Origin of the sequence: Neobacillus rhizosphaerae, from assembly GCF_937468385.1 — a bacterium.
GTDB classification, from domain to species: Bacteria; Bacillota; Bacilli; order Bacillales; family Cytobacillaceae; genus Neobacillus; species Neobacillus rhizosphaerae.
Map to the genome: position 1 here is coordinate 1 of NZ_CALBWS010000018.1, position 100,317 is coordinate 100,317.

Below are 100,317 nucleotides of genomic sequence, written 5' to 3' on the forward strand. Positions count from 1 at the left end.
CCGTGTTTCCTTTAGCTAATCAGAATTTATTTCCTAAATTCTGAACGCATAAATTCAACTACGCCTCTGTCTTCGCCTAACGGCTTGCCAGTCGGCGAGTTTACATTTATCTCAGTCAAAGCGCTCCACAAGGAACGCTTCGGCAGCATAAGCATCGCACGAAGAAAAAGCGTTAGCTTTTTCGAGGAGTCCATACGCCGCTAAACGGGCGCTTGCGCCATTTGTTCTTTAAAACACAAAGGACTACTTATTGTCATTATTTTGATTTATCCGCCACTTATTAAATTCAAGGAAATCGCGAAATTGTTCTTTTGAAACACCTGAAGCCATTGCCTCTTTGACCAGATTCATCCAATCGTTATCTAACCGATCTATATCGATTTGATCATGTATCAAATGTTCAACGGGAAGATTTAATACGGCAGCTATTTTTTCAAGAAACTGAATCGAAGGATTTTTTTGCAAGTTTCTTTCAAGTGAACTTAAATAAGATTTTGCAACACCTGCTTGTTCAGCAAGTACGGATAGTGACATTTTCTTTTCTAAGCGAAATTTTTTTACGCGGTCACCTATCATTAACTCTCACACACCTATTAATAGTATTTATACGTTTATTCTATCAAAAAGAATGAAAAACAACCATATTAAGAACGAAAGAATATTACAAAATATTGAACGTTGAAAAATAATGTTTTTTGGAATCTCTAAATAAGATAGTAACTTTGAAAAAATGATGCGATAGAGTTAATATAAAAAGTGTTGCAAAGGGTGACCCAAATAATCAATTTTATGTGTACTATGTTCCAATATAACCAATATTGCTTATATTACATAAAAATAATACAAAAAGGCAGGGAATAACATGATTGTCCTTAAATCACAACGAGAAATTGAAGCCATGAAAAAGGCAGGAGAAATACTGGCAGCCTGTCATAAAGAAATTGCAAAATTAATTAAGCCGGGCATTACCACTTGGGAAATTGACCAATTTGTTGAAAGGTTTTTAAGTGAAAATAAGGCAACTCCAGAGCAAAAGGGCTATAAAGGTTATAAATATGCAACATGTGCAAGTATTAATGACGAAGTGTGCCATGGATTTCCAAGGGAGGAGCCATTAAAGGAAGGCGACATTGTAACGGTGGATATGGTAGTCAAATACAATGGAGCCTTGGCTGATTCCGCTTGGTCTTATGCAGTAGGCAAGGTTGCAGCGGAAACCGATCATTTATTAAAGGTTACAAGGGAAGCGCTTTACAAGGGCATTGAACAAGCAGTTGTGGGCAATCGAATTGGGGATATTGGCCATGCGATTCAGACCTATGTAGAGAGCGAAGGATTATCGGTGGTACGGGACTTTATTGGCCACGGAATTGGTGCGGTGATACACGAGAAACCAGATGTTCCGCATTATGGGCTACCAGGAAAAGGTGCGCGAATTAAAGAGGGGATGGTTTTTACGATTGAACCAATGGTGAATATCGGCCTGTACCAAACAAAAATGGATGATAACGGCTGGACAGCCCGGACAATAGACGGTAAATATTCGGCGCAATATGAGCATACACTTGCCATCACCAAAGATGGTCCTATTATCTTAACTGAACAGAAATAAAAAAAAACCCGTTATTCATTGGAAATAACGGGTTTTCTAGTAGTACTGGAATTATTATCATTGGACTTTTCTTATTATTTTTTTCGCAGGCTTCCAAGCTCTTCTACTAATGCCTGCATTTCATTTGGACTAAAAGAGTTTTTCCTTAGAACCATATCATAAATTTCTTTTAATTCCTCATACATGTCTTCATCAAAGTGTGATGGCTTGATGGCTCCAAGGTTAAGAACCTTTAATTTTTCCTTTATTTGTTCAATCATATATTCGACGTTTTCAATCGATTTCTCAGATAAATTCATTTCGGTCACCCTTTTCGAATTAATAATCTCATCTTTTCATGTTAAAAAGTAGATGTCAATATAAACATCGTTTGAATATTAGTCATTATCTTTGCCTAAAGGAAGGATAAAAGTTTCGGACAAGCTTGCAAAGTGGAATTGATTTAAAGCAAAATAAAGGGTGAGATGATTTTGGTATTAATTTCATTGAAGAGAGATTAATGATAATTATCATAGTGGAAGGAGAATTTAAAATGACGAAGAAAAATCAATTTTGGAGGGGAATGTTAATCGGAGCCATTGCAGGTGGTGCCCTTAGCCTCTTAGATAAACAAACCCGCCAGGTAATGAAGGAAAGCGTTCAAAAGACTTCAAGCAAGGTTTCCTATGTTCTGTGTAATCCTGGCACAATAACCGATAAGGTGAAAGAAACGGCGTCTAAAATAAAAACAGCCGCCCAGCAGGTGACTGAAGATATTTCCTATATTACAAATAAAGTTGACGAGATACGGGAGCTGACACCCCAGGTGACAGAAATCCTAAAAGAAACAAAAGCTAGTTTCTCAATGAGTGAGGAAGAACAACTTTTACAAGAAGTATCGGGAGAAGAGGAAAATAATAATTAGAAGGAGAGCTGGACATGGAAAAGAAAGGGAATGTACGCTCCTCATTGCTCAGATTGCTTTGGCACCGGATCGAGGAAGATGATCTTCCTGGGTTAAGTGCACAGCTGGCCTACTTTTTACTACTTTCCTTGTTTCCACTTTTGATTGTATTATTTACACTTTTACCGTATTTCCCGATTCCACATCAGGACATGCTTGGATTGATCAGCGATTTTGCCCCAGTGGAAGCGATGGACCTAATTGAGAAAAATGTAGACGAGATCATGAATCATCGGAATGGCGGTTTGCTGTCATTTGGGATTATTGGCACAATTTGGTCAGCCTCAAACGGAATAAACGCAATCGTAAGGGCTTTTAATAAAGCTTACAATGTGAAGGAAAGCCGTTCATTTATTGTTTCAAGAGGAGTAGCGATATTACTAACCTTTGGGCTGATATTTGTCTTTATCCTTGCAATTATTTTACCCGTATTTGGGAAGGAAATTGGCCTATTTTTGTTTTCTAAATTAGGCTATACCACTGAATTTATCAAGCTATGGAATACGTTAAGCTGGCTGGTCAGTGCGATAATATTGTTCCTTATATTTACAGGCTTGTATTGGATTGCACCGAATGTAAGATTGCGCTGCCGAAGTGCCTTACCCGGAGCAATCTTTGCAACAATGGGCTGGATTATCTCTTCCATCGGATTATCCTTCTACGTCGAGAATTTCAGTAACTTTTCGCTCACTTACGGAAGTATTGGGACCATCATTGTGTTAATGATTTGGTTATACATAACAGCTTTTATTATTATTATTGGTGGAGAAATCAATGCTTTTTATAGTGAACGGAATCGCTTGAACTGCTAATACTTTCCTTTATGAAAAAGGACAATCTGTCCAAACTATAACTGGGGGATAACTTAACATAAGGGAGGTTTTAATCGTGACGAAACAAACCAAAAAAGATGGCGGTACAAAGCAAAAAGGAAATAAAAGTAATCCGAAACAAAAAACATCAGGGTCAGCAAATGGCTCAAACGGATACCACTAAGAACTAGTCATGAGAAAAGGACCGGGTGATTACTCACCCAGTCCTTTTCTTATGATATGAGAATTTATATAGTCGAAGCGCTCCATAAGGAATGCTTCGGCAGCATTAGCATCGCACGAAGGAAAAGCGTTAGCTTTTCCGAGGAGGCCATACGCCGATAGACGTGCGCCTTGCGCTTTTCTTATGATTTTAACAGCCGGAGACTATTCAGAATCACGAGGATAGTGCTGCCTTCATGGCCAATGACTCCATATGGCAAATCAAGCATCTGAAAGAAATTGGATGCAATCAAGAGCATGATAATCGATATCGAGAAAATGACATTCTGTTTGATAATTTTATTCATTCGTTTTGAAAGTTGAATGGCGTCGGCGATTCGTGGCAAGTCATTCTTCATCAGCACGATATCCGCCGTTTCAAGAGCTACATCCGTTCCTTCTCCCATCGCAATTCCGACATTGGCAATCGCTAGTGCTGGAGCATCGTTAATCCCATCGCCTACCATGGCAACGGTTTTATATTTTGATTTAAGCTGTTTAAGATGTTCTACCTTAGATTCCGGCAGGCATTCAGCGAAAAATTCATCAACATGGCTTTCAGCCGCTATCGCCCGGGCAGTTTTCTCACTATCGCCCGTTAACATAACGGTATGGATGCCTTGTTTCTTTAAATGATCAATCGCCAGCTTCGTTTCCTCGCGAACGACATCCTTTAAGGCAATCATGGCACTAAGATCTCCATTGATTTCAATGAAGACAAGAGTATTACCAAGACTTGCAAGTTCTTTAGCTTTTCCATCTGCAAACGTGTCGACATGTTCCTTTCCGACGAAAGCCGCCTTGCCAATTTTCCATTGTTCTCCGTTAATTTCTGCTTTTACTCCCCAGCCAGGTATATCTTCCAGACTGTCAGGATGGAATAGTTCTTTGTTTAGGTTCAGCTTTGCGTACTTAACAATCGAAATCGCCAGCGGGTGGTTCGAATGGCTTTCTATTGATGCAACTTGCCAAATGAGCTTTTCCCTTTCAAGCCCTTCCTTCACTATTACTTCGGTTACTTCCGGCTTACCCTTCGTAAGCGTACCTGTCTTATCTAAAGCGATGGCTTCAAGATGACCTAAATTTTCAAGATGGACACCGCCTTTTACTAATATCCCATGCCTAGCTCCATTGGAAATCGCGGATAAGGATGCCGGCATAATCGAAGCTACCAAAGCACAAGGGGAAGCGACCACTAATAAAATCATTGCACGGTAAAAGGATTCATGCCAGCTCCAGCCCAGTAGAAAGTAAGGAAGGAAGAACATCGCAATAACGACAAGCAGAACAACCTTGACATAGGTTCCTTCAAAGCGTTCGATAAAAAGTTGCGACGGTGACTTTTCACTTTGTGCGGATTGAACAAGTTGAATAATTTTTCGAAAAAGGGTGTCACTGCTCTCCTTTGTTACTTGAACGGTAATCGAGCCAGTCATATTAACGGTACCAGCAAAAACTTCAGCCTGTTCCCCTTTGGAGACAGGCATGGACTCGCCTGTAATCGCTGCTTCATCAATATTGGTTTGTCCTTTGATAATTATCCCATCAGCTGGAACCCGTTCACCAGGTTTAATCAGAATAGGGTCTCCAACGCAAAGCTCTGAGACTGAAACTCGTTTCTCATTCCCATTACTGATAAGCAGTGCTTCCTCTGGTTGGAGCTCCATTAAAGAGGAAATCTCCTTATGACTTTTATTCATGGTATAGGTTTCTAAGGCTCCACTGACGGCAAAAATGAAGATTAAGATGGCTCCTTCTGTCCAGTAACCAATAATTGCCGATCCAACTGCGGCAAAAATCATCAGCATTTCTACATTTAGTTCTTTATTTTCATAGGTGGCTTCAATGCCTTGTTTTGCTTTCGCAAACCCACCGATTACAAATGCTAACAGGTAAGCAATGATGGAATCAGTTCCAAATCCATATTTATCGAAAATCCAGCCGAGAGCAATCAACACTCCGCTTAACGATGCAGCAATCAGTTCTAAATGTGGTTTGATCTTTTCAATAAGGCCAATATTTTGTACCCCTTTTGTAAGTAATTTTGCGTTTGAACTCATCTTGTATCTCCCCCCCAATAATTTGATTATACAGCAAGAAAAAAGAACGGTCAATTCTAATTGATAAAATATAATTCTAATTGAGAATGATATTCAGATCCATTTTTTGAAATTATACGGATTTTATCTATTTTGGTTGATTTTAAATGATAATAATTATTGTTTATGTTAATAGAGCTGATGCAATTCTTCAATGTGTAATTTTGGTAATGGAAATAAATGAACGTGGAATTGATAAAAATAATCAACCTCACTGCCCCTAAAAAAACACGAAAGCTGCCACCCTAATGATGACAGCAGACTTTCTTCGGAAAAATTTTCAATTTTCTTTATCTTACCATGTATTTTATGTGTAAGATATGAATTTGCTCCAGATTAATGTCGTTAAGAATTTTGCTGATCAAGAATTAGATACGTCTTTTTTCCAAATGCAAAGATGATGAATGATATCGCTAGGAGCATCGTACTAATAATGTAGAAGAAGCTAACGCTTTGCAAAAATTTAATAAATAAGCCACCGATAATCGGTCCACTTAAGCTGCCGAGGCTAAAAAAGATGCCGCATAACAAATTTCCTGTCGGCAATAAGTCCTTCGGAACTAAATCGGTCATATAGCTGATGCCAAGCGAAAAGGTAGAACCAACAACCATTCCGGAGATTAAGAAAGCGATAAAAAGACCGATAAAGGAGTGTTCAAGAAAACTAGCCGCTGTAAAACTAAAAAAGCCCAAGAACAGCACAGTCATTAAAATATTCCGTCGCCCGTAATGATCACTTAACATCCCAAGAGGGAGTTGAGTAATAATACTGCCAATCGCAAAAGCAGATAATACGAGCGAAACACTTGAAACATCCATATTCATTCTTAAGGCATAAATGGGAAAACTACCGTTTAAGGATGATTCTAAAAAGCCATACGAGAAGGGGGGCAAGAAGGCGACCCATCCAAATTTCAAAGCTCTTCTGAACTGCTTAATCGTCGCCAGAAAAGAATTAATAGTTACTTCTTGTTCCGGAAGTTCATTTTTTAAAGAAAAGACAAAGACCCAGCCGGCCAAACATAGGATGGAAGAGACGATGAAGGGCAGGGATTCATTCACATTTACTAATGGCGTCATTAATGGTCCTGTGGCAAAACCAATCCCAAAAAACAAACCATATAAGGAGATATTCCGTCCTCTCTTTTCAGCAGGTGAAAAGGAAGTTATCCAGGTCTGTGTCGCGAAATGTAAGGAATGGTCACCGATGCCAATCAGCAGTCTTAGAGCAAACCAAAACCAAAATGTTTTCCATAATGGAAATAATGCTAGTGAAACGAATACAAGCGCACCACCGAAAATGATAACAGGTTTATAACCGTATTTTCTTAACGGCCTTTCCATAAATGGGGAAACAAGTAGAATGCCAATATAGAGGGAGATGGCATTTAGGCCATTTAATGATGGAGAAACACCGCCTTTTTCAAAAATAACAGCGATAAGCGGTAAGAGCATCCCTTGAGAAAAGCCAGAAATGGCGACAATACTTACCAGTATCCAGAAACGAAAATAATTTTTATTCATGAAAATTTCCTCAATTCTATTTTCTATCTATTAAAATGTTTCCTAAATGATGGTAACGAGAATATTCTGTTTTTGCAAGAAAAAAAGTTGCCTAGATGATCCTAAGTTTTTAGGTAAATATAGTGGCAAATGGAAACAACATAGATAGGAGAAAAAATAAGGGGTTAAAAAATAACTTTTGGAGGGAACGTGGTGACAAACAAAATTTTTATGGCGCTGACTTTCATTGGGGTTCCGCTTTCAGTCATTGGGACAGTAATGCATTGGCCAAGTATTATTTTATTTGTTCTTTACTGTTTAACGATTATAGCTTTATCTAGCTTCATGGGCAGAGCAACCGAAAGTCTTGCGATTGTGGCGGGACCGCGAATTGGAGGATTACTAAATGCAACCTTTGGAAATGCGGTAGAGCTGATTATTTCGGTTTTTGCTTTAAAAGCAGGACTTGTAGGGGTTGTCCTAGCTTCACTAACAGGTTCTGTGCTGGGAAACCTGCTGCTGGTTGCTGGGCTTTCTTTCTTTATTGGCGGACTAAAATTCAAACGGCAAGAATTTAATGTGTTCGATGCCCGGCATAATTCTGGTTTGCTCATTTTTGCGGTGATGATTGCCTTTGTCATTCCAGAAGTATTTTCGATGAATATGAATGAAACGAAAACTATTACATTAAGTATCGGGATATCCGTTATTCTCATATTTCTTTATCTTGCTGCCTTATTTTTTAAACTTGTTACCCATCGCGGGGTTTATCAGCCTAGCGGAGAGACAGAAGGACATGAGGAGGAAGAACCGGAATGGGGGAAAAGGAAGGCCATCGCCGTGCTTTTCATCGCAACGATTGCTGTTGCCTACATTTCAGAGCATCTGGTACATACATTTGAGTATGTGGCAGAATCCTTCGGCTGGACGGAGTTATTTATCGGTGTCATTATTGTGGCTATCGTTGGTAATGCTGCAGAACACGCTTCCGCCGTTTTAATGGCCTATAAAAATAAAATGGATGTAGCTGTGGAGATTGCAGTTGGCTCCACCCTACAAGTAGCCATGTTTGTGTTACCAGTACTTGTACTCATTTCCCTTTTCTTTGATCAAACGATGCCGCTTCTATTTAGCTGGCAGGAATTAATCGCCATGATATCATCGGTACTGCTCATGGTGGTCATTTCCAACGACGGTGAAACCAATTGGTTTGAAGGCCTAACCCTGCTTGCGGCATATATAATCATGGGAATTGGCTTCTTCCTACTGTAAGAAACGTTGCCATATCCTTTTCGGTGTCAGGCACCAATCTATGCAAAAATAAAGACTCTGAGCCAAACGGCTTAGAGTCTCTTCTTATCCTTTTTCAATCTTTACAATGTACGGTTAAATCGCCAAACCTGTGCTATAATGAAACAACACATTTTAATAGGGGAAAAAATCAATCGCTTCTCTATAGGACCATCCATCACCAACCTTTATGTTTAGTAAGAAACAACGGAAACACGAGTGTTGAATGTCATATTATACGAGAATTCCAACCTCCTTAATGAATTTCAATAAATGGTTAGCCGATTGATTACAGCCCTCCTTTTTGAAAGGTTAATAATATTATATATGGTAATTAGAATTTTGTAAATGTTCAGATTATTACATTTTCATTACTTTTTGCCACTTTTTGAGGAGCGAAATATGAAATTTTTTATTCGGTTATTATTTTTTACTATCGGTTTATTCGTTATGACTTTTGGAGTATGTCTAACCATTAAAGCTAACCTCGGGGCAGGGGCGTGGGATGCTTTAAATGTCGCCCTTACTGAAAAAGTTGGGCTGTCCATTGGAAAATGGGTGATGATTGATGGGGTAGTCCTTGTCATCGTTAATGCCCTTTTAATAAAAAGAAGACCTGACTTCCTTACACTCTTAACGATTATTGTTATTGGTTCAATGATTGATTTTTGGCTGAATTCCGTTTTTGAAACATGGCAAGCAGAACAGTTTATTGTAAAACTAGTTACTCTATTGCTTGGCATCTTGATTGTCGGATTCGGAGCAGCTGCCTATTTACAAGCCAAATTCCCTCCAGGTCCAATCGATAATTATATGTTAGCGATAAAAGAGCGTTTTGGCGTCAACCTCATGATGGCAAAGACGATTGGGGAAATTACTGCCTTAATCCCGGCCTTCTTTTTAAAAGGTCCTATATGGCTTGGAACTATCATTATCACTTTTACAATTGGCCCAGTTATTCAACTGTTTTTTCCTTTTTTTGAAAAATTATTGAAGCGGTTTCAGGCGAAATATTAAGGGTTAATGGATAATATTTATCAACTCCGAAAAAACTATTAGCAGACTTATTAATGCTATTAGTGAAAGGAGCTCAACTCAGTGAAAAAAATTGTTCCAGTCCTTATGACAATGCTATTAATGCTCACTTTTATTCCGTCAGCTTTTGCTGAAAAAGCGTCGGTGAAAAAAAGCCCAGTAAAATATCAGGTTCCAGCCTCTGTTCGGAACATTTCGAAAGAGAATACCTATCCGAATTCGACACAGGACCAGCCATTATTGCAGCCAAGCGACTTAACGAAAAAGTTAATCAATTCTTCGAAGGTTAAAATTGAAAACCCGGATTTAATTCGCATGCTGAATGAGACAAGCATTAACAGCTCTCCGTTTGCTCTTGGCTACCGAGCAATTGTTTATTTAGGACAATGGCCGTTGAATTACGAATCTGCTGAGACTTCTCTAAATTGGGAGTTTCAAAAAATTAATACGAATTACTTTGATAATCGGGGCGGAAAGGTACCATATCAGATTAAGTATGTTCAGGAGTCGCAAAAAATTATCAGAGGCGGTCTGACTGCCAAAATCCCTAATTTGGAAGATGTCAAAAAGATGATGCTGCAAAAATCGATGGAAAAAACCAAGCTTCCGCTCGCGTTTGAAACGATTATCGGGGCAGGGACGAAAAATGATCATATTTATAATATTCCATCGAACCGGCTCGGCTACTTATATGCTTATGCACCTGGTGTGAATGAAAAGGGGAAAGTGTACTACGGTGAAGTTTATTTAATGCTAAAAGGAAATAAAAAGTTAATCGTAATCAAGAACGTTACTTCACAAGGAATCGGAGCTTGGATTCCTGTTCAGGATTTTGTTTCTTTTGGCTTTTTAGCTTCTGAGCGGCCGCGATGATTTTTTGAATGAAAAGGCGGAACTAGGGCTAGTGCCCTGAGCTTTTCTTATAACATTGAGACTCCTCATGGCAGGAGTCTTGTTATTTTTTTTATTGGGGAAAATAATATTTGTCAAAGACTAATTATTTCGGTACGATGAAAACGATAGTGAAAGGAGAGAATGCTATTGGGCAGCCCGATTCAAGATAAAAATTCGCAGGTGAATTTTTTAAAACAGCGCTTAAATATGTTCATCGATGTACTCGATGCCATTGATCCTGAGGAAACGGAACTTGAAGATATTGACCGCTTAATTTCCATGCTGGATGATATGGAATCCAAATGTAGAGAATTTAATAATCGTGAAGTCAGTGAGTCTGTTTAATTTACAGGCTCTTTTTTTATTTTCAGGAAATCTAGCTGCGCTTGTGGAGGAATTACCTGATTCTGACATGTAATCGGTTTCAAGCTTACCCTTTAATTCTAGTGGTTATAGGAGTATAATGTAACCGTGCAAAAAGTTGTAAAATTGAAATAGATTACTTAGGGGAACAAAGGGAAAGGGGTACTCGAATTGAATATCGCGAAATTTCAAGAAAGCATGTACAAGCTTGTAGTTGAAACTTCTACCAAACTTCCAAAGGACGTCCGCCGGGCGGTTTTGGTGGCTAAGGAAAAAGAAAATGCCGGCACTAGCGCAGCAATGAGTCTTGCTACCATCACAAATAATATCAAAATGGCGGATGATCAAGTGTCACCGATTTGTCAGGACACAGGCCTGCCAACCTTTAAAATTAAAACGCCAGTTGGTGTCAACCAATTAGAATTAAAAGAGGCGATTCGAAATGCAATTGTTCTTGCCACGAAAGAAGGAAAATTGCGGCCAAACTCTGTCGACTCGTTAACAGGTGAAAATAGCGGTGATAACCTTGGGGTAGGTTTACCAGTTATTAAATTTGAGCAGTGGGAAAAAGATTACATTGATGTTCGCTTGATTTTAAAAGGCGGCGGCTGCGAAAATAAAAACATTCAATATAGCCTGCCATGTGAGTTAGATGGACTAGGACGTGCTGGCCGTGACCTTGATGGTATCCGCAAATGCGTCATGCACTCTGTTTACCAAGCCCAAGGTCAAGGTTGCAGTGCTGGATTTATTGGTGTCGGTATAGGGGGTGACCGTTCATCCGGTTATGATTTAGCAAAAGAACAATTATTCCGTTCAGTTGAAGATGTGAATCCAAACGCAGATCTTCGCAAGCTAGAAGAATACGTGTTGGAAAATGCTAATAAATTAGGAATTGGAACAATGGGCTTCGGCGGAGAAGCAACATTGCTAGGATGCAAAGTCGGTGTCATGAACCGAATCCCAGCGAGCTTCTTTGTTTCTGTTGCCTACAATTGTTGGGCATTCCGCCGCTTAGGTGTAAGTGTGGACGCTGTAACAGGCGAGATTAATGAGTGGGCGTATCAAGATGGTGAATTCATTGATTTTGCGCAAACGGAGGCTGAAAAAGAAACAGCCGCTTCAATGTCGGAAGGCGTTATTTCTTTAGAAGCGCCCATTACAGAAGAAAAGATTCGTGCGCTGAAAGTCGGAGACGTGGTGCAAATAAATGGCATGATGTACACAGGCCGTGACGCGATTCATAAATATTTGAGCGATCATGATGCGCCTGTGGATTTAAATGGTCAGGTAATCTATCACTGTGGTCCAGTTATGTTAAAGGACGAAGCAGGTGAGTGGCACGTAAAGGCGGCTGGTCCAACGACAAGTATTCGTGAGGAACCATACCAAGGCGATATCATGAAGAAGTTCGGTATCCGCGCTGTTATCGGTAAAGGCGGTATGGGGCCGAAGACATTAGGGGCTCTAAAGGAGCATGGCGGCGTGTACCTGAATGCGATTGGCGGTGCGGCCCAATATTACGCTGATTGCATTAAATCAGTGGAAGGCGTTGATCTGATGCAATTTGGTATTCCAGAAGCAATGTGGCATCTTCGCGTCGAGGGATTTACAGCTGTTGTCACGATGGACTCGCACGGAAACAGCCTACATGCGGATGTGGACAAATCTTCTTTGGAGAAATTAGCGCAATTTAAGGAAGCGGTTTTTAAATAAATTAAGGTAGGGTAGGCGCTGTAGCTAGGCGTCTATCTTTTTTCTATTTTAAGGGCTGAAATGGAGGAATTATTTATCATTATAGAAAATTTGTCGATACCCAATACCTAATTATTCTTTTTATCAAAAAAAGGTTGAGTCTACCACCACCCACAAACATTTCCTTTATCCACCAATTATGTTTTCCCTTTTAAAAACAAACACTATAAAAAACAAAAATAGGGGGAACATGGATGAGAAAGTTATTATGCAGCCTTAGCGTGCTGCTCTTACTAGTACCGAATATTACATACGCATCCGTATCCAATCAACCAATTCACTGGGGATTTAAAAAGGCGGTTAACGAGATTCCGCCAGAAGCTGGGACGCAGTACGATCAACTTCTCGAAAAATACGGTGCTTTTTATAAAGGTGACCCTAATTCAAAGACATTATATCTTACATTTGATAATGGCTATGAACAGGGATATACTCCTAAAGTTCTTGATGTATTAAAAAAGGAAAAGGTACCTGCGGCGTTTTTTGTGACGGGGCATTATTTGGATTCCAAGCCTGATCTTGTCAAGAGGATGGTCGACGAAGGACATATCATTGGAAACCATTCCTGGCACCACCCCGATATGACCACCATTAGTGAGGAGAAAATTCGTAAGGAACTTGAAAGTGTTCGCGTCAGGACGAAAAAACTAACGGGTCAAAAAGAAATGAAGTATTTACGCCCGCCACGAGGTATTTTTAGTGAAAGAACGATGCAGATTGCAAAGGATGCAGGCTATACCCATGTATTCTGGTCACTCGCGTTTGTCGATTGGAATGTAAATCAACAAAAAGGCTGGCAATATTCCTACGACAACATTATGAGGCAGATTCACCCGGGCTGCGTGCTCCTGTTACACACCGTATCGAAAGACAACGCCGATGCCCTTGAAAAAGTTATTCAAGAGTTGAAAAAGAAAGGCTATAAATTCAAAAGCCTTGATGATTTTCCTAAGAAAAGATAATACAAACCCAAAGCCGAATTTCGAATGGAATTCGGCTTTTATCTTGTGAAAAACAGCACCGTTATTGTATTAATCAAAAAATCGATTCATTTCCATTCATTTGATAGATAGATTGAATTTATTTAAGAATACCATTTACTTATAATGAATAAGGAATCAATATTTGTATTGTAGTTAATGGTGCAAATCAGAAACAATGATGCTTTAACGAAATGCAGAAACAAAAAGCCACTAAAACATACATCTCATATTGGCTAGCGAAAATTTTTAGGGGGAAGACGAAATGGTATTACAAAGAAAAGCATTATTATTTCTTTTGTTAGGTAGTTTTTTATTACTGTCTGCCTGTTCCAATAGTAATGCAACAGGCAAAAGTAAAGAGACAGATAAAAAAGAAACAACAGATGTATTCCAAACTATTAAGACAGACGACCTGAAGGCAAATCTCGGAAAAGAAGACTGGGTCATTGTTGATACAAGATCAAATGACGCCTTTAACGGCTGGGCATTAGATGGTGTTAAAAGAGGCGGTCATATTAAAGGTGCCGTTGATTTTTCCGCTGACTGGCTAAAGGTAAAGGTTGATAAAAAAGATAAAAAGCTAAAAGAAGCATTGAAAAGTAAAGGAATTTCAACCGATAAAAAAGTTGTCCTTTATGATGCAAATGGGAAAGATGCACAAACTGTTGCTGAATATCTAAAAAATAATGGTTTCAAAAATATTTATAAATTTGATGTGAAAGAATGGGCAGCAAATCAAGATTTGGCATTGGAATCCTATCCGAATTACGAAATGCTTGCCTCTTCTACATGGGTCAATGACTTAATTAACAATAAAAATAATGGAAATCCATATAAAATTTTTGAAGTAAGCTGGGGCGATGAAGCAAAGGATTATAAAAAGGGCCATATTCCTGGAGCAGTCCATATTAATACAGATGAAGTAGAGGAAGGTCCTGTATGGAATCGTCTGAAGGACAAAAAGCTTGAGAAGTTTGCCTTGAAAAATGGGATCACAACCGACACAACTGTTGTTTTATATGGCAGTGATTCCATGCCGGCATTTCGCGTAGCAGTAATCTTGAAATATATGGGTGTTTCCGATGTAAGAGTGTTAAACGGAGGATTTGCTTCTTGGAAGAATGCCAGTTATCAAGTCGAAAAAAAGGTAAATTCAAAGAAATCGGTTGCGTCATTTGGAGCTGTAGTTCCAGCTAATCCGGACTATATCATTGATTTGCCGGAAGCCAAAACAATTCTGGCTGATAAAAATACTGGTACACTTGTTGATATTAGAAGTTGGGATGAATTTATAGGGAAAATATCGGGTTATGATTATATTGAGGCAAAAGGACGTCCTGCCGGAGCTGTTTGGGGACATGCAGGATCGGATTCCAGTCATCTTGAAGATTTTCGAAGCATAGATAATACCATGCGCAACGGCTCGGAAATTTTGAGCATGTGGGAAAAAGACGGGATAAATCCTGATAAAAAACTTGCTTTTTACTGCGGAACTGGTTGGAGAGCAGCTGAAGTATTATTTTATGCTGATGTTTTAGGCTTGAAGAATATTACCCTGTACGATGGTGGTTGGAATGAATGGAGCATGGATCCTTCCAATCCTGTTGAGAAAGGCAAGTCAAATAAGTAATAATGATATTTTTAGGGAAGAGACAATACGTCCATTGGTATTGTCTCTTTGGTCTGAAATAGGAGGATGAATAATGATTAAAAACAGAAAAATGTTCTTACCTTATTTGCTGACTTCAATCCTTCAATTTTCGGGAATTATTTTAGCGATGGTCTTAGAGGATTTGTCATCTAAAAAAATGGGAGTTGCCAGATATTTAGTATTTAAAAAGCAGGAGTTTGCCTCTTCGTTTTTTACTCCCTTTTTGATTCAAATCTATACTATCCTTTTCGTTATCGGGGCTATTATTTGTCTACTCCTTCTGATTACTAAAGGGAGAAGCAAGGGGATGGTCTTTTCCCTATTAATTGGTGTGGCGGCTAATATTATTGGAATAATATTTATTCAATTTCAAATGGAACTACAGGCCTATCACTTTTTTGTAATCGGAATGATGATCGTTATTGTAGTTCAGTATGGTTGGCTATTGTTTAATCGTTTTTTTCAAAAAAACTAGACACATCCAAGAAAAAGTAATTTCAGAAAAGCCGAATTCGACCGGAATTCGGCTTTTCTTTGTGAATCATGCTATAATACGGGGATAATAAAAACGGAACTCAAGAGCTTTATGAAAAATTTGGAGTGAACAAAGATGAAAATGGAACAAGGGATCAAAATTCAGCTAAATCAGACATTTCCACTAACGATAAAAAGACTTGGGATAAATGGGGAAGGCGTCGGCTATTTTAAAAAGCAGGTGGTCTTTGTGCCAGGTGCCCTGCCAGGTGAAGAGGTTGTCGTTGAGGCGACAAAAATCAATCCTAAATTTGCTGAAGCAAAAATTAAAAAAATTCGTATTAAATCTCCACATCGTGTCCAGCCACTCTGCCCGGTTTATGATCAATGCGGGGGCTGTCAGCTTCAGCATATGCAATACGACCAGCAGCTTAAAGAGAAAAGGGATATTGTCATCCAGTCCCTTGAACGTCATACGAAGCTTGCAATCGACAAATTGGATATCCGTGAAACGATAGGTATGGAGGATCCATGGGGCTACCGCAATAAAAGCAGTTTTCAAGTTCGTCAAAAAGATAATAAGGTCTTGGCCGGTCTATATGGACTTAATTCGCATCAATTGATTGATATCGACCAATGTGCTGTCCAGCATGCACAGACAAATGAAGCGACCGCAACAGTGAAACAGATTTTAGAGGATTTGAAAATTCCTATTTATAATGAGAAATCAAGAAAAGGAATTATCCGAACCATCGTTACCCGTGTAGGAGTTCAAACTGGGGAACTACAGATTGTATTAATTACAGCACAAAAAGAGTTGCCAAAAAAGGATGTTATTTTACAGGAAATCCAAAAACGCCTGCAGAATGTGAAATCAGTCGTCCAAAATATAAATGGGCAAAAAACATCGCTTATTTTTGGAGAAGAAACGGTGCCGCTCGCCGGAGAAGAATTTATCCAAGAAACTTTAGGGGATCTACAATTCGAGCTGTCAGCTAGAACTTTCTTCCAATTAAATCCTAGTCAAACGATAAAGCTCTATAATGAAGTGAAAAAAGCAGCGGGTCTTACGGGGAAAGAAAAAGTGGTCGATGCTTATTGTGGCGTGGGTACAATCGGATTATGGCTTGCCGACCAGGCAGCTGAAATTCGTGGTATGGACATCCTCCCGGAATCGATTGATGATGCGAAGAAAAGCGCTAAGCGTCACGGATTCACCAATACCAAATACGTACCGGGAAAAGCAGAGGAAGTACTGCCAAAATGGTTCAAAAAAGGCTGGAAGCCAGATGTCGTCGTAGTGGATCCACCAAGAACGGGCCTTGATGGCCAGTTGATTCAAACTATTTTACAAGTAAACCCTGAAAAACTCATCTATGTTTCTTGTAACCCGTCAACCTTGGCAAAAGACATCCAATCTTTGAGTTCAAAATATGAAGTGAAGTATATCCAGCCGGTGGATATGTTCCCGCAGACAAGCCACGTTGAATGTACAGTGTTACTTAAATTAAATGAGACAAGGTAATTATTGTCTCTTACGAATTAGATATCATCGTTGGGGTGGCAAAATTGTAATGGATTTTAATAGTGCCACCATCGAATACATTAATTTGGCTTATTAGACTTTGTAGCACTTGTTTTAGTACTGTTTCATCGTCTATATCAAGATTTGCAAAGCGTTCGACTTGTCTTTTAAAGGTATGGAGTTGTTGTTCCATATCTTTTTTTGTGTCTAGTCGAGTAGCTGCCCACCAATTTACTACAACAAAGTGAAGAAAAATACTGTAAATGTGACAATACTTCCTAAGACATGCTCCTTTGCAGATACTAATATGTTAGTTGGGCTTTGACTAATCATCAGCACTATAGGCATTGGTTTATTCAGAAGAAGAAAAACTATAATGAGATAATTCTTTATAAAGAGCATTTACATTTTTCGTAGATGCTCTTTAATATTTATATTTATAATATATGCCATTTTATACTATTATTAAAATGAGGTGGTAATTATATGATAAAGAGTAGAAGTATGTCGAAAAAGTTTATAAGTAGCTTTATTTTATTTATAGTTATACCCTTTATTATCACTAGTGTTGTTGTTAATAAGCTTTATGAAGGAGTTTTGGTTTCTCACTACAATGAAAAGACTCAGCAAAATATGGAACAGCTATCAATGGATATTGAGCTTGAGTTAAGGCAGATATCCCTCAATGTAGCAAAGGTTTCAAATGAAAATGAACTATTACCCCTTGTAAATAGTTGGTATGAGGAAAAGGATTCTGTTAAAAAGCTTGAAATTTCTACAAAGATAGAATCAAAGCTTGATTATTTATTTGCCTATCAAGGGGAGGTAAATTCAATAGTATTTTTTTCAAAGAATGGCCAGATATTTAAGTATAATGACCCTCTATATAAAAATGATTCTGATGTAAAAGACAGTTCATTGTATAAGGAATCTATAAAAAATAAAGACAAAGTATTTAGTATAAATAATTTTAATAGCTCTGATGATGTAAATGCTTATAGAATTGATTTTTTATTTGGAATTAGTCCCGAATACAGTTGGTACAATACAGCTACTGAGTTTATATATTATGAAATTAAAACAGAGGCACTACATTCTATCTATTCAAGATTTACAAATGATTCTGTAGGAAAAATGATTATCGCTGATTCTAAGGGGGAAATTGTAATATCACCGGATAAAAGTTTGCTTGGAAAAAATGTTTCTCAAGTAGAATATCTTAAGGATATTAATAATAAGGACAATAATATTTATAAATATAATTATAAAAAAGACACTAAGTATATATCAAAATACACCTCAGAAAAGTCAGGATGGACTGTTATCAATATAATTGACTATAAGGCACTAACAAAGGATACAACTAACATTATAAAAATACTATTTTCCATATTTGTAGTATTCAATTTATTTTTTATTTTATATTGTAAAACCTTCTTTAAAGATATTTTAAAGCCAATAAAAGAACTTATAAAAAAAATGAAAGGTATTAAAGATGGAAGGCTTGATGAAATCACAAATATAAATACTAATTTGGAAGAAATTAATGAGCTAGGAAGTAACTATAATAAGATGATTAATGATATTAAGAACCTTATGGTAGAGAGGGATTTGAAGGAAAGAGAACGTTCTAAGGAAGAAATGAAGGTCTTACAAGCTCAAATAAATCCCCACTTCATTTATAATACCTTAAATGTAATTAAATTAATGGCAATGATCTCAAAGGCAGAGAGCATTAGAAAGGTAACAGATTCCTTTATGAAGCTTTTATCTGCAACCTTTAGAAATGAATCCACCTTTATTACTGTAAGAGAAGAATTGGAATATCTTGATAATTATGCAGATATAATGAAGGTTCGGTTTGGAGATGATTTCAATTTAGTGGTTAAGGTGGAGGAAGAAGTAAGAAATCTTTATATTATAAAATTGATATTACAGCCTATAGTTGAGAATGCAATCGTTCATGGAATTAATGAAATTGATGGAGCAAAAAATATCATTATAGCTGGATATGTGTCAGAGGAAAATCTTATCTTTGAAGTTGAAGACAATGGTAGAGGGATAACAGAAGAAGAAGTTGAAAGTATTTTTACAAGTAAAGAAAAAAGCAACACAAGCTTTAATCATATTGGAATAAAAAATATTGAAAGCAGGATAAGACTGAATTGTGGACAAGGGTATGGAATAAAAATAGAAAGTGAAAAGAATAAATTCACAAAAGTAAAACTTATACTTCCTATACTAATGAAACAGGAGAGCTAAGTATGTATAAAATGCTTTTAGTTGAAGATGAGCCTATTGTAAGACTTGCTTTAAAGTCCTTGATAGATTGGAATAATTATGGTTTCGATGAGGTTTTAGAGGCATCTAATGGAAATAAAGCTTTAGAGATAATTAAAGCTAGAGGAGATATTGATATAGTAATAACAGACATTAATATGCCAGTTATGAATGGCATTGAGCTTATTGAGGAAAGTAGACGGCATGACATTAATACTGAGTTTTTAGTGTTAAGCGCTTATGATGATTATACACTTGTAAGAAGTGCCTTTAAGCTCGGAATAAATGATTATATTTTAAAAACAGAAATGGAACCGGATAAAATTCTTAAAATGGTTATGGCTGCTTTAGAGGACAAAAAAAGAAAAAAAGGTAGTAAAAATCATAGTGTTAATAGAAATGAACTAGTTAGGAAATTAATTGCTGGAGATTTTACTGAGAAGGATTTAGAGAATAGTACACTAAGATTAAAAGGAGAAAATTATATTTGCTGTTCTCTACTTATTGACAGTTTTAAGATAGTTAAGAATAGGTATGAGGATAATAATCTTAAGGAACTTATGAGTTCTGTAACAAATGCTGTTATTCAACTGTTTGAAGTAGTAAATATGGGAGAAATTCTACCAATGTCTCCAGAAGAATATGGGATTATTTTAGCCTTCGACAATTCATATGTTAACTGTTTAAAGGAAAAACTTTCAGATATTTTAAATAAAATAAGAAATGCTCTTCTAAATTTCTTAAATATTGAAGTAACTATTGGTATAAGTGAGGTTAGCAGCGATATTACAAAGATAAGCTCACTAATTGATGAAGCACAGAAAAATGCTAGATTTAGATTTATTTATGGCAAGGGAAAAAATATTTATCCTGAGAATGTAGAAGAGTTTAATAAGATAAGGAAAAATAAGAATAACAATATAACTCAACATATAGTTATAGAAATGAGTAAGGACAATGGGCTTTTTAAAGCGTTGGATAGGTTAGATGAAGAAAAGTGTTTAGAAGAGATGAAAAGGGTTTTTCAGTTGAATGAACTATCCGGAGCAAGTGAAATTGAAAGCGTTTATATTTATTATTTAGAGATAGTATTAATGGTAATTTACTACATAATTAAGGATGAAGAATATAATCTTGAAGCTATTATTGATGAAGATTTGGATTTTTATAGCGAAGTAAGAAAATTTGATACTAAATTAGAAATAGAGGAATGGATACTAATGCTTCTAACAAGAGTTATTAATTCTTTAAGAAAAATAAACCAGAGGGAGAATGCGGCAATTAAAAAGGCAAAGGATTTTATTCATAATAATTATGGTGATAGAGTTACCCTAGATATGGTAAGTAAATCTATAGGCTTTAGTAAGGCATATTTCAGTAAAATATTCACAGAAGAAACAGGGTATAACTTTACTACATATTTAACTAATATAAGGATAGAAAAGGCCAAGGAGTTTTTAGCTAAAACTGATATGAAGATATATGAGATATGTGATAAAATCGGTTATCCTAACATTGAACATTTCAGCAGAACCTTTAAAAAACTTGTAGGCATTAGCCCTATGCAGTATAAAAATGACAGAATGAGGAGGTGTTCCAAGTGAATGGAGGAAAAATAATGAAAGGATTATTTAGCTTTGATGGACCATTGTACAAGTTTTGTGTATTAGTTTATGAAACCTTTATGTTGAATTTATTATGGTTTATAGGAAGCTTGCCAATAGTGACAATTGGAGTTTCCACTTCTGCACTATATTATGTTTATGGAAAAAAGGTAAGAGAAAATAGCTACAACATATATAGTGACTTTATTAAGGGATACAAAGAAAATTTTAAGCAAGCTTTACCTATAGGAGCTGTTATAACAATAATTTTATCTTTCAGTATTTATAACATATTTAAATTGAATAAAATGGGCAGTGCTTATCTATGGCTTCAGGGCTTTCAACTATTTATTATCTTTCAAATCCTACTTATAAGTGTTTTTATATTCCCTTTAATAGCAAGGATTAATATGAAGCTTATTGATATACTTAAGAATTCACTTATATTAGCTTATAAACACATAGTTATAAGTGCTACCTCTGTGGCACTCCTTATAGCACTAATATTGTTTACCATATATAAGCCTTCCTTTGGATTATTTTTCGTTAGCTTTTATGCTCTAGTTTCCACCTATTTTATTGAGAAGGTACTTAAAAGATATATTAAAATCCAAACCTAGTAATAAAAACACCTGTACTTTTGCGAGGGCACTGAAAAACCTCCGGTTTTTAAAGGGGCTCTTTATCGTACACCCAAAAAGACGACTTAAAAATTCACATATGTGAATTTTGAGTCGTCTTTTTCAATCTTAGGGGGCTATTTTGCCTTCGGGCTTACCTTTAATCAATTATGCTAGTTTAAATCAAGAGGATAATATAAATCAAAAAAACATTAATATATATCATTCAATAAAATTGTAAAAATATTTAAAGTATAACTATAAAGTGCGAAGGAGGAAAAAAAGTGGTTAAAAAGAAATTATTAAAAAAATTAAGCTTAGCTTTAGTAGGAGCAACACTACTAAGCATCGTTGCTGTAGGGTGCTCAAATACAAATAGCGCATCAAACGCTAGCGATAAAAAGGTAACACTAAAAATGGCTCTTTGGGGAGACGACGAGTATAAGTATATGACAGAAACTAGTAAGATAGCAGATGCTTATAAAAAGGTGCATCCAAATGTAACTATTGAAGTGGAAAAAATTGCAAAAACTGAATATGATAATACAATGAAGATAAGAAGCACAGCAAATCAGCTGCCAGATGTATTCCCAATTAGACAAGCAAATCTTTCACTCTATGGTGATACTATGGTACCTCTAAATGATTTAAAGGCAACTGAAAACAATTTATATGCTAAGGAAACTATGATTAAAGGAAATGTAATAGGGTTACCAGAAGCAGTATTTAATGAATTTGTTTTTTACAACAAGAACATTTTCAAAGAATACAATTTAGAAATACCTAAGACTTGGGATGAGTTTTTAAAAGTTTGCCAAACAATAAAAGATGGTAAGAAATATACACCACTTGCAATGGGCTTAAAGGATTCTTGGGTAAATTATCCACTTAATGAATATATGCCAATGCTTGAAGCAGGAGATGGACAATACTACAACAAGATGGCTACTAAGGATGATCCTTTTACAAAAGGACAGCCATTCTACAATGCATATACAAAGATTCAAAAATTATATGATGCTAAGGTTTTTGGAGATGATCCACTTGGCTATGGTTGGGATCAACAAAGAGCAATGTTTGTAGCCGGAAAAGCAGCTATGTTTGCAGCTGGCTCCTGGTATAAGACTGATTATAACCAAAATGGAGGTAAGGATGAGAATTTAGGAGTTTTCTTATTACCAACAAGGAATACTACCAGCGATCCATTCTACACTACTGCAATGACTGAATTCTTCTGGGGAGTTCCTAAAACTAGTAAAAATCAAAAGGAAGCAAAAGAATTCCTTGAATGGTTCTTTGGTGATTATTATACTCAGCTTGTTTCTACTCTTAGTATAAAGCCTACAATGAAGGGTGTAAGTTATAATGATAAATTCTTTACTCAAGCCTTTGATGGTGTTGATGCTAAGTCAGTAACTGTTTTCTATGATGATAAGTATAACAAGGTAAAGAATGCCATGAAATTTGACGTTAATGGCATAGGTCAACAGATGGTGGCAGGGAAAACTAGTTTAGATTCTATTATGAATGATTTAAATGCACAATGGAAAAAAGCAAGAGGTAACTAAAAAGAAAAATAATTAATTTTAAGAAGAATAAGGTGCCTTTAGCTGCTTTATTCTTCTTTTAATTAGCAGGCTAGGAGGCGGGTTATGTTTAAAAATACTGATTTAAAGATGCAGAAGAACTTAGTGCTAGTTACATTTTTATTTATTCCCACTATTTTAATAAGTTTATTTATGATATACCCATTAATAAGGCTAGTAGCATTAAGCTTTACAAGCTGGGATGGACTAAACCCTACAAAAACCTTTGTGGGATTACAAAATTTCAAGAAAATAATATTTGATTCACCGGAGGTATGGGTATCGCTAAAAAATAACGGTGTATATTTTGTGGGGCATTTGCTTTTTATACCTATTGAATTATTTTTAGCATTTTTATTAGACCAAAGAGTGAGATTCAGTAAGATGTTCAAAACTATTACATTTTTACCTTATATAATTAACACAGTTGCAGTTGCATGTATGTTTATCTTTCTTTATAGCTCACAAGATGGAGTGTTAAATAGTATGCTGCAGTTTTTTCATATGGATAAAATAGGATGGCTTAGCGACCCGAAAATTGTTAATTATTCTCTTACTGGAGTTTCTATATGGAAATTTTCTGGTATCCATATAATACTTTTTTTAGCGGCATTTCAATCCCTTCCAACGGACATGATTGAAGCATCTATTATTGATGGAGCAAGCACCTTTAAACAGTTTTATCACATTGTATTACCAAATATAAAGCCTGTTGTTGAAATAGTATTATTTTTGAATGTGAGAGGTGCCTTGCAGATATTTGATATTCCTTATGTTATGACTAGCGGTGGTCCAAATCATGCTAGTGAAACTTTTACAATACAAACAATAAATACAGCCTTTCAATATCAAAATTTTGGATTAGCCTGTGCAATGGCAATTGTATTGATGATAATAATAATAATTTTCTCCATTATTCAAAAAAAATTATTTAACTTAAAGGGGTGAGAAAATGGAAGCTAACTTAGAAATAAAAAAGGAAACCACTATTAATATTACAAGGAGATCTGGTAGTGGAGGAGGAGTACTAAAAATACTCCTATTTATATTTATATCAGCTATAGTAATTTTGCCAATGCTAATTACAGTTTTTGCATCATTTAAAAGCTTACCTCAGATTGGATCAGAATCAGCACTTAAACCACCTACTAGTCTTAATTTTGAAAATTATAAAGAGGTTCTTAAAAGTGCAAATGTGTTTATTGCATTTAAAAATTCCACGATATTGGTTGTAGCTTCAGTTGTTATAAATTCTATACTTAGCACTATGGTTGCATATTGTTTAACTAGATTTGATTTCAAGTTAAAAAAAGCATATTTTGCGATATTCCTAGTTGGATTAATAATACCAGGTATTGTTACTGAAATATCAAGATTTGGATTAATGACTAATATTGGTGTATATGACACTCTTTTAGCACCTATACTCATATATGCCGGTGCAGATTTAATGCAAATATACATTTATAATCAGTTTTTACAGCAGATACCGGTTTCAGTAGATGAAAGTGCCATGATGGATGGAGCATCTTATTTTACAATTTACTGGCGAATAATTTTTCCTATGGTGATTCCTGCAACTGCTACTTTAGGCATACTTAAAGCTGTTGATGTTTTAAATGACATGTATATACCATTTTTATATATGCCAGGAGCGGAGCATAGAACTTTAAGTACTTTACTTTTTAATTGTATATCAGATCCTAGAACTTCTTCTATTCCAAGGCTAAGTGCAGCAGCGGTTATAGTTATGATTCCAACTCTATTAATCTACTTTATATTCCAGAAATATATTTTTAGTGGAATAGCAGCAGGTGCTGTGAAGGAATAGTGAGTGAAAATCCAGTGTTCCGATTAAAAGGAGGAAAAGGCAGTGATAGAAGATTTAAGAAAGGGTAGATTTACTTTACCGGCGGAAACAGGAATTGATAATGAGGTTAAGAGAATTATAGAAAAATGGGGAGCAGATGCCATTAGAAATAGTGATGGTACTATACTATCAAAGGAATTAATGGATATGGCAGTTAAGGTATACACAACCTATTTAACTGTTAGAAATGACCAACAGTGGGCCTATTCCCATAGAGATCAACTGCAAATGCAGTATTTAATGTCTAAGCATAATACCGCTGCAAACGAGGTGTTAGAAATAGACCTTTTAGATGGTTACTTTAATAGACAATTTGAAATAGATAAGGACCATGATATTAAAAGATATTGGGAGGTTATAGATAGAACTAGTGGCGAGTTGTTAGATGTGAACCACTGGGAGTTTGATTGCAACACTCAAAAGGTTGTAATCAACAATGCTAAAAAGTGGCATAGATATACTGTGAGTTTTTTAGCATATCAAGTTTGGGATACAACTCAAATGTATAATCATCTAACAAATAATTGGACTACAGCACCGGAGATGCCTTATGATGCAATCCATGAAGAAACCAGGGAGCATATCTTTAGCTATTTAGATAATTGGCTTAAAGAGAATCCCAGTGTAGATGTTGTTAGATTTACTACATTTTTTTACCACTTCACAATAGCTTATAATGACAAAGCAAAGGAAAAGTTTGTTGATTGGTTTGGATACAGTGCTAGTGTAAGTCCAAAGGCCATGGATGAATTTGAAAAGGTAAAAGGCTACAGGCTGAGAGCAGAAGCTTTCGTTGATGAAGGATATTATAATTCCCCCTTTAGAGTACCTTCTAAGGAATTTTTAGATTGGATTGATTTTGTTCAAGGCTTTGTAGCTGAAAATGCTAAAAAATGTGTTGATTTATGTCATAGCTATGGAAAAGAAGCAATGATGTTTTTAGGTGATAACTGGATTGGAACAGAACCTTATGGAGATTATTTTGGAAACATTGGACTAGATTCAGTGGTAGGCTCTGTGGGAAGCGGAGCTACTTTAAGATTGATTTCCGATATTCCTCACGTAAAATATACAGAAGGAAGATTTCTACCATATTTCTTTCCAGATACCTTTTATGAAGGTGGAAACCCAACAAAGGAAGCAGTAGAAAATTGGGTACAAGCAAGGCGTGCAATACTTAGAAAGCCAGTGGAAAGAATGGGTTATGGTGGATACTTGAGTCTTGCGCTAAAGTTTCCAGAGTTTGTAGAGAAGATAGAAGAAATCACTAATGAGTTTAGAGAAATCCATTACAAGATGGAAGGAACCAAAGCTTATACTGCCAAATTTAAAGTAGCTGTGTTAAATGCTTGGGGAAAGCTTAGAAGCTGGCAGACTAATATGGTGGCACATGCTTTATGGTATAAGAAAATATATTCTTATGTAGGGGTAATAGAATGTTTAAGCGGTATGCCAGTTGATGTGGTATTTATGAGCTTTGAAGATATAAAGAAAAAGGGCATACCGGAAGATATAGGTGTAATTATAAATGCTGGTGATGCTGGCACAGCATGGTCAGGAGATAAGTATTGGGTAGATGATGAAGTAACAGGTAAGCTAAGAGAATGGGTACATAATGGAGGCGGATTCATTGGTATAGGTGAACCAACTGCATATCAGCATCAAGGTAAGTACTTCCAGCTCTCAGATATACTAGGTGTGGATAGAGAAATGGGCTATACATTAAGTTATACCAGACATGATAAGGCTCAAGAGGAGACCCACTTTATATTACAAGATCAAAAGTCAGAGATAGATTTTGGGGAAGGAATGAAGTATGTATATAGGGTTAGCGATAGCACTCAGATTCTTTCAATGGATAATGGAGATATAAATCTTGCTGTGAACGAATTTGGCAAGGGTAGAGCAGTGTATATTTCAGGACTTCCTTATACACCAGAAAACGTAAGAATTTTATTAAGAGCTTTATATTGGGCAGCAGCTAAAGAGGAGGAAATGTTCACTTGGTATACTTCAAACAGCAATACTGAGTGTGCAGCATACCTGCAAACAGGCAATGTGGCAATTATAAATAATTCAGATAAAGTACAGGAAACAGAAGTTTACAGAGATAAAAATAGTGCTGTTAAGCTTTCACTAAATCCTTATGAAATAAAATGGATTTGTATGGAGCTATAAGGAGCGATATTTCAATGATTAATGATAAAATTAAAGGTTTTTTTTATGGTGCGGATTATAATCCGGATCAATGGGATGAAGAAGTTTGGAGAGAAGACATAAGACAGATGAAGGTTCATGGAGTAAATGTTGTAACTCTCCCTGTATTTTCATGGGCTAAATTGCAGCCAAGTGAAGAGGAATTTGATTTTTCGTGGTTAGATAAAATAGTAAATCTTCTATATGAAAATGGTATTTTCATAAACATGGCTACACCAACTGCAGCGCAGCCAGCTTGGATGAGTAAAAAATATCCAGATATTACAAGAACGGATATTTATGGTCGCAAACGTAAACATGGTGGAAGGGTGAATTTTTGTCCAAATAGTTCCCACTATAAGAGATTGTCAAGTACTATAGCTGAAAAAATGGCTGAACATTATAAAAATAACCCAGCAATTGTGTTATGGCATGTTAACAATGAATATGGTGCCTATTGTTACTGTGAAAATTGTAGACAAGCTTTTATACAATGGTTAAAAAATAAATATATAACTTTAGAAAATTTAAATAGATGTTGGTATACAAGCTTTTGGGGTCATACAATATATGACTTTGATGAAATTGAGGTACCATCTGCATTAACAGAGATTTTACCAGGAGCTTTAGCAGGAAGAGATGGAACTTATTTTCAGCCCATGGCTATAGATTACAAAAGGTTCATGTCAAATAGTTTGTTAGAATGTTTTAATGGAGAAGTGCAGGAAATAAGAAAATATCATAAAGAAACATCTATTACTACTAATATATGGAGTATTAGCCATGAGTTAGACTTATTTAGGTGGGGAGAACAATGTGATGTTGCTTCTTGGGATAGTTATCCGTCAAATAAAGATCATCCAAGTGTAATTGCTTTTAGACATGATGTGATAAGAGGATTAAAAAAAGGAAAACCCTTTTTATTAATGGAGCAAACACCTAGTCAGCAAAATTGGCAAGCCTATAATGCTCAAAAAAGACCAGGGGTAATGAGGCTGTTAAGCTATCAAAGTATAGCCCACGGTGCAGATGGAATAATGTTTTTTCAATGGAGGCAATCTCTAGGAGCCTGTGAAAAATATCATGCTGCTATGGTGCCTCATGTTGGACATGAAAATACGCGGATGGGAAAAGAACTAAGCAAATTAGGCAAGGAATTACAATACCTTCAGGATAAAATAATTGATTCTAGAACTGAATCAAAGGTAGCAATAATTATGGATTGGGCTAATTGGTGGGGAGTTGAATATTCAAGTGGACCTAGTGTAGATTTAACATATATTGATAGAATAATGAAATATTATAAAGCCTTATATGATTTAAATATACCGTTAGACATAGTTGAACCTACCTCAGATTTATCAAAATATGAAATAGTAATAGCTCCTCTTTTATATATGGTTAGTGATGCCTCTATAGAAAATATTAATAAATTTGTAAGTAGGGGCGGTACATTCATAACAACATTCTTTAGTGGCATTGTTGATGAAAATGATATTGTAAGACTTGGTGGATATCCAGGTGCCTTTAAGGAACTACTTGGTATATGGGTAGAAGAGGTTGATGCACTATATCCTGATATGAAGAATGGAATAAGGGTAGAAAAGCAGCTGGAGGAAAATGAGAAAACCTTTGAATGTAAATTAATATGCGAAGTAGTTCACAATGAAAATGCAATTGTACTAGGAACCTTCACAGAAGATTACTATAAAGGCTTACCTGCAATAACAGAGAATTCTTATGGAAGTGGAAAGGCCATATATGTGGCATCTGAACCAGAGGACAATTTAATAAAAGTATTAATTGAAAAATATTGCGGAGAAAAGAATATTAAACCTATATTTAAAACTGATGCAGAGGTAGAGATAACCAGAAGAGTGAAGGAAAATAATGAATATATATTTATATTAAACCACAGCAATATTTTACAAAAGGTATCGCTTGGAAAAAACTCATACACTGATTTATTCAATGGAGAGATTTTAGAAAATGAAATAGAAATTGAACCAAAGGATGTATTAATTTTAAAAAACTCGGGTTAGCTACCCGAGATTATACTAAAAGAGTGACAAACACAGGGCTATTCCTTATGGGGTAAGCCTTTTTGTTTTTTGTGGACTCGGAAAACTTTATTATCACTGCGAAACGAAAGAATGCTGGTTTGAGTGGGGGGAAATCTGAAGGTTTTATTTTCGATATAAATAGTAGAAATAAAAAAGGAGAAAAAAATTTACAGGTTTTTTCTCTTTTTTTATAAGGGTTAGGGATAGAGTATTGAGGGTTCATTGATTATTGGTTCATGGACTTTCAGTCCTTTTTTAGATAAATCTAAATTTATAATAAAAAAAACCAAGTATATTGACCAAATGATTGATGTTCTAAGCATCATCTTATTGAAGGTAATCCTTTCCATAAGGAAGAATATATATAATAAAGAATAATGTCGATAAAAAATATGAAAAAGGTTAAGAAATTCATATCAAGAAATTTTCCAGAAAACCTTCCAAGGTTACATTAACTTCCCTAATTGCAACTATTGGAGTATCCATTTTACTTATGTGTTTGTTGAAGCTATCAAGATTTGAGTCAAAGATTGTACATATGATTGGGAAGTAACAATCGCTATTTCTTTACCGTTTTTAATATTGAACCCTTTATTTGGTTTTATCTATTTTTTTTTCATTCAAGGAAAAAGTAAAATCATGTATATCTATTGTTTTTGCATTTATAGCCTTTATGTTTAGATATTTTGTTCCATTTGCTCCATAGAAGCCATTCAGGTAATATCAGGGGGTGAATAATATTCGAAGATTGTCAGCGATATTGGGGATAATTTCAGGAGTGTTATCCATTTGCCTGTGGATCGTTTTTAGCTTCTTCAATCCCTATTCAAATGAAAGAGATATCGAACCCATATCAAATACTTTTATTATGCTATATCTTCCTGCCTGTATGGCAATCATTTCTTCTTTAAATTCCAAAAAGGTATTAATGCTGATTGCTTTCATTTGGTCGTTACCAATCAGTTTGTATGTAGCGATGACTCCGAGCATATTTGCTTTGTTTGGAGTTACATGTTTTGCCTACTTACTCAGTTATTTGCTAATGCTTTCGAAAAGGTAACTACCTTTTTTAATGAAAAGAAAAAATTCTACTAAATAATGGGGGTGATTGTCAGTGATCAAAGATTTACGAAATTCCATAAATCGATTAACAGAAAGTGAAGCAAAGACTATTTTACTACATACGTTAATGCGAATAGAAATGATACAAGAATCCAATGAATCACAAAAGCAGATGATTGCTGATTTATTCTCATGGTGTAACGAAATATTACGCCTAAATAGAAGGAATGTTAAAAGAGAATACAAAACTGTACATATCGTGTGTGGAGAATCTCCTGCAGGTTCTTTACGAGTTGGCTTAGAGCGGGGACAACTAACCCTCAGTTCGTCAATAAAAACGACTCTCTCAAAGCGATTATAATACTTTTGAGAGGGTCTTCTTTACATATGAAAAGCTATTTGCTGATTGCTTTATTTACCCGCTGACGAAGTGGTGGAGCTGCTTATGGAAGGGAAAAGCAATAAACAAATAGCTAGTAGCTTGTTTTTAACGAAGGGTACGGTTAAAAACTATATTTCTCGAATTCTAGACAAGCTCGAGCTCAACAACCGCACTGAGCTGGTGTTATATTTGCAGAATATGCATAAGACGTAGAAAATCGATAAAAATAATAACAGAAAGCAGAAGCCAATTTAGGTTTCTGCTTTTTTAGTGTTTGGGTTTAAATATAGGGAACCATCACAAGTAACGGTTCACTGGTAACGGTTAACCAAAGCCTTTTTCCTTGAAAGTAGCAGCGTTAAGACCTTGGTTTTTGCGTGTTCCTTGGGGCTTGTGGACGGACTTCTTCCTTTTTTACCAGCTTTAAATAGTTAATAATTATCAGATAATAGTAGATATTTTACTATATAAATAATTATAATAGTAGATATAGTGATATTTGGTACAGTAAAGGTGTGTTCCTAGGTGGCGCCTTTCTTTTTGTAACACCTAAGCTTTTGCAAATATAGGGGATAAGGAAGCGGTTTTAATGAGCAACATACAGAATAAATCAGACGTTATCTTAATTGGTGCCGGAGTCATGAGCGCGACTTTGGGATCATTACTGAAAGAGTTAGCACCGGAATGGGAAATCAAAGTGTTTGAGAAACTCGCAAACGCAGGAGAAGAAAGCACTAACGAATGGAATAATGCGGGTACGGGCCATTCTGCACTGTGCGAACTTAACTATACATCCGAAAAATCTGACGGATCTATAGATATTAGCAAAGCTATAAAAATTAATGAACAGTTTCAGGTTTCAAGACAGTTTTGGTCTTATCTTGTAAACAGCAATCTTATTCGTAATCCGCAGGACTTTATCAAGCCAATACCTCATATGAGTTTAGTACAAGGGGAAAAAAACGTAACTTTTTTGAAAAAACGTTTTAAAGCGCTATCAAACAATCCCTTGTTTCAAGGAATGGAATTTTCCGATGACCATGAAAAACTGACGGAATGGATTCCGCTTATCATGGAAGGCCGTACATTGAATGAACCGATAGCGGCAACAAAAATCGACTCTGGAACGGATGTCAACTTTGGTGCATTAACACGCATGCTGTTTGAGCACCTAAAGAGTAAAAACGTCGAGATCAACTATAAGCATAGTGTGGAGGATATTAAACGTACTAGCGACGGCTTATGGGAATTGAAAGTGTGGAATATGGATACTGGTAACATCGAACGTCATACTGCAAAATTCGTCTTTATTGGCGGTGGGGGAGGAAGTCTGCCTTTACTGCAAAAAACCGGTATTCCTGAGTCAAAACATATTGGAGGATTCCCGGTAAGCGGACTATTTATGGTATGTAATAATCCGGAAGTTGTAGCGCAGCATCATGCAAAAGTATATGGTAAAGCTAAGGTTGGTGCTCCGCCAATGTCTGTTCCGCATCTTGATACAAGATATATCGACAACAAAAAAACATTGCTGTTTGGACCGTTTGCCGGCTTCTCGCCAAAGTTCTTAAAAACTGGTTCAAATTTTGATTTGATAGGTTCCGTAAAAACGAATAATGTTCTCACTATGTTGGCAGCAGGCGTAAAAGAGATGGCATTGACAAAATACCTGATCCAGCAAGTTATGTTATCGAATGAAAAGCGCATGGAAGAATTGCGCGAGTTTATACCGAACGCCCAAAGCGAGGATTGGGGTATAGTGGTTGCAGGTCAACGTGTACAAGTGATCAAAGATACTGAGGCCGGCGGTAAAGGAACACTTCAATTTGGTACGGAAGTTATTAGTGCCGCTGATGGCTCGATCGCTGCATTGCTCGGCGCTTCTCCGGGTGCTTCTACTGCCGTTCACGTAATGCTTGAAGTATTAGAAAAATGCTTCCCACAACATTTTGAAGAGTGGGAATCGAAAATAATAGAAATGATTCCTTCTTATGGCGTGTCACTAGTGGAAAACCCAGAGCTTTTCCAAGAAATTTATACTTCAACAGCGCAGACACTTGGTCTAAGCGAAAAAGAACTGGTCTATAGTTAATTCTTTGGATGTTGAAACAAAGGTATTGAATAAAAAGTTTAAGCAACATTTTTCGTCAATGGACAATCGTTTCTATGATGAAGAGATTGAAAAAGGCAATGAATGAAAAAAACAGAGATAAAATAAAAAATTTACTTAAGGAATTGAGTAAATAATAGAATTTCATTGGAAATAAAACATAGAACCTTTAATCTATCTTTGGATTGAAGGTTCTTTTCTGTGGAAAAGGAGCGGAGCGCCGCAAAAATGAATCACTTTAACCAGTTAAAGTGAAATACCCATTTCACTAGACGAAAGATGTGAAGTCTAGCTCTGCTCTCACCGCCTTTATTAGGTGACTACGGCTTGTTCTCTAAATTTATTTCCATGGTAGGGTTGGGAGTTGAGGCTCATTATAGTTTTTTTAATATTCGCAGTTAGAGTTTAGTACATAGATTTAACATAGGTGATTTACATCGAAAAAAGTGGTCTATTTACAGTCATTAGAAAAAATGCAGAATTTGTCGAAATTAGTAGTTTTTTGTATTATAGTAACAATGTCGCATAAAAGAACTCGCTACTGGAGGATAAAAGTCATGGGGAAATTGTATAAGATTTATTTAGATACAGAGAAAGGCATTTTGTTTGTAAAAGCGAGTGGCTTCTTTAAAGAGGAAGATGCAAAAGTATACATAAGCGAGTTTCAAACAACTGTAAATACTATTAATCCTTCAATCTATAATTTAATTCTTGATGTAAGTGAACAAGAGGCAGTGGCTACACATGTATTTGATGATATTAGATTTGCGTTAAGGTTATATTCATCTGCAAAGTTTAAAAAGATTGTGGTCATCAATCCAACCTCTGCAGTTTCAAAAATGCAAATTGATCATTGTGCAAAGGAAATTAAATTCACAGCTGTATTTGTAGATTCCGCTGAAGAAGCGTACAGTTTATGAAACTGTTAGTATTACCAAAGAAGATCATTTTGACTAGAAAAATAATTCAACACTATAAATGGCTATAATTATACGGGATAAAATGTTAAAAGCTATTCTATCAATGAACCATTACATTCTGTTAAAATGAGTATATTCATTTTTAGAAATCAGAACTGGAATGGTGAACAAGCCTTGAATTTCTTACCGATATCCAGTGTTGTTACCACATACACTCCTGACACGTAGGATGTGTGACACTCCTCATATTAAAAAAGGCAACTAATCCATTATTTTGGGATGTTGCCTTTTTACGTTTCGTGAATCGAATTTACGAAGCTTATTTATATATGAATTATGTTATACATCCTAAAGGTGTCGTTATTGCCTAACTGGGGGAGCACTTCAGAGTTAGGTAAGTTCTTGATTAATCAGTGATTTCTATTTGAGTAAAATAAGCTTCAATCAGTTGTTCGAGCTTTTGGAGATGTACTTTTTCAGAAAATAGCTGACCTGATTTCAATGATAAAAGAGCACTTTCAACTAGAAATTGGCGTGGATTTTTAGAGTCCAATAATTCTTCCTGTATAAAATCTAGCAAATTGGCGTATTTTAAATGATCATGATTCAGATTCTTTTTTACTGCTAATAAAGTTTGGTAAAGATTCTGTTGAAAAGCTTGGTCTTTTTTCTTGCAATTAGGTAACCAACTGTCTAATTGTTCAGGATCAATTAAGCGGTCCCCTGTTTCAGTCACTTCGTCAACGATTTTGACCAAACGCTCAACGCTGTAGCGAATCACTCGGTTGACACTGGAACCTGATTCATTGGCCATATAATTATATTTAAGGTTATTTTGCAGAATCCCCATAAACATAATCGCACAATCTAACAAAAAGGCTTTCTTACTATTGCCGAAAATGTCGACGAAACGTTCGTAAAGCCAGCGAATCCAGTTGAGGTGACCTTGTTTTATGTAATCTAGAAGATCTACATCATTCGATACCATCACTTCATCGAAAAGGGCAATTAACTTGTTTCTTTTATTCATCTTCATTTGCAATTCAATTTGCGCAATAAAAATGTCAATATCTGAGGGATCTTGACCTATCAGCAGGTCATTCCGATCCTTTTCAAGCTTCTGATAAATTGATTTGAAAATAGCTAGTAATAACTCGGTTTTAGATGAAAAATAATTATAAAATGTTCCTTTCGAAATTCCGCTATAATCTAAAATTTCCTGAATGGATGTGGCTTGAAACCCCTTATCCATAAATAATTGGTGTGCCATCTTAATGACATTTTGCTTCCGGTCAATCATATAATCACCTTTATTTTAAATTATACTACCTGTATAAAGTTATAGTAGCCTATTCCCATGATTTTTACAAATCCAGTATTTTCATAGATATTTTTAAAAGGCAATATTTGAACTGATGGTATAGTATATGGTTTTGTGAAATTGAATGTAAAAGAAGTAGCTACTACTGCAATAAAGCATGTAGTAGGGAAACTTACATCTGCTGCAATGGATGAAATGAAGCAGCAAACTGATTTTAATAGAAGGCAACTAACTGGCGTTGCCTTTTTCTATTTCCTGAAAAGGGCTTAGGCATCTTCTATTAATCTTCAGGATTGACTAGGAACCATTAGAAATGATTGATTATTCATTCATTTTACTATACATTTATTTAAAGAGTTGTGAAAATTCAAAAAGTTAAAAAGGATTGAAGTAATTGCATTTGTAAAACGGTGAAAGGGGTGTAATCGAAATCCATGATTCATTTGCATATGACTGAAGATGTTATTTGTGTTGAGGGGAATGTTGTAAGGTCTGGCCTGAAAGTAGGTACGGTTTATTCTTTTTTGGTAGATGGGATGTTAATCGATACAGGACCACAATCTCTTGAAGATGATTTTATTTCTTTTTATAAGAATAATTCGTTTGACTTGGTTACATTAACACATAGTCATGAGGACCATAGCGGAAATGCTCCATGGATACAAGCAAACAGAAATGTTCCCATTTATGTTCATCCAGAGGGAATAGATATTTGTACACAGTCTAGTCCGTATCCAAAGTATCGGCAGATTACCTGGGGAGTGCGCAAAGAATTCCAAGCAATGCCGCTTGGAGATATGATTCAATCTCGAAGACAAGAATGGACTGTGATTTATACACCCGGCCATGCCCATGACCATGTCTCTTTACTTCATGAAGACACAGGTAGGCTATTTTCCGGTGATTTGTTTGTTTCTACGAAGACAAAGGTAATCATGGAAAGTGAATCGATTCCAGTTATTATGGAGTCTATTCGAACCCTGCTCTCTTACGATTTTGAGTCGATGTTTTGCTGTCATGCTGGGTACATACAGAATGGAAAAGGGATGATGAAGCAAAAGTTGGATTATCTTGACAATCTTTACGGGGAAGTGAAAAATCTGCACAAAGACGGACTCACAATTGCCGAAATCAATCAAAAGCTTTTTCCGAAAAAGTACCCAATTATTGCTTTTTCCGGAGGGGAATGGGACTCCTTGCATATCATTTTTTCCATTATTTCCTCTATAGAAAAAACGCACGTTAACTAAATTGACTCTGAATTAAGAGGTGTGTCAGGAACCACTACCCTAAGATTTAAAATAGATAGTGTAGAAATTAAAAGGGGGATATATAATGGCAAGAAACGCTTATGATGCAAAGGGAATAAAAGCTGCTGGGCCATATTCACATGCAGTAGATGCTGGAAAACTAGTTTATTTATCTGGTCAAACACCGATAAACGGGGCTTCAGGGGAAATAATGAAAGGTGATATTAAAGCGCAAACGCAGCAATGTTTTGCTAATTTATTTGAAGTATTGGAGTCAGCAAACCTTAACCATGATGATGTTGTTAAGGTAAATGTATATCTAACAGATATGAATAATTTTTCTGCGATGAATGAAGTATATGAAACCCAATTTTCTAAACCATTTCCTGCCAGGACGACAGTGGCAGTTTTGGCACTTCCACTTGGCGCAGAGGTAGAAATCGAAATGATTGCCAAAAGGCCATAAAATTTAAAGGTATCTACAGCAGCCTCCATGGTTAATCTATGGAGGCTGCTGTACTGAAACTCTTAATTAGAAGTTTTTTTTCGCTAATTTATTCAAGTCCTGGGGATATCCTTGACTGGACTGGAGAACCATAAGGGGAAAAAAGGTGGTCTTACCGATGAATTTTGATGTGTTTAACGGAAAGCAGAAAGAAGCAAAGGAAAACCTTGAAGAAATTCTTGAAAGTTCAATTGAAATGGAAGAAGACTTAATGCGAACATATCTGATAACCGCCGAACGGATTCACGATGATGATGAACTGAAGAAACGTCTCGAAAACTTTGCCGAAGGAAATGCTAAACGAACGAAACAATTGATAGATGAGATGAATGAAAATAAAGAGAAGTAGATGGAAGCTGTGTGGATTCAGGTGATACCGCAGCTTTTTATGTTTAGGAAATGAAGGTTTTAAACCTAATTGAGCATATCGGCATTACTAAGTAAGGATAGGTGGTGTGTGAAATTTGACACTTTTGTAAATCTTCTTAATATCTGCTCTTTATCTATTGCTAAAATGGATTCTTCTTGCCTATAATAAAGATAACAATGATTGTGAAGGAGTGAGCAAACTATGGAACTTGATAAAAAGAAAGTAGTTATCTTAGGCGGTGGATATGCGGGATTAATGACAGCCGTGACCTTGCAGAAGAAGGTTCATCCTTCCCGAGTCGAAATCTTTTTGGTCAGCAACCATGATTATCACTACATTACTACCAAGGTTCATGAGGCAGGAGCGGGAACGATTAGCCATGAATCGATTTTATTGCCTATCACAGAATTAATCGATGCCGAGAGAGTAACGTTCATACAGGATGAAGTAAAAAAGCTGGATTTAGAACGGAAAAGGGTCGAGTGTAAAAATCACTCATTAAAATTTGATTATGTTGTTGCAGCCATTGGTGGTACTCCCAAAACCTTTAATATTTCTGGATTAAAGGAACATGGCTTCTTTTTGTTCGATTGGGAAGGGACGTACCGATTACGAAAGCATATTGAAGAACAATTTCAGCAATATAGTCAAAATCCTATTGGCGAGTTGAATTTGGTTATTGGTGGAACAGGATTTACTGGAATGGAATTTATCCATGAACTTAAGAACAGCATCCCTGCGCTTTGCGAGCAGTATACAGTGAACCCGGAAAACGTACACATGATTGTCGTAGAGCCTAACCAAGAAATTTTGCATGGTTATCCTGATCTAATAGTGGCAGACGCGGTAAATTCATTGAATAAAATGTCCTGCGAATTTATCATTGGTGTTCCGGTAACAAAAGTTGAGAAGGATAAGGTTATTTTACAGGACGGCAGGGAAATTCCAACAACGACAATAATCTGGGCAGGTGGAATCAAGGGGAATCCGTTATTTGAGGGATTCGGCTTTGAATTGATGGATGGACGAGTGAGGCTTAACGAGTATTGTGAAGTGCCAGGCTTCCAAGATGTCTATGTATTAGGGGACGCCTCGGTAAGTTTCAATGATAAGGGAGAGCCCTACCCACCAACAGCGCAGATCGCCATTCAACAAGGACAGTATTGTGCCTATAATATTGCGATGAAAATATATGCACAACCTGTAAAGCCATTTCACTATATTTATAGAGGCACCGTCATGTCATTAGGAAAAGGGAAAGCATCGGGGATCGTGTATGACCATCACATCAACGGCCGGTTCGCCGCCTTTATGAAATGGGTAATTGAGATGCGCTATTATTTCATGTTAGGCGGAATTCCGTTAGTCAGGAAACAGTGGAAACACTGAGATAAACCCTTCTTTTAAAAATCCGAAAAAAGAGAGCAAAAGCCGAAGTAGAAGGGCTCTACGTAGGTATTCGCCCGAAAAAAAAGAGCAAAAGCCGAAGTAGAAGTGCTCTACGTAGGTATTCGCCCGAAAAAAGAGAGCAAAAGCCGAAGTAGGAGTGCTCTACGTAGGTAATCGGCCGAAAAAAAGAGCAAAAGCCGATGTAGAAGCACTCTACGTAGGTATTCGCCCGAAAAAAGAGAGCCAAAGCCGAAGTAGAAGGGCTCTACGTAGGTAATCGGCCGAAAAAAGAGAGCCAAAGCCGAAGTAGAAGTGCTCTACGTAGGTATTCGCCCGAAAAAAAAGGGCAAAAGCCGAAGTAGAAGTGCTCTACGTAGGTATTCGCCCGAAAAAAGAGAGCAAAAGCCGAAGTAGAAGTGCTCTACGTAGGTATTCGCCCGAAAAAAGAGAGCAAAAGCCGAAGTAGGTGGATCCTACGACTACGCCTCTGTCTTCGCCTTATGAGACTCGCCAATCGGCGAGTTTTCTTTATTTATAAAATACAAACTGCAATTGATAAAATAGTGATTTAATTATTGTTTCAACATGGTACAAGGGTATAAGGTAAGAGAGGATAGTATTTGGAACATAAACTGGGGGTTATTTAATTGATAAAAATTGGAGTCATCGGGCTTGGTGATATTGCGCAAAAGGCCTATCTGCCGGTCTACAGTACTATGAAGGATGTTGAATTTCATTTTTATACAAGAAATCAAGAAAAGCTAAGATCTATTGGTGCGAAATATCGTTTTGACCATCTTCATGCTGAGCTTGAGTCATTAGTCAGCAGCGGCATTGTTGGTGCTTTCGTCCATTCTTCGACATCTTCCCATGAGGAAATTGTTCAGTGGCTGCTTATCCGCGGTATTCATGTGTTTGTCGATAAGCCAATCACAGACAATTATAAGGGAGCGAAAAGACTTGTAGAGCTTGCGGATGAGAAAGGTCTAATTCTCATGACAGGTTTTAATCGCAGATACGCACCTTCCTACCGAAAATTGAAGGAAGTCGCCAAGCCAAATATGGTTATCGTCCAGAAAAACCGCAAAGGTCTTCCGGGCGAGCCAAGAACCTTTATTTTTGATGATTTCATTCATGTTGTTGATACGATGAGATATTTATATCCGCACCCGATTGAGAAACTCCTCGTGAACGGGCGGATGGAGGGAGATACACTTTATCACGTTGTCATTCAGTTTATCGCTCAAGGTGCGACAGCCATCGGGATAATGAATCGAGATAATGGGACGAACGAGGAAGTTGTCCAAGTCATGGGCCCTTTGGAGAAAAGAACCGTTTCTAATGTCTCGCATCTGTTGATATCAAAAGATATGGAAAATATCGAGATCAGGAGTGGTGATTGGGAACCAACCTTAATGAAACGTGGCTTTGAGCAAATGGTCGGGGATTTCATTCATGCTGTTCACACTAATTCCTTGCCAATGATTTCAGCTTGGGACGCGCTGGAGACACATGAAATATGTGAAAAGATCATCATGAAATTAGCTGAAAAGCACTAACCATGTCTTTAGGCATTCAATGTAAAATACCTTTGAATACGGAATGGGATTTTTAGTTATTTGTCGGGAATTTGTTAAGATTCCTCCGGAACAAGGAAGAATCTTATGCTATGGTCAAATTAGATAATTAGTTGTTTCAATCCAGTTTAAGGGGAGTTATTACCATGAAAAAACTACCTAAAGAACCGAACAATGGTCCGAATATTCAAAAGGAAAGAGAAATTGTCAACGAAATGATTCGGTTATATTGTCGAAAGAAGCATCATCATGATGAGCTTTGCAAGGAATGCCAGGATTTAAAGGACTATGCTTTATTGCGCCTTTCCCTCTGCCGGTTTGGTGAAGAAAAAAGTGCCTGCTCCAACTGCAAAGTCCATTGCTATAAACCTATTTTTCGTCAAAAGATGAAGACCGTAATGCGCCATACTGGCCCATGGATGCTATTGTATCATCCGATTTATTCTGTTAAACATCTGTTAAATAGGTGAAGGCAAGGAGGGGATTTCTGCAGGCTGTCAAAAACCAATCAAGAGAGGTCCTTAAATTCTAACGAGGTCAGTTGATTTGTAGATATGAAAAAAGGTGTCGTGCCTCTTGATTGGAGGCAGACACCCTGAATAATTTTCTTAGCGAACGCCTTTCATGAAGCCCTGAATTTTCGGTGCAAACATGAAAAGAATAATACCGAGTACGATTGAAACTCCACCGATGACACCAAAGTAGATCATTTCGTTTTCAACTGAGTAAAATCTAACGACTTGCGCATTGAGTGCTTGTGCTGCAGCATTTGATAAGAACCATAAGCTCATCGTTTGTGCTGAGAAGGCTGCAGGTGCTAACTTAGTAGTAGCTGATAATCCTACAGGCGATAAGCATAATTCACCAAATACACAAATTAAATAACTTAAGACAAGCCATAAAGGATTCACCAAAGCATCTGAACCGCCAAAGTAAGCTGGCATTAGAATTACTAGGAATGATACCCCTGAGAAAAGCAGTGCGAACGAAAACTTTTGCGGGATCGTTGGCTGACGTTTCCCTAACTTTACCCACATCCAAGCAAATATAGGTGCAAAAATAATAATAAATAATGGGTTTAATGATTGAAACCATGCTGGCGAAATATGAATTCCTGCAAAGTTTAATTGCGTACGTTCATCTGCATAATTGGCAAGTATGCTTGAGCCTTGCTCTTGAATAGACCAAAACATAACCGATGCAATAAATAGCGGAATATAAGCTATGATACGTGAACGTTCTACAGCTGTTGTTTTAGGGCTGCGGTACATGACAACAAAATATAAAGTCGGAATCAAAACACCAAGAATTGTCACTAGATTGATGAAGCCTTTAAACGTTAGCAGTCCCCTTGGGATTAAAACACCACATAAAACAGCAAGAATTACTGCGATTATGCCAAAAATAGTAAAGATTTTTTTCTTTTCAGTTGGTGACATTGGATTTGATACCATTGTACCAGCAATGCCAAGGTTTTTCTTTTTTGTAAAATTAAAAACTAATAGTCCAAAAAACATACCGACAGCGGCAATACCAAAACCTAAGTGGAAGCTATAGTCCATTACTCCTCCAATAATTAGTGGAGAGAGAAATGCTCCCATGTTTATACCCATAACAAAAATGGTAAAACCAGCATCACGACGATTGTCTTCTTCACTGTACATTTCACCGACAACAGTAGAAACGTTTGGCTTAAGCAATCCTGTACCAAGGACAATCAATACCATGGATACGAAGAACATGGTTACACTTCCAGGAATAGCTAGAACAATGTGACCAAACATAATCAATACTCCACCGTAAAACACTGATTTTGAAGTACCGAACATTCGGTCAGCTAACCAGCCGCCAATAATTCCGGACATATAAACAAGTGATCCGTAAATGGACATGATAGACAGTGCAAGGGTTTTATCAAGACCCAATCCACCTTTGGAGACTTCGTAGTACATATAGAATACGAGGATAGCCCTCATTCCATAATATGAAAAGCGTTCCCAAAACTCCGTAAAGAAAAGTGTAAATAATCCCTTAGGGTGTCCGAAGAACCCGCTCTGAGGCACACTATCCACAATTTTCTGTCTATTCAAATTTGACATGTTACAACCTCCTTTTATTATACTATAATACTTTTTGAAGTTTTAGCTTGTCAAAAACAATTTTTAGGAAAATAGGCGATAAAGTATTGGAATACTTGATATAACTGTATTATGAAGAATTTTAAATATAGAAAAAAGTTTTTTTGAAATAGTAAATAAATTCGGATTTGAGTGAATTTTTCATTCTTAATGGATAAACTCATTAAAAAGTGGAATAAGTGATGAGGAGAAAAGAAGCTTCGCGCTCCACCGTTAATAAACGCATAAAAGCCCTCATTGTCAATAAACAATTAAGGGCTTAGTATAGGAAACTATTTAATAGGTCACTATTAAACTCTCTTGGAGTGGATTTATTTGCTACCGATACTTTCGATTTGGCTATCATCTTAACTAAAGTATCTCCCAAGGCTTCAGCTAGTTTAGGATTGGTGTCCGTCTTAAACCATTTTTTAGGAATAATCTTATAACAGCAATTGCTGCTTTTTAAATAGCTGTAGATAATCTGCGCTTCATCTACTTCATCCTTTCTAACTTCAAAGGATGTGGGATGTGCCTCGTTCGAAAAATAGGTGAACGTATTCATTTTTATCATCTCAACCAGTTGTTCTAAATTTGTGCCTGCTAATTGATATTTTTTGCTAAATAGAACTTGATTCCCTTTAATCAGAAATAGTTTAATCGAGTCGCCAGTTAACGGTTCAAGGACGGCAATATTTTTATTGGCTTCAGTGAATTCAATAATTTGCTCTTTTTTGATAAGGAAGTTTATCGCATCGAGAAAATCTCTATACTTTGCTGCAGTTTCAAAATCAAAATTCTCAGCAGCAAGTGCCATTGTTTGCTTCATTTCTACAAGTATGCTCGTGTTAGTGCCTGTTAATAAAGCGATGATTTTGTTTATTATAGTATTGTACTCTGTCACAGCACTGGGAGAACCGGTGCACGTACCGATACACAATCCTAAAGAATAGTTTAAACATGGTGTGTTCTTATTACTAGGGCTGCTGCAGTTTATTTTATAGAATTCTTTGATGCCTTGAATGGCTTTTTCCACTGTATGTTTACTGGTAAACGGACCGAAAGAAAGATAGCCGTCCTTTTCAGGACTATTGGTCATTTCTAATCTACGATTGTTATCATCCTTATGAATTAGGATATAAGTGTACGATTGTGGATTTTTCATTTTTTTATTAAATAATGGTTTTATTTTCTGTATTAATTTACATTCCAGTAAAAAGGCTTCAAATTCAGTATCGGTGAGAATTAATTCAAAATCCTTTATGTTGGCTTTAAGCTTTTTAATCTTCTCTGAATGTGCGTTTGAGTTTTGAAAGTAGGAACGAACTCTGTTTTTTAGATTTTTGGCTTTCCCCACATAAATGATTCTTGCAGAAGAATCTTTCATTAGATAAACTCCTGGGGATGAGGGGAGATTTTTTACCTTGTCTTTTAAATTCATAGGAATTCTTCCCTTCCCATACTTTAAATCGCTATCATTTTACCACAAGTATGGAATCTGCTAAACAATGTTTTTAAATCGAATTAGATAAAAAGAAGTATAATCGGGTATTCATTATTGGTGCAGATTAGGGAGATAGACAAAATAATAGTCGTATTGGCATCAAGTCATATGTGATATGATAATTGTATATCCAAAAAAAGGAGAATTTACTATGGGCGAAAAAGTAGATTATAAGAAAACTTATAAACACATTTATCTTCCAAAAACGACACCTGCTATTATTGATGTGCCGAAGATGCCATATTTAATGATTAGTGGTAAAGGAGATCCAAATGGGGAAGCGTTTGCTGAGGCTACTGGAGCTTTATACAGTTTGAGTTATGCGGTGAAAATGTCCTATAAAAGTAAGTTTGTCCCTGATGGATACTATGAATATACAGTGTTTCCGCTCGAGGGAGTTTGGGACTTAATTGATAAGTCAAAACCTACCAGTGATAAGGAGAATTACCAATACACCATTATGATTCGACAGCCCAACTTTCTAACAGATGAATTATTTGCGAAATTTTTAGAGCTGACGAAAAAGAAAAAGCCAAACCCCTTACTCGAAAAGGTTAGCTTTAATGAATTAACAGATGGGTTATGTTGCCAAATGCTGCACCTAGGGAGTTTTGATGGAGAATCAGAAAGTTTTGCGAAGATGAAGTCCTTTTGTGAAATAAACGGATATAATCGGACTAGCAAAACTCATCGTGAAATCTACCTATCCGATCCCCGAAAGACAGAGGCAGCAAAGCTAAAGACAGTTTTAAGATTCTCTGTTCAAAAACGATAAAATTCAAAATCAGAAATGGTGCCTGACACTGCAAATGGATATTTGTGGTGTCAGGCACTTTTATGCTTGTGTTTTGAAAAAATAGGCATAATAGTGATTGACATTGACGTTGCGTAAAGGTGTATCGTAAGTTTTAAGGAGGTGAATGGATGGAATATACAGTGCAAAAGCTAGGTAGTTTAGCAGGAGTGAGCACCAGAACACTTCGGTATTATGATGAAATTGGTATTCTTAAGCCGGCAAGAATCAATTCGTCAGGATACCGCATCTACGGGCAGAAGGAGGTTGACAGGCTACAGCAAATCCTTTTTTACCGTGAATTAGGTGTAAGTTTAGAAAGCATAAAGGATATTGTCACTGCCCCTTCCTTCGACGGTGCTGCCGCACTTAGAGAACATCGCGAAAAACTCCTTGAAAAAAAAGAGCAGCTAGAATTATTAATTGCCAATGTGGATAAAACAATTGCGTTAACAGAAGGGAGAATGAACATGTCAAATAAAGAAAAGTTTGAAGGCTTTAAGAAAAAAATGATTGATGATAATGAGAAAAAGTATGGAAAAGAAATCCGTGAAAAGTATGGCAATGATACGGTTAATAAATCAAATGCCAAACTCAAAAATATGACGCAAGAGCAATATAATGAAGTGACGGCTTTGGAGGTACAATTAAAACTAACCTTAGCAGAAGCCTTTAAAACGGTTGATCCTGTAGGTGAATTAGCACAAAAAGCCGCTGACCTTCATAAGCAATGGTTAACCAATTATTGGCCCGAATACAGTAAGGAAGCTCATGCTAGTCTTGCGCAAATGTATGTCGATGATGAAAGATTCACAGCTTACTATGATAAAGAGCAGCCAGGTACGGCAGAATTCTTAAGAGATGCGATTCAAATATATACTGGTTTAAAAAAATAGGCTCTTTTTTAAGAAATTGTTGCTTTTATTGAGGTAAAATCATTTGATATGACGACCGAAAACAGAAGAAAAGTTCAATCAGATTGGAAATTCTAAACCGTTTTTGCGGTGCTCCACCCTTTTTCCTCCAACCCCTGTAATTAGGCTGCAGTCAGTCTAACAGGGGTTTTTCTGTGGAAAAGGGGCGGAGCGCCGCAAAAATGAATCACTTTAACCAGTTAAAGTAAAATACCCATTTCACTAGAAGAAAGATGTGAAGTCTAGCTCTGCTCTCACCGCCTTTATTAGGTGACTACGGCTTGTTCTCTAAATTTATTTCCATCGTAGGTTTGGGAGTTGAGGCTCATGATAGTTTTTAATGTAAATTTACTCCTTGTGACAATTAAGTTAATTGATTGTTATTCCGTAATATTCCATTTATAATTATACTGAAAATTAGGAATTATTAAATTTAAAAAGGAGTGATTATTTCATGAACATAGCTTCTCAGGTAACAGAAACTAAGGGGGAAAATACCTATTCCTTTGATGAATTCCTGGCAAAACGGGACAGGCTAGATTGGTACAAGAATGAACCGTTTTTGCAAAAAGCAGTGAAGAAATTTACCGGCTCTCAGTATGAACAAATACATGAAAAAATTCTATCCTTTTCACCAATAGTATCGGCAAAATGGAACCAGTTGGCAGAACGGATTGCCAGGCCGGAAGTCCGGCCCTATATGCTCCACTTTGATGCCTTCAATCACAGGATAGATCGAATTGTCCGGCCAATGGAGGTACATCAGTTAGAAGGAGAAGTATTCGGGGAGGGACTTTTTTCTAGCAAAATGGCCCCTTGGGAAAGCTTTGTCAAACGAATGTTAACCCATCAAATTGGTGAGGGCGGAGTAACATGTCCTTTAACATGTACCCATGGATTAATTGCTCTCCTCGATCAATTTCCAAATGATGAAATCCCTGAACTTTATGACATCTTACAACATACAAAAGAGGGAATAGACGGAGAATTTGCCATTGGCGCTCAGTTTATGTCTGAAATTCAAGGTGGCTCTGATTTGCCGGCGAATCTATTGGAAGCGGTTCCATATGAGAAAGCCTTTCGCCTTTATGGGAATAAGTTTTTCTGTTCTGCGGCACATGCGGATTATTCCGTCGTAACGGCGAAAATTTCAGGAACAAACAAAGTGTCCACCTTTATTGTTCCTGCCTGGCTGCCGGGTGATAAAGAGAAGGAAAAACGAAATGGCTACCAAATTAATCGGATTAAATGGAAGCTTGGTACTGCCGAGCTGCCAACAGCTGAAATTCAATATAACGGAGCACTTGCCTACCCAATTGGTCCAAAGGATAAAGGGATAGCCGTCGCTGTTGGTATTGTCCTTACCTTATCGCGCCTGGAAATCGGAATTGCCTGCTCTGGCTTTATGCTGCGAGCAGCACGAGAAGCGAGGCTTTACAGCGATTTTCGGACTGTATTTGGAAAGAAAGTGAGCGAATATCCTCTGGCCGCAAGTAAGCTGAAACGCATCCAAAATGCAGCAGAGCGGACAACAGCAGGTGCCTTTAAAATTTACGATTTATTTTTACGATTGGAGAAACCGCTCAATCCGGGAATTAAATCAGAGCAGCCTTTAGAAGTTCGGAAACAGTTGTTTAATTTAAGGGAGCTTGTGTTATTACAAAAAATATGCGCCACCAATGAGGGAGCTGAAATATTACGTGAGGCGATTTCGATGTTTGCAGGACACGGGGTGATGGAGGAGTTTTCTTCTCTTCCGCGAATCTTCCGTGATGTTGTTGTTAACGAACAATGGGAAGGCCCGCGGAACCTGCTGTTAACCCAAATTTATCGTGATCTTCAAAGAGTGGCTGACTGGTATTCTCCAGTAGAATTTGTCAGTAGTGTCTTGGGTGGCTCACCTCAGGAACAAATAAAGCAATTTTCTGAGCAACTAGAAGATTTACTGCAGAGACCAGTTCTTGGCGAAGTAAATGAAGCATCAATCGAAGCAGCTGCCGAATGGGACGCTTTTTGTGATTCCTTCTTTAAAACATATCAGCAAATCGCAGTAGCAGAAATAAACCAATAAATAGAAAAAACTTGTGTTGGTGCCTGACACCCTTCGCGTTCATGTTAAGGGCGTCAGGAATTTTTTTAAATTTTTTTACTATTGTGCTAAATTCCGACAAATTCCTACAAGTGTTGTATGTCATAATAGTCGTAATCTTCATAATAATATAATATTAGTTGTTTACTAGAATAGTAAAAGTAGGTGTATGTATGAGCAATGAACCTATTCTGCGAATAAGTGAATTAAAGGTTTCGTTTCAATCGGGTAAGAAGTTTTTACCAGCAGTTGATGGAATTAGCTTTGAACTAAACGAAGGGGAGATCCTTGGAATTGTTGGGGAGTCCGGCAGTGGGAAGAGTGTTACTTCCTTAGCGACCATGGGATTAATTCCTTCACCGCCAGGTAAAATTGAAAACGGTGAAATTATTTTTGAAGGAAAAGACTTAAAAAATATCTCCGAAAAAGAATGGCGAAAAATCCGTGGGAATCAAATATCAATGATTTTCCAGGAGCCAATGACTTCACTGAACCCGTTATTTACGATTGGCAATCAGTTAATGGAAGCGATTCGATTACATACTGATCTTTCTAAGGCACAAGCAAAAGTGCGGAGCATCGAATTATTAAAGTTGGTTGGGATTCCAAGAGTTGAAGGGATTCTTAAAGAGCTCCCCCACCAGTTATCAGGCGGAATGCGGCAGCGGGTTATGATTGCGATGGCAATGGCATGCAATCCTCGAGTTCTAATTGCAGACGAGCCCACAACGGCTCTCGATGTCACGATTCAGGCACAAATCCTCGCTCTAATGAAAAATTTGAACCAGAAAACTAACACGTCGATTATCCTGATTACCCATGATTTAGGGGTTGTAGCGGAAATCTGTGAACGAGTGATTGTAATGTATTCTGGTCAAATCGTTGAGCATGGCGAGGTTAGGAAAATTTTAAAGGATCCACAGCATCCTTATACCAAGGGCCTGTTGAAGTCGGTTCCTGATTTACGAGGAAAAAAGGACCGTCTCTATAGTATTCCCGGAACTGTCCCGGCACCGGGAACCATTCGAAACGGCTGTAGGTTCGCTGCAAGGTGCTCCGAGGTTTTCGGGAAATGTAGAGAAGAATCTCCTGAATTATATAAATCGGAAAAAGATGGACATGAAGTACGCTGTTTCCTACATACATTGAAGGAGGGGAGTAATCATCATGTCGGAATTCCTTCTTGAGGTAAACGGATTGAAAAAATACTTTCCAATCACTGGTGGCATTTTTGGTAAGAAACAAGGCGAAGTAAAAGCGGTTGATGATGTTTCTTTTTACGTCAAAAAAGGGGAAACCTTAGGAATCGTCGGTGAAAGCGGTTGTGGTAAATCAACGACGGGAAGACTGCTAATAAGGTTAATTGAAGCAAGTGATGGAACCATTATTTTTGAAGATAAAGAGATTACCAGTTTGTCAAAGTCTGAATTAAGAAAAACGCGCCGCGACATTCAAATGGTGTTCCAGGACCCATATGCATCATTAAACCCAAGGCATTCCGTTGAACAAATATTAGAGGAGCCTCTGATTGTTCATGGAATCGGAACTCCGGAAGAACGCCGGAAGCAGGTAAAAGAAATGCTTGAGGTGGTGGGCCTGTGCAGCTACCATGCGAAGCGGTATCCGCACCAATTCAGCGGCGGGCAGCGCCAGCGGATTGGGATTGCCAAAGCATTAATGACGAAACCAAAACTGATTATTGCAGATGAACCAGTATCGGCACTCGATGTTTCGATTCAAGCCCAGGTTCTCAACTTAATGAAGGATATTCAAAGGGAATTCCAGCTTACGTACATATTTATCGCTCATGATTTAGGTGTCGTCCGCCATATCAGCGATCGTGTGGGTGTGATGTATTTAGGCAGATTAATAGAGTTAGCAGAAAGCGAAGAGCTTTATGAAAATCCCAAGCATCCGTACACCAAAGCACTCCTTTCTGCTGTACCGGTACCAGATCCGGATGTTAAGAGAGAAACGATATTAATTGAAGGTGAGCTGCCAAGCCCAGCCAATCCACCAACAGGTTGTGCATTTCATACGAGATGCTCATATGTTATGGAAATATGCAAAACCACTAGACCAGAGGAAACTAATCTTAACGGTCATTTTGCTGCTTGTCACTTATATAACGAGTGAGGTAGCGGCATTGATGATAAAAAAAATAAAAACAGGGGGTAAGAAAAGCCAATGAAAAAAAGGTCTATACTAGTGCTGTTGATTTCTTTACTAGCCATCAGCATGTTTTTAGCTGGCTGTAACAGTAAGACGAATAATGAAACTGATGGCAAAAAAGATCCTGGCACTAGCAATGGTTCTAAAAAGGATACACTTGTTTATGGCCGCGGCGGGGATTCCACATCCCTCGATCCGATCACAACAACTGAAGGAGAAGCTTTCAAAGTAACGATAAACATTTTTGAAACATTGTTAGTTTATGGGGACAAGGATACATCGATAAAGCCAGGACTTGCCGAAAAGTGGGAAACCTCAGATGATGGTTTAACATACACATTCCATCTTCGTAAAGGTGTAAAGTTCCATGATGGTACGGATTTCAATGCCGATGCCGTTGTCTTCAACTTCAACCGTTGGATGAACGGGAATGAAGAAAAATTCCCTTATTATACGATGTTTGGCGGTTATAAGAACGATGAAGGGCACGTCATTAAAGAGGTTAAGGCTGTGGATCCAAATACAGTGCAGTTTATATTAAAAAGACCTCAAGCACCATTCCTTAAAAACATAGCCATGGCTATGTTTGCGATTGCTAGTCCTACAGCTTTGGAAAAATGGGGTGATGATTTTAGAAGCCACCCAGTTGGAACAGGACCATTCAAATTCGTCGAATGGAAACAAAAAGATCGAATTGTTATCGAAAAAAATCCAGACTACTGGCAAAAAGGATTACCAAAGTTAAACAAAATTATTTTCCGTGTTATACCTGAAAATACAGCTCGTCTTAATGCCCTTGCAAATGGCGAGATTGATGTAATGGATGGACTTAATAACTCGGATGAAGCAACTGTTTTAGCTAACGACAAATTGCAAATCATTGAACGTCCATCTATGAACGTTGGTTATATTGGTTTAACAAACACTCATAAGCCACTAGATAATAAGCTTGTTCGTCAAGCGATTAACTACGCAATCGATAAGAAAGCGATTATTAACGCGTTTTATGGCGGTAAGGCACTAGCAGCCAAAAACCCTATGCCTCCTTCTATTGAAGGCTATAATGATGCCATTCAAGAGTATCCGTTTGATTTAGAAAAAGCGAAAGCATTATTAAAAGAAGCAGGACTTGAGAAGGGCTTTGAAATGGATCTATGGGCAATGCCAGTAGCACGTCCATACATGCCGGAAGCGCAAAAAGTGGCAGAGGTTATTCAGGATAGCTTAGGTAAAATTGGGATTAAAGCAAAAATCCAATCTGTTGACTGGGCCACTTATTTAGAAAAAGCAAGAAAAGGTGAGTTTGACGCCTTCATGCTTGGCTGGACAGGTGACAATGGAGACCCTGATAACTTCCTTTATACACTATTAGACAAGGACAGTATTGGAAGCAATAACTATGCTTATTACAGCAATGATGAGCTCCATAAGATATTGATTGAGGCACAGACAGAAACGGAGCAGTCAAAGCGTAATGAACTTTACAAGAAAGCCCAGGAAATTATTCATGAAGATGCTCCATGGGTTCCACTTGTTCACTCTACACCGTTGTTAGCGGCAGCGAAGGATGTTCAAAACTACTTGCCGCATCCTACCGGTTCCGAGTGTTTAAGCAATATCGAATTTAAATAATAAAAGCGCAAGCGCCCTGGTCAGCGGCGTATGGCCTCCTCGAAAAAGCTAACGCTTTTTCTTCGTGCGATGATTATGCTGTCGAAGCCTTCCTTGTGGAGCACTCCAACTGAGATAAAGGAAAAACGAAGAGCCGGAGGCGCATTCGTGCTTGACTTATCGTAGGGCGGAGTGCGAAGGACACTAGCCGCTAGGGCGCTGGAGCTGGATAATTCTCGAAGTCAAAATTTTATCTTATCTTGGAAAAAGGGGAGGGAGCATTGCCTCCCCTTTTGATTAATCAAAGAATACTCCTGAATAAAATTGTCTAGCAATAGCGCCAAGCTTCTCTTTGATATCTAAGCTAATCACTTTGGAAGGCAAAGAACGCCGTCTGTAAGTGCTCGTCTTATGCTTGTCGGGGCTGAACCAGGCGCTTCCGCTATTCGGTGAGGTGAATAACTTGTTAACTTATACGGTCCGCCGTGTGTTTTCTTTAATTCCAGTATTAATAGGAATGACGCTCGTTGTTTTTGCTATTATCCATGCAATCCCCGGAAATCCTGCACAAGTAATCCTTGGACAAAGAGCCACTGCCGAATCGATTGCGAATTTAACAAAGGAATTGGGTTTGGACAGGCCGTGGTACATACAATATTTTGATTATATTAAATCATTACTTCAAGGGGATTTAGGGATTTCTCTACAAACTAGAGGTCCCATTAACGAGGAAATTTGGCCCTATTTGGCAGCAACCGCAGAATTGACAATAGTGGCTATGGTCATTGCGATTACTGTTGGAGTAAATGCAGGCATTATTAGTGCCTGGTTTTCTAAATCATGGTTTGATTATGTGGCAATGGTACTTGCGCTTATTGGGGTCTCGATGCCCATCTTTTGGCTTGGTCTGATGGAGCAATGGGGGTTTTCAATAGAATTAGGCTGGCTGCCAACTACTGGAAGAGAGAATGTCAGAGATCCGATTTCAGCGATTACGAATATTTATTTACTTGATACACTGATTCAAGGAAGATTTGATCAATTTGGTACCGTTTTAAAGCATTTAATCCTTCCAAGCTTTGCGCTTGCCACCATTCCGATGGCGATTATCGCAAGAATGACCCGTGCGACAATGCTAGAAGTTATGAAGTCAGATTACATTCGTACAGCTAGAGCAAAGGGACTTAGAATGTTTTGGGTGGTGTACAAGCACTCCTTAAAAAATGCGATTATCCCAGTTCTTACCGTTATCGGATTACAGACAGGACTGCTATTGGGAGGAGCTATCTTAACAGAAACTATCTTTGGCTGGCCGGGAATTGGCAGATATTTATATGACGCTATCGGCTATCGCGATTACCCGGTTATTCAATCAGGTATCTTGATCATTGCAGCCATCTTTGTATTCATTAATTTAGTAGTGGATTTATTATATGTATTTGTTGATCCAAGAATTAAATATACAAAATAAAGGAGGAATCAAGAGTGGCTGAACTTGCACAAAATACGGCAGACATCTCGATGATACCTGCCGAAGAAAAGCTGATATCTCCGTGGAAGGAGAACTGGCAATCATTTTATACAAATAAATTAGCCGTCATTGGCTTAGGAATCGTTATCTTTTTTATCATTATCGCCATCATCGCCCCCTGGATCGCCCCATATAGCTATAAAGACGTGGTATTGGTCGATCGGATGCAGGCACCATCTAGTAAGCATTGGTTCGGTACAGACGATTTTGGCAGAGATATTTTTTCACGCGTTTTATATGGAGCAAGAATTTCTTTATGGGTTGGATTTTTCTCAGTACTAGGGTCAGTGGTCGTTGGAACCTTCCTTGGAATTGTGGCTGGATACTATGGCCGTTGGGTAGATACAATCATTTCACGTATCTTTGATATCATGCTTGCGTTTCCAAGTATCCTGTTGGCAATTGCCGTTGTTTCCGTTTTAGGTCCATCATTGCAAAATGCATTAATTGCGATTGCCGTTATTAATATACCTAATTTCGGCCGGCTGATAAGATCGAAAGTATTAAGTGTTAAACAAGAGGAATATATTATGGCAGCCCGTGCTGTTGGAATGAAGGATGCCCGAATCCTCCTTAGGCATATTTTACCTAACAGCGTGTCGCCGGTAATTGTTCAGGCGACGTTGGCGATTGCAACAGCCATCATCGAGGCAGCTGCCTTAGGTTTCCTGGGATTAGGTGCCCAGCCTCCAATGCCAGAGTGGGGAAAAATGCTTGCTGATTCAAGAAATTACATCACACAGGCCCCGTGGACACTGTTTTTCCCAGGGATGGCGATTATGCTGACAGTGCTGGGATTTAACTTAATGGGAGATGGCCTAAGGGATGTGCTAGATCCGAAGATGAAACAATAAAGAAGAGACTCAGATAGAGTCTCTTCTTTATTGCCCTATTAATTGCTATCGAAAAAAATAGGGAAGTTATGTTGCTTGGGTTGGAATAAGAGATTAAGTGGATTATAATTATTTCAACTTAAAATGCTCCGGTTTTCTGGAATTTTTTATCCTTTAGGGGGATTGAATCATTGTGAATAGCTTAGAAGGCTCTTTAAAAGAAAAGAATATTATTTTTATAGGGTTTATGGGTGTGGGAAAGAGCACGATTGGAAAGCTGGTTGCTCAAAAACTGCAATGGGATTTTGTTGATATTGATGAAGAAATTGAAAAGGAATATGAAATGAAGGTTTCAGAAATATTTAATAAGATAGGTGAAGTTGCTTTTAGGGAAAAGGAAAAGACTGTTATCACCAGTTTATGTGAACAACATCGTAGAGTTTTATCTTTGGGCGGAGGAGCCTTTTTACAAGAAGAAATCAGAAAGGTATGTTTGGCTAGCAGTATGGTTATTTTGTTAGATTTATCTTTTGAAAATTGGAAGAAGCGGGTTAGTCGAATTATAGACAGCCGCCCTGTCCTGCAAGGAAAGTCAATCGAAGAAATGAAAGAGCTTTTTGATAAAAGGCAGGAGTTTTATTCTAATCATCATTTGAAGATTGTTACTGATAACAAAAATGCAGAAGAGATTGCGAATCAAATTGTAAACGAAGTAGCTATTTTAATGTAATAGAGAAGGTGCAGTTATGAAAAAAACAGTATCCGTTAGAGGAATTACGATCGGTGAAGGTGCTCCGAAAATCTGTGTGCCGATGGTGGGTGAAACGCTTGAGCAATTAAAGGAAGAAGCTGCATATTTAAAAACGCTAGACGTAGATATTGTTGAGTGGCGTGTTGACTTTTTCGAACATGTGATTGATATTTCGAAAGTTAAAGAGGCTCTTATCAGAATCCGGGCGATCTTATCTGACACACCGCTTATCTTTACCTTCCGCAGCGCCAAAGAAGGTGGCGAAAAGGAAATCAGCCCAGTTTTCTATGTCGAATTAAACAAAGCTATTGTGGAAACTGGTATGGTAGATATCATTGATGTTGAATTATTTAATGATGAAAATCATGTTAAAACATTAATTGAAACAGCTCATGTAAACAACGTGTTAGTCATCATCTCCAATCATGACTTTGACAAAACACCTGCAAAAGAAGAAATTGTTTCCCGGCTGCGCAAAGCGCAGAAAATGGGCGGAGACATACCAAAAATAGCGGTAATGCCAAATTGTTCTGCAGATGTATTGACATTACTGGAGGCAACAAATACGATGTCTGAACAGTATGCAGATAGGCCGATTATTACCATGTCCATGGGCAGCAAAGGTGTAGTCAGCCGGTTAACAGGTGAAATCTTTGGTTCAGCGCTGACTTTTGGCTCGGCAAAGAAATCATCAGCACCTGGTCAAATAGACGTAACGGAATTACGAAGGGTTTTAAACCTTTTACAACAGGACTACTTGAAAAACTAAAGTTGCGCGATCGAACGCAGTTGGCAATTTATTATTTGAAGAATTTTTTATAGGTTAGGAATAACGATGCAGGAACCCATTTAGGGGTTTTCTGCATCTTTTTTATACATAAATATTGCATAATATCGCAATGCGATTTGTAAGCGTTTTCAATGATTTTAGTGATTATTTTATATAAAATCGGAAAATTAGGTTATTTTTAAATTGAATAATTATATATATGCATGTATAATAATTCATTATAAGAGCAACCCGGGAGTTGAAAAAATGAAAGCTGCACTTATTGGTGGAACAGGATATGGTTCAATTGAGTTAGTAAGGTTTATCAATCAGCACCCCTATTTAGAAGTAGGCACTGTTGTCTCTAACTCCCAAGCAGGAGTTGGTTTTAGTGAGATTTATCCCCATCTCTCAAACATTGTTGATCAACCGCTTGAAACATTCAATGCCGATCGACTAGCTGAAGAAAATGAAATTGTATTTTTGGCCACACCCTCAGGAGTAAGCAGCCGTCTTGTTCCTCCGCTATTGGATAGGGGGATTAAGTGTATTGATTTATCCGGGGATTTTCGATTAAGGTCAGCAGATGAATATGAATCATGGTATAAACATTCACCTGCAGATGAGAAATATTTAAAACAAGCAACCTATGGATTGAGTGAAATTTATCCTGAAAAAATAAAAACATCTAGCTTAATTGCCAATCCAGGATGCTATTCAACGGCATCTATTCTTGGACTTTTACCAATCTTAAAAACAAATTTAGCAGAATATGAGTCAATTGTTATTGATGCAAAATCGGGGGTGTCCGGCTCAGGAAGAGGACTTTCATTAACAAATCATTTTGCTGAAATCAATGAAAATCTAAAAGCGTATAAACTCGGTGCACATCAGCATATTCCAGAAATTGAGCAGATTTTATCTGATGAAAGCGGTGGACCAATCAAGATTTCTTTCACTACACACTTGGTACCGATGAATAGAGGTATTATGTGTTCGATATATGTGAAGCTAAAAGAAACTGTTACGACAAATGAAGTCCATCAAATATACAGTGAATTTTATAAAATTAACCCATTTATAAGAATTAGACCAGAAGGAAATGTTCCATCTACAAAAGAGGTACTCGGAAGCAACTACTGTGATATCGGCTTGCATGTAGACCAAAGAACAAACCGCTTGACAATCATTTCCGTCATCGACAATTTGGTTAAAGGTGCTGCAGGGCAGGCCATTCAAAACGTTAATCTTCAAAATGGCTGGGATGAACGGACAGGGCTTATCGACATTCCATTATATCCTTAAAAACATGGCTAAATTGATAGTTTACGAATGGGATGAATACGGACAAAAGGATTTTAAAGGGGGAAAACAAAATTGGCGCAAGCAATATCAAGTAAAGAAGTCGTTATTCTTGAAGAAGGAAGTGTCACCTTACCACTAGGGTTTAAAGCAGGTGGAATTCATTGCGGTATTAAAAGAAAAAAATTAGACCTGGGGTATATTGTATCTGATGTTCCAGCCATAGCTGCTGGAGTGTATACCACAAATATCTTTCAAGCTGCTCCACTTTTAGTAACCCAAGAAAGCATCGCGAAAGAAAATAAGATTCAGGCAATACTCGTGAATTCCGGAAACGCTAATGCTTGCACAGGGGAGCAAGGATTAACCGATGCATTTGAAATGCAAAAGGAATTTGCCAGTGAACTTGGCATCCAAAGTCATTTGGTCGGAGTTACCTCGACAGGAGTTATTGGTGAGTTGCTTCCAATGGAAAAAATCAAAACAGGGATTAAACAAATCCTCATGAATGAATATGAAAATGAGGAAAACTTCAAAAAGTCGATCTTAACAACAGATACTTGCATGAAGCAAATAGCCGTGCAAGTAAAAATAGACGGAAAAACAGTAACCATCGGCGGAACAGCAAAGGGCTCCGGAATGATTCATCCCAACATGGCTACCATGCTTGGCTTTGTTACAACAGATGCCAATGTTGCTCACGATGACCTGCTTTATGCACTCAAGGACGTTACCAACCAAACATTTAATATGATTACCGTCGATGGGGACACAAGTACTAACGATATGGTTTTAGTTATGGCTAATGGCTTAGTGGCGAATAATCAACTGACAAAAGAACATCCGGACTGGGAGCTGTTTGTAGACGGTTTAAAAATAGTTTGTGAGTCGCTTGCCAAAAAAATTGCAAGAGACGGTGAAGGGGCCACAAAGCTAATCGAAGTTCAGGTTAACGGAGCATATAGTCAGAATGAAGCTAGAGCAGTGGGGAAATCAATCATTTCTTCTAATCTTGTAAAAACAGCCATTTACGGAACAGATCCAAACTGGGGCAGAATCGTAACAGCGGCAGGATACAGTGGAGTTCCAATCGAGCCTAGCTTGCTCGACGTTTCATTAGGCCAATATAAGGTATTCGAAAAAGGATTGCCTTGTCCGATTGTTGAGGAACAAGTCAAAGAGTACTTACAACAAGAAAATATCAAAATACTAGTTGAATTAAACCAAGGGGATTACAATGCAACCGCCTGGGGCTGCGATCTAACCTATGATTATGTCAAAATCAATGCATCTTACCGCACATAAGGGGGACAAAAGGATGAAATTTCTTGTCATTAAGTGCGGCGGAAGTGTGTTAGAAAATCTGCCAAAATCCTTTTATGAAGATATCGTGAAAATGTATAAGGCCGGTGAATGGATGCCGGTAATCGTACATGGAGGCGGACCATTAATTAATCAATTATTAAACAGCTTAAATGTTGAAACCACATTTGTGAATGGTCTTAGAGTAACAAATCATGAAGTTTTAGATATAGTCGAAATGGTCCTAAGCGGAATGGTTAATAAACAGGTTGTCAGAAACATTGTCGAAGCAAAAGGAAAGGCCATTGGGGTTAGCGGCGTTGATGGTACTTTGCTAAAAGCAAAACAGAGCAGTGATTCAAAAATATTAGGCTTTGTCGGAGAAGTTGTTGATGTGAATCAAAGTGTTATTGTGGGAATCATCAATCAAGGTTATATTCCAGTCATATCCCCAATTGGGGTTGATGCAAGTGGGCAAAGGTACAATATAAACGGTGATATTGCTGCCTCTGCCATTGCTAAGGCGTTGGAAGCAAATTTATGTTTTGTTAGTGATATTCCCGGAATTTTAGTGGAAAAAGATGGTACGAAGACGAAAATCGATAAAGTATCTAAGGCCATTATTGAAGAGATGATTAATAATCAAACAATTTTTGGTGGAATGATACCAAAAGTTAAGGCAGCAATTGATGGCCTCGTTCACAATATTCCTGAGGTTGCGATTATTAACGGATTTGAGAAGAATAGCTTGATAGATTATACAAACGGCAAAAAAATCGGTACAAAAATTGTCTTAGAAGAGGAGATAGCGTGATGGTGAACAATACTTCCGTCTTTCAGATGTCGCCTGTTATGGCAACTTACAGCCGCTTTCCGATCACGCTGGTGAAGGGAAAAGGAAGTTACATTTGGGATGATCAAGGTAACCAATTTCTAGATTTTACATCTGGTATTGCCACCTGCAATTTAGGGCATGTACCTGAAGCTGTAAAAGAAAAGCTAGAAAAGCAGCTTCAGAACCTGTGGCACTGCTCAAACCTTTACGAAATTCCCAATCAACAGGAGCTGGCTGCCTTACTTGTTGAAAATAGCTGTGGCGACCAAGTGTTTTTTTGTAACAGCGGGGCAGAAGCTAACGAAGCAGCTATAAAGCTTGCGAGAAGATATGCAAATAATGTAAAGGGCAGCGGCTCATCCGAAGTAGTCACCTTTCAACAATCGTTTCATGGAAGAACATTAGCGACCTTATCTGCAACCGGGCAGGAAAAAATTCAGCAAGGCTTTTATCCACTTATGCCTGGATTCAGATACCTACCATTTAACGACATCGATGGACTCGATGAACTTATAACAATCAAGCCTGCAGCGGTCCTGTTAGAGCTTGTTCAGGGCGAAGGGGGAGTCATTCCAGCGAACCCAAAATGGGTGGAAAAGCTAGCCCAAATTTGCAAGGACAATGAAATCCTGCTGATGGTCGATGAAATCCAAACAGGTATTGGCAGAACAGGCACGCTCTTTGCCTATGAACAATATGCAATCGAACCGGATGTAATCAGTATTGCTAAAGGTCTCGGCTCCGGTTTTCCAATAGGTGCGATTATTGCTAAAGAAGAAGCAGCAAAGGGGTTTGAACCAGGCACCCACGGTAGCACGTTTGGTGGAAACCCCTTAGCTACAGCTGCCGGGCAGGCAACCATTACTTATATACTCGAAAGCAACTTAATCGATCATGTGAAAGAAGTGTCAGCTTACCTCGACCTTCAGCTCCAAAGCCTGAAGGAAAAGTACCCATTTATTAAAGAAATTCGCGGTAAAGGGCTGCTTAAAGGAGTGGTTGTTGAAACCGAGGCACTTAAAATAGTCAAAAAGGCATTAAAAAACAACCTACTTATTTTAACAGCGGGCCAGAATGTCGTTCGGATATTACCGCCGCTTACAGTGACTAATGAAGAAATTAACGAATTTAAAGTTAAATTGGATAAGACATTCCAAAGTATAGAGAAAGGCGAGTGAGAATGTTGAAACATGGTTATCTTACTTTGGAATCGGGAGAAGTATTTGAAGGTGTATTAATTGGTGCAGAAAAGGATTCATTCGGTGAAGTCGTTTTTAATACAAGTATGACCGGTTACCAAGAAATCATTACCGACCCTTCCTACGCCGGACAAATCATAACTTTTTGCTATCCGATTATCGGAAGCTACGGAATCAATGCTCTGGATGATGAAAGTATTACACCAGCATTAGCAGGAGTAATAATTGGTGACCTATGTGAAACACCGAGCCATTATCAATCCATCTCCAAGTTTTCTGAAAAACTAAAGCAAGCTAGGGTTCCAGGGATCGCGGGAGTGGATACAAGACGCCTGGTAAAAACCATTCGCAGCAGAGGGACAGTCAAAGGATACTTAAGCAATACAAAGAACTTAAACTATTCCACAACTGAAATACCGTCATTTTGGGTAGAAAAAGTATCAACGAAGAAGACACAATTTTTCAACAACAGAGGACCGCATGTCGTGTTAATTGATTTTGGCTATAAAAAGTCGATTCTCAATGCTCTTTTAACAGAAAACTGTTCGGTCACCCTTGTGCCTTACAATACTTCTTTTGAAAAAATAAAAGCCTTAAACCCGGATGGTGTTCTTCTTAGTAATGGACCTGGTGACCCGATGGAGTTGAAGAAGTGGTTCCCGGAAATCAAAAAAATTTCTCAGCACTATCCAACGCTTGGAATCTGCCTTGGGCATCAGTTAATCGCACTAGCCTATGGGGCAAAAACTGAAAAGCTCTCATACGGGCATCGCGGCGGTAATCATCCAGTTAAAGAAATAATAACCGGTAAAGTGAAAATAACTGCACAAAATCATGGATATGTCGTCGTTGACGAAAGCATTGACACCAATGTATTCGCTGTAACCTACCGTAATGTCAATGACAAATCAATTGAGGGATTAAAGCATCAAATCTATCCGATCCAAACTGTGCAATTTCATCCTGAAGCCCATCCAGGACCGAGCGATACAGAATATATTTTAACAGATTTCGTAAGTCAGATAGCTTCAGTGGGAGAGACAGTCTATGCCGTTAAATGAAAAATTAACCAAAGTACTAGTGATTGGCTCAGGTCCGATTGTGATCGGGCAAGCTGCGGAATTTGATTATGCAGGAACACAGGCGTGTATCGCTCTTAAAGAAGAGGGAATCGAAGTTATTTTAATCAATAATAACCCTGCAACGATTATGACAGATGAAGCCATTGCCGATAAGGTTTATATCGAACCGCTAACCGTTGCAACAATTGAAAAAATTATTCAGAAGGAAAAGCCGGATGGTGTGATTGGCACGCTGGGTGGGCAAACGGGCTTAAATTTAACGGTGCAGCTTTATGAACAGAATATTTTAGAAAAATACAATGTAGAATTGTTAGGAACCTCCGTCGAATCTATCAAAAACGGAGAAGACCGGGAAAAGTTCCGCAATTTGATGCTTAAAATCGGTGAACCGATACCAGAATCAGCGATTATTCATAGCTTTGAAGACGGGGCAGCCTTTGTAAAGGAAATCGGTTTTCCGGTTATCATTCGTCCTGCCTATACGCTGGGAGGGGACGGCGGCGGATTCGCTCATGACGCTGAAGAACTAGAAACTGTCTTGAAAAAAGGCTTAGCAGCGAGTCCCATCTCTCAAGTATTAGTCGAAAAAAGCATTAAAGGCTGGAAGGAAATTGAATATGAGGTCATGAGGGATGCAAATGATACGTGCATTATTGTTTGCAATATGGAAAACATGGACCCGGTTGGTGTGCATACCGGCGATTCCATTGTCGTTGCTCCGTCGCAAACCTTGACGGATGTCCAATATCAAATGCTCCGTGACGTTTCGATAAAGGTTATCAAAGAATTAGAGATAATTGGCGGCTGCAACATTCAGTTCGCCCTGCATCCGGAATCAAACCAGTATTACATCATTGAAGTAAACCCGAGGGTAAGCCGTTCGTCGGCACTTGCTTCAAAAGCAACTGGTTATCCCATCGCAAGAATGGCCGCAAAGTGTGCAATTGGCTACCACTTAGATGAGATTGTGAATCCTATAACAGGTAATACCTTTGCTTCGTTTGAACCGGCGATTGATTATATAGTGGTTAAACTACCTCGTTTTCCATTTGACAAGTTCCCTGAGGCAGACCGAACTTTGGGAACACAAATGAAAGCAACTGGGGAAGTCATGGCGATTGACCGAACATTTGAAGGTGCTCTAAACAAGGCGATTCGGTCGATGGAAATGGATGTTTACGGTCTATGCCTTGAGGTAAATAAATCATTAAATGAGACATCCTTGTTTGAACTTCTGGATAAAGCAAATGACAGACGGCTATTCGTCATTGCTGAAGCATGTAGAAGAGGGATCTCTCTTGAGAAACTTCAACAGCTGACTGAAATTGATCCATGGTTTTTATACAAAATTAATTCCATCGTTGCATTTGAAATGGAATTATCGGCCTATAGCTGGGAGGATGTTCCTTTACCATTGTTGAAAGAAGCAAAACGAAATAATATTGCCGATAAGTTATTATCACAAATTTACAATATCCCAGAAAAACAAGTCAGAACCAAGTGGAAAGAACTCAACTGGAAACCAGGCTATAAGATGGTTGACACCTGCTCGGCAGAATTTGATGCCGTGACACCTTACTATTATTCTACTTGGCATGGGGTTGACGAAGTAGAAATTACCAATAAGAAAAAAATTCTTGTCATTGGTTCAGGACCGATTCGAATCGGCCAAGGGATTGAATTCGATTACTGCTCAGTCCATGCCGCAAAAGCGATTAAGAAAAAGGGCTATGAGGCCGTGGTGATGAATAACAACCCTGAGACGGTAAGTACTGATTATTCAATCGCGGATCGCCTCTATTTTGAACCGTTAGCTGCTGAGGATGTCCTTCATGTGATTGAAAAAGAGCGGGTTGAAGGCGTATTAATTCAATTTGGCGGGCAAACGGCTATTAATTTAGCCCATGATTTAGAGAATGAAGGAGTTAAGATTTTAGGCACTTCCGTGGACAATGTCGACCGTCTGGAGGATCGCAAAGAATTTTATCAGCTTTTAGAAGATTTAAACATCCCCCATATTGAAGGGGAAACTGTATCCCATGTGGATGAATTAGCCACAGCTGCAGCTGAATTAGGCTACCCGGTTCTTGTGAGACCTTCTTATGTCATTGGTGGTCAATCGATGTTTACGATTTTTTCAGAAAGGGATCTACAAAGCTATCTCATACAGCTTGAAAAGAACTCAAATGCTAAAATGTGGCCGTTATTAGTAGATAAATATTTGCCTGGATTAGAATGCGAGATTGATGTGATAAGTGACGGGAGCACAATTGTTGTTCCAGGAATCTTTGAACATATTGAAAAAGCAGGCGTACACTCCGGTGACAGTATTTCTGTCTTTCCGCCAATTTCGATATCAGAAAAAATCAAGGAAACATTACTTGGATATGCAGGCGAAATTGCTAAAACCGCACCAATCATCGGCATGATGAATATCCAATTTGTTATTTATGAGAACCAGGTTTATGTTCTGGAGGTAAACCCTCGTTCATCGAGAACGGTGCCAATCATCAGTAAAGTCACGGGTGTTCCGATGATTGAATGGGCGGTATGTGTACAGTTAGGCGATTCCTTAACGGATTTGAGCCCGATAAAAGGATTACTGGCAGAACCAAATTATTTTTCCATAAAAGCACCGATTTTTTCATCAAGTAAGCTAAAGGGGGTCGACCATGTCCTTGGACCGGAAATGAAATCAACAGGTGAAGCGCTTGGCATCGGGTTAACTTACCAAGAAGCCTTTGATAAGGCGATTCCCTCGATGAGTGAGAATCCGGAAAAAACGTATATCTTTTGTTCCATTGCAGATCGTGAAAAGCAAGAAAGTCTTCCAATCATCAAGAGCCTTATCAAGAATCGATTCAAGCTGGCTGCGACGGAAGGTACGGCTGATTTTTTAAAGAATAAAGGCATTCCTGTTGAAAAAGTAGTGAAGGACGATCAGGATGTTAATGACCTATTTCGGAATCACGCCATGAAGGCTGTGATTAATATTCCGAACCAAGGAAGGAACAAACTGAAATTTGGTTTTTACATTCGTGAACAAGCGATTCGTTATAAGGTCCCAGTGTTCACGCATTTAGATACGGTTAATGCCATCATTGGTTTAGGAAATAGTCCTATTTCCGATTATGAAGCACGGTCGGTAAGTGAATATTACAATTTGGAAATGGAAGGTGTTGTTCATGTTAGAAGCATATAAATTGAAGGATACAAGTTGTACTGAAAGCATAATATCAAAGGGAAAAGATTTTTTACAGCTTGCCGATTTTAGCACAGAGGAAATTCTTCATCTGCTAGATGTGGCACAGGAATTGAAGGCAAAGCAAAAGAAGGGAAAACCGCATTCGTTCTTAAGCGGAAAGGTTTTAGGAATGATTTTTGAAAAATCTTCAACCCGTACAAGAGTATCGTTTGAGGTTGGGATGCTCCAGCTTGGGGGTCATGCGATTTTTCTAAGCTCGAAAGACCTACAGCTTGGCAGAGGGGAAAGTATTTCTGATACCGCCAAAGTATTATCTCGTTATGTGGATGGCATCATGATTCGAACTTTTTCGCACGACTCGGTTGAAGAGTTGGCAGAGCATGCAACCGTTCCGGTTATTAATGGTTTAACTGACCTACATCATCCAACCCAAGTAATGGCAGACCTGCTGACCATCCTTGAACATAAAGGGAAATTGTCAGGCTTAAAGATGTGCTATTTAGGAGACGGAAATAACAATATGGCTCATTCATTAATGGAAGGCGCTGTTAAAACAGGAATGCACATTAGCATTGCCAGCCCGCTCGATTATTTGCCCAATGCAAAAATAACAGAGAAGGCAATGGAAGTGGGCAAACATACGGGAAGTATAGTAAAGGTGACAACCGATCCACAGGAAGCTGTTAAAGACGCGGATGTCATTGTTACAGATGTTTGGACCAGCATGGGTCAGGAGGAAGAAACCGAAAAGCGGCTCAAGGTGTTTGCATCCTATCAAGTAAATGAGGAATTATGTAAGCATGCTAAAAACGATTTTCTCTTTTTACATTGCCTGCCGGCTCATCGCGGCGAAGAGGTATCTGCGGAAATTATTGATGGACCGCATTCGGTCGTATTTGATGAAGCAGAGAACCGCCTCCATGCCCAAAAAGCAATTTTAAAATTATTACTAGCATAATAGTATTTATTTTTTTGATTTTTGATGTATAATAATTCTATTGGTTGAATAATAATACACATTAACATAAGGAGAATACAGATGACAAAAGAGAAAATCGTTTTAGCCTATTCAGGCGGTTTAGATACATCCGTATCTGTTAAATGGATTCAGGAAAAATATGGTTATGATGTGATTGCCTTAGGCCTTGATGTTGGTGAAGGTAAGGACTTAGAAGCCATTAAAAACAAGGCATTGAATGTCGGCGCCATCAAAGCAATTATGATTGATGGGAAAGAATTATTAGCCAAGGAGTATATTCTTCCCGCTTTGAAGGCTAATTGTTTATATGAAGGAAAGTACCCATTATCTTCTGCCCTTTCCAGACCGCTAATTTCTAAATTATTGGTCGAAGTCGCTGAAAAAGAGGGTGCCGCCGCTGTAGCTCACGGCTGTACAGGTAAAGGAAATGACCAAGTGCGCTTTGAAGTTTCGGTTCAGGCGTTAAATCCAAACTTAAAAGTAATCGCTCCAGTTCGTGAATGGGGCATGACCCGTGACGAAGAAATATTGTATGCACAGGAAAACGGGATTCCGATTCCCGTTGATTTAGATAATCCATTTTCGATTGATGCCAACATTTGGGGCCGTGCCTGCGAAGCTGGTGTTCTTGAAAATCCATGGGCGGAGGCACCGGAAGCGGCATTTGATTGGACCAACCCGATTGAATTAACACCAGATGAAGCAGAATATGTGGAAATTGATTTCGTGCAGGGAATTCCTGTGGCGCTTAATGGCGAACAGCTTCCCCTTGTTCAGCTAATTGAAACGTTAAATGATCTTGGCGGCAAGCACGGTGTTGGTCGTATTGACCACATTGAAAATAGATTAGTAGGAATTAAATCACGTGAAGTGTACGAGAATCCTGCAGCACTCATTTTAATCAACGCTCATAAGGAATTAGAATTTTTGACTTTACCTCGTGAGGTTACCCAGTTCAAAACACAGGTTGATCAGCAAATGGCAAAAATTATTTATGAAGGCCTTTGGTATTCTCCGTTAAAAACAGCCCTTGATGCCTTTATTGATGAAACGCAGAAGGTTGTTTCTGGAACCATCCGAGTCAAACTTCATAAAGGGAATCATACGGTTGTTGGCCGTAAGTCCCCTCACAGCCTTTACAATGAGGAATTAGCAACCTATGCAAAAGGAGATGCTTTTGATCATAATGCAGCGGTTGGTTTTATTAAACTTTGGGGTTTACCGACAAAGGTTTATGCTGAAGTGAATAATAAAGACTCAATTTTAAAATAATACAGATTGCCCTCGAAGCTTACATTTCGGGGGCAAACTGATTAGTGGAAGACTCAATTTTAGATTCAAAACTATGGCGTTTTGCTATTCACTGATAAAATGCAAAACTCGGTGATAAAATAGCTGAACTCGCTGATAAAATAGCTGAATTCGCTGATAAACTAGCTGAATTCGCTGATAAATTAGCTGAATTCGCTGATATTCCTGCGAAATTCGCTGATAAAAAATTATTTCAGGTTAATGAAAAAAAAAAGCTCGTATTGAAGGGGGAGCATTATATGTCAAAGCTATGGGGCGGACGCTTTACAAAAGAAACGAACAAGCTCGTTGAAGAATTCACAGCTTCGATTTCTTTTGATCAAAAGCTAGCCAATGAAGATATCGATGGAAGCCTTGCCCATGTGCAAATGCTAGGGGAGTGCTCCATTATTCCGGTGGAGGATGCTGAGAAAATTAAGCATGGACTACTCGAGATTAAAGAGATGGTTAAACGTGATGAGGTTGAATTTCTTGTTGAAGATGAAGATATTCATATGAATATCGAGAAGCTGTTAATTGAAAAAATTGGTCCTGTTGGTGGCAAGCTTCACACGGGCCGCAGCCGGAATGACCAAGTGGCAACGGATATGCATCTTTATTTACGAACAAAAACGACTGAACTGATAAAATTAATGGAAGATGTACAGCAGGCAATCATCAATCAGGCCCAGGAAAATATTGAAACGTTGATTCCCGGCTATACCCACCTGCAGCGAGCCCAGCCGGTTTCCTTTGCCCATCATTTAATGGCTTACTTTTGGATGTTTGAACGGGATAAAGAGAGATTGATCGATTCCCAGAAACGGGTGAACTGGCTACCACTTGGTTCCGGAGCATTGGCAGGGACCACCTTTCCCATTAACCGCGAACGTGTTGCCGAGATATTAGGGTTTGAAACCATCTATCCAAACAGTATGGACGCAGTCAGCGATCGCGATTTCATCCTTGAATTTTTGTCGATTGGTTCGATTATCATGACCCATATTTCCCGATTATCTGAAGAACTGGTGATTTGGTCAAGCCAGGAATTTCAATTTGTGGAGTTGGATGATTCGTTTTGTACAGGATCAAGTATTATGCCACAAAAAAAGAACCCCGATGTTCCTGAGTTGCTAAGAGGGAAAACGGGGCGCACATATGGTAATTTAATTGGATTGTTAACTGTATTAAAAGGATTACCGCTCGCATATAATAAGGACTTACAAGAAGATAAAGAAGGTATGTTTGATACAGTTGAAACGTTAGAGGGGTCTTTAAAGCTGTTAGCACCGATGATTGAGAGTATGACAGTAAATAAAGATGTAATGCGAAAAGCAATTAACAATGATTTTTCTAATGCTACAGATATCGCCGATTACTTGGTAAGAAAAGGATTACCCTTCCGTGAAGCCCATGAAGTCATTGGGAAAATTGTTTTATATGCAATCCAGTCAAATAAGTTTTTGCTGGATTTAAGCTTTGCTGAGTATCAGGGGTTTAGTCGGTTATTTGAAGAAGATATCTACGTGGTATTGGCACCTGAGCATGTTGTGGCTGTTCGAAACAGCTTTGGTGGAACATCACCGGAACAGGTTAGAGGTCAAATTAAGCTTGCGGAAAAAAAACTGCAACAATAAGAAACCAGCTCGTCAAATGACGGGCTTTTATATTTGATTTGTATCTAAAACCAAAATAGTAGATAATTTTTTCATAGCTTACCAAAAGGAGTAGACAAATGAAATTAAGAGTATCTGCTGTACAGTACCATCTCCATACGATTCAATCGTTTGCAGAATTCGCCGCCGAATGCGCGCATTACATTAAAACAGCTGAAGAGTTTGGTGCAGAGTTTGTTCTGTTTCCTGAGCTTTTTACTACTCAGCTCCTATCTATTGACAATGGTCAGGGTCGAAGCCTAACTATAGATGATTTGCCGAGCTTTACCGAGCAATACCACGAATTATTCTCCAATTTTGCAAAGCAAACAACCATGCACATAATCGCGGGAACACATGTCATCAAAAAGGACGGTAAGCTTTATAATACCGCGTATTTATTTTATCCAGATGGACGAGTGGGTGAGCAGGCCAAGCTTCACATTACACCAACAGAGGTGAATGAGTGGAATATGGCAGCAGGCGATTCATTTCAGATCTTTGAAACGAACAAAGGGAAAATTGCCATACTGACCTGCTACGATATTGAGTTTCCGGAAATCGTTCGCATAGCTAAGGCAAAGGGGGCAGACGTTATTTTCTGTCCCTCATGTACAGAGGACCGTCATGGCTTCCACCGTGTCCGTTACACAAGCCATGCCCGGGCAATAGAAAATCAGCTATATGTTGTCTTAACTGGAACTGTTGGCTCACTGCCAACGGTTGACTTTATGCGCAGTAATATTGGTCAGGCCGTAATCATTACTCCTAATGATATCCCATTCCCACCAAAAGGCATTCAAGTTGAAGGAGAAATCAATAATGACATGGTCATCACGGCGGATCTTGATTTAGAACTCTTATACGAGGTGCGCGAGCGCGGCACGGTCACAACCTGGCGCGATCGCAGAACGGACCTATATGTGGATTGGGGAAAATGATCGAAATGATCTGATTGGCTTGTATCGAAGCGAGTATTCCGTTTTTACCAAAGATCAACTTCAGCTCATCATCATTCATCGTTCCCCCTAACAACCAGCAGGTAAGGCTAAAGATGATTGAAAAAATCAATGCAAAGGAAACTATTGCAATATTGCCGCTTTAATGAAAAAACCTATTGACATTGACTGAAAATTTAGCTAATATACTTTTTATACATTGGAAATTAATGAAAAAATATATAAAACTCTTATCCAGAGCGGCGGAGGGACTAGGCCCGATGAAGCCCGGCAACCATCAAGGTAATCCTTGAAAAGGTGCTAATTCCTGCAGGTTATTTTTAACCTGGAAGATAAGAGGAGGAAACTAACCCTCTTCTTATGAAGAGGGTTTTATTTTTCAAAAAAACTGATGGTCAAATTCTCAATTCATTTGAAGGGGTGGAAAAGCATGTCTGTAATTAAAGTGGCAATTCTAGGTTTTGGTACGGTTGGTCAAGGGGTATATAAGACGATACAATCCCATGGCGAAGAGTTAACAGCTGTTTTAGGAAAAAAGGTCGAAGTGGCAGCTGTCCTCATCAAAAATAATCAGAAGGAAAGAGAAATAAGTGAAGAAGTTCTGGTTACGACTAATTTTGGAGAAATCCTAGACCTTCCCCAGCTTGACATTGTTGTCGAAGCCATCGTCGATAAAGAACCAACGTTTACATTTTTGAAAAAAGCAATAAAGCACGGCTGCCACATCATTACAGCGAATAAAGAAATGTTTGCCCACCATGGAAAAGAGCTGATCGAGCTCGCAGATGAGAATCATGTTTCCATTGGCTTTGAAGCAACAGTTGCAGGGGGAATTCCGGTCATTCAAACCTTAAGGGAGTTATTAAAAATTAATCGCGTCGATCAAGTTCAAGGCATCTTAAATGGAACATCAAATTTCATCTTGACGGAAATGCGTGTGAAAAAGCAGTCTTTTGCTCAAAGCTTACTTCAAGCACAACTAAATGGTTATGCCGAGGCGGATCCAACAAATGATGTTGAAGGCTATGATGCTTTTTATAAAACAATGATCCTCAGCAGAATTAGCTTTGGGGAAGAACCAAATTGGCATGCTGTTGAGCGTGAAGGGATTACTTCGATAACAAGTGAATTAATCGCCGCAGCTGAAAAATTCGGCTTGAGGTTTAAACATGTTGCCAGTCTTACGAAAGCAGGAAATCAAATAAAAGCATCGGTTAAACCTGTCCTTGTTGGTCAGGAGCACCCTTTCTACCATGTTGAGGGAGTAGAAAATGCTGTCAATGTCCACTCGGATATTGTGGGAAGAATCACACTGCAGGGTCCTGGTGCCGGAATGTTTCCAACCGCAAGTGCTGTGATTGAAGATTTGGTTTATGTTTGTCAAAGTCATCCTGCCAAGCGCAGTTACACGGGGACACCTGGCGGAAACATTGGACAGAAAAATGAGGATAAAAAAGAATATTGGTTAGTACAGGGGCTAACCAAAAAATATGCAGCCCCTTCAATTACCTGGATTGATCAAGCTGCTAACGAGATCTTTATCATCCAGACAACCAGGAAAGAGGTGGACCAGCTCGCGATTCAACAAGGGGGGCTTGTCTACTATCCAATACTCGGGGAATATGAAACGCTGTTGAAAGATACAGCTTTAACAGCTTTATTATAAAAAGTCCAATCCTTTAAAAGAGCATCCGCAAGTGCTCTTTTTTCTGTGGAAAAGGGGCGGAGCGCCGCAAAAATGAATCACTTTAACCAGTTAAAGTGAAATACCCATTTCACTAGACGAAAGATGTGAAGTCTAGCTCTGCTCTCACCGCCTTTATTAGGTGACTACGGCTTGTTCTCTAAATTTATTTTCAGGATAGGGTTGGGAGTTGAAGCTCATGATAGTTTTTATTGAAAAAATGTGCAAATGACTGGGGATAAGTTTAGTCAAAAAAAAATTGCCTTCATATTGTGTAGAAGCTCGACCATTTGGACTAGCTATTTTATTAAAATAATATAGAGAAGGGGTGCGTCATGTTAGGAAATAGCCCAACAAAACAACATACTGAACGTGAAGAAGGGCTTTATGATATCTGGCCTGTTCCTCTTGCAAAAGAAACTGAAAGAAAAAGAACAAATTCAGCCAGTAAAAGAGAGGAAAAAAGTAAGGACCATAGCTCGAAAAGAAACAAAACTAAACAATCAAAAAGCATTCAGCAAGAGAGTGGACAAAGAAATAAGACTCAAAGCCTGCAAAGTCCGAGCCACGAAAATCAGAGCAGCTTAGATATTGAAGTCAGTATCATTATTCCCTCCAGTAATAAATACCCACTAAATCTATTGTCTCTCTTCTCCCTTGAAAATCAAACCTTTAATCAAGCAAAAATGGAAGTCATCTTTATAGATGATGCTTCAACAGATCAAACAGCAGAGACACTTAACAGTTATTCTCCTCCCTATCAGTTTATCTATATTCGCAGCAAAGAAAAGCTGGGGAGAGCGAAGAGCAGAAATTTAGGCATTCGTTCAGCAAGAGGGAGCATTCTTATTTTTCTAGATGCGGAAATGATAACCGAAGCTAATTTTGTGGAAAATCATTATAAGTCCCACCAATCAAAAGAAAACATGATTTTGTCGGGGGCCATGCATTCCAAAGCGCTCTATTCATGTGTTTTTCCAGAATTCTCCGAGAAGCAAATTAACAAGATTGGCGCTTTAACAAAAAATAATCAAGAAATTAATAAGAGGTTTCAAGTCTTTAATTATCCTAGTGAAGAGCTATTTCCATTAGTAGAAAAAAGTGATATTACTAGCGGATCCTTCCGGAGAATAGCCTTTAAAGCATATCCATGGTTCCAAGAGATTACTAAAAATTTTGACGACGATTTGCAAGGATTTGCGTTTCCATGGATGGCCTTTCTAACTGGGAATGTTTCGATTCGGAAGGCATTTATCGTCCAAGCTGGTGGGTTTGATGAAGATTTTTTCCATTATGGTTATGAGGATTGGGAATTAGGATACCGTCTTTATCAAATGGGTGCCGACTATCATGTAAGCAGCGCGGTGATAACCTATCACCAGGAGCACCCTGTTGGCGAAAGTAAATGGCAAGAGGCTGTTGGGAATTTTGGTCTTTTTACGATAAAACATCATGATGTTGATGTGCTAATTCTAGGATTAGAGCTTTCAAGACTAACAGATTTATTAACAATGAATAAGATCTTAATTGAATATAAATTACTTGTGCAATCTAATCTGGAGCAGATACCACAATTCCAAGAAAAATTCCTGTACATCCTCGAGACCATCACCCTTATGCTCGTAGTTGATATCCGTCATATTAACATCTTAGGGGCTGCAGGCTATGGCTCAGACGATAGAAAAGCACTACAAGAGGATATTAATCAGATAAAAAATCTGAACAAGTATAAACATTTAACTATTTTTTTGGAAAAGATCATAATCTCATAATCTGTGGAAAGGAGTGAAAATGTGGTTTCCATTATTACTTGTACGATAAGGGAAGAATGTATCGACAATGTTTTCAAAAACTATCAACAGCAAACTTATCAGGATAAAGAGCTGATAATTATTTTGAATAAGGATTCGATGGATATTAATCGATGGATCGGAAAAGCAAGGAATTATCCAAATGTCCAGGTTTATCAGCTCCATGAAAAAGCAACTTTAGGTGATTGCTTAAATTTTGGGGTGATGAATTCGACCTACGATATTATCGCGAAATTTGATGATGATGATTTTTATGGACCTGAGTATATTGCTAGTTCGATGGATGCTTTTAAGGATAAAAATATTTCGATTATCGGAAAGAGCTCGTGTTATATCTATTTTAAAAATAACAAAGCGCTGATTCATGTCCCAGGTGCAGAGAATTCCATCACTGATACAGTGGCTGGAGCAACATTAATGTTTAGAAAAGAAGTATTTTATTACTTCCGCTTTGAAAAAGTGAATCGTGCCGAGGATTACTTTTTCATTGATCAAGCCAAAAAAGCAGGTTTTACTATCTATTCTACCAGTCGTAATCATTTTGCTGTCATCCGGCATAACTCGGAAAATCACAGTTGGAAGATTTCCGATGAAGATCTAATGGGGTGGGGCGACATAATCGCCTATACGGATGATTTTCAATCCTTCGTGTAAAAAAAATAGAACTGAATAGTGGAGCAGGAACTACGGTCTTAAAAGTGTTTTAGATGAGAAACTGAAAAGTAAAGAGTCGGTATCACCATGCTGACTCGAATCTACATAAAAGGAACGTTTTGCGAAGCTTCCTATTTATTCACAGCTTTATTCACAAGCTGTGGATTGATTTGAAGGGATCCAACGAGCTTATGCACATTATCCACAGCTTTATTATAAGAATGGAGGATTGGTTTCTAACCTATTTGATGTAATAAGTTCACATTCTATTCAATTTTCTAATATTAATATGTTAATAAACTGTGAAAGTCGTTGTCATTTCAATACTAGGGGAGTATATTAAAAGTGTAGAGAAGATAGTGAAACAATTCACAAGATTTTCTACCAGATACAGCTAGCTGACACGCCCCTCATCGAAAGGGGAATAAAAATCTATTTAGTTATTAATTTGTGAAATAGTTCACAAAAAATAATAGGAGATGATTGTGATGAGATGGTACAAAACCCCTCAAGCAGCAGTTGTTTGGACAGTATTAAGAGTATGGCTTGGACTTCAATGGATGGAAGCAGGTTATCATAAATTAACAGGTGGATTTGATGCAGGTGGATTTTTAAAAGGAGCATTGGCCAATGCAACAGGTGATCATCCGGCAGTACAAGGATGGTACGCCGACTTCTTAAGCCAATTTGCCCTCCCAAATGTTCAAATTTTCAACGTCTTAATTCCTTGGGGAGAATTACTAGTTGGATTAGGATTAATCGTTGGATTAGCAACTATTCCAGCATTAGTTGCCGGGGCCTTTATGAACTTAAACTTTATGCTCGCAGGTACTACTAGCACAAACCCAATTCTTTATACAGTAGCAATGATTCTACTCTTCGCAGGAACTGGAGCATACTTATTCGGACTTGACCGATATGCTGTACCTTTTATCAAAGGTTATTTCAAAAAAGGTCATCTAAAAGGTGTCAAAATCAATCAACAGCAGTAGTAACGAGTTCTAATCGCTTAAAAAATGGTAACCTCTCTTTAGAACTCGCTGATCTATATTTTTCCCCCCTTTTAAATACTTAAGAAGCAGGGCATACCTGCTTCTCTTTTTATTGTGGAAAAGAGGCGGAGCGCAGCAAAAATGAATCATATTTATCCAATTATGCGGAAAAAATATATTTTTCACTTTGATTTAGTGAAGCTCAACTTTGCTCACACCGCCCGAATTATGTTGGAGCACTACTCCTATTCAATTAATTTCCATTCTTGGGCTGGGAGTTGAAACTCATGCTAGTTTTTATAGAAAATCGTTACCCGTTTATATTTTTTGCACGCTGGTTAGCGGCGTTTGAACGTGCTTGTGCCTCAAGATCTGCATGATCCGCGAGTTCCTGTGAGTATTCAACATCAATTCCATCTGACTTCATGTTCTTCGGCACTTGTGGAAGTGACCCTTTATTTTTATCACGATTATTGTGTCCTCGAGAACGTCCCATTACAAAAACCCCTCTCTTTTGTAAACTAATGAGAGCTGAAGCTGCTCCCTTTACTAGCATTTACATTTAGAGAGGGGTCCATTAATGGAAATATCTATAAAGACTATAGCTTCGTTTTTCTATCTGTATAACCACCTGCACGGTCTGCCCTTTTAAATTCGCGTTGATAGGCTACCTCTTGCATACTTGATAAAGTGTATTTCCCTCTATCCTTATCTTTTTTCTTCTTTTCCGCCATTTTGCTCATTCCTTTCAACATTTTTTGGCCGATAGGAAAGTATAATCTTTCCTATCAGGCTTAAGTGTAACTACGCCTCATGAACCGCCCTTAGGGACTCGTCAATCATCAAGTTAATTGGGAATGGTACGTTATGTACTTATTTCCATTTTTACCTTTTGTGAAAGGAATGATACGGATTTTAGTTAAATATATTTTTTAATGCCAATTTTAGTTCTGGATATTGGAATGGATAGCCATTTTCTAACAGCTTGTTTGGTAACACCTTTTGTCCGTCTACAACCAATGTACTCATCTCACCGAGCAGCAAGCGAAGGGCGAAACTTGGGACTGTAAGCCAGTGGGGGCGATGAATAACCTCAGCTAGAGTTTGCCCAAACTCAGCCATTGTAACGGGGTGTGGAGCAGTAAAATTGACTGGACCGTGGATGTTTTTATTTTCGATTATAAAGGAAATTCCTTTTATCACATCATCAATATGAATCCAGGACATCCACTGCTGTCCAGCTCCAATTGGACCGCCGATAAATGATTTATAGGGAAAGGCGATTTTCGGAAGTGCCCCCTCCTGTTTAGCAAGGATAATTCCAAACCGGCAAAGGGCTGTTCGAATGTCTAATTGCGAGGCATTAACTGCTTCTTTCTCCCATTCCATCACCGTCTGTGACAAGAAGTCATTACCAGAGCATTTATCTTCTTCGGTAAAAACTTTCTCCGCTGAAATTCCATAAATACCAATGGCACTGGCGTTAATAAGTGCTGTTGGTTTTATATCCATTTTCTTTATTATTGCTAATATTTCCCTAACAGTTTCAATCCTGCTGTCTAAAATTCTTTGTTTCCTTTTGTCCGTCCAACGTCCACTATTGATGGATTCTCCTGCAAGGTTGATAAAAATATCCGTTCCTTGTAAAGCGTGAATAGGGTCCGCTTTGCTACTTAACCATTGAACATATCGAATCCGTTCACTTTTGTTCGCTTTAATCTCTTTCCTTGTTAAAATAACCACTTCATGCCTTTTTTCTACTAATTCAGCCGTAAGGGCCCTGCCTACAAAACCTGTTCCGCCAGCGATTGCAATTTTCATTTTTTACAACCTCCCTTACTATTTATTTTACATTAAATAATGAAGAATATGGTAAAGTAGTCATGAGGTGAATGATATGGCCATAATTACAAAAATCACCACGCAACAAAAAAATCAAGATCGGTTAAATGTATTTATCGATTACGGCAAAGGTGAGGAATTTGCTTTTAGTATCGACAGCGATATATTAATCAAATTTCAATTAAAAAAAGGAATGGAGCTTGATGATTTTTCCACGATGGAAATCCAATATCAAGACGACATTCGTAAGGCGTATAACCTAGCGATTAATTATTTGGCAAGAAGAATGAGGTCAGAAAAAGAAATTAGTGATTACCTCAATCAAAAAGAAGTAGATGAACCAGTTATTAATGAAGTGCTCCATAAATTAACAGCCCAGCGATATATAAATGATGGAGAATATGCTTTAGCTTATGTGAGGACACAGGTAAATACGACCGATAAAGGGCCAAATTTAATCAAACTGGAGTTAAAGGAAAAAGGAATTTCAGAGGTAATTCGCCTCCAAGCACTGGAAGAATTTCCATTAGAGCTGCAAATCGAAAAAGCAAGTAAAGTAACTGAAAAGTTTTTCCAAAAGGGTTCAAAGGAGTCTTTGAAAATTCAAAAGCAAAAACTTGAACAATTACTGCAAAGAAAAGGATTTTCTTTTGAGGTCATTCATATTGCTCTAAATGAGACCGAAGTGGACAAAGAAGATGATGAGGAAATGGAAGCCATCAGGTATCAAGGGGAAAAGGCCCAGCGGAAGTTTTCACAATTAACAGGATTCGAGTATCAGCAAAAGATGAAACAGACATTATATCGTAAAGGCTTTTCGATGGAGCTAATCGAAAGGTTTCTGGCGGATAAAGAAGAAAACTCATGACGTAATCGTCATGAGTTTTCAATTATAATCGAATCTGAATCCAATTGTTTCATAATGATTTCTGCAATTTCTTTAGCTGACCTTAGACGTGATTTATCTTTAATGTGGTTGCTTTCGTCCCAAAATGGGGTATTCATGCCGCCCATATAAACGGCATTAAATTTAATGCTGCTGTTTTCATATTCCTTCTGCAGACTTTCAGTAAATCCACGGACGGCAAATTTGCTGGCAACGTATACAGCTTCATTCACTTTTCCACGTAGGCCGGCGGTAGAAATAATATTCATAATTCTTCCCTCACTATTTTTAGGTAGTAACGGCAATACGGCCTTGGTCATTAGAATGGTTCCTAGTATGTTTGTATCTAGCATTTCACTGATTTGCTGCTTATCCATTTCCACTAATGGACCAAAATACCCCAAACCGGCGTTATTGATCAGCCCAGAAATTTCATATGTACTGCTTATTTCGTTTATTTTTTTCAAAACATCTTCATTATTCCGAATATCTAAGGGAAGGATATCGGCTTTTCCCCCGGTTGCTTCAATTTCTTGCTTTGCAGCAGTTAATTTTTCTATTGTTCTGCCGGTGAGTAATATGTGAAAGCCTTTTTTGGAAAAAAGCACGGCTAATTCTTTTCCTAATCCTGACCCTGCACCAGTTACGATAATTGTATTCATTGTGTCGTCTCCTTCAAAATAGTTTTGCCTTTATTAATTCTACAAAGATAACTATACTAAAATTAAGAGAAAAGTGGGAGTGAATGAGATGCAGCAGGTGAAACGCTATAGTGAAATGACGGAATACGAACTAAGGGAAGAAATTGCCATGCTCCAAGAGAAGGCGAGAAAAGCGGAGCAGATGGGCATGATTAATGAGTTTGCTGTTCTTGAAAGAAAAGTTTCAATGGCCCGGGCATACATTTCAAACCCAGATACCTTTAAGCCAGGAGAAATTTATGAAATCGAAGGAGACCCCGGTCAATATTTCAAAATTGACTATTTAAACGGTGTTTTCGCGTGGGGATATCGACTTAAGGGCGATGGAAAAGAAGAGGCTCTGCCAATATCCTTATTAAAGGGGCTTAAATAATAAAAGGACAAACCAGAGAATTTTCTCTGGTTTGTCTTGGCCGATAGGAAAGTAAAACTTTCCTATCACTACTTATAAACCTGTGGTGATTCATCATCACGTTCGCCTGAAGCGCGCATCCGTTCTTGTGGATGCGTATTGATGGTGCCGTTTGCTCTTTTTGAAGCATATTCTGCTTTCGCTCTTGGCTCTCCCTCAAATTTGTTGTTATTTTGGTTTGGGAAATTCGTCACTTTATTTCTCATGCTATACCTCCATAAAAGAGAATGAGAAAAACGTGTAAATAAAAGCATTCTCTATGCTTACCACGTAATCATAGTATCTGTCCCTTTAATCTCAATTATGTTATAAGAAAATGGTAATGAGGTGAATATCATAAAAAAAATGAATGACATTCGTCACTCATTTTTTTAGCTTGGAATGATGCTCAACTTCTTCCGTAATTTCTTTTCACTAAACACCCAGCCTGTATAGGAGCTAATTCGTTTTAAATCACGATCTAATTGAACGACGGCGACAAACGGATAATGCCCATTGCTGCGATAGCGTAAATCAATAAACCGAACTTCATAATAATCATTGTATTCATCGACTTCCCAACGGTAGACTGGGGAAAATGATAAAAAAGCAGAAAGGTTTTTGTCTTTTTTGGCCGCTTCTATTACAGGTGTATTTGGTACTGGGACACGAATAAACCGATCTAAGATTTCAACTTTATCCTTAATGCCCTTGCCAACAAAAAAATGCTCTTGATTCATCGCAGCAATCCGCCATTGATGATACCTCATCGTGGGTGCGATAATGATTTCTGTGGCATCCGGAATAATCGTTCTAACCTCGATCAATACCCTTTTCTTCGCCTGATACCGTTTTAAATAATAGGCGATAATGACGGCATACATCAGCAAAAAGGTAACGCCAGGATTTGCTCCTAAAACCCAAATAATAATACCAAGCACATGAATTCCAAATAAAAACGGATCGAACGTATTAATGACACCTAGAGCAACCCATTTCGATGAAAATGGTCTTAGTGCTTGTGTGCCATAGGCATTAAAGATATCGACAAAAACATGGATAAAAACAGCTGCAAATGTCCATGCCCATAAATGCACTAAATTGGCATTCGGAAAAAATGGATAAATGACGGCCAAAAGGATAATCGGCCATAAAATGACAGCTGGAATAGAATGTGTAACACCACGATGATTGCGAATGTAGATGGCGTTATTTCTTAGCTTCAAAACCGTGTCAATATCTGGTATTTGTGAACCGGCAATTGTCGCAATTAATACACTTGCTGCAGTAGCATGACTGCTTGCAACGGATGGATCAAGCGTAGCAAGACCACCGAGAGCAATGCCCATTACTACATGAGTTCCTGTATCCAAGGAAAATCCTCCTTTAATATGGTCTATTAACATAATCATTGAACTTTGATAACGGATCATTCCGCTTTTCTGCTTGTCAAAATAAACAAATTGAATTATCGTAAAACAAAAATGTCATTTTATTATATTCCCTATTTCATAATTGTTTAACAAACTGGAGGCACAAAAGATATGTTAATTGAACAAGAAAATATAGAAAATATCAATATAAATGCTTTTCAGAATGATTTAATTACCTGGTTTAAAAATGAACAGCGCAACCTTCCATGGCGAAAAGACCAGGATCCCTATAAGGTATGGGTTTCAGAAATTATGTTACAGCAAACAAGGGTTGATACAGTTATCCCATATTTTAATCGCTTTATTGAATGGTTTCCAACCATTGAAGATCTTGCTGAAGCCGAAGAAGATAAGGTACTTAAAGCATGGGAGGGACTTGGATATTATTCAAGGGTTAGAAATTTACAATCAGCTGTTAAAGAGGTTAAGGAGAAATATAATGGAGAAGTACCGAGCTCTCCTGAAGAAATTGCCAGACTTAAAGGAGTTGGTCCATATACTGCAGGTGCCATTTTAAGCATTGCTTACGGAATTCCTGAACCGGCTGTGGATGGCAATGTGATGCGGGTATTATCGCGCATTCTATCTATTTGGGACGATATTGCCAAGCCAGCGACTCGAAAAGTATTTGAAAAAGCAGTCCGTACGTTAATTTCTCATGAAGATCCTTCCGCTTTTAACCAAGCATTAATGGAACTAGGAGCCTTAATATGTACCCCTACTTCTCCTTCCTGTTTATTATGTCCAGTACGTGAACACTGCCAAGGCTTTTATGAAGGGGTACAAAATGAACTCCCGATAAAAACGAAAAAAACGAAGACACGTGACGTCCAGCTTGCAGCGGCAATTGTTTTTGATGAAAGTGGGAAAATATTAATTCATAAACGACCTGAGAGTGGATTGCTTGCAAATTTATGGGAACTTCCAAGTGTCGAGCTACATCATTCTATGCAAAATGAACGGGAACAGGTCATTGATTTATTTAACCAGAACCATAATATTAAAATTAATCTTGAGAAAATTATTGGGCAAATTGAGCATGTTTTTTCACATTTGATTTGGAATATTAGTGTATATACTGGAAAAATAGCTTTCACGCTTCAAGAGAGTGAGGAATGGAAGCTTGTAACCTTTGAAGAACTGGAGGAATTTGCTTTTCCGGTTTCTTCGCAAAAAATGTTCAGACTTTATCAGGAGCAGTTAGAGGAATGAACGCCGTTATTAAACGGCGTTTATTTTTTATCATATAACTTTCATCACAATTAGATAACTTTGATCCCACCGCGATTCTCAATTTCTTTTATAATTTCCCGATGTATCGTTTGACCTTCGCTATTTAAATAAGGAGCAATTTGCTGCAAGGAGAGATGGAAAAAAGCAAGCTCACTCGTTTCCCACTCTGATTTTGCCATCATTGAAAGTTCAGTCATATCTCGTCCTGCATACATATTCTCATTCTTTCTTTCAAATGTTATTTTGCCCTTAGTGTTTAATATTAATTGTCTTCTATTCATGGAAAAGTTAAAATGATAGCATTACTTGAATTAAGAAGGGAATTTAGAAAAATGACACAAAAAGTAGCACTCATTACTGGCAGCAGCCGGGGAATTGGCAAGGCAACTGCACTTAGGCTAGCACAAGAAGGATATGATATTGTCATTAATTATGCGAGAAGTAAAAAGTCTGCTCTTGAGACAGCAGAACAAATAGAATCATTCGGCAGAAAAGCTCTAGTTGTAAAAGCAAACGTTGGTGACACAGCAAAAATAAAAGATATGTTTGCTCAAATTGAAGAAGAATTTGGCCGTTTAGACGTATTCGTTAATAATGCAGCCTCTGGCGTACAGCGTCCAGTTATGGAACTTGAGGAATCACATTGGGATTGGACTTTAAATATCAATAGTAAGGCCCTATTGTTTTGTGCGCAGGAAGCGGCAAAGCTGATGGAAAGAAACGGCGGCGGGAAAATTGTCAGCATTAGTTCTCTGGGGGCAATTCGTTATTTGGAAAATTACACAGTAGTAGGGGTTTCTAAAGCGGCTCTTGAGGCTCTAACACGATATTTAGCCGTTGAATTGGCACCGAAGAATATTGTCGTAAATGCGGTCTCAGGCGGTGCAGTAGATACTGAGGCATTAAAGCATTTTCCAAATCGTGAAGAGCTTCTACAAGAGGCAAAAGACAAAACTCCTGCAGGGAGAATGGTTGAAATTGATGATATGGTCAATTGCGTGATGTTTCTTTTGTCGGATGATTCCAGCATGATCAGGGGGCAAACCATTATAGTTGACGGTGGAATATCATTACTGGTTTAAATAGTTTTTAATTAATTATTTTGGATAATTTCCACGTAGATGGATAAATTAATCTCGTGGAGGTGATTACAATGGCAAAATTCAATCAACAGCCAAACAAAACTTCAGCTGGAACAAATATCCAGGAAGTAAAACAACAAAATTCTCAGGCAGGTGCAGGTGCTGCAGGTGCTGCAGGTGCTGCAGGTCAATTTGGAACTGAATTTGCGAGTGAAACAAATGCTCAAGAGGTAAAAAAACAAAACCAAGCATCAGAAGCTAGTAAAAACCAAAATGCTGGCCAATTCGGTCAACAATAAAATAATACTTAAGAAGAAGGTGCTCTTTTCCATTAAAGGGTGCCTTCTTTCATTGATTAAAGAACTTTGCTTAGCGTCTCGTTCCAGCGATTGTTGATAAACAGGCGCTTCCGCATTTCTATTCTCGACAAAACCTCTCTTTAGTCGACAGAAGTAGTCAAAGGAAATTAGTGTTGGTTAAAGAATACATACTAGGTACGAAAAAATAAGGCGGTGAGGGAAATGAATCATTTTAACCGATTAGTTTCCGAACAAATGGTGACGATGGAAAAATTATTGTACGTTCAAGCAGAGATTGAACGTTGTCAACAAATCGAAAAAGGGCTTCAGACTCTCCAAAATGCCACAGACCTTGAAAGTATTCAGACTGATATTCAATTAATGAAAAAAGAGTTGAAGGAGATTCAGTTAATTTTTGAAAAGCAGACAGAAGAGGTAATAAATTCTTATCTAGAGAAGAACTTAACACCTTCAATGTAATTTGATAAATAAAGATGATGAAAAAAATTCGATAATTTTTACAAAGAGCCATTGAATTATGGCTCTTTTGTTTTAAATTCTGTCCTTAACCGTTATAATAATAGGAAATAGGAATTTTACTTTGTTACCTTTATCGTTATTTATTTGGTTTTTAGAATAGGTTACAAAGCGTTCAGGAATGAAGGTAGGGGAGAACATGGGCGTACCCATCGAAGGAGAACCATTGCAAATACATAGCTATAAGCACAATGGGCACATCCATCGCGTCTGGGAAGAAACAACCGTTTTAAAAGGGTCGCAAAATTTGGTGATTGGTGGAAATGACCGGACACTTGTAACTGAATCAGATGGTAGGACCTGGATTACAAGGGAACCTGCGATATGTTATTTCCATTCGCAATACTGGTTTAATGTAATCGGAATGATTCGTGAGGACGGCATTTATTATTACTGTAATATCAGTTCACCATTCATCTTTGATGGTGAGGCACTAAAGTATATAGACTATGATCTTGATATCAAGGTGTATCCTGATATGACCTTTAATTTACTTGACGAGGATGAATATGAACGCCATCGCCGTGAGATGAATTATCCAGATGTGATTGACCAAATTTTAAAGCGAAATGTTGATAAACTGATTCAGTGGATTCGACAGCGGAAGGGCCCTTTTGCACCAGATTTTATCGATATTTGGTATGAGCGTTATTTAACTTACAGACGTTAGTAGCCTAAACGCCTGTTGATTTTCATATCAACAGGTTTTCGTTTGTTTTGAAACAGAAAAAAAAAGAAATGGGGGGCTAGCTTGAGCAGTATCCGCAGGTACCTTCAATTTGTTAAACCGTATCGCTTGCAAATAATTGGGACAATCATCATTGGTGTGATCAAATTTTCAATACCACTCATTATCCCATTGTTAATTAAGTATGTAGTTGATGATATTGTTGGGAATCATTCGCTTTCTTATGATGAAAAGGTTAATAAACTGATCCTCATCATGGGTGTCATGATTGTAATCTTTGTTATCCTAAGACCGCCCATTGAATATTACCGGCAATATTTCGCCCAGTGGACATCAAGTAAAATCCTCTATGATATTCGTGATACGATGTATACACATATTCAAAAGTTGAGCTTCAAGTATTTTTCAAATACCCGTGTAGGTGAAATTATTTCACGCGTCATTAACGATGTTGAGCAAACAAAAACATTTGTCATTTCAGGTTTAATGAATCTCTGGCTTGATATTGCCACCATCGTCATTGCCATTATTTTTATGTTTTCGATGAATGTAAAACTGACAGTTGTTTCAGTATTACTGTTTCCTCTCTATGCTTTTTCCGTGAGATACTTTTTTGGAAATCTCCGTAAATTAACAAGGAATCGTTCTCAAGCACTTGCCGAAGTTCAAAGCTATTTACATGAACGAGTGCAGGGGATGCCTGTAATCAAGAGTTTTGCGATTGAAGAGTATGAACAAACACAGTTTGATAAGCAAAATAAGAACTTTTTAGAGAAGGCATTGCAGCATACAAGCTGGAATGCGAAGGCCTTTTCAGCTGTTAATACGATTACAGATATTGCTCCAATAATTGTTATTGGCTATTCCGCCTATCTCGTCATTCAGGATCAGTTGTCACTTGGAACGATGGTTGCGTTTTTTGCCTATATTGACAAGCTTTACAATCCATTAAGAAGATTGGTCAATTCGTCAACCACCATTACCCAATCCTTTGCATCCATGGATCGTGTATTTGAATTTTTGGACGAGAAATATGATATTATTGACATTCCGGATGCACGAGTGTGCAGCCAAGTAAATGGCGATATTTCGTTTGAAAAGGTTTCTTTTTCTTACGATAAAAAAGAGGATCTTGTTTTGAAGGACATTTCTTTAGAGGTGAAAAAGGGTGAAACGATTGCGCTGGTAGGTATGAGTGGCGGCGGGAAATCTACCTTCGTTAGTCTGATTCCTCGTTTTTACGATGTAACAAGCGGAAGAATAACCTTAGACGGGGAAGACATCCGGCAATTTAAGGTCCAAACCCTAAGAGATAAAATTGGTGTAGTTTTTCAGGATAATATATTATTTAGCGAATCTGTACGAGATAATATTTTATTAGGAAAACCAAATGCAACTGATGAAGAAGTGTATAGGGCGGCAAAATCGGCCAATGCCCATGAGTTTATATTAAACCTGTCAGACGGCTATAACACTAGGGTAGGAGAACGAGGGGTTAAGCTTTCTGGAGGTCAGAAACAACGGGTTGCGATTGCCCGTGTATTTTTGAAAAATCCCCCTATTTTAATACTTGATGAGGCGACATCGGCACTGGATTTAGAGAGCGAGCATTCCATCCAGGAATCACTAGAGGAACTGGCAAAGGACCGGACCACTTTTATTGTTGCCCATCGGTTATCGACCATCACTCATGCGAATCGGATTGTCCTGATTGAACATGGTCAAATCGTGGAAATAGGGACACATGACGAACTAATGACAAAACAAGGGAATTATTATAAATTATTTCAAGTGCAGCAGCTGGAGCAAACAAAAACCGAAGCAGAATAATGAACTGCCCCGTAAATGTTAGACACCAATCTGACGTTTACGGGGCAGTTCATTATGATCTGACCCAATAAAGTTAGACAAATAATCTGCTTCGGTTTTTCCTATTCTTTTTCCTTATCATCAATCGACACTTCATTATTATGAAAGGAATGAAAGCTAGTAATAAGTGTATCGAGATGCTCAACCTGTTCTCCATAATCAATAATTGAGGCGACAATTTGCATCGTATGATAGAGATGTGGATTATTTTGCTCGGCAAATTCTATTTGATGTGCTAAAAAGAAGTCGAATAATTCTTTTTTATTTAAGTAAACGTTATCCTCAGTGTATGGAGGCGGTGTTGGGATTTTTCCAATGAATCTTAGCAAGACCTGTTCATGATGATAAATAAGGCTATCAACCTGCTCTTGAATCGATTGCTTGAATTTTTCAGGGAGCTGCAACAGCTCGTTTTCAAAACGATGCAGTTTTTTTAAGGTATCAAGGGCTTTTTTAGCAGTTAAGTTCAATTGCCGGTAAATAACCAGCTTTCTTGATTTTTCTGGAAGATCTTTTTTCAAATAACTTCGTTCTTCCTTATACATCTTATAAAACTGCTCCATTGTATTGATGCTTTCTTTTAGTTTCTTTATATCTGTTTTAAGAAGATTATGATCATAATCATGGCGTGTACTTAAGCGAATCCACTTAATAATTTCCTCGGTTGTGCTGACAATTTTAAAATAAAGCTTGTTTTCATACTTTGGTGGCATGAACAAAAGATTAACGATAAACGCAGAAAAAACCCCAATCATGATGGTTAAGAAACGGATACCGGCAAACTGAATAAAGTTCCCGCTCTGTGTTTCCATAATCGATACCAACGTCACGAGTGACAGTCCAATCGTATTCTCCAGTTTAAACTTAAGATTAATAATTATCACAATAATAGCGGCCAATCCAATAACAATAAAATGATTTCCTAACAGGAGGACAAAAATAACAGCAAGCAAAGCGCCAATGATATTTCCCTGAATTTGTTCAATGATTGTTAAATAGGAGCGATAAATGGTCCGTTGAAGCGCAAAAATGGCGGCAATGCCAGCAAATACTGGAGAGGGTGAATGCAACAACTGACTTAAGTATAGGGATAAAACAATTGCTATTCCCGTTTTTAAGATGCGGGCACCTAACTTCATTCCAAATGGTTTCCTTTCAAAAATAATTAATTTTTTTCAATGGTAAGTATTTATGTACTATACATGGATTAAAGCATATTATCAAGAGAAATTATAGGTCTTTGATTCCGAAAAGTTGAAGGAAATCTTGACAAAAAACTATCATGAGCCTCAACTCCCAACCGTACCATGGAAATAAATTTAGAACAAGTAGTAGTCACCTAATAAAGGCGGTGAGAGCAGAGCTAGACTTCACATCTTTCGTCTAGTGAAATGGGTATTTCACTTTAACTGGTTAAAGTGATTCGTTTTTGCGGCGCTCCGCCCCTTTTCCACAAAAAAAGCCCGCTGAAATTAGCGGACTTAAAATCTAGTTCGTACTATCATCACTCCGTTGATACGGATGGGTCAGCTTGTTCCTTAACAGGAAGTACCTGAACAAAATGGTGTTCAGGGGCAGCTAACAAAGCACGTAGCTGATTCGCTTCTTCCCCCTGGCCATTCTCCTCAAGCAGATTCGTATATTTGCCTAAAAGTTCGTTAATATCCTGTTTGCCTTTTTCGTTAATATCCGCAACAGATACTTTGGCACCTTTGGCAATTCTTCGCTTAATTGCTTCTTTGGTAAGACCCATTTCTGGCTGGTGGCGGATATAGATGACACCGCCGGTCATCCCTGCACAAATCCATGGTCCGGGATCTCCTAAAACAAGACCGCGTCCGTTTGTCATGTACTCAAAGGCAAAGCCTTTAATATTAGCATTTGCACCAATATTCCCAGCTTCTTTTTCCGGAAGTGGTTTTTTCAATGCGCCGCCAATGATTAAGTCAGCACCAGAGAGGCGAATTCCAGCTCGAGCATCGGCATTCCCTTGGGCCACGAGAAGCCCTTTTTGTGCACCATATCCAAAGCCCTTTCCTACCGAACCATTAAGGAAGAGACCATTTTTTCCTTTAGATTTCAACACATGGATATTTCCGCCAAAAGAGGTTTTTCCAACACCATCCTGACCGCCGCCATTAACAGTAATTTCGATACCTTCACTATTGTATGCGCCTAAGCCATTTCCAGGAATGGAACCTTCTTTATATTTAAGCTTTACAGGTTTCAACTGCTTGTATGAGCCATCCAGTCTGCCACGAACACGGTGGCAGGAAACTCTGCTTCCCAGTACCCGTTGTTCCGAGGTAACACTGGAGAATTCTCTTGAGGAATGAAGCTGTTCCACACTTTCATCAAGATATTCTGCTCCTGCTGCTACTTGCATTTGAACTTCTTCGATTGATTTCGAAGCTTTTATTTTCGTAAATTGGCTAATTTCCAGTGGTTTTAGCAAATAGGAAAGGCTAAGCTGCTGTCCTCCATTTACTTGCTCCAATAATTCCGAATGACCAACAGCATCCTGTAGATTTCTGATTCCCAATGATGCAGACAGTGCTTTTAATTCACTTCCAAAAGCGGTGAAAAGATTCATGATCCCTTGAACGGCTAATTCTAATTGCCGTGGAACAAAGCGCCTTAGCCCGTGCTCCTTAGCCTGTGCTTCTGATTCAATCTGGGTAGCAATCCCAACATGGCACGTATCCAAATGGCAGCCGCGGCAGGTCGTACAGCCGATAGCAAGCATTGACAATGTTCCAAAGCCGACACGGTTTGCTCCAAGAAGCATGATCTTCATGACATCCATAGCACTCTTCATGCCGCCATCCGCCCAAATTTCTACTTTATGGCGAAGGCCACTCTCAAGCAGGGCATTATGGGCTGCTTTTACGCCAATTTCAACGGGCAATCCCACGAATTGAAGGGCATGGATTCTCGCAGCACCTGTACCGCCATCAAAGCCACTCAAGGTGATAATGTCGGCACCTGCTTTTGCGATACCAACAGCAATTGTTCCAATATTAGGAACGACAGGAACCTTAACAGCAATTTTTGCTTGGTCATTTGCCGTTTTTAATTCAAGAATCATTTGTGCTAAATCTTCGATAGAGTAGATATCATGGTTGTTTGATGGTGAAATCAAATCCGAACCAAGTGTTGCGTTACGTGCTTCAGCGACTTTTGCGGTAACCTTTGAGCCTGGTAGATGACCGCCTTCTCCAGGCTTAGCGCCTTGCCCAATTTTTATTTCTAACAGATTAGAAGAGTTTAGGAGTTCAGCGTTTACTCCGAACCTTCCGGAGGCAATCTGCTGTCCTCTTGTTTTTGGATATTTGCCTAACATATCCTTAATTTCGCCACCTTCACCATTTAAACTAATCATATTTAAACGGTCAGCGCCTTCGGCGTAGGCTCTAAAGGCTGTCTCATTCTGTGAACCAAATGACATCGAAGAAATAAGAAACGGTAAATCATGGTCGCCAACACGTATATCCACATCGTTAGGGGATAAAGGGTTATTGCTCTTTTTTAACTGAACTAGATGGCGGATGGTTGTCGGATTCGCCGCTTCTTGTTCCGAGATTTTATCACGATAAACCTTGTAATCACCAGTTGCAGCAACTTCACCAATTGCCTTCCAAATGCGCGGGAACAGATGGAAGGTTTTTCCGATACGCTCTTTGTCATTTTGGTAATCATCTGCTCTTTTTACAGCATCAAGCTTCATAGCCTCGAAGTCTGCTTCCAATTCTTTTGATCCCAAAAAGTTTACGATGTTTAACACATTTGCAATCTCTTCGTGTAAACCGATGCTTGAGAACAGTCTGCCATAGCCGCGCAGCTCATGGATTCCAATCGTTGAAATTACCTTCTCCAAACCTTTAGTTAGTGCACTATAAAGATTGGTTAGTGGTTTTGTCGATTCATCGAAAACTGTTAAGAACATATAGTATGGGCTGATTAAATCTGCTCCTAATCCAAATGTAGTAATGATGTCATGCAGGGAACGAATCGCAGCTGAACGAAGAACTAAGGAGCAATCCCTTCTTAATTCTGCATTAACTAACGCTTGATCAATCGCAGACGTAATTAAAAGTGGATCCAGCCAATAGAAATCTTCTTGATGTGCTTTTGCATCATCAAGGATAAGCATTGTTTTTCCCGACTTTACTGCTTGAACTGCTTCATCTGCCAGTCTATTTAGTGCAGAATCAATCGATTCGTTTTTATTAAATGTAGTTGAAATAAAGGCAGCTAATTTTTTCTCCTGAAAATGCTGGACAATTTGATCAAAGCTAGGCTGACCTAAGTTCTCCGAACAAGTGAAGCCTGCTTTTCCTTCTAACAAAAGTGGAGTAGTCAGTTCAATTACCGTTTCCGTTTGTTCTTTAAAAAATAGGGTCGGGCGCTTGCCAATAATGACCCTGGTAGAAAAATGCTCTGTTTCCCGGTCACGGTCAATGGCGGGGTTGGTGACCACGGCGACACTTTCCTTAATATAATCAGCAATATTGACTCTCTCAGGATTAAGGGCAGCGAGCGGAGCGTCATGACCGAGTGAACGAATCGGCTCCACACCTTTTTCGGCCATTTGTTCGATTAACTGGATATGATCACGTTCCCAGCCAAAGGCTTTATATTGGCCGTTATGGATTTTATCAGGATAATTCATGGTAATTGTTTTACTTAGTGACGGCGGCTGTAAACGTAATCTAGATCCACTAATATTCACCCGTTGAGAAAAACGGTTATAAACCTTAACCTGATATCGGTCCTGCTCATAAACTTCCAATTTTTCACCGTTCCATTTGAAACCGACCTTCTCACCAGGTGCCAAAGGCTTCGGATCATTCACGTATTCACTGGAAGAGATAATGCCTGGTTCAGAAGAAAATAAATAGGAGCTTTCGGTTTCGAGCATCCAAAGTGGACGAAGGCCAAGTGCATCGACACTAAATACGGCTTCATCACCAAATCTTGAAATAATTCCAGCTGGTCCTTGGGCGAAATGTCCCCAGGCTTCTCTTAAATAGGTGTATAAATCTTGAAGATTTTCAGCATAAGCCTTTATTTCATTGATAATTGGCGGGAACAATAGGTCCATCGCTTCAAATAATGAATAACCATCACGGCAAATTAAAGTTTCCATCGTTCGGCTTAAATCCTGTGAATCACTGCCGTCTTTAACAAGAGGTACACCAATCATTCTCGCTTCATCACGAAGCTTCGAGATCGTATTAATTTCACCATTATGTCCTAAGACACTAAAAGGCTGTACCCGGAAAAAGCTTGAAAGAGTATTGGTAGAATAACGATTATGGCCAAGTGTCATGGTCGATGCAATAAGCGGATTTGCTAAGTCATGATAATAACGTGGGAGAATGTCTCCGGCTCCCATTACTTTATAAACGACATGATTTTGGCTAAGTGAGGCAACATGAACATGTTCGTTCGTTTCAAAATCGACTAAAGTTTCGAATAGGACCCTCGTTAATTCTTGGCCGTTTTTGGATGAAAGACAGGCAAACTGCCAAAAAACCGGATTTTCTTGAATCGCGATTGGGCCGAGGGCTGATGAATCCGTTACTTCATCGGTTTCAAGAACTAGTTCTAATTCATATTTTGCTAGTTTTTTTAGCAATTCTTGTTTAATAGTCGGATACCAGTTTGCTTCTTGACTGATAAATACATGACCAACAGCAAATTCTTCTTTATCGACTAGAAGTGGATCAAGGCCTTTCGCGCGCAATTTTTCCTTCCAGAGCCCTGTTGGAATATCCGTATGAATGCCAACACCGTCTCCTTCTCCATTAATAAAACCGGCACGATGATTCATTGTCCCAAGTGCATTTATGCAATCAAAAATATTTTTTCTCGTTGGCCGTTTGCTCTTTTCAAGGCAAGCGACAATTCCGCACGCATCGTGCTCGTGTTTGTGGAAATCTTTAAAAAGGGAAGGGGTCCATTTTTGTGTCATCTTGTTTGGCTTCATCGGTTCATCCGCTAAAGCCGCTCACCTCCTATGAAACTTTTAGTTTTGGAAAAGGGGCGGAGCGCCGCAAAAACAAATCGCTATATCCAATCGTAGTGAAAAATATACAGATTAGGAGACGAATTAAGTGAAGCTCAGCTCTGCTCACACCGCCTTTATTTTGTTCGTTTATTCTTTGAATGAAGTGCATTTCCAAAGAAGATGGTGGCATGAAATGCAGTAATAAAAGATTAATACTTTAACGAGGTACAAAAGCAAAGGGTAAAATCAAAAATAATAATATAATATTATCATAAGAATTTTCAGAAATCAAATAAATATACATAAATGTGGATGTGGGATTGAGGGTGAAAATGTGGCGCATAAACGTAGAAGTTGTTTATTGTAAGCGGTTCCAAACTAGAAACAAAAATAAAAGGGAGTGATTTCCACTCCCTTTTGTGCATAAAAACTGAATATTTATTCACCCTTCAGTAAGGAAAATGCATTGTTTACTGCATGAAGAGTTGCTTCAATATCTTCTTCGGTATGAGCGATCGTTAGGAACCATGCTTCGTATTTTGATGGTGCAAGATTAATACCCTGATGGAGCATATGCTTAAAGAACCTAGCGAATATTTCACCGTCTGTGTTTTCCGCTTGCTTGTAGTTTTCAATTTTTTCAGTTGTAAAATAAACAGTAAATGCACCCTTCAAACGATTAATGGTGATTTGAATATCATATTTCTTAGCGGCCTCTAAAATTCCATCTTCAAGCATTGCACCTAAACGGTCTAAATAATCATAAATACCGTCTTGCTTTAATACTTCAAGGCAGGCGATTCCGGACAGAATGGATGCAGGATTTCCAGCCATTGTTCCAGCTTGGTAGGCAGGCCCAAGCGGTGCTACTGTTTCCATGATTTCTTTGCGTCCGCCATATGCACCAATTGGCAGGCCGCCGCCAATGATTTTTCCAAGTACAGTTAAATCAGGCTGAATGCCTAATAAATCCTGAGCTCCGCCGTACATAAAACGGAAAGCAGTAATAACTTCATCATAGATTACCAGAGCACCGGCAGCGTGGGTAAGATCATTGACTTGCTGTAGGAAACCTGGTTTTGGCTCCACAATTCCGAAGTTTCCAACGATCGGTTCCACAAGAACTGCTGCAACCTGGGATCCCCATTTTTCTAATGCTTCTTTAAATGGTTCGATATCATTGAAAGGAACTGTTATGACTTCTTGAGCGATACTTTTTGGAACTCCTGCAGAATCTGGTGTTCCAAGCGTTGACGGACCGGAACCGGCAGCAACTAGGACAAGGTCTGAGTGACCATGGTAACAGCCGGCAAACTTAATGATTTTATCGCGTCCGGTATAAGCACGGGCAACACGAATGGTGGTCATCACCGCTTCTGTTCCGGAATTCACGAAACGAACCTTATCTAATGAGGGAATCGCTTCCTTTAACATTTTTGCAAATTTCACTTCATGTGGCGTTGGGGTTCCATAAAGAACACCTGATTCAGCCGCTTTTTTGATTGCTTCTGTAATATGCGGGTGGGCATGTCCGGTAATAATTGGTCCGTATGCTGCAAGGTAATCGATGTACTGGTTGCCATCGACATCCCAAAAGTAAGCACCTTGACCGCGTTCCATTACAACCGGGGCGCCTCCGCCTACTGCCTTATAGGATCGTGATGGGCTGTTTACCCCGCCAACGATATGGTCCAAAGCTTCGCTATGTAGTCGTTCAGAATTTGTAAATTGCACCATTTTTCCTCCTTATATTGTTTCTTTCTTATTTTATCACTTTTTTTTACGACCTTTATCTATTTCAACTTTTAAAAAATTTAATAAAGTGCAGGACAGTTGTTTTAACATCTCGATTTAGCTAAACTAATTCATTAGGGTAAGTATCGGGAGGTAAAGAATGAATAATGCGATTGAAGTACAAAAATTAAGAAAAGAATTTAAAGCCTATTCAAGTCGGTCCGGCTTAACTGGTGCGTTTAGAGATTTATTCACGAGAAACTATAAAATTGCCCCGGCTGTTAATGATATTAGTTTTTCTGTGAAAAAAGGTGAAATGGTTGGTTATATTGGCGAAAATGGCGCTGGAAAGTCCACGACCATCAAAATGTTGACGGGTATTTTAACGCCTACTTCCGGGCAAATCAGTGTTAATGGCATGAATCCACACAAAGAGCGGGAGAAATTTGTGCAAACCATCGGCGTTGTTTTCGGCCAGCGGTCTCAATTATGGTGGGATATCGCCGTTCAGGAGTCATTCAGGTTGTTGAAAAAAGTTTATAAAGTGTCGGATCAACAATATGACGAGCATATGAATCATGTCATTAAAACCTTGGATATTGAGCCACTTCTTGATAAGCCTGTTCGTAAACTATCACTTGGTCAAAGAATGCGATGTGAACTGGCGGCAGCATTAATTCACAATCCGCCGTTACTGTTCTTAGATGAGCCAACGATTGGCTTGGATGTTTTGGTGAAGTTAAAAATCCGGGAATTTTTAAAAGAAATCAACGAGAAATATAACACGACGATTCTTCTCACCACGCATGACCTATCTGACATTGAAGCATTGTGCGAGCGGGTCATTATGCTTGATGAAGGAAAGGTGATTTATGATGGGGCTCTTAAGAATTTAAAGGAGACTTTGGGCGAAGGAAAACAACTGCAGTTTCAGTTTCTTGAAAAAGTGGATCTCATCACGGTTAAACATTTAACAAACGGTATGCCGGTGAAGTGGGAATGGGATGAAAAGGAACAGATTTTTACTGCAAATATCGAAGACAGCGATGAACTTATATCACAGGTCATTGCTCAGGTTGCTGCCGCTTATAAAATAAAAGATATAAAAATTAACGAGACCTCTACAGAGGAAATCATACGCAATATTTATGAAAAGGGTGCGGTAGAAGTTGGATAAATATTTAGAAATGATAAGAATCCGCTTTTTAATGATGCTTGCCTACCGGACAAATTATTATACTGGGATTCTTATCTATGCCATTAACATCGGGGCTTATTATTTTTTATGGACAGCGATTTATGGTGGGAAGGAGCAAATTCAGGGGCTCTCCGTTGTGCAAATGACCACCTATGTAGCGATTTCCTGGATGGCCCGAGCGTTTTACTTCAACAATCTTGACCGTGAAATGGCCATGGAAATCATGGAGGGGAAAGTTGCGGTAGAACTAATTAGACCCTACAATTATCTCGGAATGAAAACGATGCAAGGGTTGGGGGAAGGGATATTTCGCCTATTTTTCTTCTCAGCACCAGGACTGGTCATTGTTTATTTTGTTTTTCCTATCCGGTTTACGTGGGACCTAAGCGTGTGGGGGTTATTTGCCATCTCCATCCTGCTGAGCTTTTTAATTAATACGCAACTAAATTTATTAACGGGGATAACGACTTTCTTCTTATATAATAATACAGGTCTGATTCGGGCCAAACGCGTTGTCATTGATTTGTTTTCCGGCCTACTCCTGCCAATTAGTTTTTTTCCTGGCTGGGCACAAGGTATCATGAAATTCCTTCCTTTTCAAGGTATTAGCTATATACCGAGTATGATTTTTACGAAAGGCTTTTCACATCAGCAGACAATCGAAGCGCTTGGCCAGCAGCTATTATGGGTAATTATATTAATGATCCCGATCCAATTTCTCTGGCATGTGGCGAAGAAACAGCTGGTTATTCAAGGGGGGTAAATGTTGTTTTACATATCGATGTTTTTCCAATATCTTTCGCAGTATTTAAAAACAAGACTGCAATATCGGGCTGACTTGTTTGTTGAGTTTTTCTCGGATTTACTTTCACAGGCTATCAATCTGGTCTTTATATTAGTCGTTTTTGGCCACACTAATTCGCTGCATGGCTGGAACCGGGATGAAATAATTTTTATTTATGGCTTTTTCTTAGTTCCTTATGCGGTCTTTTCTGCCTTTTTTAATATTTGGGATTTTAATGAACGATATATCGTGAAGGGGGAATTCGACCGGATTTTAACAAGACCCATCCATAGTCTGTTTCAAATCATTCTTGAACGGCTTGAACTGGAATCCTTAATCGGCGCAATTACTGGGCTTGCAGTCATGTTTTATGCCGGCATCAGGCTTGGCCTTAAGTTGAACTGGTATGATCCGTTTCTATTTATTGTTTTTGTTATCGGTGGAGCGCTTGTTTATGGTGGGGTTTTTATTATGCTAGCGTGCATAAGCTTTTGGGCCGATGCACGAACGTCCCTCATGCCGATGATGTACAATATTAGTAACTACGGCAGGTACCCGGTTAATATTTATAATAAATTAATCCGCTTTGTGTTAACCTGGATATTGCCGTTTGCTTTCGTTGGCGTTTACCCCGCTGCCTTTTTTCTCGGAAAAAAAGAATGGTTTTGGTATTCGTTTTTAACACCAGTGATTGGCATAACCTTTTTTATTCTTTCCGTTCTCTTATGGAATCAAGGGGTCAAAAAATATCGGGGAGCAGGGAATTAACGAAGCAATAGTTGACCATGAATAGTTGAGCTTGAATTTTTTAATAAAATGAAACCAGGCTTTTGCCTGGTTTTTGATATTTTATGGTCCAAGCCTGCATAGAAATAGAATAACTCTCGTTGAAATCAGAGGTGGTTTTTAATGTTCTATTTCTTGCTACCAATCGTAATTTTTTGCATTTTCATGAGTATCCGAACATTGTTTGTACCAAATACTGTTAAGGGTAAGATGGTATCGATTCATAATTTTTTTTATCTGGGAATGTGCTACCTAACTGTCATCATTGGTTATGGTCTTATTTATTTGCTCTTTGAATTGATGGGAATGTCTGTACTGGTGGAAGCAAATAAAGAAAGTGGGAATCATAATTTTTTTGAAACAAGTTTTTATTTTAGTGCAATGATGTTGTTTTCTGTAGGTAATGGAGATGTTGTCCCACATGGGATTGGTAGATTTATTGCTGTTACTGAAGCGTTAATTGGCTATACTTTACCGGCAGCCTTTGTTGCCAGAGTCATGTTTGAACGTGAAAAATAAAGCTTTTCGTGCAGAAAAGTTGTTTTGTTTTCCAACTTTGGTTAGGCTATTGATAGGAATATTTTACAAGGTGGAGTGAATAAGATGACAGTTCAAATTGGAAAACAGGCACCCGATTTTAGATTAGAAGCAAATAACGGTGAAACAGTATCATTAGCAAATTTTAAAGGGAAAAATGTAGTGCTTTATTTTTATCCCAAGGACATGACACCAGGGTGCACAACAGAAGCATGTGATTTTCGAGACCAAGCTCACCAATTTAATGACGTGAATGCTGTTATCTTGGGTGTAAGTCCGGATCCAGTTGAACGCCATCAAAAGTTTGTCGAGAAATATGGACTGCCATTCATGCTACTTGCAGATACGGACCACCAAATGGCCGAAGACTATGGAGTTTGGAAACTAAAGAAGAATTTTGGAAAAGAATACATGGGAATTGAGAGATCTACTTTTATAATTGATAAAGAAGGTAAAATCGTCAAGGAATGGAGAAAGGTTCAAGTGAAGGGGCATGTTGAAGAGGCATTATCTTTTATTCGAGAAAACTTATAATTCACATTTTTTAAGCCTATTTTCGCGATAAAAGGCATTTGTCCAATGCAACTAAACGTGATTTGAATATCATTTTATTAGGGCATACCTCCTCAGATAAATTTTGGGTCCATAGTGGCCCTTTTTTTTTTGCTTAAAATAGGATTTCTTTATTTCAAGTTTTCTTAATATATATAGGTGATATGATGAAGAAAATATTTACTTTCTGTCTGTCAAAGGAGAAGGAGTCATTGTGTAGTAAAAAACTTCATCGATATCATAGGGGGATATAAAATGAAAATCTATACCAAAACAGGTGATAAGGGAACAACTTCTCTCATTTACGGACAAAGGGTGGCAAAGAACGACTTACGAGTGGAAGCCTACGGGACTTGTGATGAAACCAATTCTCTAATTGGACTTGCGCTAAGTCATTTAAATAAGGAAAATTTTCAAGGGAAAGAAATAATTGAAAAGGTATATCATAAAATACAAACAAATCTTTTTCATGTTGGTGCAGAATTAGCGACCCCAAAAGGAAAGATAGTAAAATGGTCGCTTGATTCATCAGATATTGAGGAAATGGAAAAACAAATTGATGATTGGAACGCAGTGCTTCCGGAATTAACAAATTTTATTTTGCCTGGGGGACATCCTGCTGGGTCTGCCTTTCATGTGGCACGAACAACTGCAAGGAGATCGGAAAGATGTGCGGTTTCTTTAGGTGAGGATGTAAATCCCCTTGTTTTGGCCTATTTAAATCGGCTTTCAGATTTATTGTTTGTGACCGCTCGTTATGTGAATCATCAGCTAGGGGCAGTTGAAAAGACATTGCATAGTTAAAAAAAGAAACATTCCTGTTTGTCCTGCATTTACGGGCAGTAAGACCCTACTTCAAGACTTAAAGGGAACAAAAAAGGATAGGTAGGGGGGACAACTGCCCGTAAAAGCCCGATTGGTTCAACTAACAATCAATGGATAAAGGCATTCCACTGATTGAAGTTTCACTTTATTAGATTACAATATTGACAAAAGTATAAATTAGTTAGTAAAATTAATTATAACAATTATAATCTAAGAATATTTTTTAGAAAGAAGGTGCATGGCGATGAATCAGTTAAAAGAAGCGTTGGATACCTTAAAGGATACAGGGGTACGAATTACTCCACAACGTCATGCGATACTTGAATATTTAATAAACTCGATGTCACATCCCACGGCTGACGATATTTATAAGGCCTTAGAAGGGAAATTTCCTAATATGAGCGTGGCAACAGTTTACAATAATTTACGAGTATTTCGTGAAGTAGGTCTTGTCAAGGAATTAACTTATGGTGATGCATCAGCCCGTTTCGATTTTGTTACATCACATCATTATCATGTCATTTGTGAAAAGTGCGGGAAAATAGTTGATTTTCATTACCCGGGCTTAGATGAAGTAGAGCATCTAGCTTCACATGTGACAGGCTTTAAAGTTGAAAACCACCGTATGGAAATTTATGGTACATGTCCAGATTGTGAAAGTAAAGAGGTACATTAATTTGGATGGAATGAAGGCTGATTATAAAAAAATCAGCTCTTTTTTTCTGTGAAAAAAGGATGACTTAAACCTTCGCGGCTTGCAAGCCTGGAGGTTTAAGTCATCCTCTATTTATTTTCCCTACTTCTTATTATAGGTTTCATCAAATTCTTTTCCTATTAGATTAGGATCGAGGGTTAAGGGTTCACGACAATACATACACATATCTACTCTGCCCAGCATTTTTGTCGTTTTTCCACAGCTCGGACACTTTACTTGAATGGTTTTTGTCGATAACATGCCAATCCAGAAATAAATGACTGTACTGGCGATAATGAAAAGTAGACCAAAAAGCATAAAGATGGTCATAATAAGTGGTGAAGTACGAAAATAGATACCGGCATACATCACAATTAAGCCGATAAAAATTAATGATAAAGCAAAGGAACGAATTTTATTTATTTTACTCGAATATTTAGCCATGTTACTCCCTCCTAGTGAAAACTATACCATATTTACGAGGAGAGAAAAAATGAGAGGAAGAGAATGTCGAAATTTGTCTTTGAAGAAAACAGGAAATTTCATTTCGTTGTCGAACATATTATACTACATGAAAAAAATGGAGGAATGATGAATGGAAGACATCCTTCGGCCTATTTATCAAGAAAGGGCGAGTCAGACCAATACTCTTGGAGTCTTGTTGGTTGAAAAAAAACTAAAATTAAGTCATATAACAGATTCGTTTGATGTCATATTATTGGTTATCGTAAAAGAAGCAGAGCAGCCCTTATTTATTAAACAGTATTCGTACAACCACCAAAAGGCAGCGATGCATATCATTACCGAAGCGCAGCTGCAAGAATGGTTATTGTTAGGGACGAATCGAAGAATATTTGAATGGCTTCAGGATGCCAAAATAATTTTCGACCGGAACGAATACGTTGAAAATTTAAAAACGGAACTGCGGGAATTTCCTTTTAATGGACGTAAAATAAAAATGGGCTTAGAATTTGCCAAATTAATTCGTCGTTATGTCGATGGAAAAGCTTTATTTGAAAGTAAACAATTTTTGGATGCTTATAATTATGTTGTTCATTCCTTACACCATCTTGCAAGATTAGCGGTAATAGAGAACGGTCTTCACCCAGAGCTTACAGTATGGCATCAAGTAAAACAAATTGAACCAGAAATATATAAATTATATGAAGAATTGGTTAAAAGTGAGGAAACGCTTGAGAAAAGACTTGAACTTTTGTTTTTAGCAAGTGAGTTTATGATTCATTCTAGAACAAATATTGGCACATCACATCTATTGGAAGTACTAAGTGGTAAGGAATATTGGTCTTTTAATGAGATCATGAATGAAAAAGATTTAATGCCTTATTCTGTTGATCTGGCTGTGCTTATTGAATATTTAATTGAAAAACATTTGATAGATGTGGTTAATATTGAAACGAAGGGGCAAGGGGTTTTTCATCGCTGCTATTGTGTTCATGAAAAATTATCGTAAAAAAACAAAAAAAGGTATTGACCTTTTTTCTCATACTTGGTATATTAATAACCGTCGCTGCGAAACGTTGTTACAAAGCTTTCGTAAGTGGCGGTTTTGAAAAAAAGAAATTGACATCACCAAGTGTTGTATGTTATATTAAAAAAGTCGCTTATGAGCGATGAAGAAAATTGTCCTTTGAAAACTAAACAAACAAAAACGTCAACAAACAAAAAAATATTAGTTTTATTTGAAACTAAGCCAACGTAACTTTTATGAGCTAATCAACTTTCTTGGAGAGTTTGATCCTGGCTCAGGACGAACGCTGGCGGCGTGCCTAATACATGCAAGTCGAGCGAATCTTTAGGAGCTTGCTCCTAATGGTTAGCGGCGGACGGGTGAGTAACACGTGGGCAACCTGCCTGTAAGACTGGGATAACTTCGGGAAACCGGAGCTAATACCGGATAATCCTTTCCAACACAT

At 38.1% G+C, this 100,317-nt stretch carries 89 protein-coding genes, 1 rRNA gene, 1 pseudogene and 1 riboswitch; of the genes and pseudogenes, 72 read left to right on the top strand and 19 right to left on the bottom strand.

Annotated elements, in window-relative coordinates; genetic code table 11:
* Positions 1-243 precede the first annotated feature (243 nt).
* Positions 244-576, bottom strand: a complete 333-nt coding sequence (locus M5A78_RS13895) for a helix-turn-helix domain-containing protein (protein WP_248735875.1) — start codon at positions 574-576, stop codon at positions 244-246.
* Positions 577-862: 286 nt separating this feature from the next.
* Between M5A78_RS13895 and map the strand changes: the two genes are divergently transcribed.
* Positions 863-1,612: a type I methionyl aminopeptidase gene (gene map, locus M5A78_RS13900; protein ID WP_248735876.1), complete on the top strand. Its 750-nt coding sequence runs from the start codon at positions 863-865 to the stop codon at positions 1,610-1,612.
* A 74-nt stretch (positions 1,613-1,686) separates the two neighbouring features.
* Here the strand turns inward: map and M5A78_RS13905 are convergent, their stop codons facing one another.
* Positions 1,687-1,911: a DUF1128 domain-containing protein gene (locus tag M5A78_RS13905; protein WP_248735877.1), complete on the bottom strand. Its 225-nt coding sequence runs from the start codon at positions 1,909-1,911 to the stop codon at positions 1,687-1,689.
* Positions 1,912-2,144: 233 nt separating this feature from the next.
* Between M5A78_RS13905 and M5A78_RS13910 the strand changes: the two genes are divergently transcribed.
* Together M5A78_RS13910 and M5A78_RS13915 are read left to right on the top strand one after the other, a co-directional pair.
* On the top strand, positions 2,145-2,516 hold the full coding sequence (locus M5A78_RS13910) for a YtxH domain-containing protein (RefSeq protein WP_248735878.1): 372 nt from the start codon (positions 2,145-2,147) through the stop codon (positions 2,514-2,516).
* 14 nt (positions 2,517-2,530) lie between these two features.
* Entirely contained in the window at positions 2,531-3,367 is an 837-nt protein-coding gene (locus tag M5A78_RS13915; protein WP_248735879.1) for a YihY/virulence factor BrkB family protein, read from the top strand.
* A 365-nt stretch (positions 3,368-3,732) separates the two neighbouring features.
* On the opposite strand, the gene M5A78_RS13920 is transcribed toward M5A78_RS13915, so the two are convergent.
* Positions 3,733-5,649 (bottom strand): heavy metal translocating P-type ATPase, encoded by a 1,917-nt coding sequence (locus M5A78_RS13920; protein ID WP_248735880.1) that lies wholly within the window; start codon positions 5,647-5,649, stop codon positions 3,733-3,735.
* A gap of 384 nt (positions 5,650-6,033) precedes the next feature.
* The gene (locus M5A78_RS13925; RefSeq protein WP_248735881.1) at positions 6,034-7,212 is read right to left on the bottom strand and encodes an MFS transporter; all 1,179 of its coding nucleotides are present in this window, start codon (positions 7,210-7,212) and stop codon (positions 6,034-6,036) included.
* A gap of 192 nt (positions 7,213-7,404) precedes the next feature.
* On the opposite strand from M5A78_RS13925, the gene cax reads away from it, so the two are divergent.
* From cax to M5A78_RS14010, 17 genes are all read left to right on the top strand, one after another.
* A complete protein-coding gene (gene cax / locus M5A78_RS13930; protein WP_248735882.1) occupies positions 7,405-8,463 on the top strand; it encodes a calcium/proton exchanger in 1,059 nt (352 codons plus the stop codon).
* Between the two features lie 420 nt (positions 8,464-8,883).
* On the top strand, positions 8,884-9,498 hold the full coding sequence (locus tag M5A78_RS13935; RefSeq protein ID WP_248735883.1) for a YczE/YyaS/YitT family protein: 615 nt from the start codon (positions 8,884-8,886) through the stop codon (positions 9,496-9,498).
* A 120-nt stretch (positions 9,499-9,618) separates the two neighbouring features.
* The gene (locus M5A78_RS13940) at positions 9,619-10,389 is read left to right on the top strand and encodes a YfkD famly protein (protein ID WP_406603704.1); all 771 of its coding nucleotides are present in this window, start codon (positions 9,619-9,621) and stop codon (positions 10,387-10,389) included.
* Positions 10,390-10,557: 168 nt separating this feature from the next.
* Positions 10,558-10,755 (top strand): SE1561 family protein, encoded by a 198-nt coding sequence (locus tag M5A78_RS13945; protein WP_248735885.1) that lies wholly within the window; start codon positions 10,558-10,560, stop codon positions 10,753-10,755.
* 189 nt (positions 10,756-10,944) lie between these two features.
* On the top strand, positions 10,945-12,489 hold the full coding sequence (locus M5A78_RS13950) for a fumarate hydratase (RefSeq protein WP_319942294.1): 1,545 nt from the start codon (positions 10,945-10,947) through the stop codon (positions 12,487-12,489).
* Between the two features lie 233 nt (positions 12,490-12,722).
* On the top strand, positions 12,723-13,490 hold the full coding sequence (gene pdaA / locus M5A78_RS13955; RefSeq protein ID WP_248735886.1) for a delta-lactam-biosynthetic de-N-acetylase: 768 nt from the start codon (positions 12,723-12,725) through the stop codon (positions 13,488-13,490).
* Positions 13,491-13,773: 283 nt separating this feature from the next.
* Positions 13,774-15,141, top strand: coding sequence for a sulfurtransferase (locus tag M5A78_RS13960; protein ID WP_248735887.1), 1,368 nt, complete (start codon positions 13,774-13,776; stop codon positions 15,139-15,141).
* A 73-nt stretch (positions 15,142-15,214) separates the two neighbouring features.
* Positions 15,215-15,637, top strand: coding sequence for a hypothetical protein (locus M5A78_RS13965; protein ID WP_248735888.1), 423 nt, complete (start codon positions 15,215-15,217; stop codon positions 15,635-15,637).
* Positions 15,638-15,772: 135 nt separating this feature from the next.
* Positions 15,773-17,161 (top strand): 23S rRNA (uracil(1939)-C(5))-methyltransferase RlmD, encoded by a 1,389-nt coding sequence (gene rlmD / locus M5A78_RS13970; protein WP_248735889.1) that lies wholly within the window; start codon positions 15,773-15,775, stop codon positions 17,159-17,161.
* Between the two features lie 486 nt (positions 17,162-17,647).
* On the top strand, positions 17,648-19,423 hold the full coding sequence (locus tag M5A78_RS13975) for a sensor histidine kinase (protein ID WP_248735890.1): 1,776 nt from the start codon (positions 17,648-17,650) through the stop codon (positions 19,421-19,423).
* Positions 19,424-19,425: 2 nt separating this feature from the next.
* Positions 19,426-21,045 carry a response regulator transcription factor gene (locus M5A78_RS13980; RefSeq protein ID WP_248735891.1) on the top strand — a complete coding sequence of 540 codons (1,620 nt, stop codon included), beginning with the start codon at positions 19,426-19,428 and terminating at the stop codon, positions 21,043-21,045.
* Entirely contained in the window at positions 21,042-21,665 is a 624-nt protein-coding gene (locus tag M5A78_RS13985; protein ID WP_248735892.1) for a YesL family protein, read from the top strand. Before M5A78_RS13980 ends, M5A78_RS13985 begins: the two co-directional genes overlap by 4 nt.
* A 284-nt stretch (positions 21,666-21,949) precedes the next feature.
* The gene (locus tag M5A78_RS13990) at positions 21,950-23,233 is read left to right on the top strand and encodes an ABC transporter substrate-binding protein (protein ID WP_248735893.1); all 1,284 of its coding nucleotides are present in this window, start codon (positions 21,950-21,952) and stop codon (positions 23,231-23,233) included.
* Positions 23,234-23,317: 84 nt separating this feature from the next.
* Complete coding sequence (locus M5A78_RS13995; RefSeq protein WP_248735894.1) at positions 23,318-24,199, top strand: carbohydrate ABC transporter permease; 882 nt, start codon at positions 23,318-23,320, stop codon at positions 24,197-24,199.
* A gap of 4 nt (positions 24,200-24,203) precedes the next feature.
* Positions 24,204-25,082, top strand: coding sequence for a carbohydrate ABC transporter permease (locus M5A78_RS14000; RefSeq protein ID WP_248735895.1), 879 nt, complete (start codon positions 24,204-24,206; stop codon positions 25,080-25,082).
* A 42-nt stretch (positions 25,083-25,124) separates the two neighbouring features.
* Positions 25,125-27,299, top strand: a complete 2,175-nt coding sequence (gene gnpA, locus M5A78_RS14005; protein WP_248735896.1) for a 1,3-beta-galactosyl-N-acetylhexosamine phosphorylase — start codon at positions 25,125-25,127, stop codon at positions 27,297-27,299.
* Positions 27,300-27,313: 14 nt separating this feature from the next.
* Positions 27,314-29,359, top strand: coding sequence for a beta-galactosidase (locus M5A78_RS14010; protein WP_248735897.1), 2,046 nt, complete (start codon positions 27,314-27,316; stop codon positions 29,357-29,359).
* Positions 29,360-30,202: 843 nt separating this feature from the next.
* On the opposite strand, the gene M5A78_RS24735 is transcribed toward M5A78_RS14010, so the two are convergent.
* Positions 30,203-30,325, bottom strand: coding sequence for a hypothetical protein (locus tag M5A78_RS24735; protein WP_264760460.1), 123 nt, complete (start codon positions 30,323-30,325; stop codon positions 30,203-30,205).
* A gap of 163 nt (positions 30,326-30,488) precedes the next feature.
* Here M5A78_RS24735 and M5A78_RS14015 point away from each other — a divergent pair, with 163 nt between their 5' ends.
* From M5A78_RS14015 to M5A78_RS14030, 4 genes and pseudogenes are all read left to right on the top strand, one after another.
* The gene (locus M5A78_RS14015; protein ID WP_248735898.1) at positions 30,489-30,803 is read left to right on the top strand and encodes a DUF1835 domain-containing protein; all 315 of its coding nucleotides are present in this window, start codon (positions 30,489-30,491) and stop codon (positions 30,801-30,803) included.
* Positions 30,804-30,881: 78 nt separating this feature from the next.
* A pseudogene (locus M5A78_RS14020) lies at positions 30,882-31,037 on the top strand (response regulator transcription factor); the annotation flags it as partial.
* A 376-nt stretch (positions 31,038-31,413) separates the two neighbouring features.
* Entirely contained in the window at positions 31,414-32,916 is a 1,503-nt protein-coding gene (locus M5A78_RS14025; protein ID WP_248735899.1) for a malate:quinone oxidoreductase, read from the top strand.
* Positions 32,917-33,491: 575 nt separating this feature from the next.
* On the top strand, positions 33,492-33,854 hold the full coding sequence (locus M5A78_RS14030) for a hypothetical protein (RefSeq protein WP_248735900.1): 363 nt from the start codon (positions 33,492-33,494) through the stop codon (positions 33,852-33,854).
* A gap of 406 nt (positions 33,855-34,260) precedes the next feature.
* Here the strand turns inward: M5A78_RS14030 and M5A78_RS14035 are convergent, their stop codons facing one another.
* On the bottom strand, positions 34,261-35,154 hold the full coding sequence (locus M5A78_RS14035) for a TetR/AcrR family transcriptional regulator (RefSeq protein ID WP_248735901.1): 894 nt from the start codon (positions 35,152-35,154) through the stop codon (positions 34,261-34,263).
* Positions 35,155-35,289: 135 nt separating this feature from the next.
* Here M5A78_RS14035 and M5A78_RS14040 point away from each other — a divergent pair, with 135 nt between their 5' ends.
* The 7 genes from M5A78_RS14040 (at position 35,290) to M5A78_RS14070 (ending at position 40,736) form a co-directional block, all read left to right on the top strand.
* Entirely contained in the window at positions 35,290-35,445 is a 156-nt protein-coding gene (locus M5A78_RS14040) for a hypothetical protein (protein ID WP_248735902.1), read from the top strand.
* A gap of 164 nt (positions 35,446-35,609) precedes the next feature.
* Positions 35,610-36,425, top strand: a complete 816-nt coding sequence (locus M5A78_RS14045; RefSeq protein ID WP_248735903.1) for an MBL fold metallo-hydrolase — start codon at positions 35,610-35,612, stop codon at positions 36,423-36,425.
* Between the two features lie 85 nt (positions 36,426-36,510).
* Positions 36,511-36,891, top strand: a complete 381-nt coding sequence (locus M5A78_RS14050; RefSeq protein ID WP_248735904.1) for a Rid family detoxifying hydrolase — start codon at positions 36,511-36,513, stop codon at positions 36,889-36,891.
* Positions 36,892-37,048: 157 nt separating this feature from the next.
* Positions 37,049-37,279, top strand: a complete 231-nt coding sequence (locus M5A78_RS14055; RefSeq protein WP_248735905.1) for a hypothetical protein — start codon at positions 37,049-37,051, stop codon at positions 37,277-37,279.
* A gap of 222 nt (positions 37,280-37,501) precedes the next feature.
* Positions 37,502-38,689 carry an NAD(P)/FAD-dependent oxidoreductase gene (locus M5A78_RS14060; protein ID WP_248735906.1) on the top strand — a complete coding sequence of 396 codons (1,188 nt, stop codon included), beginning with the start codon at positions 37,502-37,504 and terminating at the stop codon, positions 38,687-38,689.
* A gap of 647 nt (positions 38,690-39,336) precedes the next feature.
* Complete coding sequence (locus M5A78_RS14065) at positions 39,337-40,248, top strand: Gfo/Idh/MocA family protein (protein ID WP_248735907.1); 912 nt, start codon at positions 39,337-39,339, stop codon at positions 40,246-40,248.
* A gap of 164 nt (positions 40,249-40,412) precedes the next feature.
* Positions 40,413-40,736: a nitrous oxide-stimulated promoter family protein gene (locus M5A78_RS14070; RefSeq protein WP_248735908.1), complete on the top strand. Its 324-nt coding sequence runs from the start codon at positions 40,413-40,415 to the stop codon at positions 40,734-40,736.
* Positions 40,737-40,874: 138 nt separating this feature from the next.
* Here M5A78_RS14070 and M5A78_RS14075 read toward each other — a convergent pair whose 3' ends face one another.
* Both M5A78_RS14075 and M5A78_RS14080 read right to left on the bottom strand, forming a co-directional pair.
* Positions 40,875-42,365, bottom strand: coding sequence for a peptide MFS transporter (locus M5A78_RS14075; protein ID WP_248735909.1), 1,491 nt, complete (start codon positions 42,363-42,365; stop codon positions 40,875-40,877).
* Positions 42,366-42,663: 298 nt separating this feature from the next.
* Positions 42,664-43,824 carry a GIY-YIG nuclease family protein gene (locus tag M5A78_RS14080; RefSeq protein ID WP_406603701.1) on the bottom strand — a complete coding sequence of 387 codons (1,161 nt, stop codon included), beginning with the start codon at positions 43,822-43,824 and terminating at the stop codon, positions 42,664-42,666.
* 214 nt (positions 43,825-44,038) lie between these two features.
* Between M5A78_RS14080 and M5A78_RS14085 the strand changes: the two genes are divergently transcribed.
* From M5A78_RS14085 to M5A78_RS14200, 24 genes are all read left to right on the top strand, one after another.
* Positions 44,039-44,662 carry a GyrI-like domain-containing protein gene (locus M5A78_RS14085; protein WP_248735911.1) on the top strand — a complete coding sequence of 208 codons (624 nt, stop codon included), beginning with the start codon at positions 44,039-44,041 and terminating at the stop codon, positions 44,660-44,662.
* 149 nt (positions 44,663-44,811) lie between these two features.
* Complete coding sequence (locus M5A78_RS14090; RefSeq protein ID WP_248735912.1) at positions 44,812-45,576, top strand: MerR family transcriptional regulator; 765 nt, start codon at positions 44,812-44,814, stop codon at positions 45,574-45,576.
* Between the two features lie 472 nt (positions 45,577-46,048).
* Positions 46,049-47,665 carry an acyl-CoA dehydrogenase family protein gene (locus M5A78_RS14095; protein ID WP_248735913.1) on the top strand — a complete coding sequence of 539 codons (1,617 nt, stop codon included), beginning with the start codon at positions 46,049-46,051 and terminating at the stop codon, positions 47,663-47,665.
* Positions 47,666-47,856: 191 nt separating this feature from the next.
* The gene (locus tag M5A78_RS14100; RefSeq protein WP_248735914.1) at positions 47,857-48,870 is read left to right on the top strand and encodes an ABC transporter ATP-binding protein; all 1,014 of its coding nucleotides are present in this window, start codon (positions 47,857-47,859) and stop codon (positions 48,868-48,870) included.
* Positions 48,851-49,819, top strand: coding sequence for an ABC transporter ATP-binding protein (locus M5A78_RS14105; RefSeq protein WP_248735915.1), 969 nt, complete (start codon positions 48,851-48,853; stop codon positions 49,817-49,819). The genes M5A78_RS14100 and M5A78_RS14105 overlap by 20 nt, the downstream gene beginning before the upstream one ends.
* A gap of 51 nt (positions 49,820-49,870) precedes the next feature.
* On the top strand, positions 49,871-51,487 hold the full coding sequence (locus tag M5A78_RS14110; RefSeq protein WP_248735916.1) for an ABC transporter substrate-binding protein: 1,617 nt from the start codon (positions 49,871-49,873) through the stop codon (positions 51,485-51,487).
* Between the two features lie 442 nt (positions 51,488-51,929).
* Positions 51,930-52,937, top strand: coding sequence for an ABC transporter permease (locus tag M5A78_RS14115; protein WP_248735917.1), 1,008 nt, complete (start codon positions 51,930-51,932; stop codon positions 52,935-52,937).
* 14 nt (positions 52,938-52,951) lie between these two features.
* Positions 52,952-53,851 (top strand): nickel transporter permease, encoded by a 900-nt coding sequence (gene nikC, locus M5A78_RS14120; protein ID WP_406603702.1) that lies wholly within the window; start codon positions 52,952-52,954, stop codon positions 53,849-53,851.
* Between the two features lie 172 nt (positions 53,852-54,023).
* Positions 54,024-54,560 carry a shikimate kinase gene (locus M5A78_RS14125; RefSeq protein ID WP_406603703.1) on the top strand — a complete coding sequence of 179 codons (537 nt, stop codon included), beginning with the start codon at positions 54,024-54,026 and terminating at the stop codon, positions 54,558-54,560.
* 16 nt (positions 54,561-54,576) lie between these two features.
* The gene (gene aroD / locus M5A78_RS14130) at positions 54,577-55,350 is read left to right on the top strand and encodes a type I 3-dehydroquinate dehydratase (RefSeq protein WP_248735918.1); all 774 of its coding nucleotides are present in this window, start codon (positions 54,577-54,579) and stop codon (positions 55,348-55,350) included.
* Positions 55,351-55,617: 267 nt separating this feature from the next.
* Positions 55,618-56,655, top strand: a complete 1,038-nt coding sequence (gene argC, locus M5A78_RS14135; protein ID WP_248735919.1) for an N-acetyl-gamma-glutamyl-phosphate reductase — start codon at positions 55,618-55,620, stop codon at positions 56,653-56,655.
* 72 nt (positions 56,656-56,727) lie between these two features.
* Positions 56,728-57,957 (top strand): bifunctional ornithine acetyltransferase/N-acetylglutamate synthase, encoded by a 1,230-nt coding sequence (gene argJ / locus M5A78_RS14140; protein WP_248735920.1) that lies wholly within the window; start codon positions 56,728-56,730, stop codon positions 57,955-57,957.
* A gap of 13 nt (positions 57,958-57,970) precedes the next feature.
* On the top strand, positions 57,971-58,768 hold the full coding sequence (gene argB, locus M5A78_RS14145; RefSeq protein WP_248735921.1) for an acetylglutamate kinase: 798 nt from the start codon (positions 57,971-57,973) through the stop codon (positions 58,766-58,768).
* Positions 58,768-59,967, top strand: coding sequence for an acetylornithine transaminase (locus tag M5A78_RS14150; RefSeq protein WP_248735922.1), 1,200 nt, complete (start codon positions 58,768-58,770; stop codon positions 59,965-59,967). The genes argB and M5A78_RS14150 overlap by 1 nt, the downstream gene beginning before the upstream one ends.
* A 5-nt stretch (positions 59,968-59,972) precedes the next feature.
* Complete coding sequence (locus tag M5A78_RS14155) at positions 59,973-61,049, top strand: carbamoyl phosphate synthase small subunit (protein WP_248735960.1); 1,077 nt, start codon at positions 59,973-59,975, stop codon at positions 61,047-61,049.
* The gene (carB, locus tag M5A78_RS14160) at positions 61,036-64,272 is read left to right on the top strand and encodes a carbamoyl-phosphate synthase (glutamine-hydrolyzing) large subunit (protein ID WP_248735923.1); all 3,237 of its coding nucleotides are present in this window, start codon (positions 61,036-61,038) and stop codon (positions 64,270-64,272) included. The genes M5A78_RS14155 and carB overlap by 14 nt, the downstream gene beginning before the upstream one ends.
* Entirely contained in the window at positions 64,256-65,233 is a 978-nt protein-coding gene (gene argF, locus M5A78_RS14165; RefSeq protein WP_248735924.1) for an ornithine carbamoyltransferase, read from the top strand. The genes carB and argF overlap by 17 nt, the downstream gene beginning before the upstream one ends.
* Positions 65,234-65,314: 81 nt before the next feature.
* Positions 65,315-66,526 carry an argininosuccinate synthase gene (locus M5A78_RS14170; RefSeq protein WP_248735925.1) on the top strand — a complete coding sequence of 404 codons (1,212 nt, stop codon included), beginning with the start codon at positions 65,315-65,317 and terminating at the stop codon, positions 66,524-66,526.
* A 278-nt stretch (positions 66,527-66,804) separates the two neighbouring features.
* Positions 66,805-68,181: an argininosuccinate lyase gene (gene argH, locus M5A78_RS14175; protein WP_248735926.1), complete on the top strand. Its 1,377-nt coding sequence runs from the start codon at positions 66,805-66,807 to the stop codon at positions 68,179-68,181.
* Between the two features lie 98 nt (positions 68,182-68,279).
* Positions 68,280-69,140, top strand: a complete 861-nt coding sequence (locus M5A78_RS14180) for a carbon-nitrogen hydrolase family protein (RefSeq protein ID WP_248735927.1) — start codon at positions 68,280-68,282, stop codon at positions 69,138-69,140.
* Positions 69,141-69,385: 245 nt separating this feature from the next.
* Positions 69,386-69,497: riboswitch (SAM riboswitch) on the top strand.
* Between the two features lie 91 nt (positions 69,498-69,588).
* Positions 69,589-70,824, top strand: a complete 1,236-nt coding sequence (locus tag M5A78_RS14185; protein ID WP_248735928.1) for a homoserine dehydrogenase — start codon at positions 69,589-69,591, stop codon at positions 70,822-70,824.
* Between the two features lie 353 nt (positions 70,825-71,177).
* Positions 71,178-72,614, top strand: a complete 1,437-nt coding sequence (locus tag M5A78_RS14190; protein ID WP_248735929.1) for a glycosyltransferase family 2 protein — start codon at positions 71,178-71,180, stop codon at positions 72,612-72,614.
* 21 nt (positions 72,615-72,635) lie between these two features.
* Positions 72,636-73,307: a glycosyltransferase gene (locus M5A78_RS14195; protein WP_248735930.1), complete on the top strand. Its 672-nt coding sequence runs from the start codon at positions 72,636-72,638 to the stop codon at positions 73,305-73,307.
* A 488-nt stretch (positions 73,308-73,795) separates the two neighbouring features.
* Positions 73,796-74,299 (top strand): DoxX family protein, encoded by a 504-nt coding sequence (locus M5A78_RS14200; protein WP_248735931.1) that lies wholly within the window; start codon positions 73,796-73,798, stop codon positions 74,297-74,299.
* Positions 74,300-74,609: 310 nt separating this feature from the next.
* On the opposite strand, the gene M5A78_RS14205 is transcribed toward M5A78_RS14200, so the two are convergent.
* The 3 genes from M5A78_RS14205 to M5A78_RS14215 all read right to left on the bottom strand — a co-directional run bounded on the left by M5A78_RS14205 (position 74,610) and on the right by M5A78_RS14215 (position 76,120).
* Positions 74,610-74,795 carry a YfhD family protein gene (locus M5A78_RS14205; RefSeq protein ID WP_248735932.1) on the bottom strand — a complete coding sequence of 62 codons (186 nt, stop codon included), beginning with the start codon at positions 74,793-74,795 and terminating at the stop codon, positions 74,610-74,612.
* Positions 74,796-74,898: 103 nt separating this feature from the next.
* Positions 74,899-75,033: a YfhE family protein gene (locus tag M5A78_RS14210; RefSeq protein WP_248735933.1), complete on the bottom strand. Its 135-nt coding sequence runs from the start codon at positions 75,031-75,033 to the stop codon at positions 74,899-74,901.
* A gap of 181 nt (positions 75,034-75,214) precedes the next feature.
* Positions 75,215-76,120: a TIGR01777 family oxidoreductase gene (locus M5A78_RS14215; protein WP_248735934.1), complete on the bottom strand. Its 906-nt coding sequence runs from the start codon at positions 76,118-76,120 to the stop codon at positions 75,215-75,217.
* A gap of 76 nt (positions 76,121-76,196) precedes the next feature.
* Between M5A78_RS14215 and recX the strand changes: the two genes are divergently transcribed.
* Positions 76,197-77,009: a recombination regulator RecX gene (gene recX / locus M5A78_RS14220; protein WP_248735935.1), complete on the top strand. Its 813-nt coding sequence runs from the start codon at positions 76,197-76,199 to the stop codon at positions 77,007-77,009.
* A gap of 8 nt (positions 77,010-77,017) precedes the next feature.
* Here recX and M5A78_RS14225 read toward each other — a convergent pair whose 3' ends face one another.
* Complete coding sequence (locus M5A78_RS14225; protein WP_248735936.1) at positions 77,018-77,689, bottom strand: SDR family NAD(P)-dependent oxidoreductase; 672 nt, start codon at positions 77,687-77,689, stop codon at positions 77,018-77,020.
* Between the two features lie 88 nt (positions 77,690-77,777).
* Here M5A78_RS14225 and M5A78_RS14230 point away from each other — a divergent pair, with 88 nt between their 5' ends.
* Positions 77,778-78,101, top strand: coding sequence for a YfhH family protein (locus M5A78_RS14230; protein WP_248735937.1), 324 nt, complete (start codon positions 77,778-77,780; stop codon positions 78,099-78,101).
* A gap of 68 nt (positions 78,102-78,169) precedes the next feature.
* Here M5A78_RS14230 and M5A78_RS14235 read toward each other — a convergent pair whose 3' ends face one another.
* Entirely contained in the window at positions 78,170-78,346 is a 177-nt protein-coding gene (locus M5A78_RS14235; RefSeq protein WP_248735938.1) for a small, acid-soluble spore protein K, read from the bottom strand.
* Positions 78,347-78,511: 165 nt separating this feature from the next.
* Positions 78,512-79,492, bottom strand: coding sequence for a metal-dependent hydrolase (locus M5A78_RS14240; protein ID WP_248735939.1), 981 nt, complete (start codon positions 79,490-79,492; stop codon positions 78,512-78,514).
* Between the two features lie 171 nt (positions 79,493-79,663).
* Here M5A78_RS14240 and mutY point away from each other — a divergent pair, with 171 nt between their 5' ends.
* The gene (gene mutY, locus M5A78_RS14245; RefSeq protein ID WP_248735940.1) at positions 79,664-80,764 is read left to right on the top strand and encodes an A/G-specific adenine glycosylase; all 1,101 of its coding nucleotides are present in this window, start codon (positions 79,664-79,666) and stop codon (positions 80,762-80,764) included.
* 50 nt (positions 80,765-80,814) lie between these two features.
* On the opposite strand, the gene M5A78_RS14250 is transcribed toward mutY, so the two are convergent.
* Positions 80,815-81,000, bottom strand: coding sequence for a hypothetical protein (locus M5A78_RS14250; RefSeq protein ID WP_248735941.1), 186 nt, complete (start codon positions 80,998-81,000; stop codon positions 80,815-80,817).
* Between the two features lie 117 nt (positions 81,001-81,117).
* On the opposite strand from M5A78_RS14250, the gene fabL reads away from it, so the two are divergent.
* The 5 genes from fabL to M5A78_RS14275 all read left to right on the top strand — a co-directional run bounded on the left by fabL (position 81,118) and on the right by M5A78_RS14275 (position 85,221).
* A complete protein-coding gene (gene fabL / locus M5A78_RS14255) occupies positions 81,118-81,867 on the top strand; it encodes an enoyl-[acyl-carrier-protein] reductase FabL (protein ID WP_248735942.1) in 750 nt (249 codons plus the stop codon).
* A gap of 71 nt (positions 81,868-81,938) precedes the next feature.
* Entirely contained in the window at positions 81,939-82,166 is a 228-nt protein-coding gene (locus M5A78_RS14260; protein WP_248735943.1) for a gamma-type small acid-soluble spore protein, read from the top strand.
* Positions 82,167-82,388: 222 nt separating this feature from the next.
* Positions 82,389-82,646 carry a YgaB family protein gene (locus M5A78_RS14265; RefSeq protein ID WP_248735944.1) on the top strand — a complete coding sequence of 86 codons (258 nt, stop codon included), beginning with the start codon at positions 82,389-82,391 and terminating at the stop codon, positions 82,644-82,646.
* A 196-nt stretch (positions 82,647-82,842) separates the two neighbouring features.
* Entirely contained in the window at positions 82,843-83,373 is a 531-nt protein-coding gene (ntdP, locus tag M5A78_RS14270; protein ID WP_248735945.1) for a nucleoside tri-diphosphate phosphatase, read from the top strand.
* Positions 83,374-83,454: 81 nt separating this feature from the next.
* Positions 83,455-85,221, top strand: coding sequence for an ABC transporter ATP-binding protein (locus M5A78_RS14275; RefSeq protein WP_248735946.1), 1,767 nt, complete (start codon positions 83,455-83,457; stop codon positions 85,219-85,221).
* Positions 85,222-85,322: 101 nt separating this feature from the next.
* Here the strand turns inward: M5A78_RS14275 and M5A78_RS14280 are convergent, their stop codons facing one another.
* The 3 genes from M5A78_RS14280 to M5A78_RS14290 all read right to left on the bottom strand — a co-directional run bounded on the left by M5A78_RS14280 (position 85,323) and on the right by M5A78_RS14290 (position 93,007).
* Positions 85,323-86,399 (bottom strand): FUSC family protein, encoded by a 1,077-nt coding sequence (locus M5A78_RS14280; protein ID WP_248735947.1) that lies wholly within the window; start codon positions 86,397-86,399, stop codon positions 85,323-85,325.
* Positions 86,400-86,764: 365 nt separating this feature from the next.
* Positions 86,765-91,237, bottom strand: a complete 4,473-nt coding sequence (locus M5A78_RS14285) for a glutamate synthase-related protein (RefSeq protein WP_248735961.1) — start codon at positions 91,235-91,237, stop codon at positions 86,765-86,767.
* A gap of 474 nt (positions 91,238-91,711) precedes the next feature.
* Positions 91,712-93,007: a glutamate-1-semialdehyde 2,1-aminomutase gene (locus M5A78_RS14290; protein WP_312472543.1), complete on the bottom strand. Its 1,296-nt coding sequence runs from the start codon at positions 93,005-93,007 to the stop codon at positions 91,712-91,714.
* A gap of 160 nt (positions 93,008-93,167) precedes the next feature.
* On the opposite strand from M5A78_RS14290, the gene M5A78_RS14295 reads away from it, so the two are divergent.
* The 7 genes from M5A78_RS14295 (at position 93,168) to perR (ending at position 98,365) form a co-directional block, all read left to right on the top strand.
* The gene (locus M5A78_RS14295; protein ID WP_248735949.1) at positions 93,168-94,184 is read left to right on the top strand and encodes an ABC transporter ATP-binding protein; all 1,017 of its coding nucleotides are present in this window, start codon (positions 93,168-93,170) and stop codon (positions 94,182-94,184) included.
* The gene (locus tag M5A78_RS14300; protein WP_248735950.1) at positions 94,177-94,968 is read left to right on the top strand and encodes an ABC transporter permease; all 792 of its coding nucleotides are present in this window, start codon (positions 94,177-94,179) and stop codon (positions 94,966-94,968) included. Before M5A78_RS14295 ends, M5A78_RS14300 begins: the two co-directional genes overlap by 8 nt.
* Before the next feature lie 3 nt (positions 94,969-94,971).
* Positions 94,972-95,757, top strand: a complete 786-nt coding sequence (locus M5A78_RS14305) for an ABC transporter permease (RefSeq protein WP_248735962.1) — start codon at positions 94,972-94,974, stop codon at positions 95,755-95,757.
* Between the two features lie 141 nt (positions 95,758-95,898).
* Positions 95,899-96,294 carry an ion channel gene (locus M5A78_RS14310; RefSeq protein WP_248735951.1) on the top strand — a complete coding sequence of 132 codons (396 nt, stop codon included), beginning with the start codon at positions 95,899-95,901 and terminating at the stop codon, positions 96,292-96,294.
* 84 nt (positions 96,295-96,378) lie between these two features.
* Positions 96,379-96,846 (top strand): thioredoxin-dependent thiol peroxidase, encoded by a 468-nt coding sequence (bcp, locus tag M5A78_RS14315; protein WP_248735952.1) that lies wholly within the window; start codon positions 96,379-96,381, stop codon positions 96,844-96,846.
* 273 nt (positions 96,847-97,119) lie between these two features.
* A complete protein-coding gene (locus tag M5A78_RS14320; protein WP_248735953.1) occupies positions 97,120-97,668 on the top strand; it encodes a cob(I)yrinic acid a,c-diamide adenosyltransferase in 549 nt (182 codons plus the stop codon).
* Between the two features lie 259 nt (positions 97,669-97,927).
* Positions 97,928-98,365: a peroxide-responsive transcriptional repressor PerR gene (gene perR, locus M5A78_RS14325; protein ID WP_248735954.1), complete on the top strand. Its 438-nt coding sequence runs from the start codon at positions 97,928-97,930 to the stop codon at positions 98,363-98,365.
* Positions 98,366-98,485: 120 nt separating this feature from the next.
* On the opposite strand, the gene M5A78_RS14330 is transcribed toward perR, so the two are convergent.
* Positions 98,486-98,827 carry a YgzB family protein gene (locus tag M5A78_RS14330; RefSeq protein ID WP_248735955.1) on the bottom strand — a complete coding sequence of 114 codons (342 nt, stop codon included), beginning with the start codon at positions 98,825-98,827 and terminating at the stop codon, positions 98,486-98,488.
* Between the two features lie 151 nt (positions 98,828-98,978).
* Between M5A78_RS14330 and M5A78_RS14335 the strand changes: the two genes are divergently transcribed.
* Positions 98,979-99,854, top strand: coding sequence for a nucleotidyltransferase-like protein (locus tag M5A78_RS14335; RefSeq protein ID WP_248735956.1), 876 nt, complete (start codon positions 98,979-98,981; stop codon positions 99,852-99,854).
* A 269-nt stretch (positions 99,855-100,123) separates the two neighbouring features.
* Positions 100,124-100,317: ribosomal RNA gene (locus M5A78_RS14340) — 16S ribosomal RNA — on the top strand; the annotation flags it as partial.

Excerpts from the sequence above, each read along its gene's own strand:
- M5A78_RS13895 (WP_248735875.1), bottom strand. The coding sequence starts at position 576 with ATGATAGGTGACCGCGTAAAAAAATTTCGCTTAGAAAAGAAAATGTCA.
- map (WP_248735876.1), top strand. The coding sequence starts at position 863 with ATGATTGTCCTTAAATCACAACGAGAAATTGAAGCCATGAAAAAGGCA.
- M5A78_RS13905 (WP_248735877.1), bottom strand. The coding sequence starts at position 1,911 with ATGAATTTATCTGAGAAATCGATTGAAAACGTCGAATATATGATTGAA.
- M5A78_RS13910 (WP_248735878.1), top strand. The coding sequence starts at position 2,145 with ATGACGAAGAAAAATCAATTTTGGAGGGGAATGTTAATCGGAGCCATT.
- M5A78_RS13915 (WP_248735879.1), top strand. The coding sequence starts at position 2,531 with ATGGAAAAGAAAGGGAATGTACGCTCCTCATTGCTCAGATTGCTTTGG.
- M5A78_RS13920 (WP_248735880.1), bottom strand. The coding sequence starts at position 5,649 with ATGAGTTCAAACGCAAAATTACTTACAAAAGGGGTACAAAATATTGGC.
- M5A78_RS13925 (WP_248735881.1), bottom strand. The coding sequence starts at position 7,212 with ATGAATAAAAATTATTTTCGTTTCTGGATACTGGTAAGTATTGTCGCC.
- M5A78_RS13935 (WP_248735883.1), top strand. The coding sequence starts at position 8,884 with ATGAAATTTTTTATTCGGTTATTATTTTTTACTATCGGTTTATTCGTT.
- M5A78_RS13940 (WP_406603704.1), top strand. The coding sequence starts at position 9,619 with ATGCTCACTTTTATTCCGTCAGCTTTTGCTGAAAAAGCGTCGGTGAAA.
- pdaA (WP_248735886.1), top strand. The coding sequence starts at position 12,723 with ATGAGAAAGTTATTATGCAGCCTTAGCGTGCTGCTCTTACTAGTACCG.
- M5A78_RS13960 (WP_248735887.1), top strand. The coding sequence starts at position 13,774 with ATGGTATTACAAAGAAAAGCATTATTATTTCTTTTGTTAGGTAGTTTT.
- M5A78_RS13965 (WP_248735888.1), top strand. The coding sequence starts at position 15,215 with ATGATTAAAAACAGAAAAATGTTCTTACCTTATTTGCTGACTTCAATC.
- rlmD (WP_248735889.1), top strand. The coding sequence starts at position 15,773 with ATGAAAATGGAACAAGGGATCAAAATTCAGCTAAATCAGACATTTCCA.
- M5A78_RS13975 (WP_248735890.1), top strand. The coding sequence starts at position 17,648 with ATGATAAAGAGTAGAAGTATGTCGAAAAAGTTTATAAGTAGCTTTATT.
- M5A78_RS13980 (WP_248735891.1), top strand. The coding sequence starts at position 19,426 with ATGTATAAAATGCTTTTAGTTGAAGATGAGCCTATTGTAAGACTTGCT.
- M5A78_RS13995 (WP_248735894.1), top strand. The coding sequence starts at position 23,318 with ATGTTTAAAAATACTGATTTAAAGATGCAGAAGAACTTAGTGCTAGTT.
- M5A78_RS14000 (WP_248735895.1), top strand. The coding sequence starts at position 24,204 with ATGGAAGCTAACTTAGAAATAAAAAAGGAAACCACTATTAATATTACA.
- M5A78_RS14010 (WP_248735897.1), top strand. The coding sequence starts at position 27,314 with ATGATTAATGATAAAATTAAAGGTTTTTTTTATGGTGCGGATTATAAT.
- M5A78_RS24735 (WP_264760460.1), bottom strand. The coding sequence starts at position 30,325 with ATGAAAGCAATCAGCATTAATACCTTTTTGGAATTTAAAGAAGAAATG.
- M5A78_RS14025 (WP_248735899.1), top strand. The coding sequence starts at position 31,414 with ATGAGCAACATACAGAATAAATCAGACGTTATCTTAATTGGTGCCGGA.
- M5A78_RS14030 (WP_248735900.1), top strand. The coding sequence starts at position 33,492 with ATGGGGAAATTGTATAAGATTTATTTAGATACAGAGAAAGGCATTTTG.
- M5A78_RS14035 (WP_248735901.1), bottom strand. The coding sequence starts at position 35,154 with ATGATTGACCGGAAGCAAAATGTCATTAAGATGGCACACCAATTATTT.
- M5A78_RS14045 (WP_248735903.1), top strand. The coding sequence starts at position 35,610 with ATGATTCATTTGCATATGACTGAAGATGTTATTTGTGTTGAGGGGAAT.
- M5A78_RS14050 (WP_248735904.1), top strand. The coding sequence starts at position 36,511 with ATGGCAAGAAACGCTTATGATGCAAAGGGAATAAAAGCTGCTGGGCCA.
- M5A78_RS14055 (WP_248735905.1), top strand. The coding sequence starts at position 37,049 with ATGAATTTTGATGTGTTTAACGGAAAGCAGAAAGAAGCAAAGGAAAAC.
- M5A78_RS14060 (WP_248735906.1), top strand. The coding sequence starts at position 37,502 with ATGGAACTTGATAAAAAGAAAGTAGTTATCTTAGGCGGTGGATATGCG.
- M5A78_RS14070 (WP_248735908.1), top strand. The coding sequence starts at position 40,413 with ATGAAAAAACTACCTAAAGAACCGAACAATGGTCCGAATATTCAAAAG.
- M5A78_RS14075 (WP_248735909.1), bottom strand. The coding sequence starts at position 42,365 with ATGTCAAATTTGAATAGACAGAAAATTGTGGATAGTGTGCCTCAGAGC.
- M5A78_RS14080 (WP_406603701.1), bottom strand. The coding sequence starts at position 43,824 with ATGAATTTAAAAGACAAGGTAAAAAATCTCCCCTCATCCCCAGGAGTT.
- M5A78_RS14085 (WP_248735911.1), top strand. The coding sequence starts at position 44,039 with ATGGGCGAAAAAGTAGATTATAAGAAAACTTATAAACACATTTATCTT.
- M5A78_RS14090 (WP_248735912.1), top strand. The coding sequence starts at position 44,812 with ATGGAATATACAGTGCAAAAGCTAGGTAGTTTAGCAGGAGTGAGCACC.
- M5A78_RS14095 (WP_248735913.1), top strand. The coding sequence starts at position 46,049 with ATGAACATAGCTTCTCAGGTAACAGAAACTAAGGGGGAAAATACCTAT.
- M5A78_RS14100 (WP_248735914.1), top strand. The coding sequence starts at position 47,857 with ATGAGCAATGAACCTATTCTGCGAATAAGTGAATTAAAGGTTTCGTTT.
- M5A78_RS14105 (WP_248735915.1), top strand. The coding sequence starts at position 48,851 with ATGTCGGAATTCCTTCTTGAGGTAAACGGATTGAAAAAATACTTTCCA.
- M5A78_RS14110 (WP_248735916.1), top strand. The coding sequence starts at position 49,871 with ATGAAAAAAAGGTCTATACTAGTGCTGTTGATTTCTTTACTAGCCATC.
- aroD (WP_248735918.1), top strand. The coding sequence starts at position 54,577 with ATGAAAAAAACAGTATCCGTTAGAGGAATTACGATCGGTGAAGGTGCT.
- argC (WP_248735919.1), top strand. The coding sequence starts at position 55,618 with ATGAAAGCTGCACTTATTGGTGGAACAGGATATGGTTCAATTGAGTTA.
- argB (WP_248735921.1), top strand. The coding sequence starts at position 57,971 with ATGAAATTTCTTGTCATTAAGTGCGGCGGAAGTGTGTTAGAAAATCTG.
- M5A78_RS14150 (WP_248735922.1), top strand. The coding sequence starts at position 58,768 with ATGGTGAACAATACTTCCGTCTTTCAGATGTCGCCTGTTATGGCAACT.
- carB (WP_248735923.1), top strand. The coding sequence starts at position 61,036 with ATGCCGTTAAATGAAAAATTAACCAAAGTACTAGTGATTGGCTCAGGT.
- argF (WP_248735924.1), top strand. The coding sequence starts at position 64,256 with ATGTTAGAAGCATATAAATTGAAGGATACAAGTTGTACTGAAAGCATA.
- M5A78_RS14170 (WP_248735925.1), top strand. The coding sequence starts at position 65,315 with ATGACAAAAGAGAAAATCGTTTTAGCCTATTCAGGCGGTTTAGATACA.
- argH (WP_248735926.1), top strand. The coding sequence starts at position 66,805 with ATGTCAAAGCTATGGGGCGGACGCTTTACAAAAGAAACGAACAAGCTC.
- M5A78_RS14180 (WP_248735927.1), top strand. The coding sequence starts at position 68,280 with ATGAAATTAAGAGTATCTGCTGTACAGTACCATCTCCATACGATTCAA.
- M5A78_RS14185 (WP_248735928.1), top strand. The coding sequence starts at position 69,589 with ATGTCTGTAATTAAAGTGGCAATTCTAGGTTTTGGTACGGTTGGTCAA.
- M5A78_RS14190 (WP_248735929.1), top strand. The coding sequence starts at position 71,178 with ATGTTAGGAAATAGCCCAACAAAACAACATACTGAACGTGAAGAAGGG.
- M5A78_RS14200 (WP_248735931.1), top strand. The coding sequence starts at position 73,796 with ATGAGATGGTACAAAACCCCTCAAGCAGCAGTTGTTTGGACAGTATTA.
- M5A78_RS14205 (WP_248735932.1), bottom strand. The coding sequence starts at position 74,795 with ATGGGACGTTCTCGAGGACACAATAATCGTGATAAAAATAAAGGGTCA.
- M5A78_RS14210 (WP_248735933.1), bottom strand. The coding sequence starts at position 75,033 with ATGGCGGAAAAGAAGAAAAAAGATAAGGATAGAGGGAAATACACTTTA.
- M5A78_RS14215 (WP_248735934.1), bottom strand. The coding sequence starts at position 76,120 with ATGAAAATTGCAATCGCTGGCGGAACAGGTTTTGTAGGCAGGGCCCTT.
- recX (WP_248735935.1), top strand. The coding sequence starts at position 76,197 with ATGGCCATAATTACAAAAATCACCACGCAACAAAAAAATCAAGATCGG.
- M5A78_RS14225 (WP_248735936.1), bottom strand. The coding sequence starts at position 77,689 with ATGAATACAATTATCGTAACTGGTGCAGGGTCAGGATTAGGAAAAGAA.
- M5A78_RS14230 (WP_248735937.1), top strand. The coding sequence starts at position 77,778 with ATGCAGCAGGTGAAACGCTATAGTGAAATGACGGAATACGAACTAAGG.
- M5A78_RS14235 (WP_248735938.1), bottom strand. The coding sequence starts at position 78,346 with ATGAGAAATAAAGTGACGAATTTCCCAAACCAAAATAACAACAAATTT.
- mutY (WP_248735940.1), top strand. The coding sequence starts at position 79,664 with ATGTTAATTGAACAAGAAAATATAGAAAATATCAATATAAATGCTTTT.
- M5A78_RS14250 (WP_248735941.1), bottom strand. The coding sequence starts at position 81,000 with ATGTATGCAGGACGAGATATGACTGAACTTTCAATGATGGCAAAATCA.
- fabL (WP_248735942.1), top strand. The coding sequence starts at position 81,118 with ATGACACAAAAAGTAGCACTCATTACTGGCAGCAGCCGGGGAATTGGC.
- M5A78_RS14260 (WP_248735943.1), top strand. The coding sequence starts at position 81,939 with ATGGCAAAATTCAATCAACAGCCAAACAAAACTTCAGCTGGAACAAAT.
- M5A78_RS14265 (WP_248735944.1), top strand. The coding sequence starts at position 82,389 with ATGAATCATTTTAACCGATTAGTTTCCGAACAAATGGTGACGATGGAA.
- ntdP (WP_248735945.1), top strand. The coding sequence starts at position 82,843 with ATGGGCGTACCCATCGAAGGAGAACCATTGCAAATACATAGCTATAAG.
- M5A78_RS14280 (WP_248735947.1), bottom strand. The coding sequence starts at position 86,399 with ATGAAGTTAGGTGCCCGCATCTTAAAAACGGGAATAGCAATTGTTTTA.
- M5A78_RS14285 (WP_248735961.1), bottom strand. The coding sequence starts at position 91,237 with ATGACACAAAAATGGACCCCTTCCCTTTTTAAAGATTTCCACAAACAC.
- M5A78_RS14295 (WP_248735949.1), top strand. The coding sequence starts at position 93,168 with ATGAATAATGCGATTGAAGTACAAAAATTAAGAAAAGAATTTAAAGCC.
- M5A78_RS14310 (WP_248735951.1), top strand. The coding sequence starts at position 95,899 with ATGTTCTATTTCTTGCTACCAATCGTAATTTTTTGCATTTTCATGAGT.
- bcp (WP_248735952.1), top strand. The coding sequence starts at position 96,379 with ATGACAGTTCAAATTGGAAAACAGGCACCCGATTTTAGATTAGAAGCA.
- M5A78_RS14320 (WP_248735953.1), top strand. The coding sequence starts at position 97,120 with ATGAAAATCTATACCAAAACAGGTGATAAGGGAACAACTTCTCTCATT.
- perR (WP_248735954.1), top strand. The coding sequence starts at position 97,928 with ATGGCGATGAATCAGTTAAAAGAAGCGTTGGATACCTTAAAGGATACA.
- M5A78_RS14330 (WP_248735955.1), bottom strand. The coding sequence starts at position 98,827 with ATGGCTAAATATTCGAGTAAAATAAATAAAATTCGTTCCTTTGCTTTA.
- M5A78_RS14335 (WP_248735956.1), top strand. The coding sequence starts at position 98,979 with ATGGAAGACATCCTTCGGCCTATTTATCAAGAAAGGGCGAGTCAGACC.